A 111639-nucleotide genomic window follows, 5' to 3' on the forward strand; every position below is an offset into this window, starting at 1 on the left:
AACATCGCAATGCCCGCGCGGTTCAGACGGCGCAGCGCGGCGCGGGCCGCCGGGGTCAGTTCATCGGGGTGGTTGGTGTGGATCACCAGATGCACGGGCAGGTCGCGGTCCAGCACGGCCAGCATCGCATCATCCATCCGGTCGGGCGCCACCACCGGCACCCGGCTGTGCAGCCGAACCTGCAGCAGATGCGGGATTGCCTGCAGCCGGTCGATCACCGCCCCCAACCTGCGCGGTGAAAGCGAGAGCGGGTCCCCCCCGGTCAGAATCACCTCGCGGATCGCGGGGGTGCGGGCGATGTAATCCAGCGCCAGCGTCAGATCCCCCTCGGGCAGCGGCCCGGCCGCCCCCACGGTTTCCCGGCGAAAGCAAAAGCGGCAGTAAACCTCGCAGGTCTGGGTGACAGCGAGGATCACCCGGTCGGGGTAGCGATGCGTCAGCCCCGGCGCGGGGCTGAAGGCCGTGTCCCCGATCGGGTCGGCCAGTTCCTCGGGGCGCAGGGTCAGTTCTTCGGCGCGGGGCAGGAATTGCCGCGCCACGCCCGCGCTGTGCAGCGCTGTCTGCATCTCGGGCGTGATCCGCAGGCGGAAGGTCTCGGTCACTGTCTCCAGTTCGGCCGCGCCCGCCGCGGGGACGATGCCCTGCGCCACCAGATCCGCCACGCGGGTGATGGATGCGGACGAAGGGGGGCGGGGATCGGTCATGCTGGGGTCACATCGCGCTGTCAGGGGAAATCCGGCCGCGTCCCCTAGCCCAAACCCCACCGGAACGGAAGGCTGTGCCGTTCACATCGCGCGGCGCAGGGTTTTCCGAATGCCGCGCGGACGCTATGCCTTTTGCAGACGGTTCAAGGGGTGAGTCTGCGATGCTGACACGGCGGTGGGTTCTGGCAGGGCTGCTTGCGGGCGGGGCATCGCCCCTTTTGGCCGAAGCGCCCGCGACCTCGCCCCTGCCCCGCCGCCGCGGGGATGGCGGGGCCACCCGCAGCGACGGTGGCACGCCCGACGCGCTGGTGACTGCGGCCAAGCTGGGCGGGGCGGTGGGCTTTGTCGTGGCCGATACGGAAACCGGCGCCGTGCTTGAGGCGGCAAACCCCGATCTGCAACAGCCCCCCGCCAGCGTGATGAAGGCGCTGACCGCCGCCTATGCGCTCGACCGGCTGGGCCCGGCGCACCGCTTCCAGACGCGGGTGCTGGCCACAGGGCCGGTGATCGGCGGGATCATCCAGGGCGATCTGGTGCTGGCAGGCGGGGGCGACCCGGTGCTGGATACCGACATGCTGGGCGATCTGGCCGCCAAACTGGCGGCGCAGGGCATTAAAGGGGCCAGCGGGCGCTATCTGGTCTGGGCCGGGGCCTTGCCGATCATGGAACGGATCAACCCGGAACAACCCGATTTCGTGGGCTACAACCCCGGCATCAGCGGGCTGAACCTGAATTTCAACCGCGTGCATTTCGAATGGCGCCGCGCGGGGCAGGACTGGGCGCTGACCATGGATGCCCGCGCCGAACGCTTTGTGCCGCCGGTGCAGATGGCGCGCATCCGCGTGGAACAGCGCAATACGCCGATCTTCACCTATCAGGCCGCAGGCGATGCCGAGGAATGGACCGTCGCCTCGGCCGCGCTTGGCAAGGGCGGCGCACGCTGGCTGCCGGTGCGCCACCCCGCCCTTTACGTGGCCGAAGTCTTTCGCACCCTCGCCCGCGCACAGGGCATCTTCCTGCCCGCCCCGGCCTTTGCCGACACCCGCCCCGAAGGCCGCGAAATCGTCCGCCATGACAGCCTGCCGCTGACCGATGTGCTGCGCGACATGCTGAAACATTCCACCAATCTGACGGCCGAAGTGGTGGGGATGACCGCCTCGCAGGCGGCGTCACACCGGGCCTCGGCGGTGGCCATGCGCGAATGGGCGCGGCTGCGCCATGGCATCGGGCCGCGGGTGATCGATCATTCCGGCCTCGGCGGCGGATCACGCATCTCTGCGGCCGAAATGGTGCGCGCCCTGCGCGACGTGCGCGGCGGCGCCCTGCCCGGCTTGCTCAAGGACCACGGCATGCGCGACGCCGAGGGAAAAAAGCTGGAAGGCCATCCGGTCGAGGTGCGCGCCAAGACCGGCACGCTGAACTTCGTTTCGGCGCTGGCGGGTTATATCACCCCGCCCGGCGGGCGGCAGATGGCCTTTGCGATCTTCACCGCCGATCCCGACCGCCGCGCCCGCCTGACGGTCGCCGAGCGTGAAGACCCGCCGGGGGGCGATGCCTGGGCCGCACGGTCGCGCAGGTTGCAGGCCCAGCTGATTTCCCGCTGGGCCGGGCTTTACGCCTGACCCGCGGGGCCATGGGTCACGGCGTCATGTGCCGCACCCGCGCGCCCCATTCGATGGCGGCAGCATGCAGGCGGTCGATTTCCAGCTCTTCGCGGATCTCCTCCAGCATCCGCAGCTCCACCTCATTATGGCGGCCGTCGGCGGTGACGACATCACAGGCCAGCGCATAGGCGGTTTCGTTCAGACGCACGGGCAACGCCTCGCGGATCAGACCGAACAGGGCATCCAGCCCGTCCTCCTCCTCGAACAGGTCAAAGACCGTGCGACTGACGCGGGCGATGCGGTCCATGTCGTAGCCGGCAAAAACCGGCATGTGATTCACCATGCGCTGAATCGCCACCAGCTCGGCCGTCCGCATGTTCTCATCCGAGGCGGAAGCCGCCACCATCACCGCGACAAGCGCATCCTGAGGCGAAAGCGAGGGGGTCGTATCGGTCACGTCGGGCATCCTTCCATGTCTTGCCGGCCCGAGAATATTGACGCGGGCCGGGGGCGGCAATAGGAGACGGGGGTTCTGGCGGGCATGGGGCCTGCCACCCTCTGAGGATGAGCCGATGTCCGCCCTTCGTGACGCCGCGATGAAATCGAAAGCCTGGCCCTTTGAAGAGGCCCGGAAGATTCTCAAGCGGTACGAAAAGAAGGACCCGGAAAAGGGCTATGTCCTGTTCGAGACGGGTTATGGCCCCTCGGGCCTGCCCCATATCGGCACCTTCGGCGAAGTGGCCCGCACCACGATGATCCGCCGCGCCTTCGAGGCGATCAGCGACATCCCCACGCGCCTCATCTGCTTCTCGGATGACGTGGACGGCATGCGCAAGGTTCCGGAAAACGTCCCGAACCAGGAAATGCTGCACGCCAATATCCAAAAGCCGCTGACCTCGGTTCCTGACCCGTTCGGGGAATATGAAAGCTTCGGCCATCACAACAACGCCATGCTGCGGCGCTTCCTCGATACCTTCGGCTTCGAATACGAATTCATCAGCGCGACCGAATTCTACAAATCGGGCCGCTTCGACGATACCCTGCGGCTGGCCACCGAACGCTATGACCGCATCATGGCGATCATGCTGAAATCCCTGCGCGAGGAACGCCAGCAAACCTACAGCTGCTTCCTGCCCATCCACCCGGAAACCGGCCGCGTCCTCTATGTGCCGATGAAAAACGTGGATGCGGTGAACCACACCATCACCTTCGATGACGAAGATGGCCGCGAATGGACCCTGCCCGTCACCGGCGGCCATGTGAAACTGCAGTGGAAACCCGATTTCGGCGCCCGCTGGGCCGCGCTCGATGTCGACTTCGAGATGTATGGCAAGGACCACTCGACCAATACCCCGATCTATGACGGCATCTGCGAGGTTCTGGGCGGCCGCAAGCCCGAACATTTTACCTATGAACTCTTCCTCGACGAACACGGCCAGAAGATCTCCAAATCCAAGGGGAACGGCCTGACCATCGACGAATGGCTGAGCTACGCCGCCACCGAAAGCCTGTCGTATTTCATGTATCAAAAGCCCAAGACGGCGAAGCGGATGCATTTCGACGTGATCCCGCGGGCGGTCGATGAATACCACCAGCAACTGCGCGCCTTCCCGACGCAGGATCTGGACGCACAGGTCAACAACCCCGTGTGGCACATCCACCATGGCAACCCGCCGGAGTCGCGGATGGTGGTGCCCTTCTCGATGCTGCTGAACCTCGCCTCGGTCGCAGGGGCACAGGATGCCCGCGGGCTCTGGGGCTTCATCAAACGGTACGCCCCCGAGGCCAGCCCCGAGGCGAACCCCGACCTCGACGCCGCGGCAGGCTTCGCAGTGCGCTACTTCAATGACAAGATCGCGCCAACCCGCAGCTTCCGTCTGCCCAGCGATCAGGAACGCGCCGCCATCCTCGACCTGCGCGCCCGCCTCGCCGCCTGGGACGGCGGCCTTGATGATGAAGCCCTGCAAAGCATGGTCTTCGCCGTCGGAAAGGATCACGCCTTCGAACCGCTCCGCGACTGGTTCAAGGCGCTCTACGAAGTGCTGCTCGGCGCCTCAGACGGTCCGCGCTTCGGCGGCTTCATCGCACTTTATGGCGTCGAAGAAACCATCGCCCTGATCGACCGCGCCCTCGAGGGCGCCTTGGTCAAGTAATCCGAGACTCCAGGGAGGGGGCTGTCTGCCCCCTCTGCGCCTGCGGCGCATTCACCCCCGAGGATATTTTGACAACGGGAAGATGCAGATTCTGCGCCACAAGGATGGGATGTGGATGCGTTCCAAAGCCCTGCTTTTTGCAGAACTTCCCGTTGACCAAATATCCTCGGGGGTGCGGGGGCAGACAGCCCCCGCGTGCGGCCTCAGTTCTTAAAAGGATCGTGCGGGTAACCGACGCCGGTCAGATAGAGCCCTTGCGGCGGGCAAACCGGACCGCAGGCGGCGCGGGCGCGCGCTTCGAGCGCTGAGCGCACATCCTCGGGTTGCCAACCACCAGCGCCCACGCGTTCGAGCGTGCCGACGATGGAGCGCACCTGGTTGTGCAGGAAGCTGCGGGCGCGCAGGTGGAATCGGTACTCACGGCCGCCGGGATAGGGCAGGTCTTCCAGAGTGATCTCATCCAGCGTCTTGACCGGCGACTTTGCCTGGCAGATGGACGAGCGGAAGGTGGTGAAATCGTGATGTCCGACCAGATGGGCGGCGCCTTGGCGCATCGCCTCGGCATCCAGTGCGTGTTGCACCTGCCAGACCAGTCCGGCGTCATGGGTCACCGGCGCGCGGCGCTGCACGAGGCGGAAGGTATAGCGACGTTCCAGCGCCGAGAAGCGGGCGTGGAACTCATCGGGCACGCGCGCGATCTGCACCACCGCGACCGGCTGGGGCTTGAGGTGATGGTTCAGCGCCTCGGACAGGCGGAAGATGTCCCATTCGCGGGTCAGGTCGCAATGGGCGACCTGACCGGTGGCATGGACGCCAGCATCGGTGCGGCCTGCCGCGGCGATGGTATGGGGCCCGGGTTCCAGGCGCGAGAGGGCGGTTTCAATGGCCCCCTGCACGGATTTTTGTCCCTGGGCCTGGCGCTGCCAGCCGGCAAAGGGACCACCGTCATATTCGATCTTGAGCGCAAATCTGGGCATGTCGCGGAGGTAGCGCAGGCGGCGCAGCATGTCCACAGGATGTGCTGTGTGGGCGGCGCGAGGGGTCAAATGTCGTATGATGTATTATTTCGATCGATTTTGAGCCATCTATACCGCAGGAAATGTATGAAATGTGCAAGCCGCGGGGCCACACGCGGAATTGTGCCGTCGGGCAGGGTTCCGGGCTTTCGCGGCGGGCAGGCTGTCTTTATATGAAGGCGCCCGTCAAAACATCGGCTGAGTCGCGGTTGATGGTTCGGGTCAAACCGCTTTTGTGAATCGAAGGACGCAGTCCAGCATGTCTCTTTCCGGTCTCTTCTCGTCGGATATGGCGATCGACCTCGGCACCGCGAATACGCTTGTCTATATCCGCGGCAAGGGGATCGTGCTGAACGAGCCTTCGGTCGTGGCCTATCACGTCAAGGACGGCAAGAAGCAGGTTCTGGCGGTTGGCGAGGATGCCAAGCTGATGCTCGGCCGGACGCCGGGCAGCATCGAAGCAATCCGGCCGATGCGCGACGGTGTCATTGCCGATTTTGACAGCGCGGAAGAGATGATCAAGCATTTCATCCGCAAGGTTCACAAGCGCACGACTTTCTCCAAGCCGAAGATCATCGTCTGCGTGCCGCATGGCGCCACGCCGGTGGAAAAGCGCGCGATCCGCAATTCGGTGCTGCAGGCGGGGGCCCGCCGGGCCGGTCTGATTGCCGAACCGATTGCCGCCGCGATCGGGGCTGGCATGCCCATCACCGAGCCGACCGGCAGCATGGTTGTCGATATCGGCGGCGGCACCACCGAGGTGGCCGTCCTGTCGTTGGGCGACATCGTCTATGCGCGTTCGGTGCGTGTGGGCGGCGACCGCATGGATGAAGCGATCATCAGCTATCTGCGCCGCCATCAGAACCTGCTGATCGGGGAAAGCACGGCCGAGCGGATCAAGACCTCGATCGGCACCGCACGGATGCCCGACGACGGGCGCGGCGCGACCATGGCGATCCGCGGGCGCGATCTGTTGAACGGCGTGCCGAAGGAAACCGAGATCAATCAGGCGCAGGTCGCCGAGGCGCTGGCCGAACCCGTGCAGCAGATTTGCGATGCGGTGATGCAGGCGCTGGAAACCACGCCGCCGGATCTTGCCGCGGATATCGTGGACCGTGGCGTCATGCTGACCGGTGGCGGTGCGCTGCTGGGCGATCTGGACCTTGCGCTGCGCGAGCAGACCGGGCTGTCGATCTCGGTCGCCAATGAATCGCTCAACTGTGTGGCGCTTGGCACCGGCAAGGCGCTGGAATATGAAAAGCAACTGCGCCACGTGATCGATTACGACAGCTGACGCCTGCCCTGACCCGAGGCTAAGCCCGTGGCACGCAACCGCACATCGCCGGAAGAATTCGCCCGACCGATCCGCAGGATCCTGGTCGGGCTTCTTGTCCTTGTCTTCCTTGCCCTGTTCATGCTCTGGCGGATCGACAGCCCGCGGGTGGAACGCTTCCGCACGGCGCTGGTGGACCGGGTGGTGCCCAGCTTCGACTGGGTGATGCTGCCGGTCACGCGGGCGGCGGATATGGTCAAGGGATTTCGATCCTATCAGAAGCTTTACGAACAGAACCAGGATCTGCGGCAGGAGCTGCAGCAGATGCGCGTCTGGAAAGAGGCGGCGCTGCGGTTGGAACAGCAGAACGCGCGGCTTCTGGACCTCAATCAGGTCCGGCTGGACCCCAAGCTGACCCATATCACCGGCGTGGTGCTGGCCGATAGCGGCAGCCCGTTCCGGCAATCGGTGCTGCTGAACGTCGGTGCGCGCGATGGCATCCGCGACGGTTGGGCCGCAATGGACGGGATCGGGCTGGTGGGCCGCATTTCGGGCGTGGGGCGGCAGACAAGCCGGGTGATCCTGCTGACCGACAGCAACTCGCGCATTCCGGTGGTGGTGCAGCCTTCGGGGCAGAAGGCGCTTTTGTCGGGCGACAACTCCCCTGCCCCGCCGCTCGAATTTCTGGAAAAGCCCGATGTCGTGCGGCCGGGGGATCAGGTCGTGACCTCGGGCGATGGCGGGGTGTTTCCGGCGGGGTTGCTGGTGGGTCAGGTCGCGCAGGGGCCGGATCGGCGCCTGCGGGTGATGCTTTCGGCCGATTATGAGCGGCTCGAGTTCCTGCGCGTGCTACGGAGCCATGACCTCGAGCCGATCACCGATCCCGGCGGCTTGGTGACGCCGCCGGTGCAGAGCGATCTGATCGGCCCGCCGGCGGCCCCTTCGGCCGAAGTGAATGCCGAAAGCCCCGCCGAGGATGGCAATGATTGATCCGCTGCGCCGCGATGTGCTGCTGCATCGGGGGATCTTCCTGCTGGTCGCGCTGGCGCTGATCTTCCTGCGGCTGCTGCCGATGGGCAGCACGGCGGGCAGTCTGCCGGGGCCGGACCTGCTGTTGTGCCTGACGCTGGCCTGGTTGTTGCGCCGCCCCGATTACCTGCCGGCCCTACTGATCGCGCTGGTATTCTTTGCGGAAGACCTGCTTTTGATGCGGCCGCCGGGGCTCTGGACGGCACTGGTGCTGCTGGGGACGGAAATCCTGCGGTCGCGGATCGCACTGACCCGTGAATTGAGTTTCGTGATGGAATGGCTTTTCATCGGGCTTCTGATGATGGGCATGTTCATCGGCTATCGTCTGGCCTTCACGGTGACGATGCTGCCGCAGGTGGGCTTTGGCTATGCCATGACGCAGGTTCTGGCCTCGATCGCGGTCTATCCCGTGGTGGTGTGGCTTTCACATGTGACGCTTGGCGTCCACAAACCCGGCATGGGCGAGGTGGACGATATGGGACGCAGGCTATGAGACGGACGGCCAAGGATACCGAGGAAAGCGCCCGCAAGGTGCGCCGCCGCGCGGTCCTGATGGGGGGCGCCATGGGCGCTTTCGTGGCCGTGTTGGGCGCGCGGATGCGCTATCTGTCGGTCGATCAGGCCGATGAGTTCCGCCTCCTGGCGGAAGAAAACCGCATCAACATCCGCCTGATTCCCCCTGCCCGGGGCCTGATCCTGGATCGCAACGGCAAGCTGGTCGCAGGCAACGAACAGAACTACCGCGTCGTCATCACGCGCGAGGATGCGGGCGATGTGGATCTGGTGCTGCGGCGGCTGGCATCGATCGTGCCGCTGTCGCCCGAAGACATCGAAAAGACCCGCAAAGAGGTGGAGCGGCGCTCTCCCTTCGTGCCGATCATCGTGGCCGACCGGCTGAGCTGGACCGACTTTTCGAAGATCGCGTTGAATGCGCCCTCGCTGCCCGGTGTCACGCCCGAGGTGGGCCTGAGCCGTGCCTATCCGCTCGACATCGATTTCGCGCATGTGGTGGGCTATGTCGGCCCGGTGTCCGAAAAGGATCTCGAGGGGATCGAAAACCCCGATCCTGTGCTGCAGATCCCGAAATTCCAGATCGGCAAGATCGGCGTGGAACGCTGGACCGAAGACTTGCTGCGCGGCAAGGCCGGGCAAAAGCGGATCGAGGTCAATTCCGTCGGTCGCGTCATGCGCGAGCTTGAGCGGGTCGAGGGCAACCCCGGCGAAAACATCCGCCTGACCATCGACGCCGATATCCAGAACTTCACGCAAGTGCGCCTCGGCACCGAAAGCGCGGCGGTGGTCGCGATGGATGTCGAGACAGGCGATATCCTCTCGATCGTGTCGTCGCCCTCGTTCGATCCGAACCTCTTTGTGCGGGGGATCAGCCAGAAGGATTATTCCGTGCTGATGGAGAACGACCATCGGCCGCTGGCGAACAAGACCGTGCAGGGCGCCTATCCACCGGGTTCGACCTTCAAGATGGTCACAGCGCTGGCGGCACTTGGGGCGGGGGTGATTTCGCCGCAGACGGGGGTCTATTGCCCGGGGCATTATGAGGTCGGCGGCCGCCGCTTCCACTGCTGGAAGCGCGGCGGGCATGGGACCGTCTCGCTCGGCTCGGCTCTGGCCGAAAGCTGCGACGTCTACTTCTACGACGTGGCGCAGAAGGTCGGCATCGACAAGATCGCTGAGATGGGCCGCCTCTTGGGCCTGGGCGAAAAGCCCGATCTGCCGATGTCGGCGATCACTGCGGGCGTCATGCCCGACAAGGCCTGGGTCCGGGAACGCTATGGCCAAGAATGGCGGATCGGCGACACGATCAACGCCTCGATCGGGCAGGGCTATGTGCTGACATCGCCCCTGCAGCTGGCCGTGATGGCCGCGCGCATCGCCAGCGGCCGCGCGGTTGCGCCCCGGCTGATCAAGATGATCGGAACTGAGGAAGTGCCACTGGCCGAGGCCCCCGCCCTGCCGGTGCAGGCCGCCCATCTCGATGCCGTGCGGCGCGGCATGTATGAGGTGATGAACGGCACCCATGGCACGGCCAAATCCTCGCGCATTGCGGACGAGACGATGCTGATGGCGGGCAAGACCGGCACGGCACAGGTGCGCAACATCAGCGCCGCCGAACGCGCGGCCGGCGTGGTGTCGAACGATCAGCTGCCGTGGGAACGGAGGGACCATGCGCTCTTTGTCTGTTTCGCACCCTATGACCGGCCCAAGGTGGCGGTTTCGGTGGTGGTGGAACATGGCGGCGGCGGGTCCACCGTGGCCGCCCCTATCGCGCGCGATGTGCTGCTTTACTGCCTGACCGGGGGCCTCCCGCCGCTTGAGGCCTATCCGGCGGCCCAGCGTGGCAGGATCGAGACGCAGTTCAAAGAGATGAAGCTGCGGGATACCGGGGCTGCCACCTCTGCCAAATCCCGTGCCTGAGGTGCCGCGATGAGCTTTCTGGAATATCGCATCAAGACGGCGCCCAGCGGGCTGCGGAAGGTGCTGTATCTGAACTGGCCGCTGGTCCTGCTGACCTGCGCGGTGGCCTCGGTCGGGTTTCTGATGCTCTATTCGGTGGCCGGGGGCGACATGTCCACCTGGGCCGCCCCGCAGATGAAGCGGTTCGGCGTGGGCATGGCGCTGATGTTCGCGGTGGCCTTCACCCCGATCTGGTTCTGGCGGAACCTGTCGGTCATGGCCTATCTCACCTCGGTCGCGCTGCTTTTGGTTGTGGAATTCTTCGGCCGCGTCGGCATGGGCGCACAGCGCTGGATCGAGATCGGGCCGCTGGTACTGCAACCGTCCGAGATGATGAAATTCACCCTCGTGATGATGCTGGCCGCCTATTACGACTGGCTGGACCCGAAAAAGGTGTCCCGCCCGCTCTGGGTGCTGCTGCCGGTGCTGCTGATCGTCAGCCCCACGGTGCTGGTGCTGATGCAGCCGAACCTGGGAACCTCGATCATGCTTTTGGCGGCGGGGGCGGCGGTGATGTTCTGTGCGGGCGTCAGCTGGTGGTATTTCGCGGGCGTGGCGGGCATCGTGGGCGGGGCGATCTATGGCGTTTTCGCCTTCCGCGGCACGCCCTGGCAATTCCTGCATGATTACCAGTATCGCCGCATCGACACCTTCCTTGACCCCACGGCCGACCCGCTGGGGGCGGGTTACAACATCATCCAGGCCAAGATCGCGCTGGGATCGGGCGGTTGGGCTGGCAAGGGCTTCATGCAGGGCACGCAATCGCGGCTGAACTTCCTGCCGGAAAAGCACACCGACTTCATCTTCACGACGCTGGCCGAGGAGTTCGGCTTCATCGGGGCCTTCTCTCTTTTGCTGCTCTATGCCGGGATCATCGTGTTCTGCATCTTTTCGGCGCTGCAGAACCGGGATCGGTTCTCGCAGCTGCTGATCCTCGGTTTCGCGGCCAACCTGTTCTTCTACATCGCGGTGAACCTGTCGATGGTCATGGGCATGGCGCCGGTCGTGGGTGTGCCGCTGCCCTTGCTGTCTTATGGCGGCTCGGCCATGCTGGTGTTGCTGGTGGGCTTCGGGCTTGTGCAAAGCGCCCATGTCCACCGCCCGAGATAAGATCAGAACAGGGAAACCGGAATGACTGTTGTGCTGTTCGCGGCGGGCGCCGCGCTGTGGCCGGAATATGAGGCGCCGCTGCGCGCGGCCTTTGCCAAGGCCGGGCTTGCCGCCGATCTGGTGACCGAGGCCGCGCCCGAGACGGTTGATTGCATTGTCTATGCGCCCAGCAGCCCGCTGCAGGATTTCGCGCCCTTCACCACCTGCCGTCTGGTCCAGAACCTCTGGGCCGGGGTCGAACGCATCGTGGGCAATACCACGCTGACACAACCGCTCTGCCGTATGGTCGATCCGGGCCTGACCGAGGGCATGGTCGAATATGTCGTGGGCCATGTGCTGCGGCACCATCTGGGTATGGACAAGTTCATTCACGGCGCCCCCGGCTGGGATCAGGTCGTGCCGCCGCTGGCGCGGGAACGGCGGGTGACGCTGCTGGGGCTTGGGGCGCTGGGGCTGGCCTGTGCCACGGCCCTTCGGGCGTTGAACTTCCAGGTGGAAGGGTGGAGCCGCACCGCAAAGACCGGTCTGCCCTTCCCTGCCCACCATGGCGAAGCGGGGCTGGACACCGCGCTGCGCCGCACTGACATTCTGGTCACCCTGCTGCCCCGCACCCCCGAGACGGAAAATCTGATGAACGCGCGGCGCATCGCGCTGCTGCCGCCCGGGGCGGTGATCATCAACCCCGGCCGGGGCGCGCTGATCGATGATGACGCGCTGCTGGCGGCGCTGGATGCGGGCGCGGTGGGCCATGCGACGCTGGATGTGTTCCGGCAGGAACCCCTGCCCGCCGACCATCCCTATCGCCACCATCCCCGCGTGACCGTGACGCCCCATATCGCCGCCGACACGCGTGCGAGCACCGCCGCGCAGGTGGTGGCCGAGAACCTGCGCCGTGCGCTCGCGGGTGAGCCGCTCTTGCATCAGGTGGATCGCAGCCGCGGGTACTGATCCGAAGACGACGCCTTTCGCCGCAAACGGAACAGAGCAGCCGCAGCTTTTGCCGGAAACATGCCCCGACAGCAGCGGAGGGGCGCATGAAGTATGGAACAGGTGTGGCCCTTGTCCTGATGGCCGGGGTGCTTTGGTCGGTGCAGGGCCTGCTGATCCGGCAGATTGACGTGGCCGGCACCTGGACCGTCCTGTTCTGGCGGTCGCTGGGGATGATCCCGGTGCTGCTGACCTTTATCGCCGCGCGGTCGGGCGGACGGGTCATCGGGCCGATCCGGTCGGTCGGCATGGTGGGCGTTCTGGGGGGCCTGGGTCTTGTGCTGGCCTTTTCCGGCGCGATCTACGCGCTGCAGGCCACCACCGTGGCGATGGCGGTGTTCCTCTTTTCCGCCTCGCCCTTCTTCAGCGCCGTTCTGGGGCGCGTCTTCCTGGGCGAATCCGTGCGCGGCACCACCTGGGGCGCGATTGCGCTGGCGGTGGTGGGCATCGGCCTGATGGTGCGCGAAGGTTTTGCCCTGGGCGCCATGGCAGGGAATATCGCGGCGCTGATCTCGGCGCTTGGCTTTTCGCTTTTCACGCTGGCGCTGCGCTGGGGCAAGCTGGCCGACATGATCCCGGCTGTCGCCCTGGGGGGCATGTTTTCGATGGTCGCGGGGGCGGCAATCGCGCTGGCGACCGGGCAGATGCTGGTCCCGCCGGTGTCGGATATCCTTTACGCCGTCGGCATGGGGGCCATCAGCCTGGTGGGCGGGATGGTGCTTTATACGCTGGGCAGCCGCGTGATCCCCGCGGCAGAGCTGACGCTTTTCAGCCTGATCGAAGTGATGCTCGCCCCGATCTGGGTCTGGCTGCTGATGGGGGAAACCACCGGGGCCGGAACGCTCTGGGGTGGGGCGGTGCTAATGGTGGCGGTGATGATCAATGCGCTGTCGGGGTTGCGCCTGCGCCGGATGATGCCCGCGCAGGTCTGATCATCTGTTGCGCCGGAAAAAGCGCGACCGGTCATACAGCGCCTCAAGCCGCTTGAGCCGGGCCTCGGTCTGATCCCAGGTCAGGGTCTGAACCGAAGCAAGCAGGGTTTCCACCAGAACCGTGATCGACACCGTGCTGTCCCAGGCACTGGGCGCCTCGATGTGGCACGACAGGGTGTGGCGCGCATGGGCCGAGGCGGGGCTGACCCAGCGGTCGGTGATCAGGATCACCTCGGCCCCCTGCTCGACCGCAAGCTCCACCAGCTGCAGCACGCTGTTTTCATAGCGGCGGATATCGAATACCAACAGGACATCCCCGCGCTTCATATCCAGCATCGCGGGCGGCCAGGTGTTCGACATGCCCGAAAGCAGCGTCACATCCGGGCGCACGACCTTCATCAGCGTGACAAAGTAATCGGCCAGCGCATGGGTGATGCGCCCGCCCATGGCAAAGACCGCCCGGCCCGGATCGGCCAACAACGCCGCCGCCGCATCGAATTCGGCATGGTCGATCTGGCCTAGTGTCGCCTGCAGATTGGCGACCACCGCATCAGCAAACCGGTTGAGGATATGCGTATCCGGCACCCCGCCCGCCCAGCGATCATGCTTGGCCAGCGGCGAGACGAGCATCGCCTCCACCTCGGTCCGCAGGGCAGATTGGTAATCGGGATAACCCTTGAAGCCCAGCTTCTGACAGAGCCGCACCACCGTAGGGGTGGAAACCTCGGCCGCCTTGGCCAGCGCCGTGATCGAGCCGAGCGCCGCCACCGGATAGTTCCGCAGGATATGGGTCGCCAACTGCCGTTCAGCCCGGGTCAGGTCTGGCAAGGCAGTTCGCATCTGGTCTTCAATGCTGGTTTCCACGGCGCGCGCCCCCCGGTTTGCTCAAGGATGCCCCAGTTTGGAAAACTTTGTAACAGAAAATTTTCAGAAGAAAAATTCTTGACAGGTTCACCCATGGCGGGTGACGCTTGCCATCACAACAGGGATGAATCGCAGCAATGACTGCACTGAATACCGACAACATGGGGCGCTTCGCCCCCGTGGTGGAAGGGTGTGACCGCAAGGGAGATGTGATCCTCGTTTGCGATCACGCCTCGAACACCTTTCCACAGCCTTGGGGCAGTCTGGGGCTGACCGAGGATCAATGCCGCGCGCACATCGCCTGGGATCCGGGCGCCCTTGGCCTGATGCGGGGTCTGGCCGCACGGCTCGATTGCGCCTGTGTGGCCGCGACGGTCAGCCGCCTGATCTATGATTGCAACCGCGCCCCAGACATGCCCGGCGCCATGCCGACCCGATCCGAGGTGCATGATGTGCCCGGCAATGCCGCGATTTCCCCGTCAGAACGTCTGGCGCGGACGCGGGCGGTCTATCTGCCCTTCCAGACCGCGCTGCATGACCTGATCGCTGAACGCGTCGCCCTGGGCCGTCGTCCGGCGATCATCACCATCCACAGCTTCACCCCGGTCTATTTCGGCCAGCCGCGGCAGGTGGAATTCGGGGTGATCCATGATGCCGACCCGCGCCTTGCCCAGGCCATCCTGGCCGAGGCCGAGGCGCGCACCCCCCTGACCTGCGGGCTGAACGCACCCTATTCGGCCGCCGATGACGTGACCCACACCCTGCGGCTGCAGGCCACGCCCTATGGGCTGCCTAACGCGATGCTGGAGATTCGCAACGATCTGATCGCAACCCCCGAGGCGGAAGACCGCATGGCCGCGCAGCTTGCGCCCGCCATCGCCGCCGCGCTGGCCCGAGTGCAGGAGAGCTGAAGATGCCGCGTTGGAGCATCGCCTTCGTCCGACTGGTGGACCGCCTGAATTACGGCATCGGGCGGATGGCCATGTATCTGCTGTTCGCGCTGATGGCGATCCTGATGTGGTCGACCTTTTCCAAGCTGGTGCTGACGCCCTCGCTCTGGACGCTGGAAATGGCGCAGTTCGTGATGGTGGCCTATTACATTCTGGGCGGTCCCTATTCGATGCAGATGGGCGCCCATGTCCGGATGGACCTGATGTATGCCCGTTGGGACATCCGCAAACAGGCCTGGACCGATGCCTTCACCGTCTTCGCCCTGATCATCTATCTGGGGATCATGCTCTGGGGCGCCTTTGACAGCTTCAGCTATTCGCTGGGCGTGAAATGGGGCGAACCCGGGCTGTTCGGGCTGAGCTGGCCCGAAATCGGACGGCTGGAGCGCAGCCCGACGGCTTGGCGGCCCTATCTCTGGCCGATCAAGGCGATCCTCTGCCTCGGGTTTTTCCTGATGCTTCTGCAATCCATCACTTACCTGATCCGAGACATCGCCACCATCCGCGGGGAGGAGATCTGATGCCCTATGAAATGATTGCCGGGCTGATGTTCTCGACCATGCTGCTGATGATGATCACCGGGCAGCGGGTTTTTGGCGTGATCGGCTTTGTCGGTGTGGTGGCGGCCGTCGCGCTTTGGGGCGCGGGCGGTCAGGCGATGGGCTTTTCCGCGTCGATGAAGCTGATGAAATGGTATCCCATGCTGACGCTGCCGATGTTCGTCTTCATGGGCTATGTGATGAGCGAGACGCGTCTCGCACAGGACCTGTACCGCATGTTCCACGTCTGGTTCGGGCCGGTGCCGGGGGGCTTGGCCATCGGGACGATCCTGCTCATGGTGCTGATTTCGGCGATGAACGGGCTTTCTGTCGCGGGTATGGCGATCGGATCGACCATTGCCCTGCCCGAGCTGCTGCGCCGCGGCTATGACAAACAGATGGTGTCGGGAGTCATTCAGGCGGGCTCGTCGCTCGGGATTCTGATCCCGCCCTCGGTGGTGCTGGTGCTTTATGCCATGATCGCGCGGGCGCCGGTCAGCCAGCTGTGGCTGGCAGGGATCATCCCGGGGCTGGTGATGGCGGCGGTATTCATTCTCTACATTGCCATCCGCTGCAGCCTGAACCCGTCACTGGGGCCTGCGCTTTCGGTGCAGGAACGCGCCCAGATCACCTGGGGAGAACGTCTGCGCCTGCTGCGCGCCGGGCTTTTGCCGCTGATCATCTTTGCCGCGATGATGGGGCCGTTCGTCTATGGCATCACCTCGCTGGTCGAGGCGTCGGTCATCGGGGTGATTGCGACGGTCGCGGCGGCAGTGCTGAAAGGCCGCTTCACCCGGGACGTCTTTGAAACCGCCACGCGGAACACGCTGGGCATTTCCTGCATGTTCATGTGGATCATCCTGGCCGCCCTGTCCTTTGGTGCGGTGTTCGACGGGCTGGGCGCGGTGAAGGCGATCGAGGGGCTGTTCGTGGATCAGCTGCACCTGAACCCGTGGACGATTCTGATCCTGATGCAGCTTTCTTTCCTGGTGATGGGGATGTTCCTTGACGATACCGCCATGCTGGTGATCGTCGCCCCGCTTTACGTGCCCTTGGTGGCGCGTCTCGATCTGGGTCTGCCGCCGGATCAGGTGCTGATCTGGTATGGCGTGCTTTACACGATCACCTGCCAGATCGCCTATCTGACGCCACCCTTCGGCTACAACCTCTTCCTGATGCGCGCCTTTGCGCCTCCGGAAATCACCATGGCCGACATCTACCGGTCCGTCACGCCCTTCGTGATCCTGATGGCCGCGACGCTGGTTCTGGTGATGGTCTTCCCACAGCTGGCGCTTTGGTTGCCCAGCACCATGCAAGTCAAATGATCCAACGAGGGGTGGCACGAACCACCCCCGCAAATCAGATGCAACGGAGGTTCAAGATGACGACAAGACGCAAGTTTCTGACGACCGGCGCACTGGGGGGCGCGGCCGCCCTTGCCGCCCCCGCCGTCGTGCGCGCGCAAGCCCCGATCAAGTGGCGCATGCAGACCTATGCCGGTGCCGCCCTGGGCGAACATGTGGTGAAGCCCGCCGTCGAAGCCTTCAACACCATCGCCAATGGGCAGATGGAGATCGAGCTGTTCTACGCCGACCAGCTGGTCCCGACGGCCGAGCTGTTTCAGGCGATGCAGGCGGGAACCATCGATTGCGTGCAATCCGATGATGACAGCATGGCCTCGCCCACCGAAGTCACCGTCTTTGGCGGCTATTTCCCGCTGGGCCTGCGCTACAGCCTCGATGTGCCGGCGCTGTTCAACAAATACGGGCTGAAGCAGGTCTGGGAAGAGGAATATGCCGCCGTCGGGGTCAAGCATATCTCGGCCGGGTCGTGGGACCCGTGCAACTTCTCGACCAAGAAGCCGCTGAACAGCCTGAAGGATCTGGAGGGGCTGCGCGTCTTCACCTTCCCCACGGCGGGGCGGTTCCTGACGCAGTTCGGCGTGGTGCCGGTCACGCTGCCCTGGGAGGATGTCGAGGTCGCCCTGCAGACCGGCGAGCTGGACGGGCTGGCCTGGTCGGGTATCACCGAGGTCTATACCGTGGGTTGGGCCAATGTGACCGACTACTTCCTGACCAACAATATCTCGGGCGCCTGGATCGGCCACTTCTTCGCCAATATGGACCGCTGGAACGAGGTGCCGCCGCATTTGCAGAAGATGCTCGAAACCTGTTTCGAACAATCGCACTACTATCGCCAGCACTGGTATTGGGCGGGCGAGGCCGATCTGCGGATCAACGGCGGCAAGCTGAAGCTGACCACCATCCCAGACGAGGAATGGAAAACCGTCGAGGATGCGGCCGTGAAGTTCTGGGATGAAATCGCCGCCGAGGGCGAAGTGAAGGCCAAGGTGGTCGAGATCATCAAGAAGTACAACGCGGCCATGGTCCAGGCGGGTCCGCCCTACCGCTACTGACGCAAGGCGGGGGTGCCAGACCGTTGCGCGCCCCCGCACCACAAGATATGATCAAATTGTGGCCGCCCCTTGCGGCCGATGGAATGAGGAAGATGGCTGTCACTCTGCGCCCCTGTTGCTGGCCCAGAAAGCCCGAGTTCGGCGGCGGTGGCGCTCTGCGCCCTGCCGCCTGAACCCTTCCCTTTTCCCGTTCGGAACAAAGAGGCCGACATGCCCGCAAACCTGACCCTTGATGCCCTGAAAGCTGCCGTTGCCGCAGGCGAGATCGACACCGTTGCCGCCTGCCTGGTCGACATGCAAGGCCGCCTGATGGGCAAGCGTTTCCACGCGCAACACTTCCTCGACAGCGCCCATGATGAAACGCATTGCTGCAATTACCTGCTTGCCACCGACATGGAGATGAACACCGTGCCTGGCTATGCCAGCACCTCCTGGGCGGCAGGCTACGGCGATTATGTGATGAAGCCCGATCTTTCGACCCTGCGCCGCCTGCCCTGGGTGCCGGGAACGGCGCTGGTCATGTGCGACGTTCTGGACCATCACACCCACCAGCCCGTACCCCATGCGCCGCGCAGCGTGCTGAAGCGGCAGGTCGAACGCGCCCAGGCGATGGGCTTTGACGTGATGATGGCCACCGAGCTGGAGTTCTTCCTGTTCGATGAAAGCTATGCCGATCTGTTCGACAGCGGCTATCGCACGCTGACGCCCAAGGCGCGGCACAATGTCGATTATTCCATCTGGGGCACCTCGCGCGATGAACCGATCATGCGCGACATCCGCAACAAGCTCTGGGATGCCGGGATTCCGATCGAATGTTCCAAGGGCGAGGCGGATGCCGGGCAGGAAGAGGTGAATGCCCGATATTCCGACGCGATGGATACTTCGGACATGCACAGCATCATCAAGCTGGGCGTGAAGCAGATCGCCGAAAGCCATGGCGCCAGCGTCACCTTCATGGCGAAATACGATCACCGCCGCGCAGGGTCCTCCAGCCATATCCACCAGTCGCTCTGGCAAGATGGCAAGCCTGCCTTCCTCGATCCCGCCGACAGCCACGGGATGAGCGCGGTGATGAAGCATTACATGGCAGGCCAGCTTGCCCATGCCGAAGAGATCACCTGCTTCCTTGCCCCCTACGTCAACAGCTACAAACGCTTCGTCGTGGGCATGTTCGCCCCCACCAAGGCGGTCTGGAGCTGCGACAACCGCACCGCGGGCTTCCGCGTCTGCGGCGAGGGCACCAAGGCGGTGCGGGTGGAATGTCGCATCGGCGGCGCCGATCTGAACCCCTATCTTGCCTGCGCGGCCTTGCTGGCCGCCGGTCTCGATGGCATCGAGAAGAAGATGGAGCTGGAACCCGAAATGCGTGGCGACATGTATGCCGCGACCGGCGCGCGCGAGATCCCCAAAACGCTGGGCGCGGCAGCAGCGGCGCTGAACGGGTCGGCCATGCTGCGCGCGGCCTTTGGCGATGCAGTGGTGGACCACTATGTCCACGCGGCGGAATGGGAGATTTCCGAACAGAACCGCGTCGTCACCGATTGGGAACGCGCCCGCGGATTTGACCGGGCATAAGGCCCGGAAACATGGATTGGTGGGGGGTGGCCCCCGCCCTGCAAGGACGAAGACGATGAAACCCATTCAACTCATCTCGCCGGTCGATGGTTCGGTCTGGCTGGAACGCACCCCGCTGTCGCAGGACGCAGCCTTTGCCGCCGCCGCCCGCGCCAAGGCCGCGCAAAAGGGCTGGGCCGCCCGCCCGCTGGACGAACGGATCGCGCTGGTCAAGGCCGGTGTCGCCAAGCTGATGGAGATCAAGGAAACCCTGGTCGAGGAACTCGCCTGGCAAATGGGCCGCCCGACGCGCTTTGGCGGCGAATGGGGCGGGGTGAATGACCGCACCAACTATATGGCCGATATTGCCGCCGAAACCCTTGCCCCCAAGGTGGTCGAGGACAGCGACCGCTTCACCCGCTACCTTGCCCGGGAAGCGGTAGGCGTGGTCTTCATCATCGCGCCCTGGAATTATCCCTATCTGACCACCATCAACACGCTGGCCCCCGCGCTGATCGCCGGGAACAGCGTGATCCTGAAACATGCAAGCCAGACGCTCAAGGTCGGGGAACGCCTGGCCGAGGCCTTCCATGCCGCGGGCGTGCCTGAAGACGTGTTCCAGAATGTCGTGCTGGATCATGCCACGACCGAGGCGCTGATCGGCGCGCGGGCCTTCAACTTCATCAACTTCACCGGGTCGGTCGGCGGGGGTGCCGCCATTGAAAAAGCCGCTGCCGGCACCTTCACTGGCACCGGGCTGGAACTGGGCGGCAAGGACCCCGGCTATGTCCGCGCCGATGCCGATCTGGACGCCGCCGTGGACAGCCTGATGGACGGCGCGATGTATAACGCGGGCCAGTGCTGCTGCGGGATCGAGCGGATCTATGTGCATGAAAGCCTTTATGACGCCTTCGTTGAAAAGGCGGTGGCCTGGGTCAATGCGCTGAAGCTCGGCAATCCGTTTGACGCGGCCAGCACACTTGGCCCGATGGCGAACAAGCGCTTTGCCGCGGTGGTCCGTGCGCAGATCGCCGAGGCCGTGGCCGCAGGCGCCAAACCGCTGATAGATCCGGCCAATTTCCCGGCCGATGACGGCGGCGCCTATCTTGCGCCGCAGATCCTGGTGAATGTCGATCACTCCATGCGGGTGATGATGGAGGAAAGCTTTGGCCCCGTCGTCGGCATCATGAAAGTGTCGGGTGATGATGAGGCGATCCGCCTGATGAACGACAGCCCCTATGGCCTGACCTGCTCGATCTGGACCGCCGACCCCGAGGCCGCCGCCCAGATCGGCGCGCAGATCGAAACCGGGACCGTGTTCATGAACCGCTGCGACTATCTTGACCCTGCCCTCTGCTGGACGGGCTGCAAGGATACCGGCCGGGGGGGATCGCTGTCCTACCTTGGTTTCCATTCGGTCACCCGGCCGAAATCCTACCATCTGAAAAAGGTGACGAAATGACCGCGCATAACGTTCCGAACCGGAACTGGTCTTACCCCACGGCGATCAAATTCGGCGTGGGCCGCATTGCCGAACTGGCCGAACACTGCCTCGCCTCGGGTATCCGCAAGCCGCTGCTGGTGACGGACAAGGCGCTGGCCGCCCTGCCGATCACCGCCGATGCGCGCGGCATCCTGAAGGCGGCAGGCCTGGGCGATGCCGTCTTTTCCGAGGTGGACCCGAACCCCAACGAAAAGAACATGGAGGCCGGGATCGAGGTCTACCTTGCGGGCGGCCATGATGGCGTCGTCTGCTTTGGTGGCGGCTCGGCGCTGGATCTGGGCAAGATGATCGCGCTGATGGCGCATCAGCCTGGCAATCTGAGCGTCTGGGATCTGGAGGACATCGGCGATTGGTATACCCGCGCCGATGCCAGCAAGATCGCCCCGATCATCGCCGTGCCGACCACCGCTGGCACCGGGTCGGAGGTGGGCCGCGCGGGTGTGCTGACCAACAGCACCACGCATAAGAAGAAGATCATCTTCCACCCCAAGCTGATGCCCAGCGTCACCATCTGCGACCCGGCGCTGACAGTGGGGATGCCGGGCTTCATCACCGCGGGCACCGGGATGGACGCGCTCGCCCATTGCCTTGAGGCCTATTGCAGCCCCTTCTACCACCCGATGAGCCAGGGGATCGCACTGGAAGGCATGCGCCTCGTGTTCGAAAATCTGGTCGAAGTCTATGAGAACCCCGGCAATCTGGATGCGCGCGCCCATATGATGAGCGCGGCCGCCATGGGGGCCGTGGCTTTCCAGAAGGGCTTGGGTGCGATCCACAGCCTCAGCCATCCGGTAGGTGCGGTCTACAACACCCATCACGGCACCACCAATGCGGTGGTCATGCCCATGGTGCTGGATTTCAACCGCGCTGCCATTGAAGACCGGATCGAAAAGGCCGCCGCCTATCTGGGCATTGCCGGGGGCTTTGACGGGTTCCGCGCCGCCGTGATGGACCTGCGCGCCAAGCTGAACATCCCCGCCAATCTGACCGCGATGGGCGTTGAGGCAGCGCGTCTGGATGAGCTGACCGAGATGGCGCTGGAAGATCCGTCCTGCGGGGGCAACCCGGTCGAGATGACGCAGGCGAACACCCGTGCGCTGTTCGCGGCCTGCATGTAAACCAAGAATCGGGGGCCGCTGTGGCCCCCGATCCTGCCGGACGTTGCGATGACCGAACACCATACGACTGAGATTGCCGTGATCGGTGCGGGCGCCATCGGCATGGCCGTGGCGCTGCGTCTGGCGGCCGAGGGGCGGCAGGTGACAATCCTTGATCCCGCCGAGCCGGGGATGGGCGCGTCCTACGGCAACGCAGGCACCATTGCCGATTATGCGGTGCAGCCCGTTGGCACGCCCGATGTGCTGAAAAACCTGCCCTCGCTGCTGTTTGACCGCAATTCGCCGCTGGCGATCCGGCAGGCGGCGCTGCCTTCACTGATGCCCTGGCTTTTGCGCTTTGCCCGGCAGAGCCTTCCGGGCGCGGCGGTCCGCAATGCCCGCGCGATTGCCGCCCTTCTGGCCCCCGCCACCGCCGCCTGGGAAGAATTCGCCGCCGAGATCGGCGGGACCGACCTGATGCAGCGGCGCGGTTGCCTCTATGTCTATGAAAGCGCCCGGGCCTTTCAGGCCGCCGGGCGGGATATGGCCTTCCGCCGGGAACTGGGGATCTCGGTCGAGCTGCTGCGCCCGGATGAGCTGGCACAGATGGAGCCGGGCCTGCCGGCGGTGGAGGGCGGCGCGGCCTATTTCCCGCGCGCGGTCTTCCTGTCTGATCCCGGCGCGATGATGCGGCGTTGTGCAGCCGCGATGGCGCGGGCAGGGGTGGTCCATCTGGCCTACGGCGTGACACAGCTGACGCGGCAATTCGATGGGGTGGTGCTGGAAGCGCCGGGCCTGCGGCTACATGCGCGCAAGGTGGTGATCGCGGCGGGCGCGCATAGCCGGGCACTGGCGGCGCAGGCGGGGGATGCCGTGCCGCTGGATACCGAGCGTGGCTATCATGTCGAATGGGATATGGAGATGCCGCGGCTGACCCGCCCCTCCTGCCCCACGACGCGGGGGTTCTATCTCTGCCCGATGACTGGACGGCTGCGGGTTGCGGGAACGGTGGAACTGGGCGGGTTGACCGCGCCACCGTCGGCCCATCGGATTGCGCGGCTGGTGGAGGGGGCAAGGGCGATCTTTCCTGACCTTGGGGAGCCCACGCGCAGCTGGATGGGCTTTCGCCCGTCGATGCCCGACAGCCTGCCTGTCATTTCACCCTCGGGCAGCGGTGAGGTGATCCATGCCTATGGCCATGGGCATATCGGCTTGACATTGGCCCCGATAACGGCACGCCTCGTGGCGGCAGTGATTGCGGGGAAGGCCCCGGAGATCGACCTTGCGCCCTATCGGGTGACGCGGTTCTGATCCGGCCCGAGGCCGGGGGTTTCACACCCCCGGACCCCCGTGGGATATTTGGACAACGGGAAGAGGTAAGAGTTTGGCGCGTCGGGCATTTGTCACGGGTTCGGCCGGATTTATCGGGTTTCATCTGTCGCAACGGTTGTTGGCGGCAGGCTGGGAGGTGCTGGGGCTGGATGGCATCAGCGACTATTATGATGTGACGCTGAAGCGGCGGCGGCATGAGATTCTGGCGGCGGAGCCGGGGTTCCGTGGGGTTGAAGGGCTGCTGGAGACGCCGGGCCTTGTACGCGGGCTGGTCGAGACGTTCCGGCCCGATGCCATCATCCATCTCGCGGCGCAGGCCGGGGTGCGCCATTCCATCGACGCGCCGCGGTCTTATGTCGATTCGAACCTGATCGGGACCTTTGAAATTCTGGAGGCCGCGCGGGCGGTGCCGCCGCAGCATATGCTGCTGGCCTCGACCTCGAGTGCCTATGGGGCGAATGAGGTGATGCCCTATGCCGAGGTGCATAAGGCCGATCATCAGATGAGCTTTTACGCGGCGACGAAGAAGGCGACCGAGTCGATGGCGCATAGCTATGCCCATCTCTACGGGCTGCCCACGACGATGTTCCGCTTCTTCACCGTCTATGGCCCCTGGGGGCGGCCGGATATGGCGCTGTTCAAATTCGTGAAGGCGATTTTGTACGGCGAGGCGATCGACGTCTACAACCAAGGCGATATGCGGCGGGATTTCACCTATATCGACGACCTGGTCGAGGGGATCGTCCGCCTGATCGATGCGGCGCCGGGAACGGCACCGGTGGGGGAGTTCGACAGCCTGTCGCCCGTAGCACCTTGGCGCGTGGTGAATATCGGCAATGGGGCGCCGGTGCAGCTTTTGGATTTCGTGGCGGCGATCGAGGCGGCCACGGGACAGGCCGCGCAGAAAAACCTTCTGCCGATGCAGCCCGGCGATGTGCCTGCGACCTGGGCCGATGCCACGCTGATCGAGGCGTTGATCGGCGCCCTGCCCCGCACGGATATCCGCACCGGGGTGCAGCGGTTCGTGGATTGGTACCGGACCTATTACCGGGCGTGAGGGATGGGGGGCGGTGACGCCCCCCTTGCCCCTTAAAGCATCCCCGGCACGACCTGATCCGGCGGGCGATGGCCATCAGCGAAGGTCTTGATATTGATCAGGACCTTTTCGCCCATTTCGATCCGCCCTTCCACCGTGGCCGAGCCCATATGCGGCAGCAGCACCACATTCGGCAGCTCGCGCAGGCGGGGGTTCACCTCATGCCCGTGTTCATAGACATCGAGGCCGGCCCCCGCGATTTCACCGGCGCGCAGGCCCCGCGTCAGGGCGTTTTCATCGATGACCTCGCCGCGCGAGGTGTTGATCACCACGGCCGAGGGCTTCAGCAGCTTCAGCCGCCGCGCATTCAGCAGGTGGAAGGTTGACGGCGTATGCGGACAGTTGACCGAAATGATGTCCATCCGCGCGATCATCTGATCGAGGCTTTCCCAATAGGTCGCCTCGAATTCGGCCTCAAGCTCGGGGCGCAGGCGGCGGCGGTTATGATAGTGGATCTGCATCCCGAAGGCGCGGGCGCGGCGGGCCACGGCCTGACCGATCCGCCCCATGCCAAGGATGCCCAGACGGCGGCCACCGATCCTGCCACCCAGATGATCCATCGGCGCCCAGCCCGACCAGCGCCCGGCCTGCATTTCCGCCATGCCTTCGGGCACGCGGCGGACCACGCCCAGAATCAGCGCGATGACCATATCGGCGGTATCATCGGCGCCCACGCCGGGCGTGTTCGACACAAGGATGCCCCGCGACCGGGCGGTCGCCACATCGATATGATCGACCCCCGCGCCGTAATTGGCGATCAGCTTGAGCTGCGGTCCCGCCTGTCCCAGCAGGCCCGCGTCGATGTGATCGGTCACGCAGGGGACCAGAACGTCACAGCGGCGCACGGCATCGGCCAGTTCGTCCCGCGTCATCTTGATGTCGGGGTCACGCAGTTCGACATCGAACAGCTCTTTCATCCGGGTCTCGACGACCTCGGGCAGGCGGCGGGTCACAATCACGTTGAGGCGCGCTGCGGGCATGGCTTCCCTCCTGAACTTTCCGACCCGGTCTCTTCCAAATCGGAGCACTTGCTGGCAAAGTGCCCCCTTGAGGGGCGAGGCACAAGACCCCACGCAACATTGTTGCGCGTAAACTTGCACCGCGCGGGTCTTTCTTACGATCGCGGCGGCTGAGGACGGATTGATGGGCATGACTTTCGGGCAATTCCTGCGCTGGCAGGTGATGATCGTGGCGTTTGCGGCCGGGGCCGCCCCCGCACAGACCGAACCACCCATCAGCGCCGAGGAAACCGGCGGGACGCAGGCCGTACCAGCCCCCGGAACGACAACCGCCGCGCCGCGCGATCCGTCACGCGGGCAGGTCACAAACCTGCCGCTGCCGCGGTATGTCACGCTCAAGACGGATGAGGGCAATGCCCGACGCGGACCGGGGCTGACGCATCGAATCGACTGGGTGTTCAAACGGGCCGGAATGCCGCTGAAGGTGACGGCCGAATATGAAAACTGGCGGCGGATCGAGGATCAGGAAGGTCTGGGCGGCTGGGTGCATTATTCGCTGCTTTCTGGGGTGCGGTCTGTGCTGATCCAGGCCGAACTGGCCGATTTCCGCAGCGCCCCCGACACCGCCGCAGAGGTCGTACTGCGCGCCGAACGCGGCGTGATCGCCAAGATCGTCGAATGCAATCCGGATTGGTGCCGTCTGTCGGTGGACGGGGAAAAAGGCTGGGTGTCAAAAGCGGCGCTCTGGGGTGTAGAATCGGGCGAGATCATCGAGTAACCCGCCCGCTTGGGACCTGAGTCACCCAGGACATGACGGAGCAGTCACATGGCACTTGACGGACAGGCGGGCATGAAGCTCTCGGCCGGACTGGCCTCGGTCGCGGTGGCCGGAACGCTGGTCGCGCTCAAGCTCTGGGCGTTGGCGCAGACGGGTGCGTTATCGATTGCGGCCTCGCTGGCCGATAGCGCGATGGACCTGCTCATGAGCCTCGCGGCGATGGCGGCGCTGATTTACGCCGCGAAACCCGCCGATGATGACCACAATTTCGGCCATACCTCGGTTGAGGACCTGGCCGCGCTGGCGCAGGCGCTGATCGTGGCGATTTCCGGCGCGGTGATTGGCTGGGCGGCGCTGATGCGCCTCATTTTCCCGCAGCCCGAGGCGTTGCAGTCAGAAGGTACAGGCATCATCGTGATGGTGCTGTCGATGGTGCTGACGCTGCTGCTCGTCTGGTGGCAAGGCCGGGTCGCGCGCCGCACCGGCAGCCGCGTGGTCGCGGCGGACCGGTTGCATTACATCGGGGATCTGGTCCCTGCGCTTGGGGCGGTCGTGTCCCTCTGGGCCTCGCGCGCCTTCGGGATCGGGCAGATCGACAGCATCGTCGCGCTGGCGGCGGCGGGGGTGCTGATCTTCGGGGCAATCCGCATCTTCAAGGGGGCCTGGGACGCGCTGATGGACCGGCAGGCCGACCCCGAGGTCATCAGCGGGATCGAAACGCTGGCCCGCCACTGGCCGGGGGTGCGGGGGTTCCATGATCTGAAAACCCGCACGGCGGGCAGCCGCGTCTTCGTCCACCTGCATATCGAGCTGGACGGTGATCTGACCCTGCGTGAGGCGCATGACATCGGCGCCGGGCTGCGGCGGACCATCCTGCTTGCCTATCCACAAACCGATGTCATCATTCACAAGGATGTTGCGCGTCCGGCGCAGGAAGGCTGATCCCATGATTTTCGATCTGTCGCAAACCCAGCCCGGTGTGGCCTACAAGCTGCTGGCCGCGACCGTGGTGCCGCGCCCGATTGCCTGGGTCAGCACGCGCAATGCCGACGGGGTGCTGAATGCCGCCCCTTTCAGCTTTTTCAACGTAATGGGGGATGAGCCCCCGACGCTGGCCATCGGCATCAATCCTGGCCGCCGCGGGCTGAAAGATACCGCGCGCAATATCATCGATACGGGTGAATTCGTCGTCAATCTGGTGTCGGACGCGCTGGCCGAGGCGATGAACACCACCGCCATCGACGCCCCCCCGGGGGTCAGCGAATTCGGGCTGGCCGGGCTGACGCCGGTGGAGAGCACGCAAGTCTCGGTCCCGCGCATCGCGCAAAGCCCGGCCAGCTTCGAATGCGTGAACCATTCCGCCATCTTTACCGGGCCACAGCAGCTTTTGGTGATCGGGCGGATTTTGGCCGTGCATATCGAAGACCGCTTCGTTTTGAACGCCGAACGGGGCCATGTCGATACCCCCGCGCTTGGCCTGTTGGGCCGCGGCTTCGGCACGACCTATATCCGCAGCCACGACACGTTCGAGATGGTCCGCCCGAAATGGCAGGGCTGATCAGCCCGCCACCACAAAGCGCGGCGCGTGATGCACCGGAAAGTTCACCGACCGCGCAATGAAGCAGACAGCCGGAATGCGGTGATGCAGCGCCTCGGCCAGCGCGAGATCCGTGCCGGCTGCGACATGGATCACCGGGCGCAGCGTTGCCTCAAGAAACCGGCCTGCCCCGCCCGCGCCGACCTCACCCTTGCCGATGGGCGCATCCTCATAGGCGGTGACGACGATGCCCGCTTCGCTCGCATAATGCAGATACCACAGCATGTGACAGGCCGAGAGCGCCGAAAGGAGCAGATCCTCAGGGTTCATCTTGGTCGGGTCGCCGCCCAGCAGCGGGTCATTGGAACAGGGGATGGGCGCCTTGCCCGGCACCGCCACGTCCCAAGTGCGGTCATAGGCGCGGTAATGCGCCGTCCCCTGCCCGCGATTGCCGGTCCAGACGATCCGGCTGGTATAGTCATGCGCCATGGAAACCCCTTTTGCCATCCGGCATCAGGTTAACCACGAGGCAGCATGGGGTGCAAACCCTTGTCGAAATCAAACATTCGGGCAGGGACGTGCGGCAGGATCTTTGGCCCGCCGCAGGAAATGCCATATCATATCCCGACAATCCGCGCTTCAGCGCCCCTTCCAGACCGGATCCCGCTTTTCGGCAAAGGCGCGGGCGCCTTCCAGCTGATCCTCGCTGGAATAGAGGCGGTCCACCGTCGGCATCTGCCGCTTGGTGATGCGGTTGAGGGCATCCTGAAACCGCAGCGCCTCGGCCTCGCGCACGACCTCCTTGATCGCGGCATAGACCAGCGGCGGCCCGCTTTCGAGGAGCCGCGCCAGATCCCACGCCTTCGGCAGCAGGTCTTCTGTGGTCGTGATTTCCTTCAGAATGCCCCAGCGCAGCGCCTCTTCCGCGTCGAACCACCGCCCGGTCAGCAGCAGGTCCATCGCCACATGATAAGGGATGCGCTTGGGCAGTTTGATCGAGGCCGCATCCGCCACTGTCCCGGACCGGATTTCAGGCAGGGCAAAGGTCGCGTTGTGCGAGGCAAGGATCAAATCGCAGGAAAGTGCAAGCTCTAGCCCCCCACCACAGCAGATTCCGTTGACCGCGCAGATCACCGGTTTGTTGAGATTTGGCAACTCTTGCAGCCCGCCAAAGCCCCCGACGCCATAGTCGCCATCCACTGCATCGCCCGCCGCAGCGGCCTTGAGATCCCAGCCGGGGCAAAAGAACTTCTCCCCCTCGGCCCGCAGGATCGCCACGCGCAGACTGTCGTCGTCGCGGAAGGCGCGGAAGGCCAGCCCCATGATGCGGCTGGTGGCAAGGTCGATCGCATTGGCCTTGGGGCGGTCCAGCGTCACCTCAAGGACGCCTCCCTCGCGCCGGGTGCGGATCGGGCCTTCGGTCAGCATGGTCATCTCGGTCATTCGGCTCTCCGTATCAGGGCATCCACGGCCACGGCGCCTTCGGCGCGCAGCATCACGGGGTTGATCTCGATTTCTTCCAGCGTCGGGTCCGCGGCCATTGCCTGACCCAGCCGCACCGCAAGGGCGGCAAAGGCCGCCACATCCGCGACGGGCCGCCCGCGATAGCCCGACAGCAGCGGCCAAAGCCGCAACCGCCGCAGCGCGGCCAGCACCTCATCCTCGGCAACCGGCCAGACAAGCGTCACGGTATCAGCCAGAACCTCGGCCGTAACACCGCCCATCCCCAGCGTCAGGGTCAGACCATAGACCGGGTCGCGCCGCAGACCCAAAAGCATCTCGGCCACCACGCCCGTGACCATCTCCTCCAGCAGATAGCCGGTGGCGCCGGGCATCTCGGCCTGGCCGTCCAGGGTTGCAAGGCCCAAACGCACCGCCCCCGCCTCGGTCTTATGGGCAAAGCCCAGACCCTTGAGCGCAAAGGGCGCCGTCAGCCCATCGGGGTTGAGCGCGGCAAGGCTTGTCGCCGTGACCGCCCGCGGCACCGGCACCCCCTGCGCAGCCAAAAGGGCCTTGCCTTCGGCCTCATCCAGCAATCGGCTGTCGCGCGCCGGCAGCGCGGGCAGTGGCCGCCACCCCGGCGCCACATCCGCCCGTTGCGCCGCCTTGATCGCCTGAAGCGCAGTCCCGAGCCCCATCAGCGGCACAAGCCCCCGGGCCATGAAGGCTTCGGCCAGCGCCTCATCGAAATTCTCGGGCAGCGAGGCGACAGGAAATGCGGGCCGCCCGGTCATCTCCTGCGCGGCCGCGATCGCCTCCAGCGCGGGGCCATAGCTGGCCGGATCGCACCGGTCCGGGCGCGGCGGGTCGATGATGAAAATCCCGGCATCATAGGCCGAAAGCATGGTCGCAAAGACATCCGTCGTCCGGGGCCCGTCCCCCCAGATGAAAGTGTGATAATCCAAGGGATTGGCGATGGTGACGATGGGCCCCAGAATCTCGCCCAGCCGGGTGCGCTGCGCCTCGGGCACGGGCGGAAAGTCAATCCCCACCGGCGCAGCCAGATCCGCCACCAGCCCAGCTTCCCCGCCCGAACAAGAGAGCGAACAGATACGCGGCCCAAGTTTCGGCCCGTGCTGGTGAAAGATCTTCAACGTTTCAAGAAGCACCTCTGGCGTCTCGACCTCGGCAATTCCAGCCTGACGCAAAAAGGCGCTCGACGCAGCCCCTCCACCTGCGAGAGAGGCGGTATGGGAGGCCGCCGCTGCCCGAGACAGCTCCGTCTTGCCCGATTTGATGCAGACAATCCCCTTGCCAGCAGCCCGCGCCGCTTCCGCCAAAGCCGCAAATCCCGGGGCATCATCGATCCCCTCGATATAGAGCCCCAGCGCCGTCACCCGCTCATCCGCAAGCAGCGCGGCGGCCAGCTCAGCAAGCCCGACCTGCGCCGCATTGCCCAGACAGGCGACATAGGCAACCGGCAACCCGCGCGCCTGCATGGTGAGATTGATGACGATGTTGGAGGACTGGCTGATCAGCGCCACCCCCCGCTCAATCCGCTTGCCCCCATGCTGGTCCGGCCAAAGCAAGGCGCCGTCAAGGTAGTTGATCACACCATAACAATTCGGACCCAGGATCGGCATGCCTCCGGCGGCTGAAACAAGCTCGGCCTGCAGCCCCGCTTCACCCGCTTCCTCCCAGCCGCTCGCAAAACAGATCGCCCCGCCCGCCCCCATCGCGGCCAGTTTCCGGACAACCTCCACCGTTGCGAAGCGGTTCACACCGATGAACACCGCATCAGGGGGGGCGGGCAGGTCACCGACACTCGGATAGGCCGGCAATCCGCCGACCGTTGCACGCTTGGGGTGAACGGGCCAGATCGGACCGTGGAACCCCATCTTGCCGCATTGCTCAATGACATTCTCGGCCCAGCCTGAACCCAGCACCGCGATAGACCGCGGACGCAAGAGCCGCTCAATCCCGCTCATGACCGCACCGCGGGTGCCAAACCGCGGACGGGGGCGCTGCCCCCGAACCCCCGGGATATTTCAGGACAGAAAATGGAAGCAGCCCGCCCACATCTGACAGACGGGCTGCCATTTCCTGTCACGGTCATCGGCGTCCCCGCCTGTACCGTGAATTCAATCTGCTCGACTCGAATTGAGAAAAGGTTAACGCGCACGGGCTTTCCCATTTTCTGTCTGAAAATATCCTCGGGGGGGCGCGGGGGGCAGACAGCCCCCCGTTTGCGACGCCTACGCCCCAAGCGGGCGGAGGAGTTCGCGTGAGATGATATGGCGCTGGATTTCCGAAGTGCCTTCCCAGATGCGTTCGACACGCGCATCGCGCCAGATGCGTTCCAGCGGCAGCTCGTCCATCAGGCCCATGCCGCCATGGATCTGGATCGCCTCATCCGCGATCATGGCCAGCACTTCTGTCGCCTTGAGCTTGGCCATGGCCATATCGGCCTCGGTCACCGTGCCTTGGTCGAATTTCCAGGCGGCTTCCCATGTCAGAAGTTCGGCGGCTTTCAGCTCCATCGCCATATCGGCGAGCTTGAAGCTGATGCCCTGGAACTTGCCGATCTGCTGGCCGAACTGACGGCGATCCGCGGCATAATGGATCGCGTGCTGCAGGGCGCGGTCGGCGCGGCCGAGGCAGGTGGAGGCGACCTGAAGGCGCGTGGCGCCGAGCCAGGTATTGGCCACCTCGAAGCCCTTGTGGGGCTCACCCAGAACAGCGCTGGCGGGGAGGCGGACATTGTCGAAGTCCAGCACCGAATTGGTGTAGCCACGGTGGCTCACGTTACGATACCCATCACGGACGACAAAGCCGGGTGTGCCTTTGTCGACGAAGAAGGCGGTAATCAGCTTCTTCTTGCCGCGCGGGGTGTCTTCCTCACCCGATGCCATGAAGACGATGGCGAAATCGGCCAGATCGGCGTGGCTGATGAAATGCTTGGTGCCGTTCAGCACCCAGTCATCGCCCTCGCGCCGGGCGCTGGCGGTCATGCCACGCAGATCCGACCCTGCCCCCGGCTCGGTCATGGCGAGGCAATCCCATTTTTCACCCCGGATGCAGGGGAACAGATATTTCTCGCGCTGCTCCGCGGTTCCGGCGAGCAGGATGTTCGAGGGCCGCGCCACGCAGGTCCAGTGCAGGGCATAGTTCGCCCGGCCCAGTTCGCGTTCGTAAAGCAGCCAGCTCAAGGTATCGAGACCGGCGCCCCCCACCTCTTCCGGCATATTCGCGGCATAAAGCCCGGCCTCTATGGCCTTGGCCTGCAGCTCGCGGATCAGATCGGGGCGCAGATGGCCGGTGCGTTCCACTTCGGCCTCATGCGGATAAAGCTCATTTTCCACAAAGGCGCGGGTGGTCTCGATGATCATCCGCTGTTCTTCGGTCAGTCCGAACTGCATCTTACTGCTTCCTCTGCCCGACGTGGCGGCCGACCGAGGCGGGGCGCGGCAGGGCCTTGTGCGCCTCGGCAATGGGGTTCAGGCGGGCCAGAACCTCGGGCGCGGCAGGGCACGCCTTGCCGGCCTTCATATCCACATGCAGCAGCATCTGTTCGACCGTGGCGACGGTGTCATCGCCCTTCTGGATGCGGATGAACACGTGCAGGCGCTTTTCATCCGAGGACAGCACCTGCAGCGTGCCGGTCAGCCGGTCGCCCAGCTTGGCCTCATCCAGATGCATGATATGGGTTTCGGCGGTATAGTAGCTGTGCCCGGCCGCGACATAATCCATCCCCGCCCCGATCAGCCGCAGGAAGGCATCCGAGGTTTCCGAGGCGGCGAACAGATAGCGGCTTTCGGTCATATGGCCGTTGTAATCGATCCAGCCCGGCAGCACCTGCATCTGCGCCATGACCAGCGGCGCCCCGGCGGGTTCGCCTGTATGGAAAGCGGTCGCGCGGCGGGCGTCATGGTCGCGCAGCACCTTGCCCGCGCCCCAGTTGCGATCTTTCAGCGCACGCAGGAAGCCGATGAGGTTGCTGTCGCGGATCCGTTCCAGCTCGCGGATGCTGTGGTGGCCCGATTGCGCGTCCGATTGACCGGCGATCAGATCAACCAGCTCATCGTTGAATTCCGGCACATCGGTCAGTTTCGTCCAGGGCCATTGCAGGCAGGGGCCGAACTGCGCCATGAAATGCTTCATGCCCGCCTCGCCGCCCGCGACGCGATAGGTTTCAAACAGCCCCATCTGCCCCCAGCGCAGGCCAAAGCCCATGCGGATCGCCTCGTCGATTTCTTCGGTGGTGGCGATGCCGTCCTTGACCAGCCACAGCGCCTCGCGCCAGACAGCCTCGAGGAAGCGGTCGGCGATATGGGCGTCGATCTCCTTGCGGATATGCAGGGGGAACATGCCGATTTCGCGCAGGATCTCTTTCGCGGCCTCGATCTTGTCGGCAGGGTTCTTTTCGCTGGGCACGACCTCGGCCAGCGGCAGAAGATAGACCGGGTTGAACGGATGGGCCACGAAGATCGAGCCGGGGTTGGCGGCCTGCTGCTGCAGTTCCGACGGTTTGAACCCGCTGGTCGACGATCCAAGCAGCGTATCGGGGGCCACCTGCTGGATCTGCGCAAAGACGCGGTGCTTCAGATCCAGACGTTCCGAGACGGATTCCTGGATGTATTCCGCACCTTCTACAGCTTCGGTGATGGTGGCGGCAAAGGTCAGGCGGCCTTCGGCAGGCATCGGCACATCGGACAGGGCCGGCAGGCTGGCACGGGCATTGGCCAGAACCTCGCCGATCTTGCGTTCGGCCTGCGGATCGGGGTCAAAGACCGCGACATCCCAGCCATTCAGCAGGAACCGCGCGGCCCAGCCGCCCCCGATGACGCCACCGCCGATGATTGCTGCCTTGCGGCCCATATCCTACGCTCCCAGTATCACATAGATCAGCGCCACGACGACAAGGATCACCGCCGCCAGCGTCTGAAGGTTGACGTTCGCGCCCCCCTGCCCGAACCGGCCCGGAGGCTTGCCTGTTGTGCCGGGGGCGGGCTTGCGGCCCGAACCCTGCTTTTCCTCTGCCGCGCGGCGCACCGCCTCGGAGGCAGCGCGGCTGCGGGCGGCCTCGAAGCTTTGCGCCAATGCGCGCGCCGTCTCAGAGATCTCGACCTGTGTCTGGCCTGCCTCGGCAGCCCGCGCGGCCGAGGCCGCCGCGGGGTTCGGCAGGTCCAGCTTCGCCGTCAGATCGGCGATGGTCAGCTGTCCCTGCCGCATCGCCAGATAATCGGCCTCTGTCACCTTGACCTGCACCCAGCGCCCCGTCGGACCCGCCAGCAAGACCCGCAGCACCGGGCCATCCAGCCCCGCCTGCAGTGACCACCCCCGCCCCGCCAGATCCGGCCTTTGTGCCGGGTCTGCGTGATGTGCCCCTTCGACCCGCATGGGTCCCTCCTTTTGCCGTCCGTGATCCGTTTTCGATCAGAACGGCAAAGCGGGCTGGAATCATCGGGCCGACGCGGCAAAAAACCGTCAGCGCGGCAAAGGTGCCCGCTTTTCCAGCTTCAGCTTGGCGCGCACCTCGGCCGGGGTCAGAACGCGGGCGCCGAGGTTCGAGATGATCGAAACCGCCCGCTCCACCAGCTGGGCATTGGTCGCCAGAACCCCCTTGTCGAGCCAGAGGTTATCTTCAAGCCCCACGCGCACATTGCCCCCCGCGAGAACCGCCGCTGCCACATAGGGCATCTGGTTGCGCCCGATCGAGAAGGCCGACCAGTTCCAGTCCGACGGGACATTGTTGACCATGGCCATGAAGGTATTCAGGTCATCCGGCGCGCCCCACGGCACCCCCATGCAAAGCTGCACCAGCACCGGGTCGGGGATCGCGCCTTCGCGGACCAGCTCCTTCGCCAGCCACAGATGGCCGGTATCGAACGCCTCGATCTCGATCCGCACCCCCGCCGCGGTCATGCGCCGCGCCATATCGCGCAGCATGCCGGGGGTATTGACCATCACATAATCGGCCTCGTTGAAATTCATCGTGCCGCAATCCAGCGTGCAGATCTCGGGGCGACATTCGACGACATGGGCCACCCGCTCGGTCGCCCCGGCCATATCCGACCGCGGCCCCATGCGGCCCATCTCCTCGGTGCCCTCGAAGTAGATATCCCCCCCCATGCCCGCCGTCAGGTTCAGCACAACATCCGTGGCACTGTCACGGATACGCTCGGTCACTTCGCGGTAGAGCGCGGGGTCCCGTGCCGGTTTGCCGGTTTCGGGGTCACGCACATGGCAGTGCACCACCGCCGCCCCGGCCTTGGCGGCCGCAATCGCGCTTTCCGCAATCTGGGCGGGGCTGCGCGGCACATGGGGCGAACGGTCCTGCGTGCCGCCCGATCCGGTCACGGCGCAGGTGATGAAAACTTCACGGTTCATGGCCAGGGGCATGCATCATCTCCTCATCTTGGCGGTCAGATTAGCGGCCTTGCCTGCCCGCGCATTGCGATTTACGAAAGGGATATGGCAAAATCCGAAACGATCTTCGCTGCATCGCAGCAGCCACTGTCACTGGCCCTGCTCGTGCTGCCGCATTGCTCCATTCTCGAGGTCGCCTCGACACTCGATCCGCTCCGCTCGGCCAACCGCCATCTGGGGCAGGACGCCTACCGCTGGCGCGTCGTCTCGCCCGATGGCGCCCCCGTCCCCCTGACATGCGGGATCGAACTGCCCTCTTCCGGCCCCTTGCGTGCCGCAGAAGGCGCGGATGTGCTGATTGTGATCGCAGGCTACCGCCAGTCCGAAGTGACGACCAAACCCCTGCTGCGTGACCTGCGCCGCATCGCCCCCCGCTTTCGCGCCCTGGGCGGGATTGACGCTGGCGGCTGGGTGCTGGCGCGGGCCGGGCTGCTCAATGGTCACCGCGCCACCGTGCACTGGGAGGATCTGGAGGATTTCGCCACCACATTCCCCGAGATCGAGGTCGTGCCCGACCGCTACACCCTCTCCGGCCCGCGGTTCACCGCAGGGGGCGCAGCACCTGCGGCCGATCTGATGCTGCATCTGATCCGCTCGCGCCACGGCCCGGCCCTTGCGCTCGAGGTCGCGGCGAGCTTCGTGACTACCGCCCGCCCGGCCGAAGAACCACAGATCACCGCCGCCCGCCCCGACCCGCGGCTCGACCCCCGGGTCGCTCGCGCCATCGCGCGGATGGAGGCGCGGCTCGACACCCCCGAAACCGCAGCTGAAACCGCAGCGGCCCTGCGCCTCTCCCCACGCAGGCTGGAACAGCTTTTTCAGGACAACCTCGGCCTCTCTCCCGCCGCCTATGCGCTCGCGCAGCGACTACAGGCAGCCCGGCGCCTCCTGACAGACACCCAACACCCGCTGGCCGAGATCGCCCTCCGTACCGGGTTTTCCAGCGCCTCCACCCTCAGCCGGGCCTTCGCCAAACATTTCGGCGCCCCGCCCAGCACCCTGCGCAAACGTCGCTGATTTCATCTTGGCAAAAATATCCTGGGGGTCCGGGGGTGAAACCCCCGGTCCGCCCGCCACATCCGCGCCTCAGGCTGCGTCCAGCAGCCCGCGGCCCTTCAACAGCGCCTCAACCCCCGGCATCCGCCCGCGGAAGGCAAGATAAAGCTCCTCCGCAGGCCGCGACCCACCGGCCGACAGGATGAACCGCTCCAACCGCGCCGCCGTTTCCGGATCAAACGGGTTCCCCGTCTCGTCGAAGGCGGCAAAGGCATCGGCGTCCATCACCTCCGACCACATGTAGCTGTAATACCCGCTGGAATAGCCATCGCCCGAAAACACATGCGCGAAATGCGGCGTCGCATGGCGCATCCGGATGGCGCGCGGCATGCCGATCGCCTCCAGCACCTCGGCCTGTTTCTGCATCGGATCGGCTGGTGCCGGCCCTTGATGGAACGCCAGATCGACAAGGGCCGAGGCCACGAATTCGACCGTCGCAAAGGCCTGATCATAGGTTCCGGCCGCCAGCAGTCGCTCCAGCATCGCGGGCGGCATGGCCTCGCCCGTCTGCCAATGGCGGGCATGGGTTTCCAGCACCTCGGGCACCTCCAGCCAATGTTCATAAAGCTGGCTCGGCAGTTCGACAAAGTCCCGCGCGACTGAGGTGCCGCTGATGAACCCATAGGTCACGTTCGACAGCATCTGATGCAGCGCATGGCCGAATTCATGGAACAGCGTCCGCGCGTCATCGTAGCTCAGCAGCGCAGGCTCGCCCTTGGCGAAGTTGCAGACATTGACGACAATCGGCGTCGCCCCTGCCCCCAGTTTCTTCTGCGACCGTATCGCCGAACACCAGGCCCCCGACCGTTTCGATCCGCGGGCAAAGTAATCCCCGATGAACACCGCCACATGCTGCCCCGCGCGCCGCACCTCCCAGGCGCGGACATCGGGGTGATACAGCGGCACCTCCAGCGGCGTGAATTCCAACCCGAACAGCCGCCCGGCACAATCGAACTGCGCCGCGATCATCGCCTCCAACCCCAGATAGGGCTTCAGCGCCGCCTCATCGAGGTCATGCTCCGCCTTGCGCCGCTTTTCCGAATAATAGCGCCAGTCCCAGGCCTCCAGCGGGCCGGAAATCCCCTCGGCCGCCATCATCCCCTGCAAGACGGCGGCATCCCCTTCGGCCTTCCGGCGCGCGGGCGCCCAGACTGACATCAGCAGATCCCGCACCGCGGCCGGAGTCTTGGCCATCTCCGGCTCCAATTTGAACGCCGCAAAAGACTCATAGCCCAGAAGCTGCGCGCGCTCGGCCCGCAGCGCCAGGATTTCGGCCGCGATGGCTCGGTTGTCCTGCGCGTTGCCATTGGCCCCCCGCGCGACCCAGGCCTCATAGGCGCGCTGCCGCAGCGCCCGGCGCGGTGAAAACTGCAGGAACGGCACGATGAGCGACCGGTTCAGCGTGATCACCGGCCCTGCGGTGCCCTTCTCGGCGCCCGCGGCCCGGGCGGCGGCGATCACGAAATCGGGCAGGCCCTCCAGATCGGCCTCGGCCAGATCCATGAACCAATCCCGCTCTTCGGCCAGCAGGTTCTGGCTGAACTGCGTCCCCAGCACGGCCAGACGGCTTTTCACCTCCGTCAGCCGCGCGGCCGCCTCCCCTTCCAGCTGCGCGCCCGACCGCACGAACATCTGTCGATAAAGCTCCAGCACCCGCAGTTGCTCGGCCTCCAGCCCCAGCTCTGCGCGCTGCTGCCACAGCGTCTCGATCCGCTGGAACAGCGCCTTGTTGTTGGTGATCTCCGATGAAAACGCGCTCATCCTGGGCGCCAGATCGCGCATCAGCGCCTCGCGCGCGTCGTTGGCATCGGCCCCGGCAAGGTTGTAGAACACCCCCGCCACCCGGTCGAGCGTCCCTTCCGCCAGCTCCAGCGCCTCGATCGTATTGGCAAAATCCGGCGCGGCCGGATCGGCGGCAATGGCCGCAATCGCCGCCCGCGCCTCGGCCAAGCCTACCTCAAAGGCGGGGGCGAAATCATCATCCGTGATCGCGGCAAAGGGCGGCACTTCGAACGGGGTTTCCCAGACGGACAGCAGCGGATTGGTCATCGGCAAATCTCCTTTGCCCGAACCCTAGCAAGCCGGGGGGCGAGGTCCAGCCCCTTCATCTTGGCAAAAATATCCTGGGGGAGTCGCGCGGCACGCGCGGCGGGGGCAAAGCCCCCTACCCGCCCTGACGCGCGCGCAACCGCTGTTCCAGCCGCCGCAGCGCCAAGGACAGACCCACCGTCATGGTCAGATAGACCAGGGCCGCGATGTTATAGGTCTCGAAATAGCGGAAGTTCCCGGCCGCCGTCACCTTGGCCAGCTGCGTGACATCCGCCACCCCCAGCACCGATACCAGACTGGAATCCTTCACCATTGCCACGAAATCATTGCCCAGCGGCGGCAGGATCGTGCGGAAGGCCTGCGGAAAGACGATCAGCCGGAACCGCTGCCAGGGCGACAGGCCAAGCGCCATGGCGGCCTCGATCTGCCCGCGATCAACCGCCGCCAGACCCGCGCGGAACACCTCGGCCAGAAAGGCGGAATAGGCGATGGTCAGCGCAATCACCGCCCGCCACAAAAGCGAGACATCGCGCGCTCGGATTTCCGGCAGGCCAAGCCAGTTCCAGGCCATCACCACCGCCGGGGTGGCAGCAAAGGCGACATAAAGGAGCAGCACGATGATCGGCACCCCGCGCACGACCTCGATGTAAAGCCGCACCGCCTGCCGCAACAGCAACCAGCGTGACCCCGCCGCCACCGCCAGCGCAAGGCCAAGCCCCGCCGCCGCCGTGAAGGCAACCGCCGTCACCAGAAGCGTGACCCAGATCCCCTTGACCAGTTTGGCCATGACCTGGGCATAGACCGGGCTTGACCAGACCTCCCAGAACAGCCAGAGGCCCGTCGCGACCAGCACGACGAGCCACCAGGGAAAGTCAAGTTTTTCAGGGCTTTGGGTCAAGACGACAGGGTTCTGATGATAGCGCTTACTGCCCCATCTTGTAGTCGAGGAACCACTTCTTGTCCAAGGCGGCAAGGGTGCCGTCGGCCTTCATTGCGGCAATGGCCGCATTGACCGGCGCCACCAGATCCGACCCTTTGGGGAAGATGAAGCCGAAATCCTCGGCCCCCAGCTTGTCGCCCACGATCTTCAACCCACCTTCCGAGGCCGCGACATAGCCGTTGCCGCTGGTGCCGTCCGTCAGCACAAGATCCACATCCCCCGCGCGCAGCGCCTCGACCCCAGCGCCGAAGGTTTCGAACATCTTGATGCGGGGGTTGGCCTCATTCCCGTCCAGCACCTCGTAGACGCCGACATAGAAGGGCGTGGTGCCGGGCTGTGCCGCCATCAGCAGATCGGGGTTTTCGGCAAAGGATTTGGCATCGGCAAAGCGGGTTTCATCGCCACGCACCATCATCACCATTTCCGAGCGCATATAGGCGTCCGAGAAATCGACCTGTTCCTTGCGGTCGTCGCGGATGGTGATGCCGGTCATGCCGATATCATATTGCCCACCTGATACCGCCGGGATCATAGCGTCCCAGCTGGTGTTTTCATAGCTGACGGCCATGTTCAGCCGCTTGGCGATCTCGGCCATGGCGTCATATTCCCAGCCGACGGCCGCACCACTGGCATCGATGAACTGCAACGGCGGATAGGCGTTTTCGGTCACCACCACCACCTCGCGCCCGGCCAGATCGGGCAGGCCCTCGGCCAGCGTTGCGGTCGCAGGGGCAGCCAGCAGAAGCGCGGTCAGCGCGACGGTCAGTTTCATCGACATCTCCCTGTCACAAAGATACCGGGGGACTATGACGCCGGGCCGTGAGGCTGGCAAGCCTCACCCGGCCCCGCAGTAGCGCCCGCTGCCCCGCCGCCAGCGCGATGCCCAGCCCGATCCCGCCCAGAATGGCCACCAGATCGGCCAGCGGCCCGGTCAGGCCCGGCAGGAACAGCGGCATCAGCCCTTCGGGCACCCAGCGATGGGTAAGATAGATGAAGAAGGTGGCCTGCGCGACCGTCACGATCGCCCGCACCAGCGGGCCAGGCAACCGCAGCGCCGGGACGTAAAGCAGCAGGACCGCCGCCACCGCCAGCCCGCCGTGCTTGATCCAGCCGCCGTACCAGTTGCCCCCCAGGATCGCGGCCCCCGGCATCAGCAGCGCAATCAGCCCCAGCACCAGCCAGTGCTGTCGCCCCCGCGCCGTGGCGATGCACCACCCCAGCGCACAAAGCCAAAAGACCCAGGGCAGCGTAAAAAGCTGCCGCGCCCCCACATTCCAAAGTGCCAGCCCCCAGATCCGCAGCGCCACCGCCGCCACCAGGAAGATCAGCCCAAAGCCAAAGGGGTTTCGCCCCGCAAAGCGCCGCACTGGCGGCACCGCAAAGGCCAGCGCGATGACCGCGATCATCTGCACCCAGACCTCGACGAACCAGTAAAGGTAGGGCAGCATCTGGTGGGTTTCCTGCTCGGTCACGCCAAAGGTGCCCAGCAGCAAGACCGAGACCCAGGGCACCTGCCCATAGACCAGCGCATAGACCCCCACGACCAGATAATAGGGCACCAGCACGCGCAGCAGCGGCCGGAACACCCGGCCCCAATCCGCCGCGACCAGCGCGGGCAGCTGAAAGCGCGCGAGGCTCCACCCCATCAGGATGATCATGGCGGCGGCACCGCCCCAGACCGGCCAGTCGGTCTGATGCTGCACCACCACCGCCAGAATGGCGAGAGCGCGGATCACCGCCTCCATCCCCACCCGCACCCTGCCGCCACGCGGCCGGGAGGTGGTGGGGGTTTGCAGCGCCTCAAGCTCGGCCAGTGTCAGGCGTTCCCAGCCTTCGGGGACATGGCCAAGGCTGCGTTCCAGAACCAGCGTCATCTCGACATGGCGCAGGGAATCGCCGCCCAGCCGTTCAAAACTGTCGCGCGGGCCGACGGGATGGGGATAGAAACAGTCCCGCATCGCCTGGCCCAGCCCCTTGGGTGCAACCCCGGGGGCCTGGCGCAGCGCCGCATAATCCACCTTGCCTGAGGGCAGCCGCGGCAGCGCAGACACAGCGCGGCAGGTCAGGTGGCTGCGCCCCAGCCCCGCCAAACGCAGGACCAGCGCCTGCAATTCGGCATCCGACAGGCCCGCAGGCACGGGTTCATGCACCACCGTGACCTGCCGGTCATCGCCAAAAACCGCGGCAGACAGACCGTGGCTTGCCAGCGCCGCCTCCAGCGCATCATGGCCCAGCCGCACGCCACCGATCTTGGAAAACCGCCCCGCGCGCCCCTTGATCCGGAACAGGCCCGCCGCATCACGCTCCGCCAGATCGTCGGTGTCCAGCTCTGCAAGCTCGGCCCCGCGGGCCAGATCGGCGCGGTCGAAGGCATAGCCCATCATCACATTCGGGCCTTGATAGATCAGCCGCCCGGTCAGACCGGGGGCGGTGATTTCGCGCCCCTTGTCATCACGCAGACGCAGCGTGCCGCCCGGCACGGCCCGCCCCACGGCATCGGGGTGATCCAGCACCAGATCGGGCGGCAGGATCGCCATGCGCGCCGTGGCCTCGGTCTGGCCATACATGACCACGAACTGCCCGCCCGCCTTCGCCTGATGACGCGCCCAGCGGGTCACGGCCTCGGGCTCCATCCGCCCGCCCGCCACCGTCATCATCCGCAGCGGCGGCAGCTCGGCTACCCTTTCCAGCAGACGATAGCTGTGCGGCACCCCGGCAAAGATCGTGCAGCCCGCCGACGCCATGGCCGGGCCAAAACCGTGGCGCTGCACGCTGCCCGGATGCAACCAGACCGACCCGCCCACCGCAAGCTGGCTGTTCAGCACTGAAAGCCCATAGGAATAGTGCAAGGGCAGGACCAGCGCCGCCCGATCCTCGGCCTGCAAGGCCAAGCCGGTGGCAATCTGCGCCGCATTGGCCGCCAGCGCCGCCGCCGAAATCCGCACCGCCTTGCCCGCCCCGGTCGAGCCCGAGGTTAACAAAACAAGCGCCAGATCCGGATGCACCCGCCCCCCCGGCGCCCGCCCCGGCCGCAAGACCCATTCGCCCCCGACCCGGGCATAGACCCAATCGGGCTGGAACCGCGCCTCGGCCCCGGCCAGAACCTCGGGCGCATCCGGCGGCATCGCCAGCACTGCATGGCCTGCCCGCAACGCCGCCAGATAGGCGATGATCGCCGCCGGCTCGCTTGCGAATTCCAGCGCCAGCAGGCCCTTGTCCCCCGGCAATTGCGCGGCAAACGCATCCGCCTGCGCCGCAAGCCCGGCAAAGGTCAGCCCCCCGCCCCCGGGCAGGATCAACGCCGGGCGATCACCCTGGCGCGCAATCTCTGTGAAAAAAGCAGGGGTCATCGGGGCCTCGCGTTTGCGCCCACCTAGCGTTCCCGACTATTTTCGTCAAACAAAAAACCAAGTGAAAATGTCAACCATGCGTGACCCCACAAACCGGGCATTCCGGCCGGGGGCGCAGGGCAATCACCCGCGTCTCGGCATAAAGCGCATCATGGATCATCAGCCGCCCGGCCAGCGTCTGGCCCGCCCCGGTCAGATGCTTGACCGCCTCCATCGCAAGGATCGACCCGATCACCCCCGGCAAAGGCGCAGCGACCCCCGCCTCGGCACAGGTCGGCACCATGCCCGGCGCGGGACGCTGCGGAAAGACGCATTGGTAGCAGGGCGCCCCCGCCGCAGGATGATAAAGCGACACCTGCCCCTCCCACTGCGTGATGGCCCCCGCCAGCAGCGGCTTGCCCAGCTCCACCGCGACCCGGTTCACCAGATAGCGCGTGTCGAAATTGTCCGTCCCGTCGATGATCAGGTCATACTCCGCCATCAGAGCCGCGGCATCTGCCTCGGTCAACCGCCGCTGATAGGGCCGCACCTCGACAAAGGGGTTCAGCGCGCGCATCGCCTCGGCCGCGGAATGGACCTTGGGCATGCCGATCCCCTGATCGCGGTGGATGATCTGGCGCTGCAGGTTCGAAGTGTCGACCAGATCGTCATCGACAACCCCGATGGTGCCAACCCCCGCCGCCGCAAGGTAAAGACAGGCCGGGCTGCCCAGCCCCCCGGCGCCGATCACCAAAACCCGCGCGGCCTTCAACCGCTTCTGCCCCGGCCCGCCAATCTCGCGCAGCAGGATATGGCGGGCATAGCGGTTCAGCTCCGCCTCACGGAACGTCCCCGCAACCGGCGCAGCCTCACCCGGCGCACCACGCCGCCGCAACCGCCGCAGCAAGGCGCCATAGCCCAGCACCGCCGCCGAAACGCCGCCAAGGACCAGCAGACCCCGCGGATCGCCCCCGAGCGCCGCGCGCATCCCCCCCTCCGGCAGCACGAACAGCGCCGAAACCGCCACCGCCCAAAACCCTGCCATCAGCGCAAGCCGCAGCGCCACCGGCACCCGCATCGCCCAGCCGATCCCCCAGATCACCGCAAAGATCAGCAGCAGCACCCCCATCAGCGCCGCCCCGTCGACCCAAAGCCGCCCTCGCCGCGCTCCGTCTCCCCCAGACGGTCCACCACGGCAAAGCGCACCTGAACCACCGGTGCGACGATCATCTGGGCGATGCGGTCCCCATGCTGGATGGTATAGGGCTCGGCCCCCAGATTGATCAGCGCCACCCCCAAAGGCCCGCGATAATCGCTGTCGATGGTCCCGGGCGTATTGGGCAAGGTGATCCCATGCTTGGTCGCCAAACCAGACCGCGGCCGGATCTGCATCTCATAGCCCTGCGGAATCTCGACCCGCAGCCCCGTCGGCACGATCCGCCGCTCCATCGGCGCCAGTGTCACCCCGGACGCGCGCAGTTCCGGCGGAAGATTGGCCCGCAGGTCGGCCCCCGCCGCACCCGGCGTCTCGTAAGCGGGCAAGGGCAGATCGCGGTCCGCCCCGTCTTCCCACAAAATCCGCAGCTCCGGTGCCATGGCGCCCTCCCCTTTTCCCTGTTCATGGAACGCGCCGCGCCCCAAGACAAGCCCCGGCTGCGGGCATTTTCTGTCTCTAAATATCCTCAGGGGGTGAATTGGCCAAAGGCCAAGAGGGGGCGTGAACGCCCCCTGCCTACCGCACCACGATCTCTGCGGCCACCGACTCGCGGACCACGCGCCGCGCATTGGGAATGTCGTTGGAAAGCGCACGCAGGCGCGCGGCCTCGGGCGTATGGTCGAAATCGATCCAGCGCTGGATCAGACGCCGTTCCAGTTCGGCCTCGGGCACATCCAGCGCGATGGTCAGGTCATAAAAGGCCCGCGCTTCCGCCCATGGGGTAGCATCAAGCAAAAGGTAATTCCCCTCGACGATCAGGATCCGATCCTCCGGCCCCACCACGTCGCCCCCTGCCCGCGCCAGATCAAGGCTGCGGTCAAAGATCGGGATCACCACCTCGGGCTCGACCGTCAGGCGCTGCACCAGATGGACGAACCCCTTGGCATCGAAACTCTCGGGGCAGCCCTTCCGGGCGATCAGACCGCGTGCCTCAAGCACAGGATTGTCCAGATGGAACCCATCCATCGGCACCACCCGCGCGCCCGCGCCAAGTTCGGCCACCAGCGTCGCGGCGAGCGTCGATTTGCCTGCCCCCGGCGCACCAGCAAGGGCGGTGATGAACCGCCCCTGCTTTGCCGTCGCCCGGCGACGGATGTCTTCTGCCAGCGCCTGCGGCGTCATACCGGCTCCGTCACGCCCTCGGGCAGCTTCGCCCCGGTCATGAAGGCCACCGCATCCGACATGCTGTAATCCTGCGGACGGATGACGCAGAGCCTGCGCCCCAGACGGTGGATATGGATGCGGTCCGCGACCTCGAACACGTGGGGCATGTTGTGGCTGATCAGGATGATCGGGATGCCCCGCGCCCGCACATCACGGATCAGCTCCAGAACCCGGCGGCTTTCCTTGACGCCCAGCGCCGCCGTCGGTTCGTCAAGGATCACCACCTTCGACCCGAAGGCCGCCGCGCGGGCCACGGCCACACCCTGGCGCTGACCACCCGAAAGCGTCTCGACCGCCTGGTTGATGTCTTGGATGGTCATCAGGCCAAGCTCGGACAATTTCTGCCGTGCAAAGGCCTCCATCCGCGGGCGATCCATCTGGCGGAAGACCTGCCCCATGATGCCCGGCTTGCGCCACTCGCGGCCAAGGAACATGTTGTCCGCGATCGACAGCGCGGGCGACATGGCCAGGTTCTGATAGACCGTCTCGATGCCCGCGTGGCGCGCATCATCCGGGCTGCGGAAATTGACCGGCTTGCCGTCCAGCTCGATCGTGCCGTGGTCGGGGGTCACGGCCCCCGACAGCGCCTTGATCAGCGTGGACTTGCCCGCACCGTTGTCGCCGATCACGGCCAGAATCTCGCCCGGCATCAGATCGAAGTCGGACCCGTTGATGGCAACCACGGTGCCGTAGCGCTTCATCAGGCCGCGGGCCTTCAGGATCGGTTGAACATCGGTCATTGCGAAGCCCTCCGCAGCGATTGGTCCAAGGCAACGGCGATGATCACAAGGCACCCGGCCGCGAACATCTGCCAATAGTCATCCACACCTGCCAACGACAGGCCGGTGGTGAAGACCTGCACGATGAAGGCCCCCAGAACCGACCCGACGATCGACCCACGCCCGCCAAAGAGCGATGTGCCGCCAATCACCACGGCTGTGATGGATGCCAGGTTCACCGTCTCGAAGCTGATCGGTGACACAGATCCGACACGCCCGATGGCGATCCAGGCTGCGAAACCACAGATCAGACCCGCCACCGCATAGACCGAAATCAGCGTGCGGCTGACATTGATCCCCGACAGCATCGCCGCATCCGGGTCATCCCCGATGGCATGAACATGGCGCCCCCATGCGGTATGGTTCAGAACATACCACAGCACCGCCGCCAGCACGATCAGCATGATGCCGCCGTAAAGGATCGAGGCACCGCCGATATTGAAGCCCTTGCCGAACCAAAGCAGGTTCGCGGCTTTTTCCTCGATGTCCGCGTTACGGATCGATTCCGACTGCGAATACCAAAGCTTCAGCGCCCGGAAGATCGAGAAGGTGCCCAGCGTCACGATGAAGGGCGGCAGTTTCAGACGCGCCACCAGCACGCCGTTCACCAGCCCCATCAGCGCACCAAAGGCCATGCCGATCAGTACCGCCAGCCACACCGGGAACCCGGCATAGACCGCGAGATTGCCCATGATGAGCGAGGACAGCACCAGAATCTCGCCCACCGACAGGTCAATCCCCGCCGTCAGGATCACCAGCGTCTGCGCAAGCGCCACGAAGCCCGTGACCGTCACCTGCTTGAGGATGGTCGAAAGCGCACCGATCTGGAGGAAGCGGTCGGCAATGATGCCGAAAGCGAGGATCGAAATCAGCAGCACCAGCGCCGGGATCAGCGTCGGGTTCTTCCGCAGGGCGGATCTGATCCGATGCGACAGCGTCTGGTCATCCTTTTCAAAGCTTGCCACGGCGGTATCGGCCTTGGTCAGCACTGCTTCGTAATCGGAAATCGTTTTGGTTGGTGCGTCGTCCGTGCTCATCGCCGCAGATGCCCCCTGTTCCGGTGAAAATGGGAACGGCAGCCGAAGCTGCCGGAGAAGAGGGGCGGCCCCGCGGCCGCCCGTCCAGCGTTCAGGTGGTCAGACCGGGATCAGCCCCAGCACAGCTCCAGACCTTTGGCCGAGTCGATCGAGGGCACGCCTTCGACCGGCTTGTCGGTGACAAGGTTCACACCGGTATTGAAGAAGTTCAGACCTTCCGAAGCGGAGGGCTTGGTGCCATCCTTGACGAAAGCGGCGATCGCTTCAACGCCCTTCGAGGCCATATCCAGCGGATATTGCTGCGAAGTCGCGCCGATCACGCCGGCCTTGACGTTTTCAACACCCGGGCAGCCGCCATCGACCGAAACGATCAGGGCTTCCTTGCCCGCGGCCTTCAGCGCCTGGAAGGCACCTTCGGCGGCCGGTTCGTTGATGGTGTAGACCACGTTGATATCCGGGTCTTTGGCCAGCAGGGTTTCCATCGCGCGCTGACCGCCCTCGGGGTTCGCATCCGAGGATTCGTGGCCGATGACGCGCGGGTCGGTTTCCGAACCCATCACGGTCAGATCCGGCACTTCGATGCCGAAGCCAACAAGGAAGCCGGTATCACGGGCCACGTCGACCGAGATGTTGTCCTTGTTGATGTCCAGCATGGCGATCTTGGCCTCGGCAGCCTTGTCACCCAGCTGGGCCTTGGCCCAGGCACCGATCAGCTTGCCAGCTTCGAAGTTGTCGGTGGCAAAGGTCATGTCCTGCGCTTCGGCATCACCCAGGGGCGTGTCCAGCGCGATGACCAGCAGGCCGGCGGCGCGGGCGTCTTTCAGCGCCGGAGCGACCGAGTCATTCGAGGCGGTGATCAGGATGCCTTTGGCGCCAGCGGCAACACAGTTTTCGATGGCGGTGATCTGCGGGGCCGCGTCGCCATCTTTTTCACCGGCATAGGCCTGGAAATCCATGCCCAGCTCTTTCGCCTTGGCCTCGGCACCCTCTTTCATCTTCACAAAGAAGGGGTTCGAGTTGTTCTTGGTGATGAGACACACAAGATCGCCGGCCGATGCGGTGCCAGCCATCAGGGCAAGCGCGGCTGCACCCAGCAGGGCGGTGGTCTTCAGTTTCATTGTCATTCCTCCCAAGGAAAAGGGGGTCGTTGCCCCCCCGGTTCAAGCTGTGGCGCCCAAGCTCCCAACCCGGCGTCGGGGGTCAGATGACCCGATTCGCACCAAATCGTCAAGATAAATAAATCACTCTGATTTAGTATTGACACCTCGCCCAATCAGGCATCACTTTGCGAAATACTGCGCCAGAAACGGGCGTCGGGCACGAATCTTACAAAAGGAGCGGAAAAAGATGCTGATCGGCATCCCTCCCATTTTAGGCCCCGAACTGCTGGCCACCTTGCGGGCCATGGGCCACGGGGATGAAATCGCCCTTGTGGACGGCAACTATCCCGCCCAGGAACATGCCCGCCGTCTGGTGCGGGCAGATGGTCACGGCATCGTGGCGCTGCTCGACGCGATCCTGACCGTCATGCCGCTGGATGAGGACGTGCCCGCCCCCATCCTTCGTGCCGCCCTGAACAACGATCCGGCGCAGCGCGCAGCCTTTCATGACCAGATCGACGCCCTGGGCGCGGCGCGGGGCGTGCAGGTGCAGCCGCTTGCAGGGGCGGATCTCTACCCCCGCATCCGGGCGGCGCATACCATCGTCGCCACCAGCGAAGGGGCGCTTTTCGGCAATGTCATTCTCCGCAAGGGCGTAGTGCGGGCCGCCACCCCTTGAAGCGGCCGGACAATCGGGTCATGGCTCGGCGCCGCGGACAGGGAGGAGACAGAGAGGAGGAGGACGTGCGCAACGCGATGGACATCCCGCAGGACAGGACCGGCGCAGATCTGCAGCCGCAGCCCGCCAGCACGGCCCGCGGGTCGAACCAATCGGGGATGCGCGCGCACAACGAACGCCTCGTTCTCAGCCTCGTGCGGCAGCATGGGGCATTGGCCAAATCCGATATCGCCCGCATGACCGGCCTTTCGGCGCAGACCGTTTCGGTCATCATGCGCGCGCTGGAACAGGATGGCCTGCTGTTGCGGGGCGAGCCGGTGCGCGGGCGGATCGGCCAGCCTTCGGTTCCGATGTCCCTGGCGGCAGAGGGGGCCTTTTTCCTCGGGCTGAAGATCGGGCGGCGATCGGCGGATCTGACGCTGGTGGATTTCACCGGACAGGTGCGGGCGACGCGGCGCAAGGTCTATCGCTACCCCACCCCGGATACCGTTCTGGCCTTCGTGCGGCTTGCGCTGCCCGACCTGACCCAGACCCTGCCCCCCGCCGCACGCGACCGCATTGCCGGCATGGGTGTGGCCATGCCCTTTCAGCTTTGGAGCTGGGTGCAGTATATCGGCGCCCCACAGGCCGAGATGGATGCCTGGCGCACCCGCGACATTCAGGCCGAACTTGCCGAGGTGGCGGGGATGCCCGTCACCGTGCAGAATGACGCCACCGCCGCCTGCGGCGCCGAACTGGTGTTCGGAACGGGCGAAAAACCGAATGATTTCCTCTATTTCTACTTCGGCACTTTCATTGGTGGCGGGCTGGTGCTGAACGGGCAGCTGTTCACCGGCCGATCGGGCAACGCGGCAGGCGTGGGGCCGATGCTGGTGCCGGGGCCCGACGGGCGGATGCGGCGGCTGATCACGGTGGCATCGCTCTCGGCGCTGGGGGCGGCGATGGATGCGGCGGGCGAGGCATCCGACCAGCTGTGGGAAAGCCCCGGCCCCTGGACCATCAGCCAGCCGGTGCTGGACCGCTGGATGGATGACGCGGCCGAAGGGCTCGCGGCGGCAATCCTCAGCGCCTCGGCACTGCTGGAGCTGGGTGCGGTGCTGATTGACGGCTGGATGCCCCCCGAAATCCGCGCCGCCGTGGCCGAGCGCGTCAATGCCGCCTTCTATCGGCTGGACCTGGCCGGGATCGACCCGCCGCTGATCCGCGAGGGCACCATCGGAGCCGAGGCCCGGTCGCTGGGCGCAGCGGCCATTCCCCTGTCGCAGCGCTTCTTGCTGGAACAGGGTGCCGTCCTGACCGAAGGCTGACCCCCACCGGGACAGCGGGACACGGCAAAGATCTATCACAGCTTGCAAAAATGCCGTTTGAGGAACCTGTCGCGATGTCATCGCCTTGACAGGCCGAAAGGTATTGGCCGACACACGACACAGCCCCATATGGCTGATACGTCCGAACGTCCGCCACCGGCCGCGCCCGCGGCCCCAAAGATCTGGAAACGCCCCGGTATGTCTCTTGCCCTGATCGCTGCGCTGCCTTTTCTGGGGGCCCTGCTGCCCGGCCTGCTGATCCGCGTCAGCCGCACGGCCTGCGCCACGGTCACCGGATCTGTCACCCTGCTGGCCCTGATCGGGCTGGGGCTGCATGCCCCCGCCGTCCTGCGGGGCGAGGTGCTGACCACCCGCTTCGAATGGCTGCCGCAGCTGGGGCTGAACGCCACCTTCATGCTGGATGGGCTGGGGCTATTGTTTGCCGGGCTGATCCTGGGGATCGGCCTGCTGATTATTCTTTACGCCCGCTTCTACCTGTCGGACCGCGACCCGATGGGGCAGTTCTATACCTATCTCATGCTCTTTCAGGGCGCGATGGTGGGGATCGTGCTGTCGGACAACATCCTGCTTCTGCTGGTGTTCTGGGAGCTGACCTCGCTGTCGTCCTTCCTGCTGATCGGCTATTGGAAACACCTGCCCGAAGGGCGGCAAGGCGCGCGCATGGCGCTGGCGGTAACGGGCGGCGGCGGCCTGGCGATGATCGCGGGGATGCTGATCCTGGGCCAGATCGCGGGGTCTTATGACCTGAGTGTGATCCTGCAAGCCGGCGATGCGATCCGCGCCTCGGACTGGTATCTGACCGCGCTGGTGCTGATCCTGCTGGGGGCCTTTGCGAAATCGGCGCAGTTCCCGTTCCACTTCTGGCTGCCCCATGCGATGGCCGCGCCGACCCCGGTTTCGGCCTATCTGCATTCGGCCACGATGGTGAAGGCGGGCATCTTCCTGATGGCGCGGATGTGGCCCGTCCTGTCCGGCACGCCCGAATGGTTCTGGATCGTATCGCTGACCGGACTGTTCACGATGGTGATGGCGGCCAAGATCGCCTTCTACCAGACCGACCTGAAGGCACTGCTGGCCTTTTCGACCGTGTCGCATCTGGGCCTGATCACCATGCTGCTGGGCTTTGGCACCAAGGCTGCGGCAACGGTTGCGATGTTCCACATCGTCAACCACGCCACATTCAAGGCGGCACTCTTCATGTCGGCCGGGATCGTGGACCACGAGACCCACACGCGCGACATCCGCAGGTTGGGCGGGCTGCGGCATCTGATGCCGCTGACCTTCACCATCGCCGCGATCACGGGCCTGTCGATGGCGGGCATTCCGCCCTTCAACGGGTTCCTGTCGAAAGAGATGATGCTGGAAGAGGCCGCCCATGCGCCGCATTGGATGATTCCGGCGCTGGTCTGCATCGGGGCGGCACTGTCGGTCGCCTATTCCTTCCGGCTGGTGGCACAGACCTTCCTCGGCCCCCAGCGGGACGACTATCCCCATCATCCGCATGATCCGGGCATCGGGCTTTGGGGGGCCCCTGCCCTGCTGGCGGTGCTGGTGGTGCTGATCGGTCTGATGCCCATGACCATGGCGACCTGGCTGGTCGATGCAGCGGCAGGGGCGGTCACGGGTGGACCTGTGCAGGTGAAGATCGCGCATTGGCACGGCCTGGGCAGCCCCGCGCTGTGGATGTCGATCGGGGCTGTGGGCGGGGGTCTTCTGCTGCTGGGGCTGCATGGGCCGCTGGATGCGATCTGGCGCCGCATGCCCCGGCCCGAGGGCAAGCGCATCTTCGACGCGCTGATCGAGCCCTTCGCCCGCCTGTCCGCCGCCCTAACGGGCGCGGTGCATGACGGGGCGATGGGGCGTTACCTGTGGATCGGCGGCGCGACCATGCTGGGCGTGGGCGCCTATGCCTTCTTTACGGGGGGCCATGCGCCCGGAACGCTGCCACTGACCCCGGTTGATCCGATTGCGGCGGCGGGGTGGCTTGCGCTCATGGTCGCTTCGGCCGGGGTGGGCGTGCTGCACCACCAGCGCCTGCTGACGCTGGTGCTGATCGGGGTGATCGGGTTGATCGTCTCGGTCGCCTTCGCCTATCTCTCGGCCCCCGACCTTGCGCTGACCCAGATCTCGGTCGAGGTGGCGACGGTGATCCTGATGCTGCTGGCGCTGAACTTCCTGCCCAAGACCACCCCGCGCGAAAGCGGCCACCTGCGGCGCGGCCGGGATGCGGCACTGGCCGGGCTGATCGGGCTGGGCGTGGGCGGCCTTGCCTATATGCTGATGATGCGCGGCTTCGCCTTCCCGACCATCGCCGATTACCACATGGCCAATTCCAAGGCGCTTGGCGGCGGCACCAATGTGGTGAACGTGATCCTTGTCGACTTCCGCGGCTATGACACTTTCGGCGAAATCACCGTTCTGGGCATCGCCGCCACGTTGATCTTCGCCCTGACCGAGGCGCTGCTGCGCCCCGGCCCAGCCAATGACCGCCTGCGCAACTGGCGCAACGACACGCCTGACGCGGGCGACCGCCACCCGCTTATGATGGTCGTGGCCACGCGGATGATGCTGCCCATTGCGCTGATGGTGGGGATCTACATCTTCCTGCGCGGCCATAACGTGCCGGGCGGCGGCTTCATCGCCGGGCTGGTCGTGTCGATCGCGCTGGTGATGCAATACATGGCTTCGGGCTTTGGCTGGACCGCGGCGCGCCAGAAGATCGACTATCACGGGCTGATCGGCGCAGGTGTGCTGATCGCGGCGGCCACGGGCATCGGGTCCTGGTTCGCGGGGCGGCCCTTCATGACCTCGACCTTCGGCTATGTCGAAATCTGGCCGCTCGAGAAGTTCGAGCTGGCGACCGCCGCGCTTTTCGACCTCGGGGTTTTCCTCACGGTGCTGGGGGCGGTGATGCTGGCCCTGTCGTCGCTGACGCGCATCGCGATCCGCGCGGGCCAGACCGTGAACACCGAAGCCTACGACATGCAGGACAAATTCGACCGGGAGACGCACTGACATGGAAATCCTTGTCGCTTCGGCCATCGGCCTGATGACCGCGGTGGGGATCTATCTGATCCTGCGGCTGCGCACCTTTCCGGTGATCGTCGGGCTTTCGATGATCTCTTATGCCTGCAACGTCTTCATCTTTGCCTCGGGGCGGATCGTGGCGGGGTTGCCGCCGATCCTGTCCCCGGACGCCGCCGCCTACACCGACCCGATGCCACAGGCGCTGGTGTTGACGGCCATCGTCATTTCCTTCGGGATGACGGCAGTGCTGGTGATGATGGCGCTCGGCGCCTTTTTCGAGGCGGGCGACGACCGCATCGACCTGGATGACGGGGGGGCCAAGTGATGATGGGTCATTGGATCATCGTCCCGGTGGTGTTGCCCGCCATCATGGGCGCCTTCACCCTGCTGGTTCTGCGCAACACGATCGAGGTGGCGCGCGTCTTTTCCACCGTGACCACGGCCCTTCTGGCCGCGCTTTCGGTCTGGCTGTTGCTGGGGGCCAGCGCAGAAGGCCCCGAGGCCTATTTCCTTGGCAACTGGCCCGCGCCCTTCGGCATCGTGCTGGTGCTGGACCGGCTTTCGGCGCTGATGGTGGCGCTGACGGCCTTTCTGGCGCTGGCGGTGCAGCTTTATGCCATCGGCACCGGCTGGGACACGCGGGGGCGACATTTCCACGCGCTCTGGCAGTTTCAGCTGATGGGCCTTTGCGGCGCCTTCCTGACGGGGGATGCCTTCAACCTGTTTGTCTTCTTCGAGGTGCTGCTGATTGCCTCTTACGGCTTGATGATCCACGGCGGCGGGCGGGCGCGGCTCAAGGCCGGGGTACAATATGTGGCCTTCAACCTTGTGGGTTCGACGCTGTTCCTGTTCGGGCTGGCAACCATCTATTCGGTGATGGGCACGCTGAATATGGCCGATCTGGCCGCCAAGCTGCCGCTGCTGCCCGAGGGCGATGCCGCGCTGATGCGGCTGGCGGGGGTGATGCTTCTGATGGTCTTTGCGATCAAGGGCGCGTTGGTGCCACTGCATTTCTGGCTGCCCGCAACCTATGCCCAAGCACCGGGCCCTGTATCCGCCTTGTTTGCAGTGATGACCAAGGTGGGGGCCTATGCCGTCATACGCTGCTTCACGCTGTTCTTCCCGGTCACGCTGCCGGCAAGCGGGGCGCTGTTCGCAAATCTGCTGTTGCCCGCGGCGCTGGTCACGCTGGCGGTGGGGGCGATCGGGGTGATGGGGGCGCGCACCCTTGCAACCGTCGCGGCCTTTGCGGCCATCGCCTCGATGGGAACGCTGTTCACGGCGGTGGCGCAATTCACCCCGCAGGCGACGGCGGCGGCGATCTACTACCTGCTGCATTCCACCCTGGCGGCGGCGGTCATGTTTCTGATTACCGATCTGGTGCTGTCGCGGCGCGGCACGACCGATCTTGTCAGCCCGAAAACGCCCATGGCGCAGCACGGCCTGCTTGCGGCGCTGTTCATGGTGGCGGCCATCGCGGTTGCGGGGATGCCGCCGTTGTCGGGCTTTCTGGGCAAGCTGCTGATCCTTGATGCCACGCGGGGTGCGGGGCAGATGCTGATCTGGGGCGCGATCCTTGTGTCGTCCTTCGTGCTGATCTTGGGCCTCGCACGGGCCGGATCGGCGGTGTTCTGGAAGACTGCACCGGGCACGCCCCTGCCCCACGCGCCCCAACCGCTGGCCTTTGTGGCCACCGGGGCATTGGTGGCGGGGCTGATCGGGTTGACGCTGGCCGCAGGGCCGATCACCGGCTGGCTCGCGGAAACCGCGGCCGCCCTGCATGATCCGGTGGCCTATATCGACGCCAACAAGCTGGAGCCGCACGATGCCCCGTAAGATCCTGCCGCATCCCGGGCTGACCGTCCTGCTGACCTTGACCTGGCTGATGCTGGTCAATGATTTCAAATGGGGCAGCCTTGTCTTTGGCGCCTTTCTGGGCGTTATCCTGCCCCTGCTGACAGCGCCCTACTGGCCCGACCGACCGCGCATCCGCAACTGGCCCGCCGCCGTCGGCTATCTGGGGATCGTGATCTGGGACATCCTGAAATCCAATGTCAGTGTGGCGCTGATCGTGCTGTTCCGGCCCCGGGCCGGGCTGCGTCCCGCCTGGATCACCATTCCGCTGGATCTGGACACGCCCGAGGCGATCACCGTGCTGGCGGGGACAATCACGCTGACGCCCGGCACCGTCACCGCCGATCTTTCGGCCGACGGGCGGGCACTGCTGATCCATTGCCTTGACGCCCCCGACCCCGACGCCGTGCGCGACGACATCAAGGCCCGCTATGAAACCCGGCTGCAAAGGATTTTCGGATGATCCTCGATTATGCCCTCGGCTTTGCCTTTGTCTGTTTCGGGCTGGGTCTGCTGATCTGCCTGTGGCGCGTGGTTTTTGCGCCCTCGATCCCGGACCGGGTGCTGGCGCTGGACACGATGGTCGTGAACATGATCGCGCTTCTGGTCCTCTATGGCATGTATTACGGCACCGGCATCTATTTCGAGGCGGCGATGCTCTTTGCCATGACGGGCTTCGTTTCTTCCGTCGCCTATGCCAAATTCATTCTCCGCGGGGATATCATCGAGTGATGGATATGGTCATCGACATCCTGATTTCGGCCCTTCTGGTCATCGGCGGCGTCTTCGGTCTGGTGGGAAGCTATGGTCTGGTCAAACTGCCCGACCTGATGACGCGGCTGCATGCCCCGACCAAATCCAGCACGCTGGGGGTGGGCGGGGTGCTGGTCGCCTCGATGCTGATGGGGATCGTGGCCGGGGATCTGAGCTGGCATGAGCTGCTGATCACGCTGTTCCTGTTCCTGACGGCGCCGATCACCTGCAACTTCATCGCCAAGGCCTGGATCGCCCGCAACCTGACCCCGCAGGACCTGCCGCCCACCGGCACGCCGCGCAACTGGGCGACCCTGGACCTGACCGAAGAACCCGTGCTGCCCGCCCTGACCCCGCCGGGGCAACCGGGGCGGCCGTCATAAACCCACCCTGATGGTGGAACCCGCCCGCGCTTCGTGCCATATCTGGCCCGACACGCGCGGAGGGATATGACATGACATTCGGCAAGGGCTGCCACCTGCATCTGATCGATGGCTCGGCCTTCATCTTCCGCGCCTATCACGCGCTGCCGCCGCTGACGCGCAAGACCGATGGCCTGCCCATCGGCGCCGTCGCGGGGTTCTGCAATATGCTGTTCCGCTATATCGAGGGGAACAAGGGCCCCGACGCGCCCACCCATGTGGCCGTGATCTTCGACCATTCGTCGAAAACCTTCCGGAATGAGATCTATCCCGATTACAAGGCCAACCGCCCGGAACTGCCCGAGGATCTGCGCCCGCAATTCCCCCTGACGCGCGAAGCCACGCGAGCCTTCAACATCGCCTGCATCGAAACCGAGGGCTATGAGGCCGATGACATCATCGCCACCCTGTCGTGCCAGGCGCGCGATGCGGGCGGGCGCGTCACCATCATCAGCAGCGACAAGGACCTGATGCAGCTCATCGGCGATGGGGTGGTCATGTTCGATGCGATGAAGAACAAGACCATCGACCGCGACGAGGTGTTCGAGAAATTCGGCGTCGGCCCCGAACGGGTGGTCGATGTCCAGTCGCTGGCGGGGGACAGTGTCGATAACGTGCCGGGCGCGCCGGGGATCGGCATCAAGACGGCGGCGCTGCTGATTCAGGAATATGGCGATCTGGAAACGCTGCTGGCGCGGGCAGGCGAAATCAAACAGCCCAAGCGCCGCGAAACCCTGATCAACTTCGCCGATCAGATACGCATCTCGCACCGGCTCGTCAGTCTGAAATGCGACACCCCGCTGGACTTCACGCTGGAAAGCCTTGAGGTGCGGGCGCCTGAACCTGACACCCTGCTGACCTTCCTGAACGTGATGGAATTCCGCACCCTGACGAAACGGGTCGCGGACAGTCTGAAGGTGGCAGCCCCCCTGCCTGAAACGGCAACCCCCAGCCCCGCCGCGCAGGCCGAGGCCGTTGCCGCCCCCGAGGCCCTGCCCTTCGACCATGCCGCCTATGAGGCCGTGACCGAACCCGAACAGCTGGCCCGCTGGATCGCCCGCATCCGCGAACGCGGCCATGTGGCCTTTGACACCGAAACCACCAGCCTTGATGAAATGCGCGCCGATCTGGTGGGCATCTCGCTGGCGGTGGACCCGGGCCATGCCTGCTACATTCCGCTGGGCCACCGTCAGGGCGGCGGCGACCTCTTTGCCAGCGACAGTCTGGTCGAGGGCCAGATGCTGCTGGCCGAGGCGCTCGCCCTGCTGAAACCCGTGCTTGAGGACCCGGCAATCCTCAAGATCGGGCAGAATATGAAATACGACTGGAAGATCATGGCCCGCCACGGGGTCGAGATCGCGCCCATCGATGACACCATGCTGATGAGCTATGCGATGTTCGCGGGCCTGCACAGCCATGGCATGGATGAGCTGTCGGAACGCTATCTGAACCACCGCCCCATCCCGATCAAAGAGCTTTTGGGCAGCGGCAAGTCGCAGATCACCTTTGACCGCGTGGCCATTGCCGATGCGGTGAAATATGCCGCCGAAGATGCCGATGTGACGCTGCGCCTGTGGCAGCTGTTCAAGCCCCAGCTGCACCGCGCACGTGTGACAACCGTCTATGAAACACTGGAACGGCCGCTGGTGCCGGTGCTGGCGCGGATGGAGATGGCCGGGGTCAAGGTGGACCGCGACACGCTCAGCCGCATGTCCAACGCCTTCGCGCAGAAGATGGCCGGGTTCGAGGCCGAAATCCACGACCTTGCCGGTGGCCCCTTCAACGTGGGCAGCCCCAAGCAGCTGGGCGAAATCCTCTTTGACCGCCTGCAGGTGCCGGGTGGCGAAAAGGGCAAGACCGGGGCCTATGCCACCGGGGCCGAGGTGCTGGAAGACATCACCACGCTGGAAGACAGCCACCCGCAGGGGGCCGAACTTGCCGCCCGCGTGCTGGACTGGCGGCAGCTGTCCAAGCTGAAATCGACCTATACCGATGCGCTGCAGGACCATGTGAACCCCGATACCGGGCGGGTGCATACGTCCTATTCCATCGCGGGGGCAAACACCGGGCGGCTCGCCTCGACCGATCCGAACCTGCAGAACATCCCCGTCCGCAGCGAAGAAGGCCGCCGCATCCGCGAAGCCTTTGTCGCGCCGCCCGGCCGGGTGATGGTCAGTCTCGACTACAGCCAGATCGAGCTGCGAATTCTGGCACATATCGCCGACATTCCCGCGCTGAAACAAGCCTTCCGCGATGGGCACGACATCCACGCCATGACTGCGTCGGAAATGTTCAATGTGCCGTTGGATCAGATGACCTCGGATATCCGCCGTCAGGCCAAGGCCATCAACTTTGGCGTGATCTACGGGATTTCGGGCTTTGGCCTGGCACGCAACCTGCGCATCCCGCGGGCCGAGGCGCAGGGCTTTATCGACCGCTATTTCGAACGTTTCCCCGGCATCCGCGCCTATATGGATGACACAGTGGCCTTCGCCAAAGCGCATGGCCATGTCGAAACGCTGTTCGGTCGCAAGATCCATACGCCCGAGATCAGCGCCAAGGGGCCGGGCGCGGGCTTTGCCAAACGGGCCGCGATCAACGCCCCAATTCAGGGCACCGCCGCTGATGTGATCCGCCGCGCGATGATCCGCATGCCCGGCGCCATTGCGGGTATCGATGCGCGGATGCTGTTGCAGGTGCATGACGAACTGCTGTTCGAAGTCGCCGAAGCGGATGTGGATCGGCTGATCGCCACCGCGAAAGAGGTGATGGAAACCGCCTCTGACCCGGCGGTGCAGCTTTCGGTGCGGTTGGTGGTCGAGGCCGGGCGTGGCCCGAACTGGGCCGCCGCGCATTGACGCGGGGGTGACGGGCCGCCCTTGCGGCGGCCCCGACCACAGGCCATGCTGCGATCAGCGCTCCCCAGCCCCCGGACCTGCCGATGCATATCTCCAACCGGCCCTTTGACAGCATCACCCTTGGCGAAACCGCCGAACTGCGCCGCCTGATTACCACGGACGACCTGCTTGTCTATGCAGCCGCTTCGGGCAATTACAACCCGATGCACCTGCCGATTGCCGATGTCGATGGCGACGGCCAGCGGGAACGCGCGGCGCCGGGGATGTTCGTGGCCTCTATGATTTCGGGGGTGCTGGGCACCCAATTGCCCGGCCCCGGAACACGCCTGTTGCATCAGCGGCTGGACTATCCCGCCCGCGCGCAGGCGGGGGATGAACTGCTCTGCCGGGTGTGCGTGCTGGCCAAGGCCGAGGGACGTGTGCGCCTTTCGGCCGAGGTGACGCGCCCGGCTGATGGCCAGACCATCGTGACCGGCGAAGTTGAGGTCGAGGCCCCCCTCACCCCCTATGCGACGGATCAGGAGGTTCCGGGCCTGATCGTGCAGCGCCACCGCCATTTCGAGGCGATGCTCGACCGCGCGCGCATCTTGCCCGCCCTGCCCACCGCCGTGGTCTGCCCCGAAGATGACAAGGCGCTGGAGGGCGCGCTTCTGGCGCAGCGTGAAGGGCTGATCACCCCCATTCTGATTGGCGATGCCGCTGGTATTGCCGCCGCCGCGGCCCGGATCGGCGCCGATCTGACGGGGATCGAGATCCTCGATACACCCCGGCATGAGGCCGCGGCCTTGGCCTGTGCGCTGGTCCATCAGGGGCGGGCCCAGGCAGTGATGAAGGGCCATCTGCACACGGATGACCTGCTCCGCCCGATGCTGGACAAGGACCGGGGCCTGCGGGTCGGACGGCGCTTTACCCATGTCTTCGTGATGGATGTGCCGGGGATGGATCACCCGATCATGGTGACCGATGCCGCGATCAACATCGCCCCCGATCTGGCCGCCAAGGTCGATATCGTGCAGAACGCGATCAACTTGGCGCGCGCGCTCGACATGCCGCCGCGGGTGGGGGTGCTATCGGCGGTGGAAACCGTGAACCCCGCCATCCAGTCGTCCATTGACGCGGCGCTGCTGTCGAAAATGGCCGAGCGCGGGCAGATCACCGGTGGCGCGGTGGATGGGCCGCTGGCCATGGACAATGCCGTCGATCTGGCGGCGGCGCGGACCAAGGGGCTGGCGGGGGGTGTGGCTGGACGGGCCAATATCCTTGTGGTGCCGGGGATCGATGCAGGCAATATGCTCGCCAAGCAGCTGACCTATATCAGCCACGCCGAAAGCGCGGGGCTGGTGCTGGGCGCGCGGGTGCCGGTGATCCTCAATTCCAGGTCGGACAGTGCGATGTCGCGGCTGTCCTCATGTGCAGTGGCGGCGATCCATCATTTCCGGGGGCAAGGCGCATGACGCGGGCGATCCTCGCACTGAATGCGGGGTCGTCCTCGCTCAAGGTCGCGGTCTATCCGGAAACGGGTGACCGGCCGCTGCTGACCGGCCTGGCCGACCGGATCGGAGCGGAGGGCAAGCTGACGCTGCGCGACGAGGGCGGGGTGGCGTTGCCCGTCGCGCCCGGCCCCCTGACCACCCAGGCCGAAGCGATGCGCCGCGTGATCGAAAGCCTGCGGATCGACCTGCCGGTGGCAGAGATCGTGGCCGTGGGCCACCGCGTCGTGCATGGCGGCCCCGACCGGGACGCCCCCGCCCACATTGATGATGCGCTGCTGGAGGAACTGGCGCGCTATGCCCCCTTCGCCCCGCTGCATCAGCCACATAACCTGAACGGCATCCGCGCCGCGCTGGCCGAATTTCCCGGCATTCCGCAGGTGGCCTGTTTTGACACGGCCTTTCACCGCCACCACCCTTGGGTCAATGACACCTTCGCCCTGCCCCGCGCCTATTATGACAAGGGCGTGCGGCGGTATGGCTTTCACGGGGTCAGTTACGACTATATCGCGGGGCATCTGGCGGAAACGGCCCCACACCTGCACGATGGCCGGGTGGTGGTGGCGCATCTGGGCAATGGCGCCTCGGCCTGCGCGATCCAGAACGGGCGGTCGGTCGCCTCGACCATGGGGTTTTCGGCGCTGGACGGCCTGCCGATGGGCACGCGCTGCGGCCAGCTTGATCCCGGCGTGGTGCTTTACCTGATGGAGCAGGAAAGGCTGACCCCCGCCCAGATCGCTGATCTGCTTTACAAGCAGTCGGGGCTTCTGGGCCTGTCGGGCCTGTCAAACGACATGCGCGAACTCGAGGCCTCAGGCACACCCGAGGCCGCGCAGGCCATCGACTATTTCGTCTTCCGCCTGCAGCGCGAAATCGGCGCCATGGCGGCGGCGATGGGCGGGATCGACGCGCTGGTCTTTTGCGGGGGGATCGGTGAAAACTCGGCCACCATCCGCGCCCGGACCTGTGAACGGATGGGCTGGATGGGGATCGAGATCGACCATCACCGCAATGGCAGCCATGCGCGCGTGATCTCGTCCGATCTGGCGCGCACGACAGTGATGGTCATCCCCACGGATGAGGCGCTTGTGATCGTGCGGGCGGCGCGGGCCGCCCTTTAGACCGGGGTCAGTCGCGCTCCAGCATGCGTCCCAGCGGGCGCCCTGCCACCAGATGCAGGTGATAATGCGGCACTTCCTGCCCGCCATGCACCCCCGCGTTCGAGATGACGCGGAAATTGTCCGGATCATCGCCCAGACCCAGATCAGTGCAGATGCGCGCCACGGCACGGTTGAAATCCACCAGCTCTTCGGCCGAGGCATCGCGCGCGAAATGCGCGTGGTTCACATAGGCGCCCTTCGGAATAACCAGCACATGCAGCGGGGCCTGCGGGGCGATATCGTGGAAGGCCAGCGTATGTTCGGTTTCCAGCACCGTCTTGTTGGGGATTTCGCCGCGCAGAATGCGGGCAAAGATGTTCTGCGGATCGTAGGCATAGGGCATGGGTCAGTCCACAAACAGGTAATGGGTTTCGGCAATCTCGCGCGCCTTGTCGCGCGGGATGCCCAGGAAGGCCGCCAGCGGCCCGGTATTGTCTTCCACCGAGGCCGATTGGCGGATGCGGAAGAAATTCTCGAAGTCGGCGTCGCGCATACGGTCGCTTTCGAATTTCACATCATAACGGATCGTGGGCAACAGGCGTTCCAGCGTTTCCTGCGGGGAATTGTCGCTGGCCAGACCCACGCGCCTGGCATGGCCCAGAAGGTAGTCGTCGGTGAATTCGCATTCGATTTCCAGCAGCCGCACGGTCGAGCGGTCGTTGTAAAAATCCTGCATCAGGTCGATGTTTGCAGGGTCAATACAGATCACCAGACGGTCAGTCTGCCAATAATCGAACAACATGCGCACCAAGGCCCGGCGATGGCGGGTGCGTTTTTCCAACGTGGTCTGGATCCCCCCGAGATCCGGCAAAGGCGTCGCCTCTTCGTTGAAAAGGTATTCGACCGCATGCTGCCCCGTCACCTGACGCAGCCGGTCCACCACACGCTTTGCGACATGCCACTTCTTGCAGGTCACGATCATCAGCGTGCGTTCCCGCCCGAGGCTCGCCTCGGTTTCCCAGAAGCGCGGCGCAAAGCGGCGACCAATCCGCCCCCGCCCCGTCAGAAAGCGGAACAGGCTGCGCCCCTCGTTCGAGATCGCGAAACTCACGCCCTCGGCGGTATAAAGCGCACCCAGCCGTTCCTTCAGCTCTTTCGCTTCGGGCGAAATCTTGCGGGCAAAGAGATAATCCTGCGACAGCAACAGATCATATTGATCGTTGTAGAAATTCACCGGCATCCCGTAATCGGTAAACATCAGGAAGGTCAGGGTGCGGCTTCGAATCTCGTCCTCGGGCACCAGATGGCGCACGAGCGTTTGGAAGAACGTTTCATCCGGGATCCAGGTGGTGCGGAAAAACCGCATCACGTCCGGCCGCTTGCGGCAGAAATCCAGCACCCATTCCACCGTGCGCCGGCGCAGGCACCACCACTGGCTGCCGATCTGGATCGCCAGATCCTCGGGGATCTGGCGGGTCAGGCCGAAACGTTCCTGCAAATTGAGCGACCCGTAGAATAGCCATTTCTGGGTGCGCTCGTTGAACCAGTGCCGATAGATCAGCCTTTCGGCCTTGATCCCGGTCTTGATCCAGTCCGAGGTGAAGAAATCGAAGCTTTCGATATAATCCACATCGGCGCGATCCAAAAAATCATGCGCATATTCTGCCGATTTGATCGGCATGCAGTCGCCCGAAAGCATGTAGAAATGCGTCGCACGCGGGAAAGCCTCGACCGCGGCCTTCACCGCCTCCAGCGAGGCATCGACGAGGCTCCATCCGCCCCAGCCGCATTTCAGCCGCCGCGCCGCGAATGTGACCGACCCATTCGCCGACAGCGCCGCGCGGATCTTTTCGTAATCTTCACGCTTTGCGCGCGCGTCGAAATGGATCGAGATGAAATCACCGGCAGCCGTCAGGCGCTGCGCCTGGGCGATGATCCCCTCGGGGTCCTTGTGGCACAGAAGAATGTAGGCGATTTTTGCCATGCGGGAAACTCTGACACTCTGACCCCTTATCCGTTTCCTTAAAGTGCTTTATGGGTCATTGAAAAGACAGAGTTTGTTTGCTTTTTTCCGTCGCATACGATCACCCCGTCGGGCTTGTCCCCCGGCAGGAGCCATGGAGGCGAGACAGATGGGTTTTCCCGGCACCTGGATGACCGAAAGTGAAAGCGTTGTGTACCGGGTTGTCCCCAAGTGCGCCTGCTCGACCATCGGTCAGATCATGTATTATTCCGACCATGGCAAATTCTTTGATGGCGACATCCATGATGCGACCGCGGGTCTGCACAAATGGAGCCTCGAGGCCAGCCAGCCCAAGATCGAGGCCAATGTGAAGGCGCATAAAAGCTATGCCTTCACCTGTGTGCGCAACCCCTACAACCGTATCCTTTCCAGCTTTTTCGACAAGATCTGCGGGATCCAGCGCAATGGTAAACGCTATCGCGGCAATCTGGTGCCGCTCCTGATCCAGAAATACGGGATCGAGGTCGGCGGTGACGACGGCAAGCAGGAGTTCGACCAGATCGCGAGCTTCCGCCGCTTTCTACTGTTCGCGCGCGATACCATCCGCTTCCGCAAACCGATGGAGCCTGACATCCACTGGTCGGCCATGGCGGGGCATATTTCGACCTTCATCGTCAATGGCGGGCGCTACGACCACATCTTCTATACCGAGAAGTTCGATGAGGGGATGGCCCACGTCCTGAGCAACATCAAGGCAAAGAAAAAGGTCAACCTGAAGAAGATCCCCAAGTTCAACGAAAGCGAGGGCCACGGGCCCAAGCGTCTGCACCCGGTGGCCGATTATTTCGATGACCTGTCGCGCCATCTGGTCTGGGAAATCTACAAGCGCGATTTCCAGCTGTTCAAATACGACTTCGACGATCCGAACAACAAGATGCCGATTGGCGAGATCGACCTTGATGAGGTCCACGCCAAGCTGGGCGACTGAGCGGTGAGGCGGCCGTGACCCCGCGGGGATCACGGCCCCTTTTCATGCGACCTTGAGGACGATCTTGCCGATATGGCCGGACGATTCGATCCGGCGATGCGCCTCGGCCGCGTCTTCCAGCGCGAATTCGCTGTCCATGACCGGGCGCAGCGTGCCGCGTTCCACCATGGGCCAGACATGTTTCAGCAGATGCCGCGCATACCGCGCCTTGGCCAGATCACTTTGCGGCCGCAGGGTTGATCCGGTGAGCGTGAGGCGCCGCATCATCACCTCGGCAAAGTTCAATTCGACCTTGGCGCCTTGCAGGAAGGCGATCTGCACCAGACGCCCCTCATCCGCCAGAGCCTTGATATTGCGGGGGATATAATCGCCCCCCACCATATCGAGGATGACATGGGCGCCCCCCTCGGCCTTGAGGATCGAGACGAAATCCTCCTCGCGGTAGTTAATGGCGCGTTCGGCCCCCAGCGCCTCGCAGGCGGCGCATTTCTCGGCCGATCCTGCGGTGGCAAAGACCCGCGCCCCCAGCGCCCGCGCCATCTGGATCGCGGTGGTACCGATCCCCGACGACCCGCCATGGACAAGGAAACGCTCCCCCGCTCGCAGGCCCCCCCGCAGCATCACATTGGACCAGACGGTAAAGCAGGTTTCCGGCAGGCAGGCGGCCTCCCTTAGGTCAATGCCTTCGGGCACCGGCAGGGCGTGATCCTCAGGCGTGATCGCATATTCGGCGTAACCGCCGCCTGGCAACAGCGCCGTCACCCGGTCGCCCGGCTGCCAGCGTGTGACGCCCGGCCCCACGGCGGCAACCCAGCCCGCAGCCTCCAACCCCGGCAGGGGCGAGGCGGTAGGCGGCGGCGCATATTGGCCTGCGCGCTGCAGCGCATCGGGCCGGTTCACCCCGGCATAGGCCACGCGGATCAGGATCTCGCCATGTTTCGGCACCGGCACCGTCACCTCGACAGCTTTCAGCACTTCGGGCCCGCCGGGTTCGGTAATGGCGATGGCCCGCATGGTATGCGGCGGCGGCAGGGTCATGCAGTCTCCTTCAGGGAACCGGGAAGATCATCCGGGCGGCGCGGGGCGCGGATATGATCCAGCACCCGCAGCGGGCCCTTGAGCAGCACCTTGCCCAGCGGGTTTTCGCGGAACGCCGCCTTGAACTTTTCGACCTGCATCAGATTGTCGATGCGGCGGTCGAGGAAGGCGCGCGTCTCGGCATGGTCCTCGCTGTCATCGCCCAGCCAGAACAGCACCGTCGCGGAATAGATCGCCGAGAGCGTGGCGCGCTTCGAATACCAGTTGGCATCCTCGGACTGATCGCCAAGCGCGGTCCAGATCGCATCGGCGGTGCCCCAGATGGCTTTGGCGCCTTCGGCGGCGTTCTGTGGCAGCGCGAAGAAGGTGGTGCCGCGGCGGACCAGCTCCTTGTCCTCGACCAGATCAAGCCTTGCCATCACGGCAGCGGCCACCCGGTCCCGGAAGCGCATCCCCTGCATCTCCATCGCAGCCAGCGCCGCCACCATGCGCGCGTCCCCGCGCCGGTGGTAGGCCAGCGCCAGATCCAGCGGCCCGCGCGGGAAAAGCGCCCCGGCCAGCGCGGCATCCACCCCCGAATCAGCCAGCGCCGCCTTCAGCGTCGCATCCGACCAGCCATCGAAGGGCACATGGGCCAAAGCGGCCTCAATCACCGCGTCCTGCGCGGAATGTAACGCGTTTTCAGCAACCATCGCATCTTCCTTTCCCGGCAGATGGTAGACAAGTCCACCCCGCTTTGCTATGGGGCGCAGGCCTGCACATTCTGTGCAACTCTAACTTAGGAAGGTGGTGACAACCACATGCAGGTCAGCGTTCGTGATAACAATGTCGAACAGGCTCTCCGCGCTCTGAAGAAAAAGCTTCAGCGTGAAGGCGTGTTCCGTGAAATGAAGCTCAAGCAGCATTTCGAAAAGCCCTCTGTCAAGAAGGCCCGTGAACAAGCCGAAGCCGTCCGCCGTGCGCGCAAGCTCGCTCGGAAGAAGGCTCAGCGCGAAGGCGCTCTCTGAGACGTGTTTCAGAAAGCTGGACGGGGTAACCCGTCTCCGGATCAACCCCCGCCCCTTCGGTCGGGGGTTTTTCTTTGCCCTCAGACCTGCAGCGCCGTGGTCTTGACCACCGTCCGCAGCGCAAAGGACGATTGCATCTGCGCCACGCCCGGCAGACGGCTGAGGTATTGGCGATGGATGCGGGCGAAATCTTCGGTGTTTTCCGCCATGATCTTGAGCAGGTAATCGGCGCTGCCCGCCATCAGGTGACATTCCAGAATGTCGGGCACGCGCGCGACCTCGCGCTCAAAGGCATCCAGCAGCTCATCCGCCTGGCCCTGCAGGGTGATTTCCACGAAGACCGTGGTCGGTCGGCCCAGACGGCGCGCGTCCAGAAGGGCGACATAGCCCGCGATATAGCCCTCTTCCTCAAGGCGCTGCACCCGGCGGTGACAGGCCGAGGCCGAGAGATTCACCTGTTCCGACAATTCGGCATTGGTGATCCGGCCATTCTTTTGCAGCACGGTCAGGATGCGGCGGTCTGTTGCGTCAAGGTCCATATCGGTGCGGATTTCTGCGAAAATTTGCGGCTGATACGAAAGAATCTACCGCAACACAGGCCTGAACCGCCACAGAAATCGAAAATATGCCACCGATTCTGCTTCACGCTGGACCCACAAGCGCGGCCCGGGAAGTGGCGCGCGAAAGGGAGGTTGTTCATGAAGATCGGTTGCCCGAAAGAAATCAAACCGCAGGAGTTCCGCGTCGGCATGACGCCGGACGCCGTGCGCGAAGCGGTGAGCCATGGCCATGCGGTGGTCGTGGAAACCAACGCGGGTGCGGGTGCGGGGTTTGCCGACGCGGATTACATCGCGGCTGGCGCCACCATGCTTGGCACCGCCGAAGAGGTCTTTGCCGAGGCCGAGATGATCGTGAAGGTGAAAGAGCCGCAGGCGGTAGAGCGCAAGCGTCTGCGCGAAGGCCAGCTGCTGTTCACCTATCTGCACCTCGCCCCCGATCCGGACCAGACGCATGACCTGCTGGACAGCGGCGTCACCGCGATCGCCTATGAAACCGTGACCGATGACCGCGGCGGCCTGCCGCTGCTGGCGCCGATGTCCGAGGTTGCAGGCCGCCTTGCGCCGCAGGTCGGGGCCTGGACGCTGCAAAAGGCCAATGGCGGGCGCGGCGTGCTGCTGGGCGGTGTGCCGGGCGTGTCTCCGGCCAAGGTGCTGGTGATCGGCGGCGGCGTGGTCGGCACCCATGCCGCGCGGGTTGCGGCCGGGATGGGCGCGGATGTCACCGTGATCGACCGTTCGGTGAACCGTCTGCGCTATCTGGATGATGTCTTTGGCGGCCAGTTCAAGAACGCCTATGCCAGCGCGGGCAATACCATCGCCCTCGCGCGCGAGGCGGACATGATCATCGGCGCCGTGCTGATCCCGGGGGCAGCCGCGCCCAAGCTGATCAGCCGCGCGCAGCTTTCCGAGCTGAAACCGGGCGCTGCGCTGGTGGATGTGGCCATCGACCAGGGTGGTTGTTTTGAAACATCCCGGGCCACCACGCATCAGGATCCGATCTACGAAGTTGACGGAATCATGCATTATTGCGTGGCAAACATGCCCGGCGCCGTGGCCCGCACCTCGACCCAGGCGCTTGGCAATGCGACCATGCCCTTCATGCTGGCCTTGGCCAACAAGGGCTGGAAACGCGCCTGCGCCGAGGACAAGCACCTGCTGAACGGGCTGAATACCCACAAGGGCAAGCTGACCTATGCGGCAGTCGGTGCGGCCCTTGGCCTGCCGTCGATCCCGGCGGCCTCTGCGCTCGATCTTTGACGCGACGGAACGGCGGGGCAGCGACGTATCACTGGAACCGAATGTGAGGTTCCCATGCTGTCCCGTCTTTCCCCCTATTGGCTTTGGGTAGTGCTGGCTCTGCCTGCGCTGCCCATGATTCCCCAGATCATCTCTGACCCGGCCGCTGCAAAGCAGCTGGTGCATCCTACGGGCGAATTTGCCGCCCGCTTCATGATCATCGCCATGCTGGCGACCCCGCTGATGATGCTGTTCCGCACCCGGCGTTGGCCGCGCTGGCTGATGCATCATCGCCGTCATTTCGGGGTGGCGGCCTTTGTCTATGCCGCGCTGCACCTGTGTTTTTACCTGATCAAGATCGGATCGTTGCCTGCCGTGCTGGCCGAATTCGGGCAGTTCCGCATCTGGACCGGCTGGGCCGCCTTCGCGATCTTCGTGCCGCTGGCAGTGACGTCGAACAACCTCGCCCAGCGCCTCATGCGGCAGAAATGGAAGACGCTGCAACGCCTGACTTATGGCGCGGCGGTGCTGACCTTCCTGCATTGGGCCGCGCTCAAGGATTGGGGCGGTCTGGCCCCGGCGCTGGTGCATTTCACCCCGGTGATCCTGCTGTCTGCCTGGCGTATCTGGTACTGGTATCTGCGCCCGCGCCCGGTGCGCGCCACCGCCTGAGCCGGAGATCAAAAAGGCCCCCGCGCGACGGGGGCCTTTTCTTTTGCAGCAAGGCTTACTTCTTCAGGGCGTCGCGGATTTCCAGCAGCACCTCGATCTCGGTCGGGCCAGCCGGGGCGGCAGCCGCGGCCTCGATCGCCTCCTTGCGCGAAGCGGCGTCCTTGAGCTTGTTCACGGCCTTCACCAGCAGGAACACCACCCAGGCGATGATCAGGAAATTGATGACCGCGGTGATGAACGACCCATAGGCAAAGACCGGGGCGCCCGCATCCTTGGCGGCCTTGAGCGAAGCCGGGTTCGTGCCGCTCAGATCGATAAAGAGATTGGAAAAGTCGATGCCGCCGGTGATCAGACCGATGATCGGGTTGATCAAATCGGCCACAAGCGAATTGACGATCGCGGTAAAGGCCGCGCCGATGATGATCCCGACGGCCAGATCGACAACATTGCCTTTGGCGATAAACGCCTTGAACTCATTCAACATTTTGGGTGTCCCTCTTGTTTCCCCACAGGGGCGGGCCGATCTGCGCGGCCTCTGCCCAGCCACTGCGCGCACAGGCGCCCGATGATTATTGCACAACTTCCGGGATTTACGACGGGGAATTTACGCTTACCCTTCCCCCACCCCTTCCTGACCCGAGGCACCGCCATGACCGACCTGTCCGCCTTCCCGATCACCCACCGCTGGCCCGCCAAGCACCCCGAAGTGATCCAGCTTTATTCGCTTGGCACGCCCAACGGGGTCAAAGTGTCCATCGCGCTTGAGGAACTTGGCCTGCCCTATGAGGCCCATCTGGTGGATTTCGGCACCAATGATCAGCTCACGCCCCAGTTCCTTAGCCTGAACCCCAACAACAAGATCCCCGCGATCCTTGATCCGAACGGCCCCGATGGCCGCCCCCTGCCCCTGTTCGAAAGCGGCGCGATCCTGATCTATCTGGCTGAAAAGGCCGGGCGTCTTTTGCCCGCCGAACGCCGGTATGAGGTACTGCAATGGCTGATGTTCCAGATGGGCGGGATCGGGCCGATGTTCGGGCAGCTCGGCTATTTCCACGTCTTCGCCGGGAAAGAGATTGAAGACCCCCGTCCCAAGGAACGCTACCGGGCCGAGGCCGCGCGCCTGCTGCGCGTGCTGGACGGGGCGCTGGCAGGCAAGGACTGGATCGCGGGCGACTATTCCATCGCCGATATTGCGATTGGGCCCTGGCTCAATTCCTTTGTTAATTTCTACAAGGCGCATGATCTGACGGGGTGGTCCGATCTGGCCCATGTGCCCGCCTATCTGGACCGGTTCCTCGCCCGTCCGGCGGTGCAGCGCGGCCTTGCGGTGCCCGCCCGCCCCTGAGCCGCATTTGCATAAGGCCGGGCGTTCTGGCATATGCCCGGCCATCCTGCGCGCGAGGGCACCATGGCTGATGATCTGCACCTGACCGATGAGGACGCCGGGGATATCCATCCCCTGTTCCATGGCGCCCCCAGTGGCACCGAATTCAGAAAGCTGCGCAAGCGGCTGGTGCGCGAGGTGCGCGAGGCGATCGACCATTACGGGATGATCGAACGTGGCGCCAAATGGCTGGTGTGCCTTTCGGGCGGCAAGGACAGCTACACGCTGCTGGCTGTCCTGTACGAACTCAAATGGCGCGGCCTGCTGCCGGTCGAGCTGCTGGCCTGCAATCTGGATCAGGGGCAACCCAACTTCCCCGCCACCGTTTTGCCCGAGTTTCTGGAGCGCATGGGCGTGCCCCATCGCATCGAATATCAGGACACCTATTCCGTCGTGATGGACAAGATCGGACCGGGCAAGACGATGTGTTCGCTCTGCTCGCGGCTGCGGCGCGGAAATCTTTACCGCATCGCGCGCGAAGAAGGCTGTTCGGCGGTGGTGCTGGGCCATCACCGCGACGACATTCTGGAAACCTTCTTCATGAACCTGTTCCACGGCGGGCGCCTGGCCACCATGCCGCCCAAGCTGTTGAATGAAGAGGGTGATCTTTTCGTTTATCGCCCGCTGGCCTTCGTGGCCGAGGCCGATTGCGAGAAATTCGCCAAGGCGATGAACTATCCGATCATCCCCTGCGATCTTTGCGGCTCGCAGGAAGGGCTGCAGCGCCAGCAGGTGAAACAACTGCTGGACGGATGGGAAGCGCGCAGCCCCGGGCGCCGTCAGGTGATGTTCCGCGCGCTCATGAATGTGCGGCCGTCGCATCTGCTTGACCCCGGCATTTTCGACTTCGCCGGGCTGATGCGCGAGATGGGCGAAAGTGGAACATTTGCAGAAAATCCTCCACAACTGAGGGATGAGAATTAATCCTTCGGCGAGGGTCTGCCCCTAGCTTCCCCCTGACGGGCACAGGCCCGGAGCAACAGGGGGGCAGGCATGACGCATCCGGCACGGCGCAGCTTGGGCGAGGCAGTTCAGCAGGGTCTGGGGTGGCTTCGTCGCCCCGAGGTGCTGGTCTTTTTGCCTGCCATCACGCTGGCTGCCTTCTGGCTGGGTGGGGAACGCGCCCTTTTGGGCGTGGCCCTGATCGCACCGATGATGTTCCTGTTGGCAGGCGCTGCCCCGTCGCGCGATGCAATGCTGCAAGCGGTCTTGCCTGACGCGCTGACGGGTCTTGCCCTGCGCCCGCAGGCCATTGCGCGGCTGGACGACATCCTGCGTGATTCGCATGTGACCGGGCTCGAAACCGCTTGCCTTGTCGTGCAGTTCGACGAGATCGACACCCTGCTCGACCGGCACGGTCGGGCGGCGCAGACCGAAGTTCTGGCCCGGGCTGCCGAACGGCTTTGCGCGGCCTTGCGTAATGGTGACATGGTGGCGCGGCTGGAAGGCGGGGGTCTTGCCGTGGTGCTGGCCCCTCAGCGTCGGCTGACGCTGGAAAGCATGGTGCAACTGGCCGCGCGCCTGCAGGCAGCGATGGCCGCCCCCATCGCCCTGCATGCGGCGCGGATCTATGTGACGATCTCGGTCGGCTTCTGTCTGGGGTCGGAAAGCCCGGCGCGGACGGGGCGCGCGCTGCTCGACGCGGGGCAAATTGCTGCAGATGAGGCAAGCCGCCACGGCCCCGGCGCGATCCGCGCCTATGCGCCCGATCTGCCGACCCGCCGCGCCGACCGCGATGCCCGCCGGGCCGAGCTGGAGACGGCGCTGGATGAAGGCCAGATCTACCCGCATTTCCAGCCGCAGCTTTGCACCGATACCGGCCAGATTTCAGGGTTTGAGGCGCTGGCCCGCTGGCATCACCCGGACCGCGGCCTGTTGCCCCCCGCTGATTTCCTGCCCGCGATGGAGGAGGCGGGGCTGATCGAACGGCTGGGCGAGGTCATGCTGTTTCACGCCCTGACGGCGCTGGTTCGTTGGGACAAGGCGCAGCTCCATGTGCCAACCGTGGGGGTCAATTTCTCGGCCACAGAACTTCGCAACCCGCTCTTGATCGACAAGCTGAAGTGGGAGCTGGACCGATTTGACCTCGCCCCCCAGCGCCTCTCGGTCGAGATCCTCGAAAGCGTCGCGGCCGAAACCGCCAATGACATGGTGGTGCAGAATATCGCCGGGCTGTCGGCGCTCGGCTGTGGGGTCGATCTGGATGATTTCGGCACCGGCCATGCCTCGATCACGAATATCCGGCGCTTTGCGGTCCGCAGGCTCAAGATCGACCGCAGCTTCGTGCGGCGGATCGACAGCGACCGCGAACAGCAGCGCATGGTGATGGCAATCCTGGCCATGGCGGAAAAATTCGATCTCGATACCGTGGCCGAAGGCGTCGAAACCCCTGCGGAACATGCGATGCTGGCGCAACTGGGGTGCCGCCACGTGCAGGGATTCGGCATCGGACGCCCCATGAGCTTTGATCAGGCCAGCCAGTGGATCACCCAGCACCAATCGCGGCAATACTGCCCCCTGTCGCTCGGGCGGACACTGGGTTAGGGCCGGGGACGGTGCTTTTTGCGGGGCGGGACCGGCGCCGCCGCCCCTGCCCCCGCAAAACCGCTTGACCTTTTCGCCCCCCTTCTGTTGAACCACGCCTGACCCGAAAGGACAGGCCCGCGCCTGACCTGCGGACAACCTGCACGGGGCCCGGCAGCGGATGCCGGACCGGCACAGACGGTAGGGATCGGTATGAACGATCAGAACAAGAACCTCATTCTGGCAACCGCACTCAGTTTCATCGTGATCCTGGTGTGGTTCTGGCTGTTCCCGCCGCCGGAACAGCCTGCGGCCGATCCCAACGCGCCCGCCGCCGTGACCCAGACGCTGGAGGCCCCGGCCCCCGCGACGACCACCCCCGCGCAGGGCGAAGTCGCCCCCGTGCCGCAGGCCCCGCGCCTTGCGATCGACACGCCGCGCCTTGCCGGCTCAATCTCGCTGCTGGGTGGCCGCATCGACGACCTCTCGCTCAAGACCTATCACGTCACGCTGGATGACAGCTCGGACACCGTGCGTCTGCTGTCGCCCGTGGGCGAGCCGCAGGCCTATTACGCGCTTTACGGCTGGGTGCCCGGCGGCGCGCTGGACTTTGCCGATGTGCCCGGCGCCACGACCGAATGGCAGGTTGTATCGGGCCAGACCCTGGCCCCCGGCCAGCCCGTCACGCTGCAATGGTCGAACGGCAAGGGCCTGACCTTCACCCGCGAACTTTCGGTCGATGACCGCTATATGTTCTCGGTCAAGGACAGCGTTGCCAATAGCGGCACCGCCCCCGCCACGCTGCAGCCCTACGGCGTCGTGGCCCGCCACGGCAAACCGAAAGATCTGCAGAATTACTTCGTGCTGCACGAAGGGGTGGTCGGCCGCGCCGATGGCAAGCTGACCGAAGTGAAATATGACAAGGTCGCCGAACTGCCCGAAGTGGCGCGCGAAGCCGCCCATGCCGAGGTGGTGGAAGCCAAGACCGATGGCTGGATCGGCTTTACCGACAAATACTGGATGACCGTTCTGGTGCCGGAACAGGGCAAGCCCTTCACCGCCGTCACCAAATACAACGCGCAATCCGACATCTATCAGACCGAAACCCGCATGCCGCTGGTCACCGTGGCGCCGGGCGCCTCGGTCGAGGTCTCGTCGCGTCTTTTCGCCGGTGCCAAGGAATGGGAAACCATCCGCTCGTACCAGAACGATCAGGGCATCGCCGGTTTCATCGATTCGATCGACTGGGGCTGGTTCTTCTTCCTGACCAAGCCGATCTTCTGGCTGCTGCACAACCTGCATGGCCTGATCGGCAACATGGGTCTGGCCATCATCGCGCTGACCTTCGTTCTCAAACTGCTGGTGCTGCCGCTTGCCTATAAATCCTACGTCTCGATGGCGCGGATGAAAGAGCTGCAGCCGGAAATCGAAGCGCTGAAAGCCCGCAATGAGGGTGATCAGGGCAAGATGCAGAAAGAGATGATGCAGCTCTACAAGGACAAGAAGGTGAACCCGGCTGCGGGCTGCCTGCCGGTCCTGATCCAGATCCCGATCTTCTTCTCGCTCTACAAGGTGATCTTCGTCACGCTCGAACTGCGTCACGCGCCGTTCATTGGCTGGCTGCAGGATCTGTCGGCGCCCGATCCGTCGTCGCTTTACAACCTGTTCGGTCTGCTGCCCTGGGCGGCACCGGCGCATGGTTCGGTGCTGGCGCTGATCTTCATCGGCGTCCTGCCGATCCTGCTCGGCATCTCGATGTGGCTGCAGCAGAAACTGAACCCGGCGCCTGCGGATGCGGCCCAAGCCGCGATCTTCGCCTGGATGCCCTGGATCTTCATGTTCATGCTGGGCGGCTTTGCGTCGGGTCTGGTGGTGTACTGGATCACCAACAACACCATCACCTTCCTGCAACAATATGCCATCATGCGCAGCCATGGGCACAAGCCGGATATCTTCGGCAACATCAAGGCCAGCTTCCAGCGCAAGCCCAAGGTGGCCGAGGTGGCGAAAGGAAAGAAATGACGACACGTCTGGCACATATCTGCCGACATCCGATCAAGAGCCACGGACGCGAAGACCTCGCGTCCGTTCGGCTTTTGGCGGGGGAGGGTATGCCCTGGGATCGCCACTGGGCGGTCGCACATGAAGCAGCGCGGCTGAACGACGGCTGGTCGCCTTGCGTGAACTTCGTACGCGGGGCCAAGGCGCCGGCGCTGATGGCGATCACCAGCACGCTGGATGAGGCCGCGCGCCGCGTGACCCTGCGCCATCCGACGCAGGGCGAGATCACGTTTTCCCCCGACGCAGCCGAAGATCTACCCCGCTTCCTTGACTGGGTCACGCCGCTGAACCCGCCCGAACGCGCGCAGCCGCGGCAGATCGTGCAAGCCGGGCGCGCGATGACCGACACCGATTTTCCGTCGATCTCGATCCTGAACCTGGCTTCGAACACCGATCTGTCGGCGCGCATGGGGCTGGACCTTTCACCCCATCGCTGGCGCGGGAACCTCTGGGTCGAGGGCTGGCAGCCCTGGCAAGAGTTTGACCTGATCGGGCGCCAGCTGAAGATCGGCGGCGCCACGCTTGAGGTGCGCGAACGCATCACCCGCTGCAACGCAACCAAGGTGGATGTGACCACCGGAGAGATCCGCGGTGATACGCTGGGCGCGCTGCAATCCCATTTCGACCATCAAGACTTTGGCATTTATGCTGTTGTCATCGACGGCGGTGACATCGCCCTCGGCCAAGAGGTGACCATCCAATGACAACCCTCCCCTTCCCCCTTGCCGCAGAGCCCGATGATTTCGCGCGTGAGCGTGGCCGGCTGATGTTCTGCGGCCCCGTCGATTTCGTCAAAGGCGTGGTCGCGATGCCGGGCCTGCCCCCGGCGGACCGGGTCGAGGTCTGCTTTGCGGGGCGGTCGAACGTCGGCAAATCGAGCCTGATCAACGCCCTGACCGGGCGCAAGAACATGGCCCGCGCCTCGAACACGCCGGGCCGGACGCAGGAGATCAACTATTTCTCGCTTGGCGAAAGCCGCTATCTGGTCGACCTGCCCGGCTATGGCTATGCCGAGGCGCCGGTCGCCACGGTGCAGAAATGGCAGGCGCTGCTGAAGCAATATCTGCAGGGGCGCCAGACGCTGCGCCGGGCCTTCGTGCTGATCGACACGCGCCACGGCGTGAAGAAGGTCGATGAGGAAATCCTGACGCTGCTCGACAAATCCGCCGTCACCTTCCAAGTGGTGATGACCAAGATGGACAAGGTCAACAAGGCCGAACGTGAGGCCAATCTGGCCCAGACGCGCGCCGCACTGGCCCGCCATCCGGCCGCCTATCCGGAAATCGTGATGACCAGTTCCGAAAAGGGCGACGGGATTGAAACCCTGCGCGCCATCATCGCGGGACTGGAATGACATTGGCCGCGGTGATCCCGGTGGCAATTGGCGGCGCCATCGGTGCCAGCCTGCGCCACTTTGCCAATCAGGGCATCCAGCGCATCGCGGGAACGGCCTTCCCCTGGCATACGCTGGCAGTGAACATCCTGGGTTCGGCCCTGATGGGCGGGCTGATGGTGGCACTGGCGCATAAGGGGGGGCTGCGGATGGCACCTTTCCTGATGACGGGCATCCTGGGCGGGTTCACCACCTTCTCGGCCTTTTCAATGGACACGATCCTGCTATGGGAACGTGGCCAAGGTGCTGCAGCCTTCGTTTATGTTGCGGCCTCGGTTCTTTTGTCGCTGGCGGCCTTCGTGCTGGCAGCCACCCTCACCCGGAGCGTTCTGACATGAGCGGCGTGAAACTTCTGACCGTATCCACGGATGAGGGCGAACAGCGCCTCGATCGCTGGTTCAAGCGCCGCTTCCCGCATGTGACGCAGGGTGCGGTAGAAAAGATGTGCCGCACCGGGCAGGTGCGGGTCGATGGCAAGCGGGTCAAGGCCTCGGATCGGGTGGAACCCGGCATGGTGATCCGCGTGCCGCCGCTGCCGGAGAATGAAGCACCGAGCCGCCCGCTGACCGATGGTGTCAGCAAGGCCGATGCGAAGATGATCCAGAATGCGGTCATCTTCAAAGACGAACATATCATCGTGCTGAACAAGCCCGCCGGCCTGCCCTCACAGGGCGGATCGGGTCAGGGCGACCGGCATGTCGATGGTCTGACCGAGGCGCTGAAATTCGGCTACAAGGACCGGCCCAAGCTGGTCCACCGGCTCGACAAGGATACCTCGGGGGTGCTGGTGCTGGCCCGCACCGACCGGGTTGCCCGCGCCCTGTCCGAGGCGTTCCGCCACCGTAACACCCGCAAGATCTATTGGGCGGTGGTGGCCGGTGTGCCGCATCCCCGGCAAGGCAGCATCAAATATGCGCTGATGAAGGCACCGGGCCATGGCCGCGGCGGCGAGGGCGAAAAGATGGTCTGCATCCATCCCGCCAAGGCCGGCGATTTCCCCGATGCCAAGCGCGCCCAGACCGATTACTTCACGCTCTGGTTCCTCGGCACCCGTCTCAGCTGGATGGCGCTGGAGCCGATCACCGGCCGCACCCATCAGCTGCGCGCGCATATGGCCGAACTGGGCCATCCGATCCTCGGCGACGGGAAGTATGGCGGGTCGGCATCGGAAAACCTTGGTGATGGCTGGGGTGCGGGCGGCGGCGGCGATCTGTCGCGCAAGCTGCACCTGCATGCCCGCCGCCTGACGGTAGAACACCCGATCACCAAGAAGGAAATCACCTTCACGGCCCCCCTGCCCGAACACATGCAGCGCACCTGGAAGCTGCTGGACTGGAAGGAAGGGGATGTGCCCGAGGACCCGTTCGAGAAAATCAGATGAGCAGCTGGAAACCCAAACGCTTTTGGAAAGCCGCCACCGCCCATGCCTGTGACGGCGGCTATACCGTCACGCTGGACGGGCGGGCGGTGAAGACCCCGGCCAAGGCGCCGCTGGTGGTGCCGACGCTGGCGCTGGCCGAGGTAATCGCCGCGGAATGGGACGCGCAGGTCAAGGAAGTTGCGCCGGAAACCATGCCCGCCACCCGCGCGGCCAATTCCGCGATCGACAAGGTCCGCACCCAGTTTGACGAGGTGGCGGCGATGCTGGCGGATTACGCCGGGACCGATCTGCTCTGCTATCGCGCCGAAGGGCCGCAGCCGCTGATCGACCGCCAGGCCGCGGGCTGGGATCCGCTGCTGGATTGGGCGCGGGAGCGGTATCAGGCGCCCCTGGTGGCGACCGCCGGGGTGATGTTCATCGCCCAACCCGAAGAGAGCCTTGCCAATCTGCGCGCCGCGGTCTTTGCCCAGGATGAATTCCGGCTGGCGGCCCTGCATGACCTGATCGCCATCACCGGGTCGCTGGTGCTGGGTCTGGCCGTGGCCGAAGGGCGCCTGACCGCCGATGAGGCCTTCGCGCTGAGCCGAATCGATGAGCAGTGGCAAATCGACCAGTGGGGGCCGGATGAAGAGGCCGCCGCGCTGGAAGCGACCAAACATCAGGCTTTGCGCGACGCGGCACGATTCTACGGATTGTGCCGGTAACAATCTTGCACAATGTATGGGCAGCCTGAGCGCTTGTTGCTTGGGCAGCCCCGCAAACCTTTCATTCATCACGCCTTTGCAGGCCGGTCAGGGTTTCGCTTGACGGCTCAAAGCGCTTTGCATGAAACTGTCAGACACGATGGGCTAGGGCCCGCCCGACAAATCTCCCTGCCACAGGGGTGTTCCAATAATTGCCGCCCGCAAACGGGTGGAAACTCAGGAAGAGGTACGCATGAAAAAATCCGTATTCCTTGGCACGCTTTCGGCAGCTGCACTGCTGGCCGGCATCGCGGGCGCAGGCACGCTGGATGACGTGAAGGCCCGTGGTCAGCTGATCTGCGGCACCAACGTCGGCCTGACGGGCTTTGGTGCGCCGGATGCCAATGGCAACTACCAGGGCTTTGACGTGGCGCTGTGCAAGGCCGTGGCCGCCGCCGTGCTGGGCGATGCCTCGAAGGTGAAATTCGTGCCGACCACCGGCGAGACCCGCTTCACCGCGCTGGCCTCGGGCGAGGTGGACGTGCTGATCCGCAACTCGACCTGGACCTTCTCGCGCGATGTGGACCTGAAGTTCGATTTCGTGGCGGTGAACTATTATGACGGTCAGGGCTTCATGGTGAAGAAGGACCTCGGTGTTTCGTCCGCCAAGGAACTGGACGGCGCCACGATCTGCATCCAGACCGGCACCACGACGGAACTGAACCTGGCCGACTTCTTCAAGGCCAACAACATGACCTACACCCCGGTGACGATCGCCGATGATGCCGAAGGGCAGCGTCAATATCTGGCCGGTGCCTGCGACGCCTATACCACCGATGCCTCGGGTCTGGCCGCCTCGCGCGCGACCATGCCGGACGCCGACAACCACATCATCCTGCCGGAAATCATCTCGAAAGAACCGCTGGGTCCGCTGGTCCGCCATGGCGACAACCAGTGGGGTGATGTCATCCGCTGGACCTATTACGCGCTGGTCGCCGCCGAAGAATATGGCGTGACCTCGGCCAATATCGAGGAAATGGCCAACACCACCCAGAACCCGGAAATCAAGCGCCTGCTGGGCGTTGAAGGGGATCTGGGCGCGATGCTGGGTCTGGACAAGGATTGGGGCAAGCGCGCCATCGCCGCTTCGGGCAACTATGGCGAGATCTTCGAGGCCAATATCGGTTCGGCCACCCCGATCAAACTGGCCCGCGGTCTGAACGCACTGTGGACGCAGGGCGGCCTGCAATACGCCCCGCCCTTCCGCTAAGATCGGCTGACAGCTGAACGGGGCGCGCCAGTCGCGCCCCGATCCACAATAAAACACAGACGCCTGCCTCGACGATCAAAGCACCGCACAAACGCGGGCATTGCAGGCTCTGGGGGGGTACACTCACATGGCTTTTGTCCAAGAACCGCCGAAAGACGCCTTTCGGCTCGGGATGCTCATTTACGACACACGCTATCGCTCCATTACCATTCAGGTGGTGGTGCTGGTGCTGTTTCTTCTGTTCCTGTCCTGGCTGGTGAACAATACCATCGCCAATCTTGCGCTCAAGGACCGCACCTTCGACTTCGCCTTTCTCTTTGCGCGGTCGGGATATGACATCAACCAGACGCTGGTTGATTACACCAATGACAGCTCACACCTGCGGGCGGCCTATATCGGGCTGCTGAACACGCTGCTTTCGGCGCTGATCGGCTGCGCGCTGGCCACGGTGCTGGGGGTGACGGTGGGCGTTTTGCGCCTGTCGCGCAATTGGCTGATCAGTCGGCTGATGACGGTCTACGTCGAAATCTTCCGCAATGTGCCCGTGCTGCTCTGGATTTTGCTGGGCGCGGCGATTCTGTCCGAGGCGACGCCCGCCCCCGCTGACTACCGCGTGACCGAGGCGATGCAAGCCGCAGGCGAGGCGCCCAAGGCCTCTATGGTCCTGTTCGATAGCGTGGCCATCACCACACGCGGTATCAACATCCCCGCGCCCATGGTCGAGCACGGCCTGCCGCGGCTGGAGCTGCCGGGGATCTCGCTCAACTCCAACCTGCTGGTCTTCTTCCTGGTGCTGGGCGCCGGACTTTATGCCGACCACCGCATTCGCGCCCACGCCCGCCGTGTGCAAGAGGCCACGGGCCTGCGCCCCGTGACCTGGTGGAAAAGCCTTGCCGTGATCTTTGTGCCGACCATCGGCCTGCTGATGCTCATGGGCTTTCACCTTGATTACCCGGTTTTGAAGAAGTTCAACTTCACCGGCGGGATCGAGGTTCTGCACAGCTTCACCGCCCTGACCTTCGCGCTGGCCGTCTATACCGCCGCCTTCATCGCGGAAATCGTCCGGGCGGGCATTCTGGCGATTTCCCGCGGCCAGTCCGAGGCGGCCTTTGCCCTGGGATTGCGGCCTGGCCGAACGATGAGCCTGGTGATCCTGCCGCAAGCGCTGCGCGTGATCATCCCGCCGCTGATTTCGCAATACCTCAACCTCACAAAGAACACCTCACTCGCGATCGCGGTGTCCTATATGGACCTGCGCGGCACGCTGGGGGGCGTCACGCTGAACCAGACCGGCAAAGAGCTGGAATGCATGCTGCTCATGATGGGCATCTACCTGACCATCAGCCTGACGATTTCATCGCTGATGAACCTGTTCAACCGTGCCGTGAAGCTGAAGGAGCGCTGAGATGGGCGAATTCACACCATTCGTGCGCACCGAAATGCTCGCTCCGCAGGCGCCGCCCGTCAGCCAACGCGGCGCGATCCGCTGGCTGCGCGAAAACCTGTTTTCGGGCCCGTTGAATACGGTGCTGACACTCTTGGGGCTGGCGGCCCTGCTATGGGTTGTATCGCATCTGGGCCCCTGGCTGTTGCATTCTGTCTGGAACGCAAATTCGCTGACCGAATGCCGCGAGATCATTGCCGCCACCTGGGGGGAGGGCGCCTCGGGCGCATGCTGGGCGATGGTGCGTGATCGCTGGCACCAATATCTGTTCGGCTTCTACCCCTCACCGCTCTATTGGCGGCCGACGCTGGCCTTTGCCCTGCTCTTTGTGGCGATTGCGCCGGTGCTTTACAGCCAACTGCCGCGCAAGCTGCTGCTCCTGACGGCGGTTTACCCGGCACTGACCTTCTGGTTGCTCTGGGGCGGGTCGATCTGGGTGCCCGTGGTGGCGATGATGGGCTTTGGCGTCTTCGCGGTGGTATTCCGCCTGGCGCAACCGCGTTTCGGCGTCCCGGTTTCGGCGGGCCTGGGGGCGGTTGCGACTTCGCTCTGGTGGATGTTTGCCCAAGCCCCGGTTGCAGCCGTTCTGCAAAGCATTGCACCGGTGACGCTGACCTCTGTGGACAGCGACCAGTTCGGGGGCTTCCTGCTTTCGGTGGTGATCGGGGTCACGGCGATTTCGGCGTCGCTTCCGATGGGCATCCTGCTGGCACTGGGGCGGAAGTCGGACATGCTGCTTGTCCGCACCCTCTCGGTCGGGTTCATCGAATTCATCCGGGGCGTGCCGCTGATCACGCTGCTTTTCACCGCGTCGCTGCTGCTGCAATACTTCCTGCCGCCGGGCAGCGATTTCGACATCATCCTGCGGGTGATCATTCTGGTGACCTTCTTCGCCGCGGCCTATATCGCCGAGGTGATCCGGGGGGGCCTCGCCGCCCTGCCCCGCGGGCAATATGAAGCCGCTGATGCGCTTGGTCTGGATTACTGGCAGGCCCAGCGGCTGATCATCATGCCGCAGGCGCTCAAGATCTCGATCCCCGGGATTGTTTCGAGCTTCATCGGCCTGTTCAAGGACACCACACTGGTGGCCTTTGTGGGGCTGAATGATCCGCTGAAGGGCATCACCCAGATCGTACGGGCCGACATCAACTGGAAGGGCATCTATTGGGAGCCCTATCTCTTTGCCGGCTCTATCTTCTTCCTCATCTGCTTCGGCATGTCGCGCTACTCCATGTGGCTCGAACGCAAGCTGAAGACCGATCATCGATAAGGAGGCCTGTCTCATGGCTGAACATGCAATCGACCGCTCGAAGATGAAGGTCTCGGACGAGGTCGCCATCCAGATCACCAATATGAACAAGTGGTATGGCCAGTTCCACGTCCTGCGCGACGTGAACATGACCGTGCAAAAGGGCGAACGCATCGTGATCTGCGGCCCCTCCGGGTCTGGGAAATCGACGCTGATCCGCTGCATCAACCGGCTGGAGGAACATCAGTCGGGGCAGATCCTAGTGGATGGCACCGAACTGACCAATGATCTGAAGAACATCGACAAGGTCCGGTCGGAAGTCGGCATGGTGTTCCAGCACTTCAACCTGTTTCCGCATCTGACGATTCTGGAAAACTGCACGCTGGCGCCAATCTGGGTGCGCAAGGTGCCGAAGAAGGAAGCGGAAGAAACCGCGATGCATTTCCTGTCAAAGGTGAAGATCCCCGATCAGGCGCATAAATACCCCGGTCAGCTCTCGGGCGGGCAGCAGCAGCGCGTGGCGATTGCGCGCTCGCTCTGCATGAAGCCGCGCATCATGCTGTTTGACGAACCGACCAGCGCGCTGGACCCCGAGATGATCAAGGAGGTGCTGGACACCATGATCAGCCTCGCGGAAGAGGGGATGACCATGCTCTGCGTCACGCATGAGATGGGCTTTGCCCAAGCGGTGGCGAACCGGGTGATCTTTATGGACAAGGGCCAGATCGTCGAACAGAACGAGCCGCGCGCCTTCTTCAACAACCCACAGTCAGAACGCACCAAGCTGTTCCTGAGCCAGATCCTCGGCCACTGAGGGCATGGAAAAGACCGGGGGGCTGCGCGCCCCCCGGACCCCTGCGGGATATTTTTTCCAAGATGAAGGGGATCAGAAGACCAGTTCGCGCGGGACGATGAAGTCATCCACGCTGCCTAGGCCCCAATCGACCTCTTCCCAGCTGTCCACGGCGAAATCAACGACAAGCGTCGCCCCCGTCGGATATTTCTGGAATTCCGGGTTCAGCGGCGCGCGGGCCACAAGCCGGTGGGCGAATTCGGAAATGCCGGGGTTATGGCCCAACATGAGCACGACATCCGCCTTGGCATGACGCAGCACGGCCAGCATGACATCTGCGCCCGCGTGGTAAAGCGCAGGTTTCAGATCGACCGCGCCATCAAAGACCAAGGCAGGGGCGATGCCGTCCCAGGTTTCCCGCGTCCGCACCGCATCGGAACAGAGCACCTGTCCCGGCACATAGCCGCGCGAGGCGAGCCAGCGGCCCAGATCCGCAGCCGCCGCGCGGCCACGTTCGTTCAGCGGGCGGTCATGGTCGGTCATCAGCGGGTCATCCCAGCTGGATTTCGCATGCCGCGTCAGGATCAGGCGTTTGGTCATGTGTGGAACTGCCCCATGTGATAGGCCGAGTGTTCCTCCAGTCTGGCATAGGAAGCCGAGACGGGGCAAGCGCGGCGCACGGCACAGCCCTGCGACATGCAAGCCGCACCTGCAGACGTATTGAGGAAATGGTGGCAGGCCGGCACGTCATAGCCCGCATCCGTCAGTGCGCCTGCCGGGCAGGCCGTGCGGCAGGGGGCGGCGCAGTTGTCACAGGGCCGGGACGGCGGGGCGGGCAGGTCAAGCGTTTCGCGCAGGGCCAGCGCGCCGCGGAACGACACCAGAAGCCCCGCGCGATCATGGATCAGAAGGCGCACCGGGCTTTCCCAGGCGCGGCCGCTGCGCAGCGCCCATTGGTAGAACGGATGCCAGGGCGGACCGCCAAAGGGAAACAGCGCCTTGGCCCCCAGATCACAGGCAAGCCGCCCGATCACCCGACGCGACCAGCGATCCATCGGATCGGGGGTGCCATCGCGCCATTCGGGCTGATCGGTGAAATGCGGCCAGAAGCCGGGCTCGGACGGGCCGAGCAGCAGCAGGGACCGGGTCTTGGGGGGCAGGCCGACCTCATCCCCGGCGGTGTTGAAACCGCCAAGGATTTCAAGGTGATGCGCCGCAGCGCGGCGGGCGATATCCGCGAGGCTCACCGACGGGTGCGGGGTTTGACCCGCGGCTCGGTCGAGCGGATCTGCGACCCGGCGCCATGATCGGTGAAAAGCTCGAGCAGTACCGCATTGGGCAGGCGGCCATCCAGAATCGTCACCGCGCGCACGCCCTGATCCAGTGCCATCAGCGCGGTTTCGGTCTTGGGGATCATCCCGCCCGCGATGACGCCATCAGCGGTCATTTGGCGGATTTCCTCGGGGGTGATCTGGGTCATCACCTCGCCCGCGGCGTTCTTCACGCCCGAGACGTCGGTTAGCAGCAGCAGGCGGTCGGCCTGCAACGCGCCTGCAATCGCGCCCGCGGCCGTATCGCCGTTCACGTTGAAGGTTTCGTTATCGGCCATGCCCGTCGCCACCGGAGCCACGACCGGGATGATGCCGGCGTTGTAAAGATCGCGCAGCACCTGCACATTCATCTCGACCGGCTTGCCGACAAAACCCAGTTCCGGATCATCGGCCACGCAGACCATCAGGTCATCATCCTTGCCGGAAATCCCCACGGCGCGGCCACCCTGATCGTTGATCGCCTGCACGATGCGCTTGTTCACAAGGCCCGAGAGGATCATCTCTACCACCTCGACCGTGGCCTTGTCGGTCACCCGTTTGCCGCGCACGAATTCCGATTTGATGCCCAGCTTGTTGAGCATGTCATTGATCATCGGCCCGCCGCCATGCACGACCACCGGGTTCACGCCGACCTGGCGCATCAGCACGATGTCGCGGGCAAATTCGGCCATCGCATCATCATCGCCCATCGCATTGCCGCCGAATTTCACGACGACAACCGCGCCGGAATAGCGCTGCATATAGGGAAGAGCCTCGGCAAGGGTCTTGGCGGTCTGGAGCGAATCCTGCATCGTCGCGGTCTGCTTTTTCATGGAAAGGGCCATCGGTTCAGGCGGGTACGGTCCTGTTGGTAGCCCCTTTGCCCCGCCCTGCCAAGGTTGCAATTCCCGTATCGCGGCTTAGGGTAGCTGCGAAATCCGGAGGTCGAGATGAGCGAACAGAAGGTCATGGTCCTGACAGGCGCAAGCCGGGGGATCGGTCATGCCACCGTCAAGCGCTTTGGCGCCGAAGGGTGGCGCGTGCTGACCTGTTCACGCCAGCCCTTCGATCCGCGCTGCCCCTGGCCGGGGGGCGAGGAGAACCATATCCAGATCGACCTGGCCAGCCCGGATGCCACCATCCGCGCCATCACCACGATCAAGGAAAAGGTCGGCGGTCGCCTGCATGCGCTGGTCAACAATGCCGGAATTTCTCCGAAAGGGCCGAATGGCGCGCGGCTGAACACGCTGGAGACGGATCTGCGGACTTGGGGGCAGGTCTTCCATGTGAACTTCTTTGCCTCGATCGTGCTGGCGCGGGGTCTGAAGGATGAACTTTCCGCAGCAGGCGGATCGGTGGTCAATGTGACCTCGATCGCGGGCAGCCGGGTGCATCCATTCGCAGGGGCCGCTTATGCCACGTCCAAGGCGGCGCTGGCCGCGCTGACGCGGGAAATGGCCCATGATTTCGGGCCTTTGGGTGTGCGGGTCAATGCCATCGCCCCGGGCGAGATCGAAACCTCGATCCTGTCGCCCGGTACGGAAAAGATTGTCGAGAAGCTGCCGATGCAGCGTCTGGGTCAGCCCAAGGAAGTGGCGGATGTGATCTGGTTCCTGTGCTCGGACCAGTCTTCCTACATCTCGGGCGCCGAGATCGAGGTGAACGGGGCGCAGCACGTCTGACGCCCCTACCCGCCCTGACGTTTGGCCCGCAGCTTGCCAAAGTAATCGACGCGCTTCTTCAGTTCGCGTTCAAAGCCACGTTCGGGCGGCGCATAGAACACCGGGCGGCGCATCCCTTCGGGAAAATAATCCTGCCCCGAAAACCCGTCTTCGGCGTCATGGTCATAGGCATAGCCCGCGCCATAGCCGATATCCTTCATCAGCCGGGTGGGCGCGTTGCGGATATGCAGGGGCGGCGGCAGGCTGCCCGTGTCACGCGCGGCTGCGCGCGCGGCCTTGTAGGCAACATAAACCCCGTTCGATTTGGGCGCGAGCGCAAGGTAAACCACCGCATTGGCCAGCGCCAATTCCCCCTCGGGGCTGCCCAGCCGTTCATAGGTTTGCCAGCTGTCGATGCAGACGGCCTGCGCCTGCGGATCGGCAAGCCCGATGTCTTCGACCGCCATGCGCGTCAGACGGCGGGCCAGAAAGCGCGGGTCTTCGCCGCCTTCGAGCATCCGGGCAAACCAGTACAGCGCCGCGTCCGGATCGCTGCCGCGGATGGATTTATGCAGCGCCGAAATCAGGTTGTAATGTTCTTCGCCCGATTTATCGTATTTCGTGGCCCGCCGCATCAAACGCTGCGAAAGCTGCGCCTTGGTCAGGGGTGCGCCCTTGTGGGCCGCGACCTGCTCGATCAGGTTCAGCGCCGCACGACCATCGCCATCCGCCATTTCCAGCAAAGTTTCGCGCGCCTCACCCACCAGCGGCAGGGCGCGGCCCAATTCGCGTTCGGCCCGTTGGGCCAGCCGTTCCAGATCGGCCAATGACAGCCGGTCAAGGACGATGACCTGCGCGCGCGACAGAAGCGCGGCGTTCAGCTCAAAGCTCGGGTTTTCGGTGGTGGCGCCGACCAGAAGGATCGTGCCATCCTCCATATGCGGCAGGAACCCGTCCTGCTGCGCCTTGTTGAAACGGTGGATCTCATCCACGAAGAGCAGCGTCCCCTGCCCGTTCGCCCGCCGGATCCGGGCCTGTTCAAAAACCTTCCGCAGTTCGGGCACGCCGGTGAAGATCGCGCTGATCTGCACGAAGGCCAGCTGGGTCTGATCGGCCAGCAGCCGGGCAATGGTCGTTTTGCCCACCCCCGGCGGACCCCACAGAATCAGCGACGACAGGCTGCCTGCCGTCAGCATCGCCCCCAGCGGGCCCTCTGCCCCAAGGGCCTGTTCCTGCCCGATGACCTCGGACAGGGATTTGGGCCGCAGGCGGTCGGCCAGGGGCCGGGGCGCCTCGGGCTGCGGACGTGCGGGGGAAGAGGGTGTATCGAACAAGTCAGACATGGTGACAGATTAGGCGCTCTGCCCCCGCGGGGGAAGGTCAGATGCGGAAGCGCAGCATCATGGGCTGACCATCGCGCAAGACCTCGACCGCCCAGCGGCGCTGCAACTGCGTGCTGGCCGCCTCCACATCGGCAGGCGTGACGATTTTCTGCCCATTGATGGCCACCAGCACATCCCCCGGACGCAGACCGACCCGCGCAGCAAGTGCATCGGCCCCCGTGACAACCACACCCTCCGAGGCGGTGTCAGGCAGGTTCATCTCGGCGCTCACCGCGGGGTTGATCCGCGACACCGACAGGCCGCGCAGCACGCTGTCGTTGCCCATGGTCCGCGGATCGCGGGCGGGGCTGTCGGGCGCGGCGACGAGGGTGGTCTTCGCCTCTCGCCGGGTGCCGTCGTGCAGATAGGTGATGCTGACCTCTTTCCCGATCCCCAGCGCCGCCAGCCTGAACATCACCTCTTGCGGGCTATCGGTCGGCGCACCATCGATGGCAAGGATCACATCGCCAACCGCCAGACCCGCGGCGCGGAAGGGGCTTTCGGGGTGCAACTGCGCCACAACCACGCCCTCCGGGCGCGGCAGGCCCATGGCCTCGGCCATGGCCGCATCCATCGCCTGCCCCTGCACACCCGCCCAAGGCCGCTGGAAGCGCGTCTCACCCGCCACAGCCTGTTCGATGAAATTCTGGACAAGGTTCGAGGGGATCGCAAAGCCGATGCCGTTCGACCCACCCCCACGCGTCAGAATCGCCGTGTTGATGCCAATCAGACGCCCGGCCACATCGACCAGCGCCCCGCCTGAATTGCCGGGGTTGATCGCCGCATCGGTCTGGATGAAATACCCATGCCCCGCCCCGATGGCGAGCGTGGAGCGCCCCAGACCCGAGATGATGCCCGAGGATACGGTCTGCCCCACACCAAACGGGTTACCGATGGCCAGCACCAGCTCCCCCACCTCGACAGCGTCGGAATTCCGCAGTGGCAGCGAGGGCAGATCCCGCGCGCCTTCCAGCTGCAAGACCGCCAGATCGGCCTCTTTGTCGGCCAAGAGAACATGGGCTTTGAATTCGCGGCGGTCCGAAAGCTCGACCCGGATTTCCGTCGCATTTCCGACGACATGGTAGTTGGACACCACGATGCCGTCCTGGCCCACAATCACCCCCGACCCGAGGGCGTTTTCCACCCGGGGGACCGACCGGCCCATGCCCTGAAAGAATTGCTCGAAGAACGGGTCGCCCGCGAAGGGGTTGACCTTTTGCTCCACCACCACGGTTGCATAGATATTCACCACCGCCGGCGCCGCCTGCCGCACCACCGGCGCGAAGCTGAGCGAGATCTGCGCTTGGTCCTGCGGGACATCCTGCGCGAAAATGGGGGTGCTGAGTGCTGCAATCAGCAGCGGCGTGCAGAAAAGGCGCGTCAGTCGGTTCATCCGGAACACCTGCATTGCTAAGGCCACCTCCGATATGGTCGGCCCGCGCGCCGGATGCAACGGACTGTGTCAACGCCTCCCGTCCGCGTGAGCGGCCGTTCCAAACAAAAAGGCCCGCCGGAGGCGGGCCTTTCCGTGCCGTTGCGGGCAAATCAGGCTTCGGAAGCCTCAGCCGCTTCGGTGCGCGCGCGGTCGGCAGCGCCCTTGGCGGAGGGATCACGATCCACGAATTCGATGATCGCCATCGGAGCCATGTCGCCATAACGGAAACCGGCTTTCAGGATGCGGACATAGCCGCCCTGACGGTTCGCATAGCGCGGGCCGAGGATAGCGAACAGACGCTCGACATGCTTGTCTTCTTTGAGCTGCGCAGCAGCCTGACGACGGGCATGCAGATCGCCGCGCTTGGCCAGCGTGATGAGCTTTTCGACGATCGGACGCAGTTCCTTCGCTTTCGGAAGGGTGGTCTTGATCTGCTCGTGCTCGATCAGAGCGCCGGACATGTTGGCGAACAGCGCCTTGCGGTGTTCGTGGGTGCGGTTCAGACGGCGGTAGCCGCGAGCGTGACGCATGATGATCTCCTAGCGTTTTGCTTTGTCTTGCAGCCCTGCGTTGGGGCCACTTCGCTGGGGCGGAATTGCCCGTTCAGGCCGATCACGATCCAAAGGACCGTTCTTTGCCCTTCTTTCCCCGCCATCGCGGGCATTTGGGGGGCGTTACCGCCCCCCGAAACCTTAGAACTGGTCTTCGAAGCGCTTGGCCAGATCTTCGATGTTTTCCGGCGGCCAATCCTCGACGTCCATGCCGAGGTGCAGGCCCATGCCCGAAAGCACTTCCTTGATCTCGTTGAGCGACTTGCGACCGAAGTTCGGGGTGCGGAGCATCTCGGCTTCGGTCTTCTGGATCAGATCGCCGATATAGACGATATTGTCATTCTTGAGGCAGTTGGCCGAACGGACCGAAAGCTCCAGCTCGTCCACTTTCTTGAGGAGGAGCGGGTTGAATTCCAGACCGGTGTCCAGTTCCTGCTTCGAAGCCGACTCCGGCTCGTCGAAGTTCACGAAGATCGCCAGCTGGTCCTGCAGAATACGGGCAGCATAGGCCACCGCGTCTTCCGGCGTCAGGGCACCATTGGTTTCGATCCGCATGGTCAGCTTGTCATAGTCGAGCACCTGACCTTCGCGGGTCGGTGTGACTTCGTAGGACACTTTCTTGACCGGCGAGAAGATCGCGTCGATGGCGATCAGGCCGATCGGCGCATCTTCCGGCTTGTTCTTGTCCGCCGCAACATAGCCTTTGCCGGTATTCACGGTCAGCTCCATGAACACGTCGGCGCCATCGTCGAGGTGGCAGATCACGTGGTCCTTGTTCAGAACCTCGATCCCGTTCGATTCCGAAATGTCACCGGCGGTGACAACGCCCGGCCCCTTGGCCGAGATCGAAAGACGCTTCGGCCCTTCGACTTCCATCTTGAGCGACACGCCCTTCAGGTTCAGGACGATGTCGGTGACATCCTCACGTACGCCTGCCACGGACGAGAATTCGTGCAGCACGTTGTCGATCTGCACCGAGGTGATGGCGCCGCCCTGAAGCGAGCTCATCAGCACGCGACGCAGCGCGTTGCCCAGCGTCAGACCAAAGCCGCGTTCCAGCGGTTCGGCGACGATGGTCGCGGTCCGTGCCGCATCCGGCCCCGGCTTGACGACCAGTTGGGTCGGCTTGATGAGTTCAGCCCAATTCTTGTGGATCATGCGATCGCCTCCATTCTTGTTCCCTGCCCATGTCCAGAAGCAGCGAACGCCCGAGGTTCAGAAATAGACAACCGGGCCGCGCATTTTCAGCGCGGCCCGATCAAAAAACATGCGTCAGACGCGGCGACGCTTGGGCGGACGGCAGCCGTTGTGGGCCAGCGGCGTCACGTCGCGGATCGAGGTGATGGTCAGGCCAACCGCAGCCAGCGCACGCAGCGCCGATTCGCGGCCCGAACCCGGACCTTGCACTTCGACTTCAACGGTCTTCATGCCATGTTCCTGCGCCTTGCGGGCAGCGTCTTCGGCGGCCATCTGGGCGGCATAGGGGGTCGACTTACGCGAACCCTTGAAGCCCATGGTGCCCGACGACGACCAGGAAATGGCATTGCCCTGAACGTCGGAGATCAGGATCTTGGTGTTGTTGAACGAGGAGTTCACATGAACGACGCCAGCGGCGATGTTCTTGCGTTCCTTACGCTTCATACGGGTCTTATCACGAGCCATTGGTCACGCCTCCCCTTACTTCTTCTTGCCGGCAATCGGCTTCGCCGGGCCCTTGCGGGTGCGGGCGTTGGTGTGGGTGCGCTGACCGCGAACCGGCAGGTTCCGGCGGTGACGCAGGCCGCGATAGCAGCCGAGGTCCATCAGACGCTTGATGTTCATCGACACTTCGCGACGCAGGTCGCCTTCAACGGTGAAGTTGGCGTCGATATATTCGCGAATGGCCAGCACTTCGGCGTCCGAAAGCTGGTTCACGCGACGGGCGCGATCGATGTTCAGGGCTTCGCAGACCTGCTCGGCGAAAAAGGCGCCGATGCCATGAATGTACTGGAGCGCGATCGGAACCCGTTTCGCGGTCGGGATGTTGACGCCAGCAATACGTGCCACGCGTATCTTCCTTCATGTTGCGGTTCCGTAATGCCAGAACCTTTTTTCACAACCCCGGAGCGGCGCGAGAATGCATTAAACGCCGACCGGATCGAACGCCGGACCCGAATCACATCCGATAGGATGAAACACAAAAGCCACGGACGATTCCCATACGGGACGCCGTGGCTTAGGGGGTTTTGATGCGCGCGTCAAGGGCGGCGCACCAAACTTCATTTCTTGTCAAGAACTTTCGCAACGGCGGCGGCAACGGCCTCCATCTCGGCCAGACCATCGACCGAGGCGAGCTTGCCCCTGGCATAGTAATAGCCAATCAGCGGCGAGGTCTTCTTGTAATACTCCATCAGGCGATGCTTGAGGCTGTCCTCATTGTCATCGGCCCGGCGGACCATCTGGGTGCTGCCACAGACATCGCAGGTGCCCGCAACCTTGGTGGGCTTGGTCACGTCATGATAGACAGCGCCACAGCCGCCGCAGGTAAAGCGCCCGGTGATCCGTGCGACCAGGGCCGCATCGTCCACCTGCATCTCGATCACGGCATCCAGGCTCTGCCCGGTCTTTTCCAACAGCGCGCCAAGCGCATCCGCCTGCTTCAGCGTGCGGGGGAAGCCGTCAAAGATGAAGCCTCCACCCGCATTGCCGGTGATCTTTTCCTCGATCAGGCCGATGACGATCTCGTCGGTGACGAGCCCGCCCTTGTCCATGACCTCGGCGACCTTCTTGCCCATCTCGGTGCCAGAGCTGCGCGCCTCGCGCAGCATGTCACCCGTGGAAAGCTGCACCATGTTCCGTTCGTCCACCAGCCGCTTGGCCTGCGTGCCCTTGCCCGCGCCGGGCGGTCCGAGGAGGATGATATTGACCATGATGCTCTCTTCCCTTGTCTTTTAGCGGCGCGTGGGCGCCTTGTTGCCGCTGCGCTTCTTGCCGCGCAGCTGCGATTTTTCGATCAGACCTTCATACTGGTGGGCCAGCAGATGGGACTGGATCTGGTTGATGGTGTCCATCGTGACCGACACCACGATAAGCACCGACGTGCCGCCGAAGTAGAAGGGAATGGACAGCTGACTGCGGATGATCTCGGGCAGGAGGCAGACGAAAGCCAGATAGGCCGCGCCCAGAACGAGGATCCGGTTCACCACATATTCGAAATATTCTTCGGTCTTTTTGCCAGGCCGGATGCCCGGAATGAACCCACCCTGATTCTTCAGGTTTTCAGCAACCTCATCCACCTTGAAGGCAACGTTATGGGTGTAGAAGTAGGCAAAAAACACGATCATCGACACGAAGAACAACAGATAGAGCGGCTGCCCCGGCCCGAAATAGGCCAGAATCGTCGACATCACCGGCCCGGTCTGCGTATGCGAGAAGGCGGCGATGGTCGTCGGCAGCAGCAGCAGCGACGAGGCGAAGATCGCCGGGATCACGCCCGCGGGGTTCACCTTGATCGGCAGATGGCTAGACCCGCCGTCATAGATCTTCATGCCGACCTGACGCCGGGGATACTGGATGTGGATCTTGCGCAGCGCACGTTCGAGGAACACCACGAAGGCAATGACCGCAACCACCATGATCATCACACCGACGATGACCGGCCAGCTGACCGCACCCGACCGACCCTGGCTCAGGAACTGCGCCAAAGCTGCCGGAATTTCCGCCACGATGCCCACGAAGATGATGAGCGAAGTGCCATTTCCGATGCCGCGGGCGGTAATCTGTTCGCCAAGCCACATCAGGAACATGGTCCCGCCGACCAGCGTGATGACCACCGAAGCGCGGAAGAACATGCCCGGCTCATGCGCGAGGTTCCCGGCCTCCAGGCTCACCGCGATGCCCCAGGCCTGGAAGAGAGCCAGCGCCACCGTGCCGTAGCGGGTGTACTGGTTCATCTTCTTGCGGCCCTGCTCGCCCTCTTTCTTCAGCTGTTCCAGCGAAGGGACCATCGACGCCAGAAGCTGCACGATGATCGAGGCCGAGATATAGGGCATGATGCCAAGCGCGAAGATCCCCATGCGGCTGATCGCGCCGCCGGTGAACATGTTCAGGATGCCGCCCAGACCGGCCGAGACATCCGACATGAAATTGCGCAGCGCCGCCCCGTCGATCCCCGGAACCGGGATATAGGTGCCCAAGCGGTAAACGATCAGCAGACCGATCGTAAAGAAGATGCGTTGGCGAAGGTCACTCGCCTTGCCAAGGGCGCCCCAGCTGAGGTTCGCCGCCATTTGCTCTGCAGCAGATGCCATGCCCGTGCTCTTTCATGAGAGCGCCGCCGAACCGGTTTTCCGGTCGGCGGCGCGGGAAAACTTGAGCTTGATGTAAGCGGTCTTGCGACCGCTCACAACATTATTCCGCAGCCGCTTGCGCGACGGTGAGCGAGCCACCGGCAGCCGCCACAGCGTCAACGGCAGCTTGCGAAGCGCCGGTCACGGTGATGACCAGTTTCGAGGTCACGGCACCCTTGGCCAGCACGCGCACGCCATCGCGCTTGTACTTGGTCACACCGGCCGCAACCAGCGCGTCCTCGGTGATTTCGGCCGCATTCAGCTTGCCGGCCGCGACGAATTTCTCGATCAGGCCCAGGTTGATGACCGCGTATTCCTTGGCGTTCGGCTTGTTGAAGCCACGCTTCGGCAGACGACGGTAGAGGGGCATCTGGCCGCCTTCATAGCCACCCAGAGCCACGCCCGAGCGGGACTTCTGACCCTTGATACCACGGCCGGCGGTTTTACCCTTGCCCGAGCCCGGACCACGCGCCACGCGCTTCTGCTTGCGGGCTGCGCCTTCGTTGTCACGGAGTTCATTCAGTTTCATGTCGCACTCTCCTTGGCCGGAACTGCCCTACCTGCGACGGATGGGGCAAACACGGCATTTTTCTTGGATTCTGGCAATCGCGGTGGATTCCACGCCCGCCTAATAAAAGCAAAAGACGCGCGGTGCAACCCGCGCGTCTCTGCAGCAGGACGAAACCGCCCTACCTTATTCGCTGCAATCAGCCGCGCTCTTCGATGATCTTCACAAGATGCGAGATCTTGTTGACCATGCCGCGAACCGAAGGGGTATCTTCCAGTTCACGGGTGCGGTGCATCTTGTTCAGGCCCAGACCTTTGAGGGTCGCGGTCTGAATGGCGGGGCGGCGCGCGGCCGAGGCCACTTGCTGCACGACGATGGTTTTTTTAGCCATGTCCTAACTCCTTACGCCTCGACCGCTTCGCCTTCGGGCTTCTTCAGGATCTCGGCGACCTTCTTGCCGCGACGCTGCGCGACTTGACGGGGCGAGGATTCCTGCTTCAGACCGTCGATGGTCGCGCGGATCATGTTGTAGGGGTTCTGCGAGCCGAGCGATTTCGCCACGACGTCCTGCAGGCCCAGCATTTCGAACACGGCGCGCATCGGACCACCGGCGATGATACCGGTCCCCGGAACGGCCGCACGCATTACGACACGACCGGCGCCGTGGCGGCCTTCCATGTCATGGTGCAGGGTGCGGGCGTCTTTCAGCGGCACACGGACGAGCGAGCGCTTGGCCTGTTCAGTGGCCTTGCGGATCGCTTCCGGCACTTCTTTCGCCTTGCCTTTGCCGAAGCCGACACGACCGCGCTGATCGCCGACCACCACGAGAGCGGCAAAGCCAAAGCGCTTGCCCCCTTTCACGGTTTTCGACACGCGGTTGATCGCTACCAGACGGTCAGCGAATTCCGGAGTTTCCTCACGGGCATCGTTCCGACGATCTTCACGACGGCCTTCGCGACGGTTTTCACGTTCTGCCATTTTTCAACTCCTCAGAACTTCAGGCCGCCTTCACGGGCAGCGTCGGCCAGAGCCTTGATCTTCCCGTGAAAGAGGAAACCACCGCGGTCGAAGTAGCACTCTTCGACACCGGCCGCTTTCGCACGCTCGGCAATCGTGGCGCCCACTTTGGTAGCGGCTTCCACGTTGTTCTTGCCGACGAAGCCCAGCTCTTTCTCCAGGGTGGAGGCCGAGGCAAGCGTCACGCCGCGCACGTCGTCGATCAGCTGAACGCTGATGTTCTTGCTGGAGCGGTGGACCGACAGACGCGCACGCCCGTTGGCCATCGCCTTGATTTTGTTCCGGACGCGCAGGCGGCGCTTGAGGAACAGCTCTCTCTTGTTGTTCGCCATCTTCGCAGTCCTTACTTCTTCTTGCCTTCCTTGCGGAAGACGAACTCGTCCTTGTACCGGATCCCCTTGCCTTTGTAGGGCTCAGGACGTTTCCAGTCGCGGATGTTCGCAGCCACCTGACCAACGAGCTGTTGATCGATGCCTTCCACAACGATTTCGGTCTGTTTCGGAGCCGTCACGGTGACGCCAGCCGGAACTTCGAAGTTCACTTCGTGCGAATAGCCGAGCGACAGTTTCAGGACGTTGCCGGTCATCGCGGCGCGGTAACCCACGCCCTGGATTTCCAGCTCTTTCTTGAAACCGGTGGTCACGCCCACGGCCAGGTTTTCAACCATGGACCGGACCATGCCCCACTGCTGACGCGCACGCTTCGAGGTGCCACGCGGAGTGACGACGATTGCACCGTCGTTCAGCGCCACGCTGACGTCGTCGGTCGCGGTGAAGCTGCGGGTCCCTTTCGGGCCCTTCACTTCGACGGTCTGACCGTTGACGGTAGCCGAAACGCCATTCGGCAGAGCGACGGGTTTTTTGCCAATACGAGACATCTAACCCTCCTCAGAACACGGTGCAGAGCACTTCACCGCCGACGTTGGCGGAGCGTGCAGCTGCATCGGACATCACGCCTTTCGGCGTGGAGACGATCGAAACGCCAAGACCATTGCGGACGGACGGAATGTCCTTCACGCCCATATACACACGGCGGCCGGGTTTCGAGACGCGTTTCAGTTCGCGGATGACGGGCTCGCCTTCAAAGTACTTCAGCGAGATCACCAGCTCACCCTGACCATTGTCGGTCGAGGCGCGCTCGTAGCCACGGATGTAGCCTTCGTCAGCCAGAACATCGAGCACCCAGGCGCGCAGCTTCGAGGCGGGGGTCGACACGGTCGACTTGCCACGCTGCTGTGCGTTGCGGATGCGGGTGAGCATATCGCCGAGAGGATCGTTCATCGACATGTGCGTTCCTCCTTACCAGCTCGACTTCACCATGCCCGGGATCTGGCCGAACGAGGCCAGTTCACGCAGCATGATACGCGACAGTTTGAGCTTACGGTAATAAGCGTGCGGACGGCCGGTCAGCTGGCAGCGGTTGTGCAGCCGGGTCGCGGACGAGTTGCGGGGCAGTTGTGCCAGCTTCTGGGCAGCTTGGAAGCGCTCAGCGACGGGCAGGTCCTGGTTCGAGATGATCTCTTTGAGAGCAGCGCGCTTGGTGGCGTAGACGTCCACCAGATGCTGACGCTTCTTCTCGCGTTCGATCATGGATTTTTTGGCCATAATGTCTTTCCTCGCGCGATCAGCTGGAGAACGGCATGTTGAAGTGCTTCAGCAGCGACTTCGCTTCAGCGTCCGTCTTGGCGGTGGTGCAGATGATGATGTCCATGCCGAGAACGTCGTCGATTTTGTCGAAATCGATCTCGGGGAACACGATCTGCTCCTTGAGCCCCATGGCGTAGTTGCCACGGCCGTCAAACGAATTGCCCTTCACGCCGCGGAAGTCGCGGACGCGCGGCAGGGCCACGTTGACGAGACGGTCGAGGAATTCGTACATGCGGTCGCCGCGGAGGGTGACCTTGCAGCCGAGCGGCATTTCTTCACGAACGCGGAAGCCGGCGATCGACTTCTTGGCGTGGGTGATGACAGCCTTCTGACCCGCGATGGCGGTCAGCTGCTCGGCAGCTGCTTTCACCTTCTTGGTGTCTTTCACGGCTTCGCCGACGCCCATGTTCAGGACGATCTTGTCCAGACGCGGGATCTGCATATCGTTCTTGTAGCCAAACTCTTCTTTGAGCGCGGCGCGGATGGTGGCCTTGAAGGCGGCCTTCAGACGCGGGGTGTAGGTCGCAGCGTCAAGCATCAGATCACGTCCCCCGTGGTCTTGGCATAACGGACCTTCTGGTCGCCTTCCATGCGGAAGCCAACGCGGGTCGGTTTGCCGTTCTTGTCAACGATCGCGAGGTTCGACAGGTCGATCGGCATGGCTTTCGCGATGCGGCCGCCCTGCGAGGCTTGCGACTGCTTGGTGTGGCGGATGGCAATGTTCACGCCCTCGACAACGGCTTTGTTTGCCGACGGGTTCACCGAGGTGATCTCACCCTGCTTGCCCTTGTCCTTGCCGGTGAGCACGACGACTTTGTCGCCCTTTTTCAGCTTCGCAGCCATATCACAGCACCTCCGGCGCCAGCGAGATGATCTTCATGAAGTTCTTCGCACGCAGCTCGCGCACGACCGGCCCGAAGATACGGGTGCCAACCGGTTCGCCCTGGTTGTTCAGGATGACGGCGGCGTTACGGTCGAAACGGATCGAGGTGCCGTCTTCACGACGCACTTCTTTCGCGGTGCGAACGACGACGGCCTTGCGGACGTCACCTTTCTTCACGCGACCTTTCGGAATCGCTTCCTTGACCGACACCACGATGATGTCGCCCACGGATGCGTAGCGGCGGTGCGAACCGCCCAGAACCTTGATGCACTGCACCCGGCGAGCGCCGGAGTTGTCAGCAACATCCAGATTGGTCTGCATCTGGATCATTTGGTTTCTCCCGACCTTTGAGACCGCTAATCCGTCACGGCCCCAGGGTTTCGTTCAAGGCTGAACGATGGGCCGAGGCTTACGCCTCGACGACCACCGTCCAACGTTTGGTCTTCGAGATCGGCGCACATTCTTCAATGCGAACCACGTCACCGACCTTGAACTTGTTTTCCGCATCGTGAGCGCGATATTTCTTCGACTTACGAACGGTCTTTTGCAGCAGCGGGTGCTTGAAACGGCGCTCAACGAGAACGGTGATCGTCTGCTCGTTCTTGTCCGAGGTCACGACACCCTGCAGGATACGCTTCGGCATGTGTCTACTCCTCAGTTCGCCGCCGCAACTGCGGCTTTCTGGTTCAGAACCGTCTTCACGCGGGCCACTTCCTTGCGGACAGCGCGCATACGGGCGGTGTTTTCAAGCTGGCCGGTCGCTTGCTGGAAGCGCAGATTGAACGCTTCCTTTTTGAGTGCCACGAGCTGCTCACGGAGCTGCTCGGGCGACTTGGCCTGAAGTTCCTTGGCGGTCATGCGCCTTTTCCTTTTGACAATCGCCAGACGGCCCCTCTGAAACAGGGTGACCGTACACCTGGCGGATCAATGACGAACCAACGAATCCGAGTCACCTCGGATCCGCAGATGCGCCCGTGTACGGGTCTCGGGCCATAAACGCAAGGGAAAGTTTGGTGCGGGCGGGAAAGGCAGCCCACGCAGCGGGCGTCGCGAAAGCTGCATCGCCCTGATGCGTTTCGGTTTAGCATGGGGTCAGGACGTGATTCAACTGTTCGGAGTATGCCGCTTGAAAGCCCTGTTCCTCGCCCTGCCCCTGCTGACGACCGCGACCCTGACCCTCGCCCAAGATGCCATGCCCTGGGAGGAGAACGGCACCTTCCCCGCCTATAGCACCACTGCCGAAGCCGTGACCGGCGACATTACACTGCGCGGCGGCGAAGTGAACAAGATCCTCACCACCGCGGGCGGTGCCGAAATCCCGCTGATCTATGTCGAGGACAGCAGCTCGGCCTGGAACCTCGGCGACCCCGAGGTCTGGTCCGGCGGCATCTTCGCCGTGGCCGAAGACCCGGGTGAGCTGGAGAATGGCAATTACCTCTGCGGCGCGGATTGGGAGGCGACCTTCGTCGTCTTCACCCCCATCGAATTGCCGGGCATGGACCCAATCCTGCAAATGGCAGTCTTTGGCGGCGATCAGCCCGAGAATATCGACGACCCCGATCTTTGCGGCACCTATAATTACGTCATCGAATAGCCAAACAAAAAGCCCCCGCCGTTTCCGGCGGGGGCCTGATCCTGAACGGCTTGCGCCGACGGGATTACCAGTCTTCGCGGGCGACCACGCGGGTCGTGACCGGAAGCTTCATCGCACCCAGGCGCAGGGCTTCACGCGCGATCGTTTCGGCAACGCCGTCGATCTCGAACATGATGCGGCCCGGCTTCACCTTGCACGCCCAGTAATCGACCGAACCCTTACCTTTGCCCATACGGACTTCGGTAGGTTTCGACGAAACCGGAACATCCGGGAACACGCGGATCCAGACCCGGCCCTGACGCTTCATGTGACGGGTGATCGCACGACGCGCGGCTTCGATCTGACGCGCGGTGACGCGCTCAGGCTCGGTCGCCTTCAGGGCAAAGGACCCGAAGTTCAGGGCGAAACCGCCCTTGGCTTCGCCGTGGATCCGGCCCTTGTGCTGTTTGCGGAACTTCGTCCGTTTCGGTTGCAGCATCTTTCTCTACTCCCTTAGGCGCGTTCGCGCTCGCGGCGCGGACCGCGCGGGGCGGGGCCGTCCTGGGCTTCGGTCAGACGACGGTCATGCGCCTGCGGATCGTGCTCAAGGATTTCGCCTTTGAAGATCCAGACCTTCACGCCAATGATCCCGTAGGGGGTCTTGGCTTCGGACAGGGCATAGTCGATGTCGGCGCGCAGGGTGTGCAGCGGCACGCGACCTTCGCGGTACCACTCGGTCCGGGCGATCTCGGCACCGCCAAGGCGGCCCGAAACGTTCACGCGGATCCCCAGTGCGCCCATGCGCATCGCGTTCTGCACGCCGCGCTTCATGGCGCGACGGAACGAAACGCGACGTTCCATCTGCTGGGCGATCGACTCGGCAACGAGCTGAGCGTCCAGTTCCGGCTTGCGCACTTCGACGATGTTCAGGTGCAGTTCCGAAGCGGTGAACTTCGACAGCTTCTTGCGAAGCCCTTCGATGTCAGCGCCCTTCTTGCCGATGATCACGCCCGGACGTGCGGTGTGAATGGTCACACGGCACTTTTTGTGCGGACGTTCGATGATCACCTTAGACACGCCGGCCTGCTTGCATTCCTCATGGATGAAGTCACGCATCTTGAGGTCTTCAAGCAGCAGGTTGCCGTAGTCTTTCGAGTCGGCGAACCAGCGGCTGTCCCAGGTCCGGTTGACCTGGAGGCGCATCCCGATGGGGTTTACTTTCTGACCCATTACGCAGTCTCCCCTTTCTGACGCACCTTGATGGTGATTTCCGAGAACGGCTTCATGATCTTGCCGAACCGGCCACGCGCACGCGGACGGCCACGTTTCATCACCAGGTTCTTGCCGCAGTAGGCTTCGGCAACCACCAGCTCGTCAACGTCGAGGCCGTGGTTGTTTTCAGCGTTGGCAATGGCCGACTGCAGGCACTTCAGCACGTCCTGAGCAATCCGCTTTTTCGAGAAGGTGAGGTCGGCAATCGCCTTGTCCACCTTCTTGCCGCGGATCAGACCAGCAACGAGGTTCAGCTTCTGCGGCGAGGTCCGAAGCATCTTCGCTTTCGCGAAGGCCTCATTCTCCGCCACGCGGCGCGGATTCTTTTCCTTACCCATGGCGATTACTTCCTCTTGGCTTTCTTGTCGGCGGCGTGACCATAGTAGGTCCGGGTCGGCGAATATTCACCGAACTTCTGGCCGATCATTTCTTCGGTCACAGCAACCGGGATGTGCTTCTTGCCGTTGTAGACGGCGAAGGTCAGCCCGACGAACTGCGGCAGGATGGTGGAACGACGCGACCAGATCTTGATGACCTCGGCCTTGCCGGATTCGCGCGCTTTTTCTGCTTTCTTCAGCAGATAGGCGTCGACGAAGGGGCCTTTCCAAATAGAACGCGACATGGATTAACGCCCCTTCTTCGCATTGCGCGACCGGACAATGTACTTGTCGGTCTGCTTGTTCTTGCGGGTCTTGTTACCCTTGGTGCCCTTGCCCCACGGCGTAACCGGGTGACGGCCACCAGAGGTCCGGCCCTCACCACCACCATGCGGGTGGTCGATCGGGTTCATCGCGACACCGCGAACGGTCGGACGCACGCCTTTGTGGCGCATACGACCGGCCTTACCGAAGTTCTGGTTCGAGTTGTCGGGGTTCGACACGGCACCAACGGTGGCCATGCATTCCTGACGGACCATGCGGAGTTCGCCCGAGGACAGGCGGATCTGCGCGTAGCCACCGTCACGCCCGACGAACTGGGCATAGGTGCCAGCAGCGCGGGCCAGCTGGCCGCCCTTGCCGGGCTTCAGCTCGACGTTGTGAACGATGGTACCGATCGGCATGCCCGAGAAAGGCATCGCGTTACCGGGCTTCACGTCGGTCTTGGCGCCAGCGACAACAGTGTCGCCCACGGCGAGACGCTGCGGCGCCAGGATATAGGCAAGCTCGCCATCGTTGTATTTCACGAGGGCGATGAAGGCGGTGCGGTTCGGATCGTATTCAATCCGCTCGACGACCGCCGGAACGTCGAACTTGCGACGCTTGAAATCCACAACGCGGTAGAGACGCTTCGCGCCGCCACCCTTGTGCCACATCGTGACGCGTCCGGTGTTGTTGCGGCCACCCGTCTTGGTCAGACCCTCGGTGAGGGCTTTGACCGGACGACCTTTGAACAGCTCCGAACGGTCGATCAGAACCAGCCCACGCTGGCCAGGCGTCGTCGGTTTATACGACTTAAGTGCCATGCTTTCTGTCTTCCGTTAGCTAGCGCATGACGCCCCCGAAGGATCGTCCTCGCGCGGTTGTAGGGCTCCGAAGATCCCCGGTGACTTCGTGGGGTACCTTGCGGCCCTGTCCACGAAAAATCCTCGGCCCCGGAAAGTCCGGGGCCGAGAGATTCGTGCGGCTTCTATCAGAGGCCCGAGGCCACGTCGATAGTGTTCCCCTCTTCGAGGATCACATAAGCCTTTTTCTTGTCGCTGCGTTCGCCGGGACGGCCACGGAAACGCTTGACCTTGCCCTTCGACACAACGGTGTTCACGGCCTTGACCTTCACACCAAAGACAGCCTCGACGGCTTCCTTGATCTGCGGCTTGGTCGCGTCCATCGCCACCTGGAAGGTCACCGCATTCGAGGCTTCCGCCGCGAGGGTGGTCTTTTCGGTGATCAGGGGCTTCTTGATCAGGTCGTAGTGTTCGGGTTTCGCGCTCATTTCAGGCGAGCCTCCAGAGCTTCGACACCCGCCTTCGTGATCACGAGCTGATCGCGCTTCAGGATGTCATAGACGTTGGCACCGATCGACGGCAGCACATCGATGGTCTCGATGTTGCGGGCGGCCTTCACGAAGTTCTCGTTCAGGTCGGCGCCGTCGATGATGAGGACGCGCTTCCAGCCCAGTTCCTTCGCGACCTTGGCCAGCTGAGCGGTCTTGGCTTCGGCCAGGGCGGCCGTGTCCAGAATGATCAGCTCGCCCGCTTTCGCCTTGGCCGACAGCGCATGGCGCAGGCCGAGGGCGCGGAACTTCTTGGGCAGGTCATGGGCGTGCGACCGCGGGGTCGGGCCCTTGTAGACGCCACCGTGACGGAAGATCGGCGCCTTCTTGGAACCGTGACGTGCGCCACCGGTGCCCTTCTGGCGGTAGATCTTCTTGGTCGAATAGCTCACGTCCGACTTGCCGAGCACCGAGTGGGTGCCAGCCTGGGCCTTCGCGCGCTGCCAGCGGACAACACGGTGAAGGATGTCGGCGCGCGGCTCGAGGCCGAACAGCGCTTCGTCCAGATCGATGGAACCGGCATTGCCGCCGTCCAGCTTGATCACATCAAGTTTCATGCTTCACCCCCTTCGGCGGCTTCAGCAGCCGGCGCAGCCGAACGAACAGCGGCAGGCAGCGGCAGACCAGCCGGAGCGGCTTTCTTCACCGCGTCCTTGATGGTGACCCAGCCACCCTTGGAACCGGGCACGGCGCCCTTCACCAGGATCAGGCCACGGTCGGCGTCGGTCTTGACGACCTGCAGGTTCTGCGTGGTCACACGCACGGCACCCAGATGGCCAGCCATCTTCTTGCCCTTGAACACCTTGCCGGGGTCCTGGCACTGGCCGGTCGAACCGTGCGAACGGTGCGAGATCGACACACCGTGCGAGGCGCGCAGACCACCGAAGTTGTGACGCTTCATCGCACCGGCAAAACCTTTACCGATCGAGGTCCCGGCGATGTCAACGAATTGACCCGCGAGGTAGTGGTCGGCGGTGATTTCAGCGCCCACGTCGATCAGGTTTTCAGCCGAAACGCGGAACTCGGCCACTTTGCGCTTCGGCGCCACATTCGCTTTCGCGAAATGGCCACGCTGCGCGGCGGTCGTGTTCTTGGCCTTGGCCGAACCGGCACCCAGCTGAACGGCGGTGTAGCCGTCTTTGTCGGCGGTGCGCTGAGCAACCACCTGCAGGGCGTCGAGTTGGAGGACGGTCACAGGAACCTGCTTGCCGTCTTCGAGGAACAGCCGGGTCATGCCCAGCTTCTTGGCGATAACACCAGAACGCATTGGTTTCGCCTCCCCTTACACTTTGATCTCGACGTCCACGCCAGCGGCGAGGTCGAGCTTCATCAGCGCGTCCACGGTCTGGGGGGTCGGATCCACGATGTCGAGAAGACGCTTGTGCGTACGGATTTCCCACTGGTCGCGCGACTTCTTGTCGATGTGCGGACCACGGAGAACCGTGAATTTCTCGATCTTGTTCGGCAGCGGGATCGGGCCGCGCACTTGCGCGCCGGTCCGCTTGGCCGTGTTCACGATTTCCTGCGTCGAGGCATCCAGGACGCGGAAATCGAAGGCTTTGAGCCTGATGCGGATGGTCTGTGACATATGTGCCCCTTGGGCTCGGCGGGAAGCTTCGGGCCGGCGGACCGCCCCCAAACCCCTCTTCCGTAGGTTTCTTGCATAGGGATGAAACAAACGAGTCGGCCCCGAAGGGCCGACCCGTCCAGATCACCACGGGCCTTTAGACGCAGCGGGCCAACAAAGCAAGGCAGAATCGCGAAGCTTGGTGTTTTCTCGCCCAATTGCGCCGGCCCACAGAAAAAGGCCGCCCTTATGGGGCGGCCTTTCCGTCGTCAGTGGGACGAGCCGTTGCGGGCGCGTCTCGGGATCATCACTCGATGATCTTCGACACGACGCCGGCGCCGACGGTGCGGCCGCCTTCACGGATGGCGAAGCGCAGCTTCTCTTCCATCGCGATCGGGGCGATCAGCTCGACGTTGAACTTCAGGTTGTCGCCCGGCATCACCATCTCGGTGCCTTCCGGCAGCTGCACGGTCCCGGTCACGTCGGTCGTCCGGAAGTAGAACTGCGGACGGTAGTTCGCGAAGAACGGGGTGTGACGGCCGCCTTCTTCCTTGGTCAGGATGTAGGCTTCGGCTTCGAACTTGGTGTGCGGCTTCACCGAGCCGGGCTTGCACAGCACTTGGCCGCGCTCGATGCCTTCACGGTCCACACCGCGCAGCAGCAGGCCGACGTTGTCGCCAGCTTCGCCCTGGTCGAGCAGCTTGCGGAACATCTCGACGCCGGTGCAGACGGTCTTCTTGGAAGCGCGGATCCCCACGATTTCAAGTTCTTCGCCAACCTTCACAACGCCACGCTCGATACGGCCGGTGGCCACGGTGCCACGACCCGAGATCGAGAACACGTCTTCGACCGGCATCAGGAACGGCTGGTCAACAGCGCGCGCCGGGGTCGGGATGTATTCGTCAACCGCAGCGATGAGAGCGCGGATCGCGTCTTCGCCGATGGCCTTCTCGGTGCCGTTCATCGCGTGCAGAGCCGAACCCTTGATGATCGGGATATCGTCGCCGGGGTAGTCATAGGACGACAGCAGTTCGCGGATTTCCATTTCCACGAGCTCGAGCAGTTCCGGGTCATCGACCTGGTCCACCTTGTTCATGAACACGACCATGTAGGGGATACCCACCTGGCGGCCGAGCAGGATGTGCTCGCGCGTCTGCGGCATCGGGCCGTCAGCGGCCGAACACACCAGGATCGCGCCGTCCATCTGCGCCGCACCGGTGATCATGTTCTTCACATAGTCAGCGTGGCCGGGGCAGTCGACGTGCGCGTAGTGACGCGACTCCGACTCGTATTCCACGTGGGCGGTCGAGATCGTGATGCCACGAGCGCGCTCTTCCGGGGCGCCGTCGATCTGGTCATAGGCGCGGAATTCACCAAAATACTTGGTGATCGCTGCCGTCAGCGTCGTCTTGCCGTGGTCAACGTGGCCGATCGTGCCGATGTTGACGTGCGGTTTCGTCCGTTCAAACTTTGCCTTTGCCATGGGGGCAAACTCCTCAATGCGTTGCGATGTGGTGGGCGCAGGCCCACCCTACGGGGTGGTAGGGCGGGGTTTCCCCCGCCACACCGATCAGGCGTATTTCTTCTGGATCTCTTGCGAGATGTTTTCCGGCACGGCGTCGTAATGGTCGAACAGCATCGTGAACACCGCGCGGCCCGAGGACATCGAGCGAAGGTTGTTGATGTAGCCGAACATGTTCGCCAGCGGCACCATCGCGTTGATCACGTTGGCGTTGCCGCGGGTGTCTTGACCCTGCACCATGCCCCGACGCGAGGTCAGGTCGCCGATGATGGAACCGGTGTATTCTTCCGGCGTCACCACTTCGACTTTCATGATGGGCTCGAGCAGCTTCGCGCCGGCCTTCTTCAGACCTTCACGCATGGCAGCGCGCGAGGCGATTTCGAAGGCCAGAACAGACGAGTCGACGTCGTGGAACGCGCCATCCACCAGAGCGACCTTGAAGTCGATCACGGGGAAGCCAGCCAGCGGGCCCGAGTCCATGACGGACTTGATGCCCTTTTCGACGCCGGGGATGTATTCCTTCGGCACCGCACCGCCCACGATCTTCGATTCGAACGAATAACCTTCGCCCGGCTCGGTCGGGGTGATCTGCAGCTTCACGCGCGCGAACTGACCGGTACCACCGGTCTGTTTCTTGTGCGTGTAGTCGATTTCGTAAGCCGACGAGATCGTTTCACGATAGGCCACCTGCGGCGCACCGATATTCGCCTCGACCTTGAACTCGCGACGCATACGGTCGACGAGGATGTCGAGGTGAAGTTCGCCCATGCCCTTCATGATGGTCTGGCCGGATTCGAAGTTCGTCTCGACGCGGAACGACGGGTCTTCAGCAGCCAGGCGAGCGAGGGCGATGCCCATCTTCTCCTGGTCGGCCTTCGACTTCGGTTCCACGGCGATCTCGATAACCGGCTCCGGGAAGGTCATGGTTTCGAGAACCAGCGGCTTGGCCGGATCGCAGAGGGTGTCACCGGTGGTGGTCTCTTTCAGACCGGCCAGCGCGATGATGTCGCCTGCGAAGGCTTCTTCGATTTCTTCGCGGTTGATGGCGTGCATCATCATCATGCGGCCGACGCGCTCACGCTTGCCTTTGGTCGCGTTCAGCATCTGGTCGCCTTTTTTCAGGACGCCAGAATAGATGCGGGTAAAGGTCAGCGAGCCCACGAAGGGGTCGTTCATGATCTTGAACGCCAGAGCCGAGAAGGGATCCGCGTCATCGGGCTTGCGCTCGATGTTGCGGGTCTCGGTCTCGTCGCCCGGGGCATAGCCCAGGTAGGGCGGGATATCGAGCGGCGAAGGCAGGTAGTCGATCACCGAGTTCAGAACCGGCTGCACGCCCTTGTTCTTGAACGCGGAACCGGCGGTGACCGGCACGAAGGACATCGACAGGCAGCCCTTGCGGATCAGCTTGCGCAGTTCCTCTTCCGAAGGCTCGGTCCCTTCGAGATAGGCTTCCATCGCAGCGTCATCCTGCTCGACAGCCAGTTCGACCAGCTTGGCGCGCCATTCGTCAGCCTGATCCTTCAGGCCGTCGCGGATGTCCTGGATGATCCACGAGGCCCCCAGGTCTTCGCCCTGGTAGACCCATTCCTTCATGGTGACGAGGTCAATGATGCCTTCCAGCTTGTCCTCGGCGCCGATCGGCAGGGCGATCGGAGCAGGGGTCGCACCGGTGCGATCCTTGATCATGTCAACGCATTTGAAGAAGTCGGCGCCGATCTTGTCCATCTTGTTGACGAACACGATGCGCGGCACCTTGTAGCGGTCAGCCTGACGCCACACGGTTTCGGTTTGCGGCTCGACACCGGCGTTGGCGTCGAGAAGGCAGACCGCCCCGTCGAGAACGGCGAGCGAACGTTCCACCTCGATGGTGAAGTCCACGTGGCCGGGGGTGTCGATGATGTTGAAGCGATGCTTCGGGCTTTCAGCCGTCGAACCGTCGGTGGTGCGTTCCCAGAAGGTGGTCGTCGCAGCCGAGGTGATGGTGATCCCGCGCTCTTGCTCCTGCTCCATCCAGTCCATCGTGGCGGCGCCGTCATGGACTTCGCCGATCTTGTGGGACTTGCCGGTGTAGTACAGGATGCGCTCGGTCGTCGTGGTTTTACCCGCGTCGATGTGCGCCATGATCCCGAAGTTGCGGTAGAGGTGGAGCGGATACTCGCGTGCCATGTGACCCTCTTACCAGCGGTAATGGCTGAACGCTTTGTTCGCGTCGGCCATCTTGTGGGTGTCTTCGCGCTTCTTCACGGCGGTGCCGCGGTTGTTCACCGCGTCGGCCAGCTCGGCGGCGAGACGTTCTTCCATGGTATTCTCGTTGCGCTTGCGGGCAGCGGTGATGACCCAGCGGATCGCCAGGGCTTCACGGCGCTCGGTGCGCACTTCGACCGGAACCTGGTAGGTCGCACCACCAACACGGCGGCTGCGGACCTCGACGGCCGGCTTCACATTGTCCAGGGCTTCGTGGAAAGCCTGAACCGGCTCGCGCTTCAGGCGGGCCTGCATACGGTCAAGAGCGCCATAAACGATCGATTCGGCGGCCGATTTCTTGCCGTCGACCATCAGGTTGTTCATGAACTTGCTCAGAACCCGATCGCCATACTTGGCATCGGGGAGAATTTCGCGCTTTTCGGCGGCGTGACGACGGGACATCTCTCAGTTCCTCACTTCGGACGCTTCGCGCCGTATTTCGAACGACGCTGACGACGGTCTTTGACGCCCTGGGTATCCAGAACGCCGCGCAGGATGTGGTAACGCACACCGGGAAGGTCTTTCACGCGGCCGCCACGGATCAGAACCACCGAGTGTTCCTGCAGGTTGTGCTTTTCGCCGGGAATGTAGCTGATGACCTCGAACCCGTTGGTCAGGCGCACCTTGGCGACCTTACGCATAGCGGAGTTCGGCTTCTTCGGGGTCGTGGTGTAGACGCGGGTGCAAACACCACGCTTCTGCGGGCAGGATTCCAAGTGCTGCGACTTGGACCGGCGCACTTTCGCTTCCCGCGGCTTGCGGATCAGCTGTTGGATCGTCGGCATTAAACTAGCCTCTATCTTGCAACCCGTTCAATCACCGCTCGTCAACGGCGTTTCCGGGGGCATGTCTTCGATATGTGCCTCGCGCGTCCGCAAAACACGAAAACCGCATCTGTCCCGGGCGGGATCGACGCGGCGGAATTTCCAGAGGATCGGGGCTTTTGGCCCGGATCGTGACCACATCCAATCTGAACCCCGCCCTGCGCAGGACGCAGTTCGAGGTGGGGGCCGTATAGGGGGAGTCGCGCAGCTTGTCAACACGACGGGGCGCTTGGGCACCCCGGCAGACCAATGCCGCGAGGGGATCGTTTGCCACAACTGATTCGGATTGGCAACGGGGCGGCGAGACCAACAGATGCCGCTACGGAAACAATGCGCCCGCCAAGGGCGAATTGGGTCATGGAATCTGGCACCAGACGCAAATGAATTGTGGCATTTTCGGGGAATTTTCTGGCCTCATCGGCGGCGGTCTGGCATTCTTATGTCAGTATCGAATTCTCTGGAGATCGTGATGAAAGCCCTCCTTAAAACTTTTGGTGCGACCGCTGCTGTCCTTGGGGCATCGGCCGGGTCCGCGCTTGCGCAAACCTACAGCGGTGGCACCTGCTCGATCTTCACCCTGTGGAACTGTTTTGGTTCGGGCAGCGGCTCGGGCGGCTCGACCGGGTCGGCCTCGGTTCCCGAAATCGACGCTTCGGCCGGTCTGCTGGCGGTTGCCGCCGTCGCTGCGGCCATGCTGCTGGTCTGGGAACGCCGCCGCCGCGCGCGCTGATCTACGATCCAGGTTCGATAGGGGGCGGGCAACGCAACGGCGTTGACCCGCCTTCTTCATATCTTGCTGAAATCACTGACGGCATAGGCCCAGACCGCCACCACAAGATTGGCCGCGACATGGGCCTGGATGGCCGAGGTCACACCGCCCCGACGCCAGGCAATCAGGGCAAAAAGCAACCCGGCCACTCCGGCGCTGATCCAGCGGCCATGGAGCGCGGCAAAGCACAGGGTCGAGAGGGCCAAGGCCACCCAAGCGCCGGCCGCACCCCGGTCCGTAAACCGGGTCAGCAGATAGCCGCGGAAGAACAGCTCTTCCACAAAGGGCACGAAGGCCACCGTCCCGATCAGACGCACAATGACCCAGAACAGGATATAGACCTTGGGCAGCGCACCGATGGCAACAGCCATGGCCATTCCGGCCTCGGGGTCGCCTTGATCAAACAGCAGCCAGCCAAGCCCCACCAGCGCCCCCAGCGTCCAGGCCACGGGGTCAAAACGCCAGGCGAGGCGCAGATAATAGCGACGGAACGGCCAAAGCGCCGCCGCCATGGCCACGACGCGCAAGGGATAGCCGATTTCCGGATGGGCAAAAAAGGCATGGGTGATCAGGCTCGCGACCATGAAGGCGACAAAGGGGATCACGAAAGCTGCAACAGGGTCGTCGCGCAGGGGCATGTCCGGCTCACCGAGGCGGTTGGTCCGGTGCAGCCACGGCGTCACCTGCACCCCCCAGACGATGCCAAAGGCCAGCAGGGTGAAGAACACCCAGCCCGCATAGGAATGAAATCCATTCACCGCCAGATCGGGCGAGATATAGCGCCCGATCAGGATCAGCGTCCCCACCCGCACTACATTGAACAGCAGGCTCAACAGCACGGCCGCCGGCAGAACCACCAGAAACAGACGCGACAGACGCAAGCTTTCGCGAAAGATCAGCGCATAAATGAGCGTGAAGGCTGTCACGAGGGCGACACCCTCAACCCCGGAACATTGCGGCGCGATATGTACACTGAATGCGGGAAATCCGATGATCCGGGCCGGGGCATCGATGAGGATATCGGTCGCGAACATTTCCAGAAACAGCCGGACGGCGGCAAATGTCACTGCCGACATGCCATCAAGGTTCCAGAGTGGAAGCGCCAGATCCGCGATATCGGGCAGAAGGGCGGCTAAGATCAACGCTCCCGGCGCAATCCCCCGCCCAGCCAGGGCAATGTCGCGCCACCCCGCGGCAGGGGCCACCCACATCACCCCCCCCACCCCGGCAAGGATCGCCCCTGCCCCGAGGAACCAGATAGCGACATCGAAGACGGCACCAAGGTTCCCCCCCGGCGCCATGGCCAAGGGGAGCACAAGCAAGACAAGCCCGACAGCGTGAACCCCGGGCCAGAGCGCCCCAGCCCGCTGCCCCGCAGCCCGCAAGACAGCGTGGCGCAGCATCGGCATGGCCCAGAGCAGAAGCCCCCCCACCGCAAACACCACCAAAGCCCGGGCCACAAGGCTACGCAGAAAGCGGCAGGCCCCGTTCACGTCGGTCAGATGGCATTCGATGACCACAAAGAACTGATAGGCCGCCGCCAGAAGCAGCAGCTCA

118 protein-coding genes (2 of these 118 running past the window's edge) are annotated in these 111639 nt (G+C 64.1%); 53 read left to right on the forward strand and 65 right to left on the reverse strand.

What is annotated here, in order from left to right:
• A protein-coding gene (locus IE101_RS09915; RefSeq protein WP_189633677.1) for a lysine-2,3-aminomutase-like protein crosses the window boundary here: on the reverse strand, positions 1-704 show its 5' portion. Its footprint begins 346 nt before the window's first position; the window shows 704 of its 1050 coding nt (coding positions 1-704); it begins with the start codon at positions 702-704; its stop codon lies beyond the left edge, outside the window.
• Positions 705-865: 161 nt separating this feature from the next.
• Here IE101_RS09915 and dacB point away from each other — a divergent pair, with 161 nt between their 5' ends.
• Positions 866-2326 (forward strand): D-alanyl-D-alanine carboxypeptidase/D-alanyl-D-alanine endopeptidase, encoded by a 1461-nt coding sequence (gene dacB / locus IE101_RS09920; RefSeq protein ID WP_189633678.1) that lies wholly within the window; start codon positions 866-868, stop codon positions 2324-2326.
• 16 nt (positions 2327-2342) lie between these two features.
• Here dacB and IE101_RS09925 read toward each other — a convergent pair whose 3' ends face one another.
• Positions 2343-2774, reverse strand: coding sequence for a tellurite resistance TerB family protein (locus tag IE101_RS09925; RefSeq protein ID WP_189633679.1), 432 nt, complete (start codon positions 2772-2774; stop codon positions 2343-2345).
• A gap of 106 nt (positions 2775-2880) precedes the next feature.
• On the opposite strand from IE101_RS09925, the gene IE101_RS09930 reads away from it, so the two are divergent.
• On the forward strand, positions 2881-4461 hold the full coding sequence (locus tag IE101_RS09930; RefSeq protein WP_189633680.1) for a lysine--tRNA ligase: 1581 nt from the start codon (positions 2881-2883) through the stop codon (positions 4459-4461).
• Positions 4462-4664: 203 nt separating this feature from the next.
• Here IE101_RS09930 and truA read toward each other — a convergent pair whose 3' ends face one another.
• The gene (truA, locus tag IE101_RS09935; RefSeq protein ID WP_189633838.1) at positions 4665-5438 is read right to left on the reverse strand and encodes a tRNA pseudouridine(38-40) synthase TruA; all 774 of its coding nucleotides are present in this window, start codon (positions 5436-5438) and stop codon (positions 4665-4667) included.
• 298 nt (positions 5439-5736) lie between these two features.
• On the opposite strand from truA, the gene IE101_RS09940 reads away from it, so the two are divergent.
• From IE101_RS09940 to IE101_RS09970, 7 genes are all read left to right on the forward strand, one after another.
• Positions 5737-6771 (forward strand): rod shape-determining protein, encoded by a 1035-nt coding sequence (locus tag IE101_RS09940; RefSeq protein ID WP_189633681.1) that lies wholly within the window; start codon positions 5737-5739, stop codon positions 6769-6771.
• 27 nt (positions 6772-6798) lie between these two features.
• The gene (mreC, locus tag IE101_RS09945; RefSeq protein ID WP_189633682.1) at positions 6799-7740 is read left to right on the forward strand and encodes a rod shape-determining protein MreC; all 942 of its coding nucleotides are present in this window, start codon (positions 6799-6801) and stop codon (positions 7738-7740) included.
• Complete coding sequence (locus IE101_RS09950; protein ID WP_189633683.1) at positions 7733-8272, forward strand: rod shape-determining protein MreD; 540 nt, start codon at positions 7733-7735, stop codon at positions 8270-8272. The genes mreC and IE101_RS09950 overlap by 8 nt, the downstream gene beginning before the upstream one ends.
• The gene (gene mrdA, locus IE101_RS09955) at positions 8269-10212 is read left to right on the forward strand and encodes a penicillin-binding protein 2 (RefSeq protein WP_189633684.1); all 1944 of its coding nucleotides are present in this window, start codon (positions 8269-8271) and stop codon (positions 10210-10212) included. Before IE101_RS09950 ends, mrdA begins: the two co-directional genes overlap by 4 nt.
• A 9-nt stretch (positions 10213-10221) precedes the next feature.
• Positions 10222-11361 (forward strand): rod shape-determining protein RodA, encoded by a 1140-nt coding sequence (rodA, locus tag IE101_RS09960; RefSeq protein ID WP_189633685.1) that lies wholly within the window; start codon positions 10222-10224, stop codon positions 11359-11361.
• A gap of 21 nt (positions 11362-11382) precedes the next feature.
• Positions 11383-12309, forward strand: coding sequence for an NAD(P)-dependent oxidoreductase (locus tag IE101_RS09965; RefSeq protein WP_189633686.1), 927 nt, complete (start codon positions 11383-11385; stop codon positions 12307-12309).
• 86 nt (positions 12310-12395) lie between these two features.
• Positions 12396-13280: a DMT family transporter gene (locus tag IE101_RS09970; RefSeq protein ID WP_189633687.1), complete on the forward strand. Its 885-nt coding sequence runs from the start codon at positions 12396-12398 to the stop codon at positions 13278-13280.
• On the opposite strand, the gene IE101_RS09975 is transcribed toward IE101_RS09970, so the two are convergent.
• A complete protein-coding gene (locus IE101_RS09975; protein ID WP_189633839.1) occupies positions 13281-14120 on the reverse strand; it encodes a MurR/RpiR family transcriptional regulator in 840 nt (279 codons plus the stop codon).
• A 161-nt stretch (positions 14121-14281) separates the two neighbouring features.
• On the opposite strand from IE101_RS09975, the gene IE101_RS09980 reads away from it, so the two are divergent.
• From IE101_RS09980 to IE101_RS10020, 9 genes are all read left to right on the forward strand, one after another.
• Entirely contained in the window at positions 14282-15055 is a 774-nt protein-coding gene (locus IE101_RS09980; protein ID WP_189633688.1) for an N-formylglutamate amidohydrolase, read from the forward strand.
• 2 nt (positions 15056-15057) lie between these two features.
• Entirely contained in the window at positions 15058-15615 is a 558-nt protein-coding gene (locus tag IE101_RS09985; protein WP_189633689.1) for a TRAP transporter small permease subunit, read from the forward strand.
• The gene (locus tag IE101_RS09990) at positions 15615-16958 is read left to right on the forward strand and encodes a TRAP transporter large permease (RefSeq protein ID WP_189633690.1); all 1344 of its coding nucleotides are present in this window, start codon (positions 15615-15617) and stop codon (positions 16956-16958) included. The genes IE101_RS09985 and IE101_RS09990 overlap by 1 nt, the downstream gene beginning before the upstream one ends.
• Positions 16959-17014: 56 nt before the next feature.
• A complete protein-coding gene (locus IE101_RS09995; protein WP_189633691.1) occupies positions 17015-18049 on the forward strand; it encodes a TRAP transporter substrate-binding protein in 1035 nt (344 codons plus the stop codon).
• Positions 18050-18259: 210 nt separating this feature from the next.
• Positions 18260-19624 carry a glutamine synthetase family protein gene (locus IE101_RS10000; RefSeq protein ID WP_189633692.1) on the forward strand — a complete coding sequence of 455 codons (1365 nt, stop codon included), beginning with the start codon at positions 18260-18262 and terminating at the stop codon, positions 19622-19624.
• Positions 19625-19679: 55 nt separating this feature from the next.
• Positions 19680-21065: an aldehyde dehydrogenase family protein gene (locus IE101_RS10005; RefSeq protein WP_189633693.1), complete on the forward strand. Its 1386-nt coding sequence runs from the start codon at positions 19680-19682 to the stop codon at positions 21063-21065.
• Complete coding sequence (locus tag IE101_RS10010; protein WP_189633694.1) at positions 21062-22225, forward strand: iron-containing alcohol dehydrogenase; 1164 nt, start codon at positions 21062-21064, stop codon at positions 22223-22225. The genes IE101_RS10005 and IE101_RS10010 overlap by 4 nt, the downstream gene beginning before the upstream one ends.
• Before the next feature lie 48 nt (positions 22226-22273).
• A complete protein-coding gene (locus tag IE101_RS10015; protein ID WP_189633695.1) occupies positions 22274-23515 on the forward strand; it encodes an NAD(P)/FAD-dependent oxidoreductase in 1242 nt (413 codons plus the stop codon).
• A 73-nt stretch (positions 23516-23588) separates the two neighbouring features.
• Complete coding sequence (locus tag IE101_RS10020; RefSeq protein ID WP_189633696.1) at positions 23589-24593, forward strand: NAD-dependent epimerase/dehydratase family protein; 1005 nt, start codon at positions 23589-23591, stop codon at positions 24591-24593.
• Between the two features lie 32 nt (positions 24594-24625).
• Here IE101_RS10020 and IE101_RS10025 read toward each other — a convergent pair whose 3' ends face one another.
• Positions 24626-25612: a 2-hydroxyacid dehydrogenase gene (locus IE101_RS10025; RefSeq protein ID WP_189633697.1), complete on the reverse strand. Its 987-nt coding sequence runs from the start codon at positions 25610-25612 to the stop codon at positions 24626-24628.
• A gap of 163 nt (positions 25613-25775) precedes the next feature.
• Here IE101_RS10025 and IE101_RS10030 point away from each other — a divergent pair, with 163 nt between their 5' ends.
• The 3 genes from IE101_RS10030 to IE101_RS10040 are packed head-to-tail and all read left to right on the forward strand — an operon-like array spanning position 25776 to position 27927.
• Positions 25776-26369 carry an SH3 domain-containing protein gene (locus IE101_RS10030; RefSeq protein ID WP_229804102.1) on the forward strand — a complete coding sequence of 198 codons (594 nt, stop codon included), beginning with the start codon at positions 25776-25778 and terminating at the stop codon, positions 26367-26369.
• Positions 26370-26417: 48 nt separating this feature from the next.
• Entirely contained in the window at positions 26418-27311 is an 894-nt protein-coding gene (locus tag IE101_RS10035) for a cation diffusion facilitator family transporter (RefSeq protein ID WP_189633698.1), read from the forward strand.
• A 4-nt stretch (positions 27312-27315) separates the two neighbouring features.
• The gene (locus IE101_RS10040; protein WP_189633699.1) at positions 27316-27927 is read left to right on the forward strand and encodes a flavin reductase family protein; all 612 of its coding nucleotides are present in this window, start codon (positions 27316-27318) and stop codon (positions 27925-27927) included.
• On the opposite strand, the gene IE101_RS10045 is transcribed toward IE101_RS10040, so the two are convergent.
• The 7 genes from IE101_RS10045 to bcoG all read right to left on the reverse strand — a co-directional run bounded on the left by IE101_RS10045 (position 27928) and on the right by bcoG (position 35748).
• Positions 27928-28395, reverse strand: a complete 468-nt coding sequence (locus IE101_RS10045) for an OsmC family protein (protein WP_189633700.1) — start codon at positions 28393-28395, stop codon at positions 27928-27930. It lies immediately after the preceding gene.
• Positions 28396-28545: 150 nt separating this feature from the next.
• A complete protein-coding gene (locus tag IE101_RS10050) occupies positions 28546-29349 on the reverse strand; it encodes a carnitinyl-CoA dehydratase (protein ID WP_189633701.1) in 804 nt (267 codons plus the stop codon).
• Entirely contained in the window at positions 29346-31334 is a 1989-nt protein-coding gene (locus IE101_RS10055; protein ID WP_189633702.1) for an acetate--CoA ligase family protein, read from the reverse strand. The genes IE101_RS10050 and IE101_RS10055 overlap by 4 nt, the downstream gene beginning before the upstream one ends.
• Before the next feature lie 267 nt (positions 31335-31601).
• Positions 31602-32765, reverse strand: a complete 1164-nt coding sequence (locus IE101_RS10060) for an acyl-CoA dehydrogenase family protein (protein ID WP_189633703.1) — start codon at positions 32763-32765, stop codon at positions 31602-31604.
• A gap of 1 nt (position 32766) precedes the next feature.
• Complete coding sequence (locus IE101_RS10065) at positions 32767-34224, reverse strand: carnitine 3-dehydrogenase (RefSeq protein WP_189633704.1); 1458 nt, start codon at positions 34222-34224, stop codon at positions 32767-32769.
• Between the two features lie 3 nt (positions 34225-34227).
• The gene (locus IE101_RS19760) at positions 34228-34746 is read right to left on the reverse strand and encodes a hypothetical protein (protein WP_229804103.1); all 519 of its coding nucleotides are present in this window, start codon (positions 34744-34746) and stop codon (positions 34228-34230) included.
• Positions 34747-34833: 87 nt separating this feature from the next.
• Entirely contained in the window at positions 34834-35748 is a 915-nt protein-coding gene (gene bcoG / locus IE101_RS10075) for a 3-dehydrocarnitine:acetyl-CoA trimethylamine transferase BcoG (RefSeq protein WP_189633705.1), read from the reverse strand.
• Positions 35749-35820: 72 nt separating this feature from the next.
• On the opposite strand from bcoG, the gene IE101_RS10080 reads away from it, so the two are divergent.
• Entirely contained in the window at positions 35821-36792 is a 972-nt protein-coding gene (locus IE101_RS10080; protein WP_189633706.1) for a GlxA family transcriptional regulator, read from the forward strand.
• 69 nt (positions 36793-36861) lie between these two features.
• Here the strand turns inward: IE101_RS10080 and IE101_RS10085 are convergent, their stop codons facing one another.
• The 10 genes from IE101_RS10085 to IE101_RS10130 form a co-directional block, all read right to left on the reverse strand.
• Positions 36862-38880, reverse strand: coding sequence for a M3 family metallopeptidase (locus IE101_RS10085; protein ID WP_189633707.1), 2019 nt, complete (start codon positions 38878-38880; stop codon positions 36862-36864).
• Between the two features lie 115 nt (positions 38881-38995).
• A complete protein-coding gene (locus IE101_RS10090) occupies positions 38996-39778 on the reverse strand; it encodes an amino acid ABC transporter permease (protein ID WP_189633708.1) in 783 nt (260 codons plus the stop codon).
• Between the two features lie 25 nt (positions 39779-39803).
• A complete protein-coding gene (locus IE101_RS10095; protein WP_189633709.1) occupies positions 39804-40592 on the reverse strand; it encodes a transporter substrate-binding domain-containing protein in 789 nt (262 codons plus the stop codon).
• Positions 40593-40605: 13 nt separating this feature from the next.
• Complete coding sequence (locus IE101_RS10100) at positions 40606-43170, reverse strand: AMP-binding protein (RefSeq protein WP_189633710.1); 2565 nt, start codon at positions 43168-43170, stop codon at positions 40606-40608.
• A 70-nt stretch (positions 43171-43240) separates the two neighbouring features.
• Entirely contained in the window at positions 43241-44278 is a 1038-nt protein-coding gene (locus tag IE101_RS10105) for a HesA/MoeB/ThiF family protein (protein WP_189633711.1), read from the reverse strand.
• Positions 44278-44745, reverse strand: a complete 468-nt coding sequence (gene dut, locus IE101_RS10110; RefSeq protein WP_189633712.1) for a dUTP diphosphatase — start codon at positions 44743-44745, stop codon at positions 44278-44280. Before dut ends, IE101_RS10105 begins: the two co-directional genes overlap by 1 nt.
• 136 nt (positions 44746-44881) lie before the next feature.
• The gene (locus IE101_RS10115; protein WP_189633713.1) at positions 44882-45487 is read right to left on the reverse strand and encodes a nucleoside/nucleotide kinase family protein; all 606 of its coding nucleotides are present in this window, start codon (positions 45485-45487) and stop codon (positions 44882-44884) included.
• The gene (locus tag IE101_RS10120) at positions 45484-46269 is read right to left on the reverse strand and encodes an ATP-binding cassette domain-containing protein (RefSeq protein WP_189633714.1); all 786 of its coding nucleotides are present in this window, start codon (positions 46267-46269) and stop codon (positions 45484-45486) included. Before IE101_RS10120 ends, IE101_RS10115 begins: the two co-directional genes overlap by 4 nt.
• Positions 46266-47345 carry an ABC transporter permease gene (locus tag IE101_RS10125; protein ID WP_189633715.1) on the reverse strand — a complete coding sequence of 360 codons (1080 nt, stop codon included), beginning with the start codon at positions 47343-47345 and terminating at the stop codon, positions 46266-46268. The genes IE101_RS10120 and IE101_RS10125 overlap by 4 nt, the downstream gene beginning before the upstream one ends.
• Positions 47346-47455: 110 nt before the next feature.
• A complete protein-coding gene (locus IE101_RS10130; protein ID WP_189633716.1) occupies positions 47456-48469 on the reverse strand; it encodes a substrate-binding domain-containing protein in 1014 nt (337 codons plus the stop codon).
• A gap of 223 nt (positions 48470-48692) precedes the next feature.
• Between IE101_RS10130 and IE101_RS10135 the strand changes: the two genes are divergently transcribed.
• The 11 genes from IE101_RS10135 to IE101_RS10185 all read left to right on the forward strand — a co-directional run bounded on the left by IE101_RS10135 (position 48693) and on the right by IE101_RS10185 (position 61977).
• Positions 48693-49124, forward strand: coding sequence for an RbsD/FucU family protein (locus IE101_RS10135; RefSeq protein WP_189633717.1), 432 nt, complete (start codon positions 48693-48695; stop codon positions 49122-49124).
• A gap of 77 nt (positions 49125-49201) precedes the next feature.
• Positions 49202-50431, forward strand: coding sequence for an ROK family transcriptional regulator (locus IE101_RS10140; protein ID WP_189633842.1), 1230 nt, complete (start codon positions 49202-49204; stop codon positions 50429-50431).
• Between the two features lie 198 nt (positions 50432-50629).
• On the forward strand, positions 50630-53467 hold the full coding sequence (locus IE101_RS10145; RefSeq protein WP_189633718.1) for a monovalent cation/H+ antiporter subunit A: 2838 nt from the start codon (positions 50630-50632) through the stop codon (positions 53465-53467).
• Position 53468: 1 nt separating this feature from the next.
• Positions 53469-53804, forward strand: coding sequence for a Na+/H+ antiporter subunit C (locus tag IE101_RS10150; RefSeq protein ID WP_189633719.1), 336 nt, complete (start codon positions 53469-53471; stop codon positions 53802-53804).
• 2 nt (positions 53805-53806) lie between these two features.
• Positions 53807-55315 (forward strand): monovalent cation/H+ antiporter subunit D, encoded by a 1509-nt coding sequence (locus IE101_RS10155; RefSeq protein ID WP_189633843.1) that lies wholly within the window; start codon positions 53807-53809, stop codon positions 55313-55315.
• Positions 55305-55796: a Na+/H+ antiporter subunit E gene (locus IE101_RS10160; protein ID WP_189633720.1), complete on the forward strand. Its 492-nt coding sequence runs from the start codon at positions 55305-55307 to the stop codon at positions 55794-55796. The genes IE101_RS10155 and IE101_RS10160 overlap by 11 nt, the downstream gene beginning before the upstream one ends.
• Entirely contained in the window at positions 55796-56065 is a 270-nt protein-coding gene (locus IE101_RS10165) for a K+/H+ antiporter subunit F (protein ID WP_189633844.1), read from the forward strand. The genes IE101_RS10160 and IE101_RS10165 overlap by 1 nt, the downstream gene beginning before the upstream one ends.
• Positions 56065-56469 (forward strand): Na+/H+ antiporter subunit G, encoded by a 405-nt coding sequence (locus IE101_RS10170; protein WP_189633721.1) that lies wholly within the window; start codon positions 56065-56067, stop codon positions 56467-56469. The genes IE101_RS10165 and IE101_RS10170 overlap by 1 nt, the downstream gene beginning before the upstream one ends.
• Positions 56470-56540: 71 nt before the next feature.
• Positions 56541-59366, forward strand: a complete 2826-nt coding sequence (gene polA / locus IE101_RS10175) for a DNA polymerase I (RefSeq protein WP_189633722.1) — start codon at positions 56541-56543, stop codon at positions 59364-59366.
• Positions 59367-59449: 83 nt separating this feature from the next.
• Entirely contained in the window at positions 59450-60820 is a 1371-nt protein-coding gene (locus IE101_RS10180; protein WP_189633723.1) for a bifunctional enoyl-CoA hydratase/phosphate acetyltransferase, read from the forward strand.
• Positions 60817-61977, forward strand: coding sequence for an acetate/propionate family kinase (locus IE101_RS10185; protein ID WP_189633724.1), 1161 nt, complete (start codon positions 60817-60819; stop codon positions 61975-61977). Before IE101_RS10180 ends, IE101_RS10185 begins: the two co-directional genes overlap by 4 nt.
• A gap of 7 nt (positions 61978-61984) precedes the next feature.
• Here IE101_RS10185 and IE101_RS10190 read toward each other — a convergent pair whose 3' ends face one another.
• Together IE101_RS10190 and IE101_RS10195 are read right to left on the reverse strand one after the other, a co-directional pair.
• Positions 61985-62359, reverse strand: coding sequence for an HIT domain-containing protein (locus IE101_RS10190; protein WP_189633725.1), 375 nt, complete (start codon positions 62357-62359; stop codon positions 61985-61987).
• Between the two features lie 3 nt (positions 62360-62362).
• On the reverse strand, positions 62363-63940 hold the full coding sequence (locus tag IE101_RS10195; protein WP_189633726.1) for a DUF5928 domain-containing protein: 1578 nt from the start codon (positions 63938-63940) through the stop codon (positions 62363-62365).
• A 148-nt stretch (positions 63941-64088) separates the two neighbouring features.
• On the opposite strand from IE101_RS10195, the gene IE101_RS10200 reads away from it, so the two are divergent.
• Positions 64089-64907: a sulfotransferase family protein gene (locus IE101_RS10200; RefSeq protein WP_189633727.1), complete on the forward strand. Its 819-nt coding sequence runs from the start codon at positions 64089-64091 to the stop codon at positions 64905-64907.
• Between the two features lie 42 nt (positions 64908-64949).
• Here the strand turns inward: IE101_RS10200 and IE101_RS10205 are convergent, their stop codons facing one another.
• Positions 64950-65945, reverse strand: a complete 996-nt coding sequence (locus IE101_RS10205; RefSeq protein WP_189633728.1) for an NAD(P)H-quinone oxidoreductase — start codon at positions 65943-65945, stop codon at positions 64950-64952.
• Positions 65942-66637: a COQ9 family protein gene (locus IE101_RS10210; RefSeq protein WP_189633729.1), complete on the reverse strand. Its 696-nt coding sequence runs from the start codon at positions 66635-66637 to the stop codon at positions 65942-65944. The genes IE101_RS10205 and IE101_RS10210 overlap by 4 nt, the downstream gene beginning before the upstream one ends.
• Before the next feature lie 108 nt (positions 66638-66745).
• Between IE101_RS10210 and rpsU the strand changes: the two genes are divergently transcribed.
• Positions 66746-66952 (forward strand): 30S ribosomal protein S21, encoded by a 207-nt coding sequence (rpsU, locus tag IE101_RS10215; protein ID WP_023666753.1) that lies wholly within the window; start codon positions 66746-66748, stop codon positions 66950-66952.
• A gap of 80 nt (positions 66953-67032) precedes the next feature.
• On the opposite strand, the gene IE101_RS10220 is transcribed toward rpsU, so the two are convergent.
• Positions 67033-67491, reverse strand: a complete 459-nt coding sequence (locus IE101_RS10220; RefSeq protein ID WP_189633730.1) for an Lrp/AsnC family transcriptional regulator — start codon at positions 67489-67491, stop codon at positions 67033-67035.
• Between the two features lie 159 nt (positions 67492-67650).
• On the opposite strand from IE101_RS10220, the gene ald reads away from it, so the two are divergent.
• Together ald and IE101_RS10230 are read left to right on the forward strand one after the other, a co-directional pair.
• On the forward strand, positions 67651-68769 hold the full coding sequence (gene ald / locus IE101_RS10225) for an alanine dehydrogenase (RefSeq protein ID WP_189633731.1): 1119 nt from the start codon (positions 67651-67653) through the stop codon (positions 68767-68769).
• 54 nt (positions 68770-68823) lie between these two features.
• Positions 68824-69420 (forward strand): protein-methionine-sulfoxide reductase heme-binding subunit MsrQ, encoded by a 597-nt coding sequence (locus tag IE101_RS10230; protein WP_189633732.1) that lies wholly within the window; start codon positions 68824-68826, stop codon positions 69418-69420.
• 55 nt (positions 69421-69475) lie between these two features.
• On the opposite strand, the gene mscL is transcribed toward IE101_RS10230, so the two are convergent.
• Positions 69476-69904, reverse strand: a complete 429-nt coding sequence (gene mscL, locus IE101_RS10235; RefSeq protein ID WP_189633733.1) for a large conductance mechanosensitive channel protein MscL — start codon at positions 69902-69904, stop codon at positions 69476-69478.
• A 165-nt stretch (positions 69905-70069) separates the two neighbouring features.
• Between mscL and IE101_RS10240 the strand changes: the two genes are divergently transcribed.
• From IE101_RS10240 to IE101_RS10300, 13 genes are all read left to right on the forward strand, one after another.
• On the forward strand, positions 70070-70765 hold the full coding sequence (locus IE101_RS10240) for a glutathione S-transferase N-terminal domain-containing protein (protein WP_189633734.1): 696 nt from the start codon (positions 70070-70072) through the stop codon (positions 70763-70765).
• Between the two features lie 63 nt (positions 70766-70828).
• Complete coding sequence (gene ttcA, locus IE101_RS10245) at positions 70829-71728, forward strand: tRNA 2-thiocytidine(32) synthetase TtcA (RefSeq protein ID WP_189633735.1); 900 nt, start codon at positions 70829-70831, stop codon at positions 71726-71728.
• Between the two features lie 69 nt (positions 71729-71797).
• Positions 71798-73348, forward strand: coding sequence for a putative bifunctional diguanylate cyclase/phosphodiesterase (locus IE101_RS10250; protein WP_189633736.1), 1551 nt, complete (start codon positions 71798-71800; stop codon positions 73346-73348).
• A 192-nt stretch (positions 73349-73540) separates the two neighbouring features.
• The gene (yidC, locus tag IE101_RS10255) at positions 73541-75349 is read left to right on the forward strand and encodes a membrane protein insertase YidC (protein ID WP_189633737.1); all 1809 of its coding nucleotides are present in this window, start codon (positions 73541-73543) and stop codon (positions 75347-75349) included.
• Entirely contained in the window at positions 75346-76092 is a 747-nt protein-coding gene (locus IE101_RS10260) for an MOSC domain-containing protein (protein WP_189633738.1), read from the forward strand. The genes yidC and IE101_RS10260 overlap by 4 nt, the downstream gene beginning before the upstream one ends.
• Complete coding sequence (yihA, locus tag IE101_RS10265; RefSeq protein WP_189633739.1) at positions 76089-76742, forward strand: ribosome biogenesis GTP-binding protein YihA/YsxC; 654 nt, start codon at positions 76089-76091, stop codon at positions 76740-76742. Before IE101_RS10260 ends, yihA begins: the two co-directional genes overlap by 4 nt.
• Positions 76739-77119: a fluoride efflux transporter CrcB gene (crcB, locus tag IE101_RS10270; RefSeq protein ID WP_189633740.1), complete on the forward strand. Its 381-nt coding sequence runs from the start codon at positions 76739-76741 to the stop codon at positions 77117-77119. Before yihA ends, crcB begins: the two co-directional genes overlap by 4 nt.
• Positions 77116-78162 carry an RluA family pseudouridine synthase gene (locus tag IE101_RS10275; RefSeq protein ID WP_189633741.1) on the forward strand — a complete coding sequence of 349 codons (1047 nt, stop codon included), beginning with the start codon at positions 77116-77118 and terminating at the stop codon, positions 78160-78162. Before crcB ends, IE101_RS10275 begins: the two co-directional genes overlap by 4 nt.
• Positions 78159-78866: an ATP12 family chaperone protein gene (locus tag IE101_RS10280; RefSeq protein WP_189633742.1), complete on the forward strand. Its 708-nt coding sequence runs from the start codon at positions 78159-78161 to the stop codon at positions 78864-78866. The genes IE101_RS10275 and IE101_RS10280 overlap by 4 nt, the downstream gene beginning before the upstream one ends.
• Before the next feature lie 232 nt (positions 78867-79098).
• Entirely contained in the window at positions 79099-80115 is a 1017-nt protein-coding gene (locus IE101_RS10285) for an amino acid ABC transporter substrate-binding protein (protein ID WP_189633743.1), read from the forward strand.
• A gap of 127 nt (positions 80116-80242) precedes the next feature.
• Positions 80243-81520, forward strand: coding sequence for an amino acid ABC transporter permease (locus IE101_RS10290; protein ID WP_189633744.1), 1278 nt, complete (start codon positions 80243-80245; stop codon positions 81518-81520).
• Position 81521: 1 nt separating this feature from the next.
• Complete coding sequence (locus IE101_RS10295; RefSeq protein ID WP_189633745.1) at positions 81522-82829, forward strand: amino acid ABC transporter permease; 1308 nt, start codon at positions 81522-81524, stop codon at positions 82827-82829.
• 13 nt (positions 82830-82842) lie between these two features.
• On the forward strand, positions 82843-83622 hold the full coding sequence (locus tag IE101_RS10300; protein WP_308429869.1) for an amino acid ABC transporter ATP-binding protein: 780 nt from the start codon (positions 82843-82845) through the stop codon (positions 83620-83622).
• Between the two features lie 72 nt (positions 83623-83694).
• Here IE101_RS10300 and IE101_RS10305 read toward each other — a convergent pair whose 3' ends face one another.
• From IE101_RS10305 to argB, 3 genes are read right to left on the reverse strand one after another with little or no spacing between them, the layout of a single operon-like run.
• The gene (locus tag IE101_RS10305; RefSeq protein WP_189633746.1) at positions 83695-84201 is read right to left on the reverse strand and encodes a SixA phosphatase family protein; all 507 of its coding nucleotides are present in this window, start codon (positions 84199-84201) and stop codon (positions 83695-83697) included.
• Positions 84198-84848, reverse strand: a complete 651-nt coding sequence (locus IE101_RS10310; RefSeq protein ID WP_189633747.1) for a ferredoxin — start codon at positions 84846-84848, stop codon at positions 84198-84200. Before IE101_RS10310 ends, IE101_RS10305 begins: the two co-directional genes overlap by 4 nt.
• A complete protein-coding gene (gene argB, locus IE101_RS10315; protein ID WP_189633748.1) occupies positions 84845-85744 on the reverse strand; it encodes an acetylglutamate kinase in 900 nt (299 codons plus the stop codon). Before argB ends, IE101_RS10310 begins: the two co-directional genes overlap by 4 nt.
• Positions 85745-85861: 117 nt before the next feature.
• Here argB and IE101_RS10320 point away from each other — a divergent pair, with 117 nt between their 5' ends.
• A complete protein-coding gene (locus tag IE101_RS10320) occupies positions 85862-86593 on the forward strand; it encodes an SDR family NAD(P)-dependent oxidoreductase (protein ID WP_189633749.1) in 732 nt (243 codons plus the stop codon).
• 5 nt (positions 86594-86598) lie between these two features.
• On the opposite strand, the gene IE101_RS10325 is transcribed toward IE101_RS10320, so the two are convergent.
• The 20 genes from IE101_RS10325 to rpmC all read right to left on the reverse strand — a co-directional run bounded on the left by IE101_RS10325 (position 86599) and on the right by rpmC (position 99180).
• Positions 86599-87915, reverse strand: coding sequence for a replication-associated recombination protein A (locus IE101_RS10325; protein ID WP_189633750.1), 1317 nt, complete (start codon positions 87913-87915; stop codon positions 86599-86601).
• Between the two features lie 37 nt (positions 87916-87952).
• Positions 87953-89347, reverse strand: a complete 1395-nt coding sequence (locus IE101_RS10330; protein ID WP_189633751.1) for a Do family serine endopeptidase — start codon at positions 89345-89347, stop codon at positions 87953-87955.
• A gap of 152 nt (positions 89348-89499) precedes the next feature.
• Positions 89500-89919, reverse strand: coding sequence for a 50S ribosomal protein L17 (rplQ, locus tag IE101_RS10335; protein WP_189633752.1), 420 nt, complete (start codon positions 89917-89919; stop codon positions 89500-89502).
• Between the two features lie 162 nt (positions 89920-90081).
• Positions 90082-91098: a DNA-directed RNA polymerase subunit alpha gene (locus tag IE101_RS10340; protein WP_189633753.1), complete on the reverse strand. Its 1017-nt coding sequence runs from the start codon at positions 91096-91098 to the stop codon at positions 90082-90084.
• 114 nt (positions 91099-91212) lie between these two features.
• Positions 91213-91602: a 30S ribosomal protein S11 gene (rpsK, locus tag IE101_RS10345; RefSeq protein ID WP_054301602.1), complete on the reverse strand. Its 390-nt coding sequence runs from the start codon at positions 91600-91602 to the stop codon at positions 91213-91215.
• A 15-nt stretch (positions 91603-91617) separates the two neighbouring features.
• Positions 91618-91986, reverse strand: a complete 369-nt coding sequence (rpsM, locus tag IE101_RS10350) for a 30S ribosomal protein S13 (protein ID WP_146287357.1) — start codon at positions 91984-91986, stop codon at positions 91618-91620.
• Positions 91987-92198: 212 nt separating this feature from the next.
• On the reverse strand, positions 92199-92849 hold the full coding sequence (locus IE101_RS10355; protein WP_189633754.1) for an adenylate kinase: 651 nt from the start codon (positions 92847-92849) through the stop codon (positions 92199-92201).
• 21 nt (positions 92850-92870) lie between these two features.
• Positions 92871-94229, reverse strand: coding sequence for a preprotein translocase subunit SecY (secY, locus tag IE101_RS10360; protein WP_189633755.1), 1359 nt, complete (start codon positions 94227-94229; stop codon positions 92871-92873).
• A gap of 100 nt (positions 94230-94329) precedes the next feature.
• Complete coding sequence (gene rplO / locus IE101_RS10365; RefSeq protein WP_189633756.1) at positions 94330-94797, reverse strand: 50S ribosomal protein L15; 468 nt, start codon at positions 94795-94797, stop codon at positions 94330-94332.
• Positions 94798-94975: 178 nt separating this feature from the next.
• Positions 94976-95167, reverse strand: a complete 192-nt coding sequence (rpmD, locus tag IE101_RS10370) for a 50S ribosomal protein L30 (RefSeq protein WP_189633757.1) — start codon at positions 95165-95167, stop codon at positions 94976-94978.
• 11 nt (positions 95168-95178) lie between these two features.
• A complete protein-coding gene (gene rpsE / locus IE101_RS10375; protein WP_189633758.1) occupies positions 95179-95754 on the reverse strand; it encodes a 30S ribosomal protein S5 in 576 nt (191 codons plus the stop codon).
• A gap of 11 nt (positions 95755-95765) precedes the next feature.
• Complete coding sequence (rplR, locus tag IE101_RS10380) at positions 95766-96125, reverse strand: 50S ribosomal protein L18 (RefSeq protein WP_189633759.1); 360 nt, start codon at positions 96123-96125, stop codon at positions 95766-95768.
• Between the two features lie 11 nt (positions 96126-96136).
• Positions 96137-96670, reverse strand: coding sequence for a 50S ribosomal protein L6 (rplF, locus tag IE101_RS10385; RefSeq protein ID WP_189633760.1), 534 nt, complete (start codon positions 96668-96670; stop codon positions 96137-96139).
• Between the two features lie 10 nt (positions 96671-96680).
• Entirely contained in the window at positions 96681-97079 is a 399-nt protein-coding gene (gene rpsH, locus IE101_RS10390) for a 30S ribosomal protein S8 (RefSeq protein WP_189633761.1), read from the reverse strand.
• A gap of 12 nt (positions 97080-97091) precedes the next feature.
• Entirely contained in the window at positions 97092-97397 is a 306-nt protein-coding gene (gene rpsN / locus IE101_RS10395) for a 30S ribosomal protein S14 (protein WP_189633762.1), read from the reverse strand.
• Positions 97398-97416: 19 nt separating this feature from the next.
• Positions 97417-97977: a 50S ribosomal protein L5 gene (gene rplE / locus IE101_RS10400; RefSeq protein ID WP_189633763.1), complete on the reverse strand. Its 561-nt coding sequence runs from the start codon at positions 97975-97977 to the stop codon at positions 97417-97419.
• Positions 97977-98282 (reverse strand): 50S ribosomal protein L24, encoded by a 306-nt coding sequence (gene rplX, locus IE101_RS10405; protein WP_189633764.1) that lies wholly within the window; start codon positions 98280-98282, stop codon positions 97977-97979. The genes rplE and rplX overlap by 1 nt, the downstream gene beginning before the upstream one ends.
• A gap of 1 nt (position 98283) precedes the next feature.
• Complete coding sequence (gene rplN / locus IE101_RS10410; protein ID WP_023666245.1) at positions 98284-98652, reverse strand: 50S ribosomal protein L14; 369 nt, start codon at positions 98650-98652, stop codon at positions 98284-98286.
• 79 nt (positions 98653-98731) lie between these two features.
• Positions 98732-98965: a 30S ribosomal protein S17 gene (rpsQ, locus tag IE101_RS10415; protein WP_189633765.1), complete on the reverse strand. Its 234-nt coding sequence runs from the start codon at positions 98963-98965 to the stop codon at positions 98732-98734.
• Between the two features lie 11 nt (positions 98966-98976).
• Positions 98977-99180, reverse strand: a complete 204-nt coding sequence (gene rpmC / locus IE101_RS10420; protein WP_189633766.1) for a 50S ribosomal protein L29 — start codon at positions 99178-99180, stop codon at positions 98977-98979.
• 268 nt (positions 99181-99448) lie between these two features.
• Between rpmC and IE101_RS10425 the strand changes: the two genes are divergently transcribed.
• Positions 99449-99916: a hypothetical protein gene (locus tag IE101_RS10425; RefSeq protein WP_189633767.1), complete on the forward strand. Its 468-nt coding sequence runs from the start codon at positions 99449-99451 to the stop codon at positions 99914-99916.
• Positions 99917-99980: 64 nt separating this feature from the next.
• On the opposite strand, the gene rplP is transcribed toward IE101_RS10425, so the two are convergent.
• From rplP to rpsL, 13 genes are all read right to left on the reverse strand, one after another.
• Entirely contained in the window at positions 99981-100394 is a 414-nt protein-coding gene (gene rplP, locus IE101_RS10430) for a 50S ribosomal protein L16 (protein ID WP_189633768.1), read from the reverse strand.
• A gap of 14 nt (positions 100395-100408) precedes the next feature.
• Positions 100409-101125 (reverse strand): 30S ribosomal protein S3, encoded by a 717-nt coding sequence (gene rpsC, locus IE101_RS10435; protein WP_189633769.1) that lies wholly within the window; start codon positions 101123-101125, stop codon positions 100409-100411.
• Positions 101125-101505, reverse strand: a complete 381-nt coding sequence (rplV, locus tag IE101_RS10440) for a 50S ribosomal protein L22 (RefSeq protein WP_189633770.1) — start codon at positions 101503-101505, stop codon at positions 101125-101127. The genes rpsC and rplV overlap by 1 nt, the downstream gene beginning before the upstream one ends.
• Before the next feature lie 5 nt (positions 101506-101510).
• Positions 101511-101789, reverse strand: a complete 279-nt coding sequence (rpsS, locus tag IE101_RS10445) for a 30S ribosomal protein S19 (RefSeq protein WP_189633771.1) — start codon at positions 101787-101789, stop codon at positions 101511-101513.
• A gap of 3 nt (positions 101790-101792) precedes the next feature.
• Positions 101793-102629: a 50S ribosomal protein L2 gene (gene rplB, locus IE101_RS10450; protein WP_189633772.1), complete on the reverse strand. Its 837-nt coding sequence runs from the start codon at positions 102627-102629 to the stop codon at positions 101793-101795.
• A gap of 167 nt (positions 102630-102796) precedes the next feature.
• Entirely contained in the window at positions 102797-103096 is a 300-nt protein-coding gene (locus tag IE101_RS10455; protein ID WP_189633773.1) for a 50S ribosomal protein L23, read from the reverse strand.
• On the reverse strand, positions 103093-103713 hold the full coding sequence (rplD, locus tag IE101_RS10460; protein WP_189633774.1) for a 50S ribosomal protein L4: 621 nt from the start codon (positions 103711-103713) through the stop codon (positions 103093-103095). Before rplD ends, IE101_RS10455 begins: the two co-directional genes overlap by 4 nt.
• Positions 103710-104423 (reverse strand): 50S ribosomal protein L3, encoded by a 714-nt coding sequence (gene rplC / locus IE101_RS10465; RefSeq protein ID WP_189633775.1) that lies wholly within the window; start codon positions 104421-104423, stop codon positions 103710-103712. Before rplC ends, rplD begins: the two co-directional genes overlap by 4 nt.
• 15 nt (positions 104424-104438) lie before the next feature.
• The gene (rpsJ, locus tag IE101_RS10470) at positions 104439-104744 is read right to left on the reverse strand and encodes a 30S ribosomal protein S10 (protein WP_189633776.1); all 306 of its coding nucleotides are present in this window, start codon (positions 104742-104744) and stop codon (positions 104439-104441) included.
• Between the two features lie 286 nt (positions 104745-105030).
• Positions 105031-106206: an elongation factor Tu gene (gene tuf, locus IE101_RS10475; protein WP_189633777.1), complete on the reverse strand. Its 1176-nt coding sequence runs from the start codon at positions 106204-106206 to the stop codon at positions 105031-105033.
• 87 nt (positions 106207-106293) lie between these two features.
• Positions 106294-108411 (reverse strand): elongation factor G, encoded by a 2118-nt coding sequence (gene fusA, locus IE101_RS10480; protein ID WP_189633778.1) that lies wholly within the window; start codon positions 108409-108411, stop codon positions 106294-106296.
• Between the two features lie 9 nt (positions 108412-108420).
• Positions 108421-108891, reverse strand: coding sequence for a 30S ribosomal protein S7 (gene rpsG, locus IE101_RS10485; RefSeq protein ID WP_189633779.1), 471 nt, complete (start codon positions 108889-108891; stop codon positions 108421-108423).
• A gap of 11 nt (positions 108892-108902) precedes the next feature.
• Complete coding sequence (gene rpsL / locus IE101_RS10490; protein ID WP_023667098.1) at positions 108903-109274, reverse strand: 30S ribosomal protein S12; 372 nt, start codon at positions 109272-109274, stop codon at positions 108903-108905.
• A gap of 508 nt (positions 109275-109782) precedes the next feature.
• Here rpsL and IE101_RS10495 point away from each other — a divergent pair.
• Entirely contained in the window at positions 109783-110043 is a 261-nt protein-coding gene (locus IE101_RS10495; RefSeq protein WP_189633780.1) for a VPEID-CTERM sorting domain-containing protein, read from the forward strand.
• 56 nt (positions 110044-110099) lie between these two features.
• On the opposite strand, the gene xrtE is transcribed toward IE101_RS10495, so the two are convergent.
• Positions 110100-111639: the 3' portion of an exosortase E/protease, VPEID-CTERM system gene (xrtE, locus tag IE101_RS10500; RefSeq protein ID WP_189633781.1), read on the reverse strand. It continues 74 nt past the right edge of the window; 1540 of the gene's 1614 nt are visible here — the last part of the coding sequence; the start codon falls outside the window, past its right edge; it ends in the stop codon at positions 110100-110102.

It is taken from the genome of Gemmobacter lanyuensis, assembly GCF_014652355.1.
Lineage (GTDB): Bacteria > Pseudomonadota > Alphaproteobacteria > Rhodobacterales > Rhodobacteraceae > Gemmobacter > Gemmobacter lanyuensis.

Coding starts and splice junctions, on each gene's coding strand:
- dacB (WP_189633678.1), top strand. CDS start 866: ATGCTGACACGGCGGTGGGTTCTGGCAGGGCTGCTTGCGGGCGGGGCA.
- IE101_RS09925 (WP_189633679.1), bottom strand. CDS start 2,774: ATGCCCGACGTGACCGATACGACCCCCTCGCTTTCGCCTCAGGATGCG.
- IE101_RS09930 (WP_189633680.1), top strand. CDS start 2,881: ATGTCCGCCCTTCGTGACGCCGCGATGAAATCGAAAGCCTGGCCCTTT.
- truA (WP_189633838.1), bottom strand. CDS start 5,438: ATGCCCAGATTTGCGCTCAAGATCGAATATGACGGTGGTCCCTTTGCC.
- IE101_RS09940 (WP_189633681.1), top strand. CDS start 5,737: ATGTCTCTTTCCGGTCTCTTCTCGTCGGATATGGCGATCGACCTCGGC.
- IE101_RS09950 (WP_189633683.1), top strand. CDS start 7,733: ATGATTGATCCGCTGCGCCGCGATGTGCTGCTGCATCGGGGGATCTTC.
- mrdA (WP_189633684.1), top strand. CDS start 8,269: ATGAGACGGACGGCCAAGGATACCGAGGAAAGCGCCCGCAAGGTGCGC.
- rodA (WP_189633685.1), top strand. CDS start 10,222: ATGAGCTTTCTGGAATATCGCATCAAGACGGCGCCCAGCGGGCTGCGG.
- IE101_RS09965 (WP_189633686.1), top strand. CDS start 11,383: ATGACTGTTGTGCTGTTCGCGGCGGGCGCCGCGCTGTGGCCGGAATAT.
- IE101_RS09970 (WP_189633687.1), top strand. CDS start 12,396: ATGAAGTATGGAACAGGTGTGGCCCTTGTCCTGATGGCCGGGGTGCTT.
- IE101_RS09975 (WP_189633839.1), bottom strand. CDS start 14,120: ATGCGAACTGCCTTGCCAGACCTGACCCGGGCTGAACGGCAGTTGGCG.
- IE101_RS09980 (WP_189633688.1), top strand. CDS start 14,282: ATGACTGCACTGAATACCGACAACATGGGGCGCTTCGCCCCCGTGGTG.
- IE101_RS09985 (WP_189633689.1), top strand. CDS start 15,058: ATGCCGCGTTGGAGCATCGCCTTCGTCCGACTGGTGGACCGCCTGAAT.
- IE101_RS09990 (WP_189633690.1), top strand. CDS start 15,615: ATGCCCTATGAAATGATTGCCGGGCTGATGTTCTCGACCATGCTGCTG.
- IE101_RS09995 (WP_189633691.1), top strand. CDS start 17,015: ATGACGACAAGACGCAAGTTTCTGACGACCGGCGCACTGGGGGGCGCG.
- IE101_RS10000 (WP_189633692.1), top strand. CDS start 18,260: ATGCCCGCAAACCTGACCCTTGATGCCCTGAAAGCTGCCGTTGCCGCA.
- IE101_RS10005 (WP_189633693.1), top strand. CDS start 19,680: ATGAAACCCATTCAACTCATCTCGCCGGTCGATGGTTCGGTCTGGCTG.
- IE101_RS10010 (WP_189633694.1), top strand. CDS start 21,062: ATGACCGCGCATAACGTTCCGAACCGGAACTGGTCTTACCCCACGGCG.
- IE101_RS10015 (WP_189633695.1), top strand. CDS start 22,274: ATGACCGAACACCATACGACTGAGATTGCCGTGATCGGTGCGGGCGCC.
- IE101_RS10025 (WP_189633697.1), bottom strand. CDS start 25,612: ATGCCCGCAGCGCGCCTCAACGTGATTGTGACCCGCCGCCTGCCCGAG.
- IE101_RS10030 (WP_229804102.1), top strand. CDS start 25,776: ATGGGCATGACTTTCGGGCAATTCCTGCGCTGGCAGGTGATGATCGTG.
- IE101_RS10035 (WP_189633698.1), top strand. CDS start 26,418: ATGGCACTTGACGGACAGGCGGGCATGAAGCTCTCGGCCGGACTGGCC.
- IE101_RS10040 (WP_189633699.1), top strand. CDS start 27,316: ATGATTTTCGATCTGTCGCAAACCCAGCCCGGTGTGGCCTACAAGCTG.
- IE101_RS10045 (WP_189633700.1), bottom strand. CDS start 28,395: ATGGCGCATGACTATACCAGCCGGATCGTCTGGACCGGCAATCGCGGG.
- IE101_RS10050 (WP_189633701.1), bottom strand. CDS start 29,349: ATGACCGAGATGACCATGCTGACCGAAGGCCCGATCCGCACCCGGCGC.
- IE101_RS10055 (WP_189633702.1), bottom strand. CDS start 31,334: ATGAGCGGGATTGAGCGGCTCTTGCGTCCGCGGTCTATCGCGGTGCTG.
- IE101_RS10060 (WP_189633703.1), bottom strand. CDS start 32,765: ATGCAGTTCGGACTGACCGAAGAACAGCGGATGATCATCGAGACCACC.
- IE101_RS10065 (WP_189633704.1), bottom strand. CDS start 34,224: ATGGGCCGCAAGGCAGCAATCATCGGCGGTGGCGTCATCGGGGGCGGC.
- IE101_RS19760 (WP_229804103.1), bottom strand. CDS start 34,746: ATGCGGGTCGAAGGGGCACATCACGCAGACCCGGCACAAAGGCCGGAT.
- bcoG (WP_189633705.1), bottom strand. CDS start 35,748: ATGCCCCTGGCCATGAACCGTGAAGTTTTCATCACCTGCGCCGTGACC.
- IE101_RS10080 (WP_189633706.1), top strand. CDS start 35,821: ATGGCAAAATCCGAAACGATCTTCGCTGCATCGCAGCAGCCACTGTCA.
- IE101_RS10085 (WP_189633707.1), bottom strand. CDS start 38,880: ATGACCAATCCGCTGCTGTCCGTCTGGGAAACCCCGTTCGAAGTGCCG.
- IE101_RS10095 (WP_189633709.1), bottom strand. CDS start 40,592: ATGAAACTGACCGTCGCGCTGACCGCGCTTCTGCTGGCTGCCCCTGCG.
- IE101_RS10100 (WP_189633710.1), bottom strand. CDS start 43,170: ATGACCCCTGCTTTTTTCACAGAGATTGCGCGCCAGGGTGATCGCCCG.
- IE101_RS10105 (WP_189633711.1), bottom strand. CDS start 44,278: ATGGGGGTGCTGCTGCTGATCTTTGCGGTGATCTGGGGGATCGGCTGG.
- dut (WP_189633712.1), bottom strand. CDS start 44,745: ATGGCACCGGAGCTGCGGATTTTGTGGGAAGACGGGGCGGACCGCGAT.
- IE101_RS10115 (WP_189633713.1), bottom strand. CDS start 45,487: ATGACGCCGCAGGCGCTGGCAGAAGACATCCGTCGCCGGGCGACGGCA.
- IE101_RS10120 (WP_189633714.1), bottom strand. CDS start 46,269: ATGACCGATGTTCAACCGATCCTGAAGGCCCGCGGCCTGATGAAGCGC.
- IE101_RS10125 (WP_189633715.1), bottom strand. CDS start 47,345: ATGAGCACGGACGACGCACCAACCAAAACGATTTCCGATTACGAAGCA.
- IE101_RS10130 (WP_189633716.1), bottom strand. CDS start 48,469: ATGACAATGAAACTGAAGACCACCGCCCTGCTGGGTGCAGCCGCGCTT.
- IE101_RS10135 (WP_189633717.1), top strand. CDS start 48,693: ATGCTGATCGGCATCCCTCCCATTTTAGGCCCCGAACTGCTGGCCACC.
- IE101_RS10140 (WP_189633842.1), top strand. CDS start 49,202: ATGGACATCCCGCAGGACAGGACCGGCGCAGATCTGCAGCCGCAGCCC.
- IE101_RS10145 (WP_189633718.1), top strand. CDS start 50,630: ATGTCTCTTGCCCTGATCGCTGCGCTGCCTTTTCTGGGGGCCCTGCTG.
- IE101_RS10150 (WP_189633719.1), top strand. CDS start 53,469: ATGGAAATCCTTGTCGCTTCGGCCATCGGCCTGATGACCGCGGTGGGG.
- IE101_RS10155 (WP_189633843.1), top strand. CDS start 53,807: ATGGGTCATTGGATCATCGTCCCGGTGGTGTTGCCCGCCATCATGGGC.
- IE101_RS10160 (WP_189633720.1), top strand. CDS start 55,305: ATGCCCCGTAAGATCCTGCCGCATCCCGGGCTGACCGTCCTGCTGACC.
- IE101_RS10170 (WP_189633721.1), top strand. CDS start 56,065: ATGGATATGGTCATCGACATCCTGATTTCGGCCCTTCTGGTCATCGGC.
- polA (WP_189633722.1), top strand. CDS start 56,541: ATGACATTCGGCAAGGGCTGCCACCTGCATCTGATCGATGGCTCGGCC.
- IE101_RS10180 (WP_189633723.1), top strand. CDS start 59,450: ATGCATATCTCCAACCGGCCCTTTGACAGCATCACCCTTGGCGAAACC.
- IE101_RS10185 (WP_189633724.1), top strand. CDS start 60,817: ATGACGCGGGCGATCCTCGCACTGAATGCGGGGTCGTCCTCGCTCAAG.
- IE101_RS10190 (WP_189633725.1), bottom strand. CDS start 62,359: ATGCCCTATGCCTACGATCCGCAGAACATCTTTGCCCGCATTCTGCGC.
- IE101_RS10195 (WP_189633726.1), bottom strand. CDS start 63,940: ATGGCAAAAATCGCCTACATTCTTCTGTGCCACAAGGACCCCGAGGGG.
- IE101_RS10200 (WP_189633727.1), top strand. CDS start 64,089: ATGGGTTTTCCCGGCACCTGGATGACCGAAAGTGAAAGCGTTGTGTAC.
- IE101_RS10205 (WP_189633728.1), bottom strand. CDS start 65,945: ATGACCCTGCCGCCGCCGCATACCATGCGGGCCATCGCCATTACCGAA.
- IE101_RS10210 (WP_189633729.1), bottom strand. CDS start 66,637: ATGGTTGCTGAAAACGCGTTACATTCCGCGCAGGACGCGGTGATTGAG.
- rpsU (WP_023666753.1), top strand. CDS start 66,746: ATGCAGGTCAGCGTTCGTGATAACAATGTCGAACAGGCTCTCCGCGCT.
- IE101_RS10220 (WP_189633730.1), bottom strand. CDS start 67,491: ATGGACCTTGACGCAACAGACCGCCGCATCCTGACCGTGCTGCAAAAG.
- ald (WP_189633731.1), top strand. CDS start 67,651: ATGAAGATCGGTTGCCCGAAAGAAATCAAACCGCAGGAGTTCCGCGTC.
- IE101_RS10230 (WP_189633732.1), top strand. CDS start 68,824: ATGCTGTCCCGTCTTTCCCCCTATTGGCTTTGGGTAGTGCTGGCTCTG.
- mscL (WP_189633733.1), bottom strand. CDS start 69,904: ATGTTGAATGAGTTCAAGGCGTTTATCGCCAAAGGCAATGTTGTCGAT.
- IE101_RS10240 (WP_189633734.1), top strand. CDS start 70,070: ATGACCGACCTGTCCGCCTTCCCGATCACCCACCGCTGGCCCGCCAAG.
- ttcA (WP_189633735.1), top strand. CDS start 70,829: ATGGCTGATGATCTGCACCTGACCGATGAGGACGCCGGGGATATCCAT.
- IE101_RS10250 (WP_189633736.1), top strand. CDS start 71,798: ATGACGCATCCGGCACGGCGCAGCTTGGGCGAGGCAGTTCAGCAGGGT.
- yidC (WP_189633737.1), top strand. CDS start 73,541: ATGAACGATCAGAACAAGAACCTCATTCTGGCAACCGCACTCAGTTTC.
- IE101_RS10260 (WP_189633738.1), top strand. CDS start 75,346: ATGACGACACGTCTGGCACATATCTGCCGACATCCGATCAAGAGCCAC.
- yihA (WP_189633739.1), top strand. CDS start 76,089: ATGACAACCCTCCCCTTCCCCCTTGCCGCAGAGCCCGATGATTTCGCG.
- crcB (WP_189633740.1), top strand. CDS start 76,739: ATGACATTGGCCGCGGTGATCCCGGTGGCAATTGGCGGCGCCATCGGT.
- IE101_RS10275 (WP_189633741.1), top strand. CDS start 77,116: ATGAGCGGCGTGAAACTTCTGACCGTATCCACGGATGAGGGCGAACAG.
- IE101_RS10280 (WP_189633742.1), top strand. CDS start 78,159: ATGAGCAGCTGGAAACCCAAACGCTTTTGGAAAGCCGCCACCGCCCAT.
- IE101_RS10285 (WP_189633743.1), top strand. CDS start 79,099: ATGAAAAAATCCGTATTCCTTGGCACGCTTTCGGCAGCTGCACTGCTG.
- IE101_RS10290 (WP_189633744.1), top strand. CDS start 80,243: ATGGCTTTTGTCCAAGAACCGCCGAAAGACGCCTTTCGGCTCGGGATG.
- IE101_RS10295 (WP_189633745.1), top strand. CDS start 81,522: ATGGGCGAATTCACACCATTCGTGCGCACCGAAATGCTCGCTCCGCAG.
- IE101_RS10300 (WP_308429869.1), top strand. CDS start 82,843: ATGGCTGAACATGCAATCGACCGCTCGAAGATGAAGGTCTCGGACGAG.
- IE101_RS10305 (WP_189633746.1), bottom strand. CDS start 84,201: ATGACCAAACGCCTGATCCTGACGCGGCATGCGAAATCCAGCTGGGAT.
- argB (WP_189633748.1), bottom strand. CDS start 85,744: ATGAAAAAGCAGACCGCGACGATGCAGGATTCGCTCCAGACCGCCAAG.
- IE101_RS10320 (WP_189633749.1), top strand. CDS start 85,862: ATGAGCGAACAGAAGGTCATGGTCCTGACAGGCGCAAGCCGGGGGATC.
- IE101_RS10325 (WP_189633750.1), bottom strand. CDS start 87,915: ATGTCTGACTTGTTCGATACACCCTCTTCCCCCGCACGTCCGCAGCCC.
- IE101_RS10330 (WP_189633751.1), bottom strand. CDS start 89,347: ATGAACCGACTGACGCGCCTTTTCTGCACGCCGCTGCTGATTGCAGCA.
- rplQ (WP_189633752.1), bottom strand. CDS start 89,919: ATGCGTCACGCTCGCGGCTACCGCCGTCTGAACCGCACCCACGAACAC.
- IE101_RS10340 (WP_189633753.1), bottom strand. CDS start 91,098: ATGATCCACAAGAATTGGGCTGAACTCATCAAGCCGACCCAACTGGTC.
- rpsK (WP_054301602.1), bottom strand. CDS start 91,602: ATGGCTCGTGATAAGACCCGTATGAAGCGTAAGGAACGCAAGAACATC.
- IE101_RS10355 (WP_189633754.1), bottom strand. CDS start 92,849: ATGGTCAATATCATCCTCCTCGGACCGCCCGGCGCGGGCAAGGGCACG.
- secY (WP_189633755.1), bottom strand. CDS start 94,229: ATGGCATCTGCTGCAGAGCAAATGGCGGCGAACCTCAGCTGGGGCGCC.
- rplO (WP_189633756.1), bottom strand. CDS start 94,797: ATGAAACTGAATGAACTCCGTGACAACGAAGGCGCAGCCCGCAAGCAG.
- rpmD (WP_189633757.1), bottom strand. CDS start 95,167: ATGGCTAAAAAAACCATCGTCGTGCAGCAAGTGGCCTCGGCCGCGCGC.
- rpsE (WP_189633758.1), bottom strand. CDS start 95,754: ATGGCAGAACGTGAAAACCGTCGCGAAGGCCGTCGTGAAGATCGTCGG.
- rplR (WP_189633759.1), bottom strand. CDS start 96,125: ATGGCGAACAACAAGAGAGAGCTGTTCCTCAAGCGCCGCCTGCGCGTC.
- rplF (WP_189633760.1), bottom strand. CDS start 96,670: ATGTCTCGTATTGGCAAAAAACCCGTCGCTCTGCCGAATGGCGTTTCG.
- rpsH (WP_189633761.1), bottom strand. CDS start 97,079: ATGTCGATGAACGATCCTCTCGGCGATATGCTCACCCGCATCCGCAAC.
- rpsN (WP_189633762.1), bottom strand. CDS start 97,397: ATGGCCAAAAAATCCATGATCGAACGCGAGAAGAAGCGTCAGCATCTG.
- rplE (WP_189633763.1), bottom strand. CDS start 97,977: ATGCTTGACGCTGCGACCTACACCCCGCGTCTGAAGGCCGCCTTCAAG.
- rplX (WP_189633764.1), bottom strand. CDS start 98,282: ATGGCTGCGAAGCTGAAAAAGGGCGACAAAGTCGTCGTGCTCACCGGC.
- rplN (WP_023666245.1), bottom strand. CDS start 98,652: ATGATCCAGATGCAGACCAATCTGGATGTTGCTGACAACTCCGGCGCT.
- rpsQ (WP_189633765.1), bottom strand. CDS start 98,965: ATGCCGAAGCGTATCCTGCAGGGTGTCGTGACCTCGGACAAGAACGAG.
- rpmC (WP_189633766.1), bottom strand. CDS start 99,180: ATGACCGCCAAGGAACTTCAGGCCAAGTCGCCCGAGCAGCTCCGTGAG.
- rplP (WP_189633768.1), bottom strand. CDS start 100,394: ATGCTGCAACCGAAACGGACGAAGTTCCGCAAACAGCACAAGGGCCGG.
- rpsC (WP_189633769.1), bottom strand. CDS start 101,125: ATGGGTCAGAAAGTAAACCCCATCGGGATGCGCCTCCAGGTCAACCGG.
- rplV (WP_189633770.1), bottom strand. CDS start 101,505: ATGGGTAAGGAAAAGAATCCGCGCCGCGTGGCGGAGAATGAGGCCTTC.
- rpsS (WP_189633771.1), bottom strand. CDS start 101,789: ATGTCGCGTTCTATTTGGAAAGGCCCCTTCGTCGACGCCTATCTGCTG.
- rplB (WP_189633772.1), bottom strand. CDS start 102,629: ATGGCACTTAAGTCGTATAAACCGACGACGCCTGGCCAGCGTGGGCTG.
- IE101_RS10455 (WP_189633773.1), bottom strand. CDS start 103,096: ATGAGCGCGAAACCCGAACACTACGACCTGATCAAGAAGCCCCTGATC.
- rplD (WP_189633774.1), bottom strand. CDS start 103,713: ATGAAACTTGATGTGATCAAGCTGGACGGCGGCAATGCCGGTTCCATC.
- rplC (WP_189633775.1), bottom strand. CDS start 104,423: ATGCGTTCTGGTGTTATCGCCAAGAAGCTGGGCATGACCCGGCTGTTC.
- rpsJ (WP_189633776.1), bottom strand. CDS start 104,744: ATGTCACAGACCATCCGCATCAGGCTCAAAGCCTTCGATTTCCGCGTC.
- tuf (WP_189633777.1), bottom strand. CDS start 106,206: ATGGCAAAGGCAAAGTTTGAACGGACGAAACCGCACGTCAACATCGGC.
- fusA (WP_189633778.1), bottom strand. CDS start 108,411: ATGGCACGCGAGTATCCGCTCCACCTCTACCGCAACTTCGGGATCATG.
- rpsG (WP_189633779.1), bottom strand. CDS start 108,891: ATGTCCCGTCGTCACGCCGCCGAAAAGCGCGAAATTCTCCCCGATGCC.
- rpsL (WP_023667098.1), bottom strand. CDS start 109,274: ATGCCGACGATCCAACAGCTGATCCGCAAGCCGCGGGAAGCGAAAGTG.
- IE101_RS10495 (WP_189633780.1), top strand. CDS start 109,783: ATGAAAGCCCTCCTTAAAACTTTTGGTGCGACCGCTGCTGTCCTTGGG.